Source organism: Bradyrhizobium sp. GCM10028915, from assembly GCF_042666195.1.
Classification (GTDB): Bacteria; Pseudomonadota; Alphaproteobacteria; order Rhizobiales; family Xanthobacteraceae; genus Bradyrhizobium; species Bradyrhizobium canariense_D.
Genome location: NZ_JBHTFN010000008.1, coordinates 95,517 through 205,431, shown reverse-complemented (window position 1 = coordinate 205,431; position 109,915 = coordinate 95,517). Strand labels below are relative to the sequence as shown.

General features: G+C 64.4%; 112 protein-coding genes, 2 tRNA genes and 3 pseudogenes. 67 read left to right on the top strand and 50 right to left on the bottom strand.

The genetic code is table 11. The features are described from left to right. Positions 1-352: 352 nt before the first annotated feature. Positions 353-802, bottom strand: coding sequence for a hypothetical protein (locus ACFQX9_RS06910; protein WP_377787370.1), 450 nt, complete (start codon positions 800-802; stop codon positions 353-355). 74 nt (positions 803-876) lie between these two features. Between ACFQX9_RS06910 and ACFQX9_RS06905 the strand changes: the two genes are divergently transcribed. The 5 genes from ACFQX9_RS06905 to ACFQX9_RS06885 all read left to right on the top strand — a co-directional run bounded on the left by ACFQX9_RS06905 (position 877) and on the right by ACFQX9_RS06885 (position 5,191). Further along, positions 877-1,671: an ATP12 family chaperone protein gene (locus ACFQX9_RS06905; protein WP_377787367.1), complete on the top strand. Its 795-nt coding sequence runs from the start codon at positions 877-879 to the stop codon at positions 1,669-1,671. Between the two features lie 57 nt (positions 1,672-1,728). Next, positions 1,729-3,327, top strand: coding sequence for a flagellar hook-length control protein FliK (locus ACFQX9_RS06900; protein WP_377787364.1), 1,599 nt, complete (start codon positions 1,729-1,731; stop codon positions 3,325-3,327). Continuing rightward, on the top strand, positions 3,324-3,584 hold the full coding sequence (locus ACFQX9_RS06895; RefSeq protein ID WP_085351295.1) for an EscU/YscU/HrcU family type III secretion system export apparatus switch protein: 261 nt from the start codon (positions 3,324-3,326) through the stop codon (positions 3,582-3,584). Before ACFQX9_RS06900 ends, ACFQX9_RS06895 begins: the two co-directional genes overlap by 4 nt. Before the next feature lie 69 nt (positions 3,585-3,653). Next, a complete protein-coding gene (locus ACFQX9_RS06890; protein WP_085364670.1) occupies positions 3,654-4,472 on the top strand; it encodes a penicillin-binding transpeptidase domain-containing protein in 819 nt (272 codons plus the stop codon). A 62-nt stretch (positions 4,473-4,534) separates the two neighbouring features. Beyond that, entirely contained in the window at positions 4,535-5,191 is a 657-nt protein-coding gene (locus ACFQX9_RS06885) for a carboxymuconolactone decarboxylase family protein (protein WP_085384236.1), read from the top strand. Positions 5,192-5,298: 107 nt separating this feature from the next. Here the strand turns inward: ACFQX9_RS06885 and ACFQX9_RS06880 are convergent, their stop codons facing one another. The 3 genes from ACFQX9_RS06880 to ACFQX9_RS06870 all read right to left on the bottom strand — a co-directional run bounded on the left by ACFQX9_RS06880 (position 5,299) and on the right by ACFQX9_RS06870 (position 7,523). Next, entirely contained in the window at positions 5,299-6,294 is a 996-nt protein-coding gene (locus tag ACFQX9_RS06880) for a dienelactone hydrolase family protein (RefSeq protein ID WP_085384237.1), read from the bottom strand. 79 nt (positions 6,295-6,373) lie between these two features. Then, entirely contained in the window at positions 6,374-6,967 is a 594-nt protein-coding gene (locus ACFQX9_RS06875) for a hypothetical protein (RefSeq protein WP_377787357.1), read from the bottom strand. 151 nt (positions 6,968-7,118) lie between these two features. After that, positions 7,119-7,523 (bottom strand): DUF4260 domain-containing protein, encoded by a 405-nt coding sequence (locus ACFQX9_RS06870; protein WP_027567473.1) that lies wholly within the window; start codon positions 7,521-7,523, stop codon positions 7,119-7,121. Between the two features lie 149 nt (positions 7,524-7,672). Between ACFQX9_RS06870 and ACFQX9_RS06865 the strand changes: the two genes are divergently transcribed. Both ACFQX9_RS06865 and ACFQX9_RS06860 read left to right on the top strand, forming a co-directional pair. Then, on the top strand, positions 7,673-9,205 hold the full coding sequence (locus ACFQX9_RS06865; RefSeq protein ID WP_007603066.1) for an acyl-CoA carboxylase subunit beta: 1,533 nt from the start codon (positions 7,673-7,675) through the stop codon (positions 9,203-9,205). Positions 9,206-9,325: 120 nt separating this feature from the next. Continuing rightward, positions 9,326-9,673 carry a hypothetical protein gene (locus ACFQX9_RS06860; RefSeq protein ID WP_368507873.1) on the top strand — a complete coding sequence of 116 codons (348 nt, stop codon included), beginning with the start codon at positions 9,326-9,328 and terminating at the stop codon, positions 9,671-9,673. Positions 9,674-9,694: 21 nt separating this feature from the next. Here the strand turns inward: ACFQX9_RS06860 and ACFQX9_RS06855 are convergent, their stop codons facing one another. Together ACFQX9_RS06855 and ACFQX9_RS06850 are read right to left on the bottom strand one after the other, a co-directional pair. Beyond that, the gene (locus tag ACFQX9_RS06855; RefSeq protein ID WP_377787352.1) at positions 9,695-9,847 is read right to left on the bottom strand and encodes a hypothetical protein; all 153 of its coding nucleotides are present in this window, start codon (positions 9,845-9,847) and stop codon (positions 9,695-9,697) included. Positions 9,848-9,943: 96 nt separating this feature from the next. Beyond that, complete coding sequence (locus ACFQX9_RS06850; RefSeq protein ID WP_377787349.1) at positions 9,944-10,591, bottom strand: glutathione S-transferase family protein; 648 nt, start codon at positions 10,589-10,591, stop codon at positions 9,944-9,946. Between the two features lie 130 nt (positions 10,592-10,721). Between ACFQX9_RS06850 and ACFQX9_RS06845 the strand changes: the two genes are divergently transcribed. Together ACFQX9_RS06845 and ACFQX9_RS06840 are read left to right on the top strand one after the other, a co-directional pair. Then, the gene (locus tag ACFQX9_RS06845) at positions 10,722-11,036 is read left to right on the top strand and encodes a hypothetical protein (protein WP_018456485.1); all 315 of its coding nucleotides are present in this window, start codon (positions 10,722-10,724) and stop codon (positions 11,034-11,036) included. Positions 11,037-11,164: 128 nt separating this feature from the next. After that, complete coding sequence (locus tag ACFQX9_RS06840; RefSeq protein ID WP_018456486.1) at positions 11,165-11,443, top strand: twin-arginine translocation signal domain-containing protein; 279 nt, start codon at positions 11,165-11,167, stop codon at positions 11,441-11,443. Positions 11,444-11,590: 147 nt separating this feature from the next. Here the strand turns inward: ACFQX9_RS06840 and ACFQX9_RS06835 are convergent, their stop codons facing one another. The 3 genes from ACFQX9_RS06835 to ACFQX9_RS06825 all read right to left on the bottom strand — a co-directional run bounded on the left by ACFQX9_RS06835 (position 11,591) and on the right by ACFQX9_RS06825 (position 13,948). Beyond that, the gene (locus ACFQX9_RS06835) at positions 11,591-11,842 is read right to left on the bottom strand and encodes a GCG_CRPN prefix-to-repeats domain-containing protein (RefSeq protein ID WP_007603074.1); all 252 of its coding nucleotides are present in this window, start codon (positions 11,840-11,842) and stop codon (positions 11,591-11,593) included. Between the two features lie 203 nt (positions 11,843-12,045). Then, a complete protein-coding gene (locus ACFQX9_RS06830; RefSeq protein ID WP_368507874.1) occupies positions 12,046-13,053 on the bottom strand; it encodes an alpha/beta fold hydrolase in 1,008 nt (335 codons plus the stop codon). A gap of 196 nt (positions 13,054-13,249) precedes the next feature. Next, positions 13,250-13,948, bottom strand: a complete 699-nt coding sequence (locus ACFQX9_RS06825; RefSeq protein WP_018456488.1) for a winged helix-turn-helix domain-containing protein — start codon at positions 13,946-13,948, stop codon at positions 13,250-13,252. A 165-nt stretch (positions 13,949-14,113) separates the two neighbouring features. Here ACFQX9_RS06825 and ACFQX9_RS06820 point away from each other — a divergent pair, with 165 nt between their 5' ends. The 3 genes from ACFQX9_RS06820 to ACFQX9_RS06810 are packed head-to-tail and all read left to right on the top strand — an operon-like array spanning position 14,114 to position 15,671. Next, positions 14,114-14,422, top strand: a complete 309-nt coding sequence (locus tag ACFQX9_RS06820) for an NIPSNAP family protein (protein WP_247455489.1) — start codon at positions 14,114-14,116, stop codon at positions 14,420-14,422. A 37-nt stretch (positions 14,423-14,459) separates the two neighbouring features. Continuing rightward, positions 14,460-14,810, top strand: a complete 351-nt coding sequence (locus tag ACFQX9_RS06815; RefSeq protein WP_377787343.1) for an antibiotic biosynthesis monooxygenase family protein — start codon at positions 14,460-14,462, stop codon at positions 14,808-14,810. A 51-nt stretch (positions 14,811-14,861) separates the two neighbouring features. Next, positions 14,862-15,671 (top strand): oxaloacetate decarboxylase, encoded by an 810-nt coding sequence (locus ACFQX9_RS06810; RefSeq protein WP_018456490.1) that lies wholly within the window; start codon positions 14,862-14,864, stop codon positions 15,669-15,671. 57 nt (positions 15,672-15,728) lie between these two features. On the opposite strand, the gene ACFQX9_RS06805 is transcribed toward ACFQX9_RS06810, so the two are convergent. Then, complete coding sequence (locus tag ACFQX9_RS06805; RefSeq protein WP_018456491.1) at positions 15,729-16,121, bottom strand: hypothetical protein; 393 nt, start codon at positions 16,119-16,121, stop codon at positions 15,729-15,731. Positions 16,122-16,285: 164 nt separating this feature from the next. Here ACFQX9_RS06805 and ACFQX9_RS06800 point away from each other — a divergent pair, with 164 nt between their 5' ends. Continuing rightward, positions 16,286-16,939: a trimeric intracellular cation channel family protein gene (locus ACFQX9_RS06800; protein WP_085351305.1), complete on the top strand. Its 654-nt coding sequence runs from the start codon at positions 16,286-16,288 to the stop codon at positions 16,937-16,939. A gap of 1 nt (position 16,940) precedes the next feature. Here ACFQX9_RS06800 and ACFQX9_RS06795 read toward each other — a convergent pair whose 3' ends face one another. Continuing rightward, positions 16,941-18,167 (bottom strand): cytochrome c, encoded by a 1,227-nt coding sequence (locus ACFQX9_RS06795; protein ID WP_018456493.1) that lies wholly within the window; start codon positions 18,165-18,167, stop codon positions 16,941-16,943. A 280-nt stretch (positions 18,168-18,447) separates the two neighbouring features. Here ACFQX9_RS06795 and ACFQX9_RS06790 point away from each other — a divergent pair, with 280 nt between their 5' ends. The 9 genes from ACFQX9_RS06790 (at position 18,448) to ACFQX9_RS06750 (ending at position 31,603) form a co-directional block, all read left to right on the top strand. Continuing rightward, on the top strand, positions 18,448-21,939 hold the full coding sequence (locus tag ACFQX9_RS06790; RefSeq protein WP_085360841.1) for an indolepyruvate ferredoxin oxidoreductase family protein: 3,492 nt from the start codon (positions 18,448-18,450) through the stop codon (positions 21,937-21,939). A gap of 398 nt (positions 21,940-22,337) precedes the next feature. Beyond that, on the top strand, positions 22,338-23,495 hold the full coding sequence (locus ACFQX9_RS06785) for a thiolase domain-containing protein (protein ID WP_007611536.1): 1,158 nt from the start codon (positions 22,338-22,340) through the stop codon (positions 23,493-23,495). Beyond that, positions 23,495-23,884, top strand: a complete 390-nt coding sequence (locus ACFQX9_RS06780; RefSeq protein ID WP_018456495.1) for a Zn-ribbon domain-containing OB-fold protein — start codon at positions 23,495-23,497, stop codon at positions 23,882-23,884. The genes ACFQX9_RS06785 and ACFQX9_RS06780 overlap by 1 nt, the downstream gene beginning before the upstream one ends. A 208-nt stretch (positions 23,885-24,092) precedes the next feature. Next, a complete protein-coding gene (locus ACFQX9_RS06775; RefSeq protein ID WP_377787336.1) occupies positions 24,093-24,953 on the top strand; it encodes a MaoC/PaaZ C-terminal domain-containing protein in 861 nt (286 codons plus the stop codon). A gap of 150 nt (positions 24,954-25,103) precedes the next feature. Then, complete coding sequence (locus ACFQX9_RS06770) at positions 25,104-25,982, top strand: SDR family oxidoreductase (protein WP_018455294.1); 879 nt, start codon at positions 25,104-25,106, stop codon at positions 25,980-25,982. Between the two features lie 28 nt (positions 25,983-26,010). Continuing rightward, positions 26,011-26,964 carry a dihydrodipicolinate synthase family protein gene (locus tag ACFQX9_RS06765; RefSeq protein WP_377787332.1) on the top strand — a complete coding sequence of 318 codons (954 nt, stop codon included), beginning with the start codon at positions 26,011-26,013 and terminating at the stop codon, positions 26,962-26,964. 4 nt (positions 26,965-26,968) lie between these two features. Further along, positions 26,969-27,784 (top strand): NUDIX hydrolase, encoded by an 816-nt coding sequence (locus ACFQX9_RS06760; protein WP_085351311.1) that lies wholly within the window; start codon positions 26,969-26,971, stop codon positions 27,782-27,784. A gap of 80 nt (positions 27,785-27,864) precedes the next feature. Then, the gene (locus tag ACFQX9_RS06755) at positions 27,865-28,791 is read left to right on the top strand and encodes a DMT family transporter (protein WP_085351312.1); all 927 of its coding nucleotides are present in this window, start codon (positions 27,865-27,867) and stop codon (positions 28,789-28,791) included. A 124-nt stretch (positions 28,792-28,915) separates the two neighbouring features. Continuing rightward, the gene (locus ACFQX9_RS06750; protein WP_018455290.1) at positions 28,916-31,603 is read left to right on the top strand and encodes a PAS domain S-box protein; all 2,688 of its coding nucleotides are present in this window, start codon (positions 28,916-28,918) and stop codon (positions 31,601-31,603) included. Between the two features lie 96 nt (positions 31,604-31,699). Here ACFQX9_RS06750 and ACFQX9_RS06745 read toward each other — a convergent pair whose 3' ends face one another. After that, positions 31,700-32,050, bottom strand: a complete 351-nt coding sequence (locus ACFQX9_RS06745; protein ID WP_018455289.1) for a GrlR family regulatory protein — start codon at positions 32,048-32,050, stop codon at positions 31,700-31,702. Positions 32,051-32,306: 256 nt separating this feature from the next. Between ACFQX9_RS06745 and ACFQX9_RS06740 the strand changes: the two are divergent. Further along, positions 32,307-32,653: pseudogene (locus ACFQX9_RS06740) on the top strand (hypothetical protein). Positions 32,654-32,726: 73 nt separating this feature from the next. Here ACFQX9_RS06740 and ACFQX9_RS06735 read toward each other — a convergent pair. Then, entirely contained in the window at positions 32,727-33,110 is a 384-nt protein-coding gene (locus ACFQX9_RS06735) for a VOC family protein (protein ID WP_085351313.1), read from the bottom strand. Positions 33,111-33,289: 179 nt separating this feature from the next. On the opposite strand from ACFQX9_RS06735, the gene ACFQX9_RS06730 reads away from it, so the two are divergent. The 3 genes from ACFQX9_RS06730 to ACFQX9_RS06720 all read left to right on the top strand — a co-directional run bounded on the left by ACFQX9_RS06730 (position 33,290) and on the right by ACFQX9_RS06720 (position 34,778). Beyond that, on the top strand, positions 33,290-33,859 hold the full coding sequence (locus tag ACFQX9_RS06730; protein WP_018455286.1) for a hypothetical protein: 570 nt from the start codon (positions 33,290-33,292) through the stop codon (positions 33,857-33,859). 159 nt (positions 33,860-34,018) lie between these two features. Further along, positions 34,019-34,549 carry a hypothetical protein gene (locus ACFQX9_RS06725; protein WP_377787326.1) on the top strand — a complete coding sequence of 177 codons (531 nt, stop codon included), beginning with the start codon at positions 34,019-34,021 and terminating at the stop codon, positions 34,547-34,549. Between the two features lie 152 nt (positions 34,550-34,701). After that, a tRNA-Arg gene (locus tag ACFQX9_RS06720) sits at positions 34,702-34,778 on the top strand. 50 nt (positions 34,779-34,828) lie between these two features. On the opposite strand, the gene ACFQX9_RS06715 is transcribed toward ACFQX9_RS06720, so the two are convergent. The 3 genes from ACFQX9_RS06715 to ACFQX9_RS06705 all read right to left on the bottom strand — a co-directional run bounded on the left by ACFQX9_RS06715 (position 34,829) and on the right by ACFQX9_RS06705 (position 36,814). After that, the gene (locus ACFQX9_RS06715) at positions 34,829-34,981 is read right to left on the bottom strand and encodes a hypothetical protein (protein ID WP_018455284.1); all 153 of its coding nucleotides are present in this window, start codon (positions 34,979-34,981) and stop codon (positions 34,829-34,831) included. 156 nt (positions 34,982-35,137) lie between these two features. Next, positions 35,138-36,103, bottom strand: a complete 966-nt coding sequence (locus ACFQX9_RS06710; protein WP_377787322.1) for a helix-turn-helix domain-containing protein — start codon at positions 36,101-36,103, stop codon at positions 35,138-35,140. Between the two features lie 438 nt (positions 36,104-36,541). Then, on the bottom strand, positions 36,542-36,814 hold the full coding sequence (locus ACFQX9_RS06705) for a hypothetical protein (protein ID WP_085351316.1): 273 nt from the start codon (positions 36,812-36,814) through the stop codon (positions 36,542-36,544). Positions 36,815-37,126: 312 nt separating this feature from the next. Here ACFQX9_RS06705 and ACFQX9_RS06700 point away from each other — a divergent pair. After that, positions 37,127-37,568 (top strand): annotated as a pseudogene (locus tag ACFQX9_RS06700) (host attachment protein); the annotation flags it as partial. 50 nt (positions 37,569-37,618) lie between these two features. Here the strand turns inward: ACFQX9_RS06700 and ACFQX9_RS06695 are convergent. Beyond that, positions 37,619-37,885, bottom strand: a complete 267-nt coding sequence (locus ACFQX9_RS06695; protein ID WP_085351317.1) for a hypothetical protein — start codon at positions 37,883-37,885, stop codon at positions 37,619-37,621. Between the two features lie 289 nt (positions 37,886-38,174). Between ACFQX9_RS06695 and ACFQX9_RS06690 the strand changes: the two genes are divergently transcribed. The 3 genes from ACFQX9_RS06690 (at position 38,175) to ACFQX9_RS06680 (ending at position 40,435) form a co-directional block, all read left to right on the top strand. Next, positions 38,175-38,621 carry a hypothetical protein gene (locus tag ACFQX9_RS06690; RefSeq protein WP_007603109.1) on the top strand — a complete coding sequence of 149 codons (447 nt, stop codon included), beginning with the start codon at positions 38,175-38,177 and terminating at the stop codon, positions 38,619-38,621. Positions 38,622-38,723: 102 nt separating this feature from the next. After that, entirely contained in the window at positions 38,724-39,596 is an 873-nt protein-coding gene (locus ACFQX9_RS06685; protein WP_247491384.1) for a DMT family transporter, read from the top strand. A gap of 98 nt (positions 39,597-39,694) precedes the next feature. Next, positions 39,695-40,435 (top strand): hypothetical protein, encoded by a 741-nt coding sequence (locus ACFQX9_RS06680; protein WP_377787316.1) that lies wholly within the window; start codon positions 39,695-39,697, stop codon positions 40,433-40,435. A 62-nt stretch (positions 40,436-40,497) separates the two neighbouring features. Here the strand turns inward: ACFQX9_RS06680 and ACFQX9_RS06675 are convergent, their stop codons facing one another. After that, positions 40,498-40,812, bottom strand: coding sequence for a hypothetical protein (locus tag ACFQX9_RS06675; RefSeq protein ID WP_018455277.1), 315 nt, complete (start codon positions 40,810-40,812; stop codon positions 40,498-40,500). A 66-nt stretch (positions 40,813-40,878) separates the two neighbouring features. Then, positions 40,879-42,282: a cryptochrome/photolyase family protein gene (locus ACFQX9_RS06670; RefSeq protein ID WP_377787591.1), complete on the bottom strand. Its 1,404-nt coding sequence runs from the start codon at positions 42,280-42,282 to the stop codon at positions 40,879-40,881. A gap of 191 nt (positions 42,283-42,473) precedes the next feature. Between ACFQX9_RS06670 and ACFQX9_RS06665 the strand changes: the two genes are divergently transcribed. Beyond that, positions 42,474-44,204: a methyl-accepting chemotaxis protein gene (locus ACFQX9_RS06665; protein ID WP_247336117.1), complete on the top strand. Its 1,731-nt coding sequence runs from the start codon at positions 42,474-42,476 to the stop codon at positions 44,202-44,204. Between the two features lie 56 nt (positions 44,205-44,260). Here ACFQX9_RS06665 and ACFQX9_RS06660 read toward each other — a convergent pair whose 3' ends face one another. Continuing rightward, entirely contained in the window at positions 44,261-44,920 is a 660-nt protein-coding gene (locus tag ACFQX9_RS06660) for a peroxiredoxin (protein ID WP_085360896.1), read from the bottom strand. A gap of 392 nt (positions 44,921-45,312) precedes the next feature. Here ACFQX9_RS06660 and ACFQX9_RS06655 point away from each other — a divergent pair, with 392 nt between their 5' ends. Further along, positions 45,313-45,885 carry a hypothetical protein gene (locus tag ACFQX9_RS06655; RefSeq protein WP_085384255.1) on the top strand — a complete coding sequence of 191 codons (573 nt, stop codon included), beginning with the start codon at positions 45,313-45,315 and terminating at the stop codon, positions 45,883-45,885. A 57-nt stretch (positions 45,886-45,942) separates the two neighbouring features. Here the strand turns inward: ACFQX9_RS06655 and ACFQX9_RS06650 are convergent, their stop codons facing one another. The 5 genes from ACFQX9_RS06650 to ACFQX9_RS06630 all read right to left on the bottom strand — a co-directional run bounded on the left by ACFQX9_RS06650 (position 45,943) and on the right by ACFQX9_RS06630 (position 52,454). Beyond that, positions 45,943-47,808, bottom strand: a complete 1,866-nt coding sequence (locus ACFQX9_RS06650) for an alkaline phosphatase family protein (protein WP_085384260.1) — start codon at positions 47,806-47,808, stop codon at positions 45,943-45,945. Positions 47,809-48,718: 910 nt separating this feature from the next. Beyond that, positions 48,719-49,036, bottom strand: a complete 318-nt coding sequence (locus ACFQX9_RS06645) for a response regulator transcription factor (protein ID WP_204511440.1) — start codon at positions 49,034-49,036, stop codon at positions 48,719-48,721. Between the two features lie 48 nt (positions 49,037-49,084). Further along, positions 49,085-50,308, bottom strand: a complete 1,224-nt coding sequence (locus ACFQX9_RS06640; protein ID WP_106944263.1) for an ABC transporter permease — start codon at positions 50,306-50,308, stop codon at positions 49,085-49,087. Then, positions 50,305-51,030, bottom strand: a complete 726-nt coding sequence (locus ACFQX9_RS06635) for an ABC transporter ATP-binding protein (RefSeq protein WP_377787310.1) — start codon at positions 51,028-51,030, stop codon at positions 50,305-50,307. The genes ACFQX9_RS06640 and ACFQX9_RS06635 overlap by 4 nt, the downstream gene beginning before the upstream one ends. Next, positions 51,027-52,454, bottom strand: coding sequence for an efflux RND transporter periplasmic adaptor subunit (locus tag ACFQX9_RS06630; RefSeq protein WP_085351325.1), 1,428 nt, complete (start codon positions 52,452-52,454; stop codon positions 51,027-51,029). The genes ACFQX9_RS06635 and ACFQX9_RS06630 overlap by 4 nt, the downstream gene beginning before the upstream one ends. Positions 52,455-53,097: 643 nt before the next feature. Here ACFQX9_RS06630 and ACFQX9_RS06625 point away from each other — a divergent pair. The 6 genes from ACFQX9_RS06625 to ACFQX9_RS06600 all read left to right on the top strand — a co-directional run bounded on the left by ACFQX9_RS06625 (position 53,098) and on the right by ACFQX9_RS06600 (position 56,053). Next, a complete protein-coding gene (locus ACFQX9_RS06625; protein WP_018455266.1) occupies positions 53,098-53,757 on the top strand; it encodes a response regulator transcription factor in 660 nt (219 codons plus the stop codon). 165 nt (positions 53,758-53,922) lie between these two features. After that, on the top strand, positions 53,923-54,324 hold the full coding sequence (locus tag ACFQX9_RS06620; RefSeq protein ID WP_018455265.1) for a hypothetical protein: 402 nt from the start codon (positions 53,923-53,925) through the stop codon (positions 54,322-54,324). A 119-nt stretch (positions 54,325-54,443) separates the two neighbouring features. Next, positions 54,444-54,836, top strand: coding sequence for a curlin (locus ACFQX9_RS06615; RefSeq protein WP_204511438.1), 393 nt, complete (start codon positions 54,444-54,446; stop codon positions 54,834-54,836). Positions 54,837-54,868: 32 nt separating this feature from the next. Next, on the top strand, positions 54,869-55,246 hold the full coding sequence (locus tag ACFQX9_RS06610) for a curlin (protein WP_247336127.1): 378 nt from the start codon (positions 54,869-54,871) through the stop codon (positions 55,244-55,246). Positions 55,247-55,320: 74 nt separating this feature from the next. Next, entirely contained in the window at positions 55,321-55,743 is a 423-nt protein-coding gene (locus ACFQX9_RS06605) for a curlin (protein WP_276018145.1), read from the top strand. 19 nt (positions 55,744-55,762) lie between these two features. Then, the gene (locus ACFQX9_RS06600; RefSeq protein WP_204511437.1) at positions 55,763-56,053 is read left to right on the top strand and encodes a hypothetical protein; all 291 of its coding nucleotides are present in this window, start codon (positions 55,763-55,765) and stop codon (positions 56,051-56,053) included. 53 nt (positions 56,054-56,106) lie between these two features. Here the strand turns inward: ACFQX9_RS06600 and ACFQX9_RS06595 are convergent, their stop codons facing one another. Beyond that, a complete protein-coding gene (locus ACFQX9_RS06595) occupies positions 56,107-56,391 on the bottom strand; it encodes a hypothetical protein (protein WP_018455258.1) in 285 nt (94 codons plus the stop codon). 282 nt (positions 56,392-56,673) lie between these two features. Between ACFQX9_RS06595 and ACFQX9_RS06590 the strand changes: the two genes are divergently transcribed. Further along, positions 56,674-57,114: a hypothetical protein gene (locus ACFQX9_RS06590; RefSeq protein ID WP_026232911.1), complete on the top strand. Its 441-nt coding sequence runs from the start codon at positions 56,674-56,676 to the stop codon at positions 57,112-57,114. Positions 57,115-57,132: 18 nt separating this feature from the next. Here ACFQX9_RS06590 and ACFQX9_RS06585 read toward each other — a convergent pair whose 3' ends face one another. Beyond that, a complete protein-coding gene (locus ACFQX9_RS06585) occupies positions 57,133-57,975 on the bottom strand; it encodes a GNAT family N-acetyltransferase (protein ID WP_085351329.1) in 843 nt (280 codons plus the stop codon). A gap of 122 nt (positions 57,976-58,097) precedes the next feature. On the opposite strand from ACFQX9_RS06585, the gene ACFQX9_RS06580 reads away from it, so the two are divergent. Beyond that, entirely contained in the window at positions 58,098-58,802 is a 705-nt protein-coding gene (locus tag ACFQX9_RS06580; RefSeq protein ID WP_085384467.1) for an SDR family oxidoreductase, read from the top strand. Positions 58,803-59,068: 266 nt separating this feature from the next. Next, the gene (locus ACFQX9_RS06575) at positions 59,069-59,890 is read left to right on the top strand and encodes an outer membrane protein (RefSeq protein WP_085351330.1); all 822 of its coding nucleotides are present in this window, start codon (positions 59,069-59,071) and stop codon (positions 59,888-59,890) included. A gap of 70 nt (positions 59,891-59,960) precedes the next feature. On the opposite strand, the gene ACFQX9_RS06570 is transcribed toward ACFQX9_RS06575, so the two are convergent. Beyond that, positions 59,961-61,019 carry a serine hydrolase gene (locus tag ACFQX9_RS06570; protein ID WP_377787303.1) on the bottom strand — a complete coding sequence of 353 codons (1,059 nt, stop codon included), beginning with the start codon at positions 61,017-61,019 and terminating at the stop codon, positions 59,961-59,963. A gap of 368 nt (positions 61,020-61,387) precedes the next feature. Between ACFQX9_RS06570 and ACFQX9_RS06565 the strand changes: the two genes are divergently transcribed. Together ACFQX9_RS06565 and ACFQX9_RS06560 are read left to right on the top strand one after the other, a co-directional pair. After that, complete coding sequence (locus ACFQX9_RS06565; RefSeq protein ID WP_247377527.1) at positions 61,388-61,792, top strand: helix-turn-helix transcriptional regulator; 405 nt, start codon at positions 61,388-61,390, stop codon at positions 61,790-61,792. A gap of 2 nt (positions 61,793-61,794) precedes the next feature. Continuing rightward, the gene (locus tag ACFQX9_RS06560) at positions 61,795-62,286 is read left to right on the top strand and encodes an SRPBCC family protein (RefSeq protein WP_018455251.1); all 492 of its coding nucleotides are present in this window, start codon (positions 61,795-61,797) and stop codon (positions 62,284-62,286) included. Positions 62,287-62,406: 120 nt separating this feature from the next. Here ACFQX9_RS06560 and ACFQX9_RS06555 read toward each other — a convergent pair whose 3' ends face one another. Genes ACFQX9_RS06555 through ACFQX9_RS06545 form a run of 3 tightly spaced genes read right to left on the bottom strand, consistent with a single transcriptional unit; the run spans position 62,407 to position 65,539 of the window. Next, positions 62,407-63,627 (bottom strand): ABC transporter substrate-binding protein, encoded by a 1,221-nt coding sequence (locus ACFQX9_RS06555; protein ID WP_162496376.1) that lies wholly within the window; start codon positions 63,625-63,627, stop codon positions 62,407-62,409. Positions 63,628-63,649: 22 nt separating this feature from the next. Then, on the bottom strand, positions 63,650-64,624 hold the full coding sequence (locus ACFQX9_RS06550) for a Bug family tripartite tricarboxylate transporter substrate binding protein (RefSeq protein WP_377787299.1): 975 nt from the start codon (positions 64,622-64,624) through the stop codon (positions 63,650-63,652). A 36-nt stretch (positions 64,625-64,660) separates the two neighbouring features. Next, complete coding sequence (locus tag ACFQX9_RS06545) at positions 64,661-65,539, bottom strand: IclR family transcriptional regulator (protein ID WP_377787296.1); 879 nt, start codon at positions 65,537-65,539, stop codon at positions 64,661-64,663. A gap of 211 nt (positions 65,540-65,750) precedes the next feature. Between ACFQX9_RS06545 and ACFQX9_RS06540 the strand changes: the two genes are divergently transcribed. Then, positions 65,751-66,593: a hypothetical protein gene (locus ACFQX9_RS06540; RefSeq protein ID WP_377787293.1), complete on the top strand. Its 843-nt coding sequence runs from the start codon at positions 65,751-65,753 to the stop codon at positions 66,591-66,593. A gap of 4 nt (positions 66,594-66,597) precedes the next feature. Here ACFQX9_RS06540 and ACFQX9_RS06535 read toward each other — a convergent pair whose 3' ends face one another. Together ACFQX9_RS06535 and ACFQX9_RS06530 are read right to left on the bottom strand one after the other, a co-directional pair. Further along, the gene (locus ACFQX9_RS06535) at positions 66,598-67,260 is read right to left on the bottom strand and encodes a response regulator transcription factor (protein WP_018455246.1); all 663 of its coding nucleotides are present in this window, start codon (positions 67,258-67,260) and stop codon (positions 66,598-66,600) included. Beyond that, positions 67,257-68,642 (bottom strand): HAMP domain-containing sensor histidine kinase, encoded by a 1,386-nt coding sequence (locus ACFQX9_RS06530; protein WP_377787290.1) that lies wholly within the window; start codon positions 68,640-68,642, stop codon positions 67,257-67,259. Before ACFQX9_RS06530 ends, ACFQX9_RS06535 begins: the two co-directional genes overlap by 4 nt. Positions 68,643-68,832: 190 nt before the next feature. Between ACFQX9_RS06530 and ACFQX9_RS06525 the strand changes: the two are divergent. Further along, positions 68,833-69,704, top strand: a pseudogene (locus tag ACFQX9_RS06525) (DUF2380 domain-containing protein). 13 nt (positions 69,705-69,717) lie between these two features. Here the strand turns inward: ACFQX9_RS06525 and ACFQX9_RS06520 are convergent. From ACFQX9_RS06520 to ACFQX9_RS06510, 3 genes are read right to left on the bottom strand one after another with little or no spacing between them, the layout of a single operon-like run. Then, the gene (locus ACFQX9_RS06520; protein ID WP_085395601.1) at positions 69,718-70,749 is read right to left on the bottom strand and encodes an L-idonate 5-dehydrogenase; all 1,032 of its coding nucleotides are present in this window, start codon (positions 70,747-70,749) and stop codon (positions 69,718-69,720) included. Positions 70,750-70,775: 26 nt separating this feature from the next. Then, positions 70,776-71,543, bottom strand: a complete 768-nt coding sequence (locus tag ACFQX9_RS06515; protein WP_247362492.1) for an SDR family oxidoreductase — start codon at positions 71,541-71,543, stop codon at positions 70,776-70,778. Positions 71,544-71,554: 11 nt separating this feature from the next. Beyond that, a complete protein-coding gene (locus ACFQX9_RS06510; RefSeq protein WP_204511424.1) occupies positions 71,555-72,754 on the bottom strand; it encodes a mandelate racemase/muconate lactonizing enzyme family protein in 1,200 nt (399 codons plus the stop codon). 177 nt (positions 72,755-72,931) lie between these two features. On the opposite strand from ACFQX9_RS06510, the gene ACFQX9_RS06505 reads away from it, so the two are divergent. After that, positions 72,932-73,696 (top strand): GntR family transcriptional regulator, encoded by a 765-nt coding sequence (locus ACFQX9_RS06505; protein ID WP_018455240.1) that lies wholly within the window; start codon positions 72,932-72,934, stop codon positions 73,694-73,696. A gap of 25 nt (positions 73,697-73,721) precedes the next feature. After that, positions 73,722-75,086, top strand: a complete 1,365-nt coding sequence (locus ACFQX9_RS06500) for an MFS transporter (RefSeq protein WP_085351341.1) — start codon at positions 73,722-73,724, stop codon at positions 75,084-75,086. 9 nt (positions 75,087-75,095) lie between these two features. Here the strand turns inward: ACFQX9_RS06500 and ACFQX9_RS06495 are convergent, their stop codons facing one another. Together ACFQX9_RS06495 and ACFQX9_RS06490 are read right to left on the bottom strand one after the other, a co-directional pair. Next, positions 75,096-76,346 carry an arsenic transporter gene (locus ACFQX9_RS06495; RefSeq protein WP_018455238.1) on the bottom strand — a complete coding sequence of 417 codons (1,251 nt, stop codon included), beginning with the start codon at positions 76,344-76,346 and terminating at the stop codon, positions 75,096-75,098. Between the two features lie 286 nt (positions 76,347-76,632). Next, positions 76,633-79,110, bottom strand: coding sequence for a PAS domain S-box protein (locus ACFQX9_RS06490; protein WP_018455237.1), 2,478 nt, complete (start codon positions 79,108-79,110; stop codon positions 76,633-76,635). Positions 79,111-79,325: 215 nt separating this feature from the next. Here ACFQX9_RS06490 and ACFQX9_RS06485 point away from each other — a divergent pair, with 215 nt between their 5' ends. The 4 genes from ACFQX9_RS06485 to ACFQX9_RS06470 all read left to right on the top strand — a co-directional run bounded on the left by ACFQX9_RS06485 (position 79,326) and on the right by ACFQX9_RS06470 (position 83,921). Next, positions 79,326-80,396 carry a putative zinc-binding metallopeptidase gene (locus ACFQX9_RS06485; protein WP_018455236.1) on the top strand — a complete coding sequence of 357 codons (1,071 nt, stop codon included), beginning with the start codon at positions 79,326-79,328 and terminating at the stop codon, positions 80,394-80,396. 183 nt (positions 80,397-80,579) lie between these two features. Further along, positions 80,580-82,595: an acetyl-CoA carboxylase biotin carboxylase subunit gene (locus tag ACFQX9_RS06480; protein WP_377787283.1), complete on the top strand. Its 2,016-nt coding sequence runs from the start codon at positions 80,580-80,582 to the stop codon at positions 82,593-82,595. A 163-nt stretch (positions 82,596-82,758) separates the two neighbouring features. Next, complete coding sequence (locus tag ACFQX9_RS06475) at positions 82,759-83,625, top strand: oxaloacetate decarboxylase (RefSeq protein WP_018455234.1); 867 nt, start codon at positions 82,759-82,761, stop codon at positions 83,623-83,625. Next, a complete protein-coding gene (locus ACFQX9_RS06470) occupies positions 83,622-83,921 on the top strand; it encodes an acylphosphatase (RefSeq protein WP_007603158.1) in 300 nt (99 codons plus the stop codon). Before ACFQX9_RS06475 ends, ACFQX9_RS06470 begins: the two co-directional genes overlap by 4 nt. A gap of 8 nt (positions 83,922-83,929) precedes the next feature. Here ACFQX9_RS06470 and ACFQX9_RS06465 read toward each other — a convergent pair whose 3' ends face one another. Together ACFQX9_RS06465 and ACFQX9_RS06460 are read right to left on the bottom strand one after the other, a co-directional pair. Then, positions 83,930-85,450, bottom strand: coding sequence for a PAS domain-containing sensor histidine kinase (locus ACFQX9_RS06465; protein WP_085351344.1), 1,521 nt, complete (start codon positions 85,448-85,450; stop codon positions 83,930-83,932). A 147-nt stretch (positions 85,451-85,597) separates the two neighbouring features. Beyond that, positions 85,598-86,452, bottom strand: a complete 855-nt coding sequence (locus tag ACFQX9_RS06460; RefSeq protein ID WP_377787276.1) for a LysR family transcriptional regulator — start codon at positions 86,450-86,452, stop codon at positions 85,598-85,600. A gap of 112 nt (positions 86,453-86,564) precedes the next feature. On the opposite strand from ACFQX9_RS06460, the gene ACFQX9_RS06455 reads away from it, so the two are divergent. Then, on the top strand, positions 86,565-86,987 hold the full coding sequence (locus tag ACFQX9_RS06455; protein WP_018455230.1) for a 4-oxalocrotonate tautomerase family protein: 423 nt from the start codon (positions 86,565-86,567) through the stop codon (positions 86,985-86,987). A 56-nt stretch (positions 86,988-87,043) separates the two neighbouring features. Here ACFQX9_RS06455 and ACFQX9_RS06450 read toward each other — a convergent pair whose 3' ends face one another. Further along, positions 87,044-87,757, bottom strand: a complete 714-nt coding sequence (locus ACFQX9_RS06450; RefSeq protein ID WP_247371855.1) for a DNA helicase — start codon at positions 87,755-87,757, stop codon at positions 87,044-87,046. Positions 87,758-87,941: 184 nt separating this feature from the next. Beyond that, positions 87,942-88,679: a lipoyl(octanoyl) transferase LipB gene (lipB, locus tag ACFQX9_RS06445; RefSeq protein ID WP_085351346.1), complete on the bottom strand. Its 738-nt coding sequence runs from the start codon at positions 88,677-88,679 to the stop codon at positions 87,942-87,944. A 79-nt stretch (positions 88,680-88,758) separates the two neighbouring features. Between lipB and ACFQX9_RS06440 the strand changes: the two genes are divergently transcribed. Further along, positions 88,759-89,001, top strand: a complete 243-nt coding sequence (locus ACFQX9_RS06440; RefSeq protein ID WP_085351347.1) for a FliM/FliN family flagellar motor switch protein — start codon at positions 88,759-88,761, stop codon at positions 88,999-89,001. A gap of 218 nt (positions 89,002-89,219) precedes the next feature. Then, a tRNA-Leu gene (locus tag ACFQX9_RS06435) sits at positions 89,220-89,304 on the top strand. Positions 89,305-89,489: 185 nt separating this feature from the next. Here ACFQX9_RS06435 and fdhD read toward each other — a convergent pair. Next, positions 89,490-90,263 carry a formate dehydrogenase accessory sulfurtransferase FdhD gene (gene fdhD, locus ACFQX9_RS06430; protein WP_377787271.1) on the bottom strand — a complete coding sequence of 258 codons (774 nt, stop codon included), beginning with the start codon at positions 90,261-90,263 and terminating at the stop codon, positions 89,490-89,492. A gap of 216 nt (positions 90,264-90,479) precedes the next feature. On the opposite strand from fdhD, the gene ACFQX9_RS06425 reads away from it, so the two are divergent. Together ACFQX9_RS06425 and ACFQX9_RS06420 are read left to right on the top strand one after the other, a co-directional pair. Beyond that, complete coding sequence (locus tag ACFQX9_RS06425) at positions 90,480-92,801, top strand: FdhF/YdeP family oxidoreductase (protein WP_377787268.1); 2,322 nt, start codon at positions 90,480-90,482, stop codon at positions 92,799-92,801. 34 nt (positions 92,802-92,835) lie between these two features. Further along, positions 92,836-93,444 carry a cysteine hydrolase family protein gene (locus tag ACFQX9_RS06420; RefSeq protein WP_377787266.1) on the top strand — a complete coding sequence of 203 codons (609 nt, stop codon included), beginning with the start codon at positions 92,836-92,838 and terminating at the stop codon, positions 93,442-93,444. Positions 93,445-93,456: 12 nt separating this feature from the next. Here the strand turns inward: ACFQX9_RS06420 and ACFQX9_RS06415 are convergent, their stop codons facing one another. The 5 genes from ACFQX9_RS06415 to ACFQX9_RS06395 form a co-directional block, all read right to left on the bottom strand. Then, positions 93,457-94,617, bottom strand: coding sequence for a DUF305 domain-containing protein (locus ACFQX9_RS06415; RefSeq protein ID WP_018455223.1), 1,161 nt, complete (start codon positions 94,615-94,617; stop codon positions 93,457-93,459). After that, complete coding sequence (locus ACFQX9_RS06410) at positions 94,614-94,793, bottom strand: hypothetical protein (RefSeq protein ID WP_018455222.1); 180 nt, start codon at positions 94,791-94,793, stop codon at positions 94,614-94,616. The genes ACFQX9_RS06415 and ACFQX9_RS06410 overlap by 4 nt, the downstream gene beginning before the upstream one ends. Before the next feature lie 143 nt (positions 94,794-94,936). After that, positions 94,937-96,541 carry an alpha-amylase family glycosyl hydrolase gene (locus tag ACFQX9_RS06405; RefSeq protein ID WP_377787264.1) on the bottom strand — a complete coding sequence of 535 codons (1,605 nt, stop codon included), beginning with the start codon at positions 96,539-96,541 and terminating at the stop codon, positions 94,937-94,939. A 27-nt stretch (positions 96,542-96,568) separates the two neighbouring features. Continuing rightward, positions 96,569-97,111: a hypothetical protein gene (locus ACFQX9_RS06400; RefSeq protein WP_204511419.1), complete on the bottom strand. Its 543-nt coding sequence runs from the start codon at positions 97,109-97,111 to the stop codon at positions 96,569-96,571. 12 nt (positions 97,112-97,123) lie between these two features. Then, a complete protein-coding gene (locus ACFQX9_RS06395) occupies positions 97,124-98,299 on the bottom strand; it encodes a zinc-dependent alcohol dehydrogenase (RefSeq protein WP_085351352.1) in 1,176 nt (391 codons plus the stop codon). 170 nt (positions 98,300-98,469) lie between these two features. Between ACFQX9_RS06395 and ACFQX9_RS06390 the strand changes: the two genes are divergently transcribed. Further along, positions 98,470-99,252, top strand: coding sequence for an SDR family NAD(P)-dependent oxidoreductase (locus tag ACFQX9_RS06390; protein ID WP_377787260.1), 783 nt, complete (start codon positions 98,470-98,472; stop codon positions 99,250-99,252). Between the two features lie 331 nt (positions 99,253-99,583). Here the strand turns inward: ACFQX9_RS06390 and ACFQX9_RS06385 are convergent, their stop codons facing one another. Then, positions 99,584-99,994, bottom strand: coding sequence for a response regulator (locus tag ACFQX9_RS06385; RefSeq protein WP_083926391.1), 411 nt, complete (start codon positions 99,992-99,994; stop codon positions 99,584-99,586). An 89-nt stretch (positions 99,995-100,083) separates the two neighbouring features. Between ACFQX9_RS06385 and ACFQX9_RS06380 the strand changes: the two genes are divergently transcribed. From ACFQX9_RS06380 to ACFQX9_RS06360, 5 genes are all read left to right on the top strand, one after another. Next, on the top strand, positions 100,084-101,091 hold the full coding sequence (locus tag ACFQX9_RS06380) for a chemotaxis protein CheB (protein ID WP_247362515.1): 1,008 nt from the start codon (positions 100,084-100,086) through the stop codon (positions 101,089-101,091). Positions 101,092-101,099: 8 nt separating this feature from the next. Further along, on the top strand, positions 101,100-101,366 hold the full coding sequence (locus ACFQX9_RS06375) for a hypothetical protein (protein WP_018455213.1): 267 nt from the start codon (positions 101,100-101,102) through the stop codon (positions 101,364-101,366). 170 nt (positions 101,367-101,536) lie between these two features. Next, positions 101,537-104,704, top strand: a complete 3,168-nt coding sequence (locus tag ACFQX9_RS06370) for a CheR family methyltransferase (protein WP_204511418.1) — start codon at positions 101,537-101,539, stop codon at positions 104,702-104,704. Continuing rightward, positions 104,704-105,450 carry a Crp/Fnr family transcriptional regulator gene (locus ACFQX9_RS06365; protein WP_085351355.1) on the top strand — a complete coding sequence of 249 codons (747 nt, stop codon included), beginning with the start codon at positions 104,704-104,706 and terminating at the stop codon, positions 105,448-105,450. Before ACFQX9_RS06370 ends, ACFQX9_RS06365 begins: the two co-directional genes overlap by 1 nt. A gap of 138 nt (positions 105,451-105,588) precedes the next feature. Then, positions 105,589-105,801 (top strand): hypothetical protein, encoded by a 213-nt coding sequence (locus ACFQX9_RS06360; RefSeq protein ID WP_377787255.1) that lies wholly within the window; start codon positions 105,589-105,591, stop codon positions 105,799-105,801. Between the two features lie 48 nt (positions 105,802-105,849). Here the strand turns inward: ACFQX9_RS06360 and ACFQX9_RS06355 are convergent, their stop codons facing one another. Continuing rightward, a complete protein-coding gene (locus ACFQX9_RS06355) occupies positions 105,850-106,023 on the bottom strand; it encodes a hypothetical protein (RefSeq protein ID WP_240543305.1) in 174 nt (57 codons plus the stop codon). A 406-nt stretch (positions 106,024-106,429) separates the two neighbouring features. Between ACFQX9_RS06355 and ACFQX9_RS06350 the strand changes: the two genes are divergently transcribed. The 5 genes from ACFQX9_RS06350 to ACFQX9_RS06330 all read left to right on the top strand — a co-directional run bounded on the left by ACFQX9_RS06350 (position 106,430) and on the right by ACFQX9_RS06330 (position 109,861). Then, positions 106,430-106,636: a hypothetical protein gene (locus ACFQX9_RS06350; protein ID WP_018455208.1), complete on the top strand. Its 207-nt coding sequence runs from the start codon at positions 106,430-106,432 to the stop codon at positions 106,634-106,636. Positions 106,637-106,638: 2 nt separating this feature from the next. After that, positions 106,639-106,839 (top strand): hypothetical protein, encoded by a 201-nt coding sequence (locus tag ACFQX9_RS06345; RefSeq protein WP_085384447.1) that lies wholly within the window; start codon positions 106,639-106,641, stop codon positions 106,837-106,839. Between the two features lie 80 nt (positions 106,840-106,919). After that, positions 106,920-107,996, top strand: coding sequence for a flavodoxin family protein (locus ACFQX9_RS06340; protein WP_377787250.1), 1,077 nt, complete (start codon positions 106,920-106,922; stop codon positions 107,994-107,996). Continuing rightward, positions 107,993-108,898 (top strand): NAD(P)/FAD-dependent oxidoreductase, encoded by a 906-nt coding sequence (locus ACFQX9_RS06335; RefSeq protein WP_085351358.1) that lies wholly within the window; start codon positions 107,993-107,995, stop codon positions 108,896-108,898. Before ACFQX9_RS06340 ends, ACFQX9_RS06335 begins: the two co-directional genes overlap by 4 nt. Before the next feature lie 18 nt (positions 108,899-108,916). Beyond that, positions 108,917-109,861, top strand: a complete 945-nt coding sequence (locus ACFQX9_RS06330; protein ID WP_247362521.1) for a cation diffusion facilitator family transporter — start codon at positions 108,917-108,919, stop codon at positions 109,859-109,861. The last annotated feature ends 54 nt before the right edge of the window (positions 109,862-109,915 follow it).

The window sequence follows — 109,915 nt, the reverse complement described above, 5'->3', positions numbered from 1 at the left end:
ACCTTTAGTGGCTCTCGCGCGCAACGTCTATTGCCTTGGCCAGATCGACGGCCTTGGTCCCGTGACTTTCGCCATTCCTGCAGACGGAACGGAAGGCGCTGGGCCCGGGCTTTCGGCGGAGGAAATCTCTGTCCTGTGTGTAACCTGCCGGGACATGCTGACGCAACCTGCCGCACCTCAAAGACGCTCCATCGAAGCAACTGAGCAATGCTCTCCGCCTTGAGTGACAAAGCACCTTACGATAAGCCCGTCCTCTATCGCTCAGGCTCTATAAGTCCCACTGCAATAGTCGCATGTAGTCATTGCTTCCTTCTGCAAGACATGGCTGGCGACGAACGCCAGATCGGCTAGGTTACGTCAGTCGAAACTGCTCGAGAAACATCCGCAAGCTGTCGTGCGTGCTCTCGACATCCGTGATCAGCCAGCCCTCCGGGCCGTTCACCAGGATGAAGTTCAGCCGGAGCGGCCGGCCGCGATTGTCGAAACTCGCCGCGACATAGGTCTTGTCGTATTGCCTGCGAACGACCGCGATCGCGACGGGGCCGAGCTTCCAGCTCGGGCTCTGCACCAGGAAATCGTAGGGCTCGACCCGCGGCGCGGACCACACCTTGCGCAACGAGGGGTCGAAGAATTGCCGGGCGGTCGCGCCATCCTGCGGCAGGCCTTTTGAGAGCTCCGGCGCGCCCTGGCCGTAATGAGCGTAGACGTTGCGGACCACCGATTCCGGAGTCCGAAAGCCGGCCTGCGCCGCGGCCGGCCAAAACCCGGCAAGGAGAGCCGCAATGCCCGCGAGTTCCCTCATACCTGCCGCTCGCTTTATCGGTCGTCGCTCTTACCTTACAAGCCTAGCATTGAGTGATCAGGGCCGAAAACCAGATGCGCGAATTGTTCGATGAAGCTGCGGGGCGATCCCCGCTTGATCCGCAGGAGTTGGTCCGCCAGGCCTCGCGCGTGCCGCTGCGCAAGCGCTTCTACAAGGAGGTGGGGGTCGCTGAGGCTGAGGGCGGCTTTGCCATCACGCTTGACGGCAAGGCGATCCGCACGCCGTCCGGCCGCCAGGTGATCATCCCTGCGCGCGTGCTAGCCGACGCAGTGGCTGCCGAGTGGGCGGATCAGAAAGAGACGATCAATCCCATGACGATGCCGCTGACGCGGATCGCCAATAGCGTGGTCGAGGGCGTCGTCGACTGCGTCGATCTCGTCAGCGAGGACCTCGCAAAGTATCTCCAGTCCGATCTGCTGTTCTATCGCGCCGGCCATCCCGAGGGGCTCGTCGCCCGCGAGGCCGCGCATTGGGACCCAGTGTTGTTCTGGGCCGCTGAGACGCTGGGAGCGCATTTCATCCTGTCGGAAGGCGTCATGCCTGTAACGCAGCCGGAGGCGGCCGTCCAGGCCGCGCGTGCGGCGCTGCCGGGGGATGCCTGGTCGGTCGCCGCCCTCCACGTGATCACCACCCTGACCGGCTCGGCCCTGCTGGCGCTGGCGCTGGCCCATGGCGTGCGCGATGCCGGCCAGGTCTGGGCGGCGGCTTATGTCGATGAGGACTGGAATGCCGAGAAATGGGGAGTCGACGAGGAAGCCGCCGGCCGCCGCGCCGCCCGCCTCAAGGACTTTCATGCCGCCGTGACGGTTTTGGCCGCTGTGAACCCGCCCGCGGCCAAAGGTCCTTAACGAGAGGTTTACGAGGGCGGCCTTAGGGTAGGGCCTACGCTCCCCAGGCCCCTCGCCATGCCGACGCCGATAAGCTCGATCGTTCCCGTCAGTGCCGCCAGCCCTGTTGCTGACGCGGTGACGCCCGATCTTGTGCTGCAGGCCGGCAGCGTCGTCGACGCAAGAGTCGTCAGCGTGCTCGCCGGCAATCTGGTGCGGATCGCGATCGCCAACCTGCCGATGGATGTGATGTCCGAGGTGGCGCTGGCACCAGGCCAGAATCTCCAGCTTGCGGTGTCGCAGAACGGCGGCACCATCCGGCTCGCCGTCATGGGCGGGGCAGGCGAGGCGAGCGCCGATCAGGTCACGCTGACGCCGGCTGCGGCCTCGCTGGTTGACAGCCCGCCGATTGCTCCGTCGGCGAGCGCGGGACGCAACGTGCTGACGCCATCGGAGCAGGTCGCCGTTACCGCAGCTTCGGCCGAGGCGGTCACAAAGCAGGGCAGCCAGGCGCCGCTGTTCGCCAATCTGGCCGCGGTCGTCACCGGCAGCGATCTTCCGGCGGGGCTGAAGCAGGCGATGCTGGGCGTGCTGGCGCAGCAGACGCCGCTCAACACCGGCCTCGATGGCGGCGACATTGAATCCGCATTCCAAAAATCCGGCCTATTCCTCGAAGCCTCGCTCGCCGACGGCGCGACGCCGTCCTCCGGCACGATGCCAGACCTGAAGGCGGCATTGCTGGTGCTGCGCCAAACGCTGACGACGCTCGAGGCGATTGCGCCACAGGCGCAAGGTGCCGCCCTTCCGGCTGGTACCGTGGCGACACCGCAGCTCACTGCCGCGGAGACGCAGGCCGCATTGCCCGCAACCGAACCCGAGATCGCCCAATCACCGCAAATGCCGCGCAGCGTCAATATCGCAGCCTCTGTGTTGGCGGACATCGCTGGCGGTGCTCCGCAGGCCGCGGTGCCGCGGGCCATGACCGCAGGCCTTGCCGCGAGCCTCCTGCAAGAGATCACGCAAAGCCTGCCGCGAATGACGGGAAACGTGCCGGGCTCGAACAAGGCCGTACCCGAGGGACATATTTTCGAAGCCGCCGCGCGCGCGACGCCACCACCGGTTCGCGGCGCGCTGCCGTCGCCGCAATTCATTGCCTCGCCGTCACTCGTACCGGATACGCCGCTCGCTGCGACCGTGCATCGCCTGCTCGATGACACCGATGCCGCTCTCGCGCGCCAGACGTTGCTCCAGGTTGCTTCGCTCCCCGATCGCACCGACGCCAGCGGTCACAAGATTGATCCGAGCGTGCCGCAGTGGAATTTCGAGATTCCATTCGCAACGCCGCAGGGCACGGCAATGGCGCAGTTCGAGATCTCACGCGACGGCGGCAATGAATCCGCCGATCCCGCCAGGCGCGCCTGGCGCGCGCGCTTCACGCTGAATGTCGAGCCGGCTGGCCCCGTGCACGCTTTGATTACGCTCAACGGTGACAAGACCTTCGTGCGGATGTGGGCGGAGCGGCCGACGACCGCACAGCAGCTTCGCGCCGGAATCGGCGAGCTCAACCAGGCACTGACCAGGGCCGAGCTCAAGCCCGGCGACATCCTGGTCCGCGATGGCACGCCGCCACAGCCCGCACCGGCCCGCGCCGGCCACTTTCTGGATCGCGCTACATGAGCGACCCGTCGAAGCTTGCGATTGCGCTGCATTACGAGAGGGGCAGCAACGCGCCGGTCGTCGTCGCCAAGGGCAAGGGCACGATCGGCGAAAAAATCGTCGAGATCGCCAAGGCCAACGACATCCCGATCGAGGAGAACGAGATCCTGGCCGGTGCGCTCTCCAAGGTCGAACTCGGCGAGGAGATCCCGCCGGACCTCTACAAGGCCGTCGCCGAGGTGCTGGTGTTCGTGCTGCGGCTGTCGGGCAGGCGGTAGCTGTCATCGTTTCACCACGTTAGCGGCTGCATGGTCGCGGCCATCTTCATCGCGTAACGGACATCGCCAGTGCTTACCCGCCGTTCCACTCTCGGCCTTCTCGCCGCAACCGCGATCCTGCCATCGCGTGCATTCGCTCACGTCGCGCCACCGCGAAATGAAATCCGTGACAGCCTCGCAAAGCGCTTCACTGACCTCGGCACGGCGGGGACGTTCGTCGGCTACAAGGTCGAGGACTATCTGGTCGTCGCCAGCGACAAGGAACGTTCGGGCGAGGCGAAGCTGCCGGCTTCGACCTTCAAGATTCCGAACTCGTTGATTGCGCTCGAAACCGGCGTGGTCACTGACCCCGACAAGGACGTATTTCCCTGGGACGGCGTGAAGCGTCCGATCGAGGCCTGGAACAAGGACCACACGCTGCGCAGCGCGATTCTCGTCAGCGCGGTGCCGGTCTATCAGGAGATCGCGCGCCGGATCGGGCAAGAACGCATGCAAAAGTACGTCGATCTGTTCGACTATGGCAATCGCGACATCGGCGGCGGCATCGATCAGTTCTGGCTCACCGGCGCCTTGCGCATCGATCCGGTCGAGCAGGTCGATTTCATCGACCGGCTGCGCCGCCGCGCACTGCCGATCTCGAAACGCAGCCAGGATCTCGTCGCTGACATCCTGCCGGTGACCAAGGTCGGCGATAGCGTCATTCGCGCCAAGTCCGGGCTGCTTGGCGCCGAGCGCGGCGAGCCATCGCTTGGCTGGATGGTGGGCTGGGCCGAGAAGGGCGAAGCGCACACCGTGTTCGCGCTCAACATGGACTGCAAGGAGCCGCGCCTGGTCGGAGAGCGCATGCCGCTGACGCAAGCCTGCCTTGCCGAGATCGGCGCTATCTAGCGATACCGCGCTGGCGCCGCTCGACTAGCATCCCCCGGGTCAAGAAAAACCGGGAGGAGAACATGAACTCAACGCCACTCTGGCTGCCGTCGCTCACGCTTGCCGCCGCAGGCGGCTGGCTCGCCGCCACGATGTTTGCCGGTCCCGCCACCAGCAGGGAGCCGCGCTTTCCTCAGCTCACCATGGACCAGCTCGACGCCAAGCAGAAGCCCCTCGGCGAGCAGATCATGAAGGTCTCGAGCGTCGGCATCGGCGGTCCCTACAATCCGATGATCCGCAGCCCGGTGCTCGGCCAGCGCCTGTTCGACCTATTCCACTATCTGCGCTGGGAGACCTCGGTCCCGACAAAACTCAACGAGTTCGCGATCCTGATCATCGGGCGGCAATGGCGCTCGCAGGTGGAGTGGTACGCCCATGCGCCGCTCGCGGCGAAAGCGGGCCTGTCGCCCGACATCGTCGCGGAGCTGAAGGCCAATAAGCGGCCTGCGAACATGGCCGAGGACGAGGCCGTCGTCTACGACTTCGTCACCGAGCTCACCGCGACGAAGAAGGTCGGCGACGAAACCTTCGCGCGCGCGAAGAAGGTCTTCAACGACCAGCAGATCGTCGACCTCACCGCGGTCGCCGGCAATTACGTGATGGTCGCGATGTTGCTCGCAATGGCCGAAGAGACCGTGCCGCCGGACAAGCAGGAGCCGTTCAAGCCGGGCGAGCCGTAGCCTTCGTCATTGCGAGGAGCGAAGCGACGAAGCAATCCAGACTGCCTCGGCGGAAAGATTCTGGATTGCTTCGCTGCGCTCGCAATGACGGAACATGTCGCGCTGGCCTAACCCAGCTTGAACAGCGCCTGCAAAAACTCCTCAACGGCCTTGCGCGACTCGGCGGCAGTCGTTGGATTGCCGCCGACATGCGGATTGAGCTCGACGCAAGCGTCCTGGTAGGTGAACGGCGCTTTCGTATCGGCGTTCATCAGCACGCCGCCGTCGCCTTCGCGGATCTGGCAGTTGCGCACGGTCTGCGCACCCGTGGACACGGCAACCGTATTGACGCCGAGCAGCCCACTGTCAAAACCATGCGCGCTGTCGGGGTATTCGGTCAGCACCACGTCGCGGCCGGCCGTCTTGAGCCGCTCGATGAAAGCCTTGCAGCTCTTGACGGGATTGTAGTCGTCGGGCGTGCCGTGGAAGATGCGGATCGGGCGCGCGGCGATGTCCGTGTCGTTCTGATAGGTCGTCGAACAGTCGGGGTAGAAGGGAATGTAGGCGGCGAACTGGATGCCGGACTTGTTCCAGAGCTTGTGGAAGCGCTCGAGGCTCGCATAAAGCGTCGCCTGTCCGCCGCGTGAAAAGCCCATCAGCACGATGCGATCCGGATCGACGCGGGGATGCTTTGCAAGGATCTCCAACGAGCGGTAGATGTCGATGACGAGGTTGAGCCGACCGAGCAGGGCCTGGTTCGGCCCCACCACCGTCAGCCCGCGGCCGGTAAAGCCGTCGATCACGAAAGTCGAGATGCCCATGGCGTTGAACGCGTGCACCCAGGCTTCGGTCGTTGCGCCGACGCCGCTCGAGCCGTGCATCAGCACCACGACGGGGAGTTTTCCGCTGCCTTGCGCCACGCGCAGCTCGCCGGCGACCGTCACCGGCTTGCCGGCCGCGGCGTCGCCGCTGAGGAATTGCTGGTCGGAGAGGGTGAGCGAGGGGATCGGGTAGATCTCGGCGCGGGTGGCGACTTCCCGGGGAAGCGATTGTGCGTTGGCGCCCATGCCGACGAACAGCGTTGAAATGCAGAGCGCCATGGCGACGCGGAATGCCGTCGGCATCGGATCCTCCCCCGTGATTTTCAGTGAGTAGAACAACAGGCCCGCGCGCTGTCAAATTGACGCAAGCCGGCGGTTCGCCTCAGGCGGTGTCAGGCTTCTTCACCGTCAGCGCCTGGTCGATCGCAAAACCGCCAATCTCGCTCATCGCCTGCGAGATCACGTCGCCCTTGCGGGCAAAGCCGGCAGAGAGGACATCGAACTGGGTGCGCGCCAGCCGCAGCACCTCGATTGGCACGGAGATGGCGGTCTCGTTGAAGCTGTCGACCGAGGCGTGCAGCGTCTCCAGCTCGCTTGTGAGCTTGCCGATATGGCTCTCGGCGTGCTGCATCAGGCCGAGCAGGTTGCCACGCTCGGCATCGAATGCCGCGCGCTCGGCCGCCGCGGCCGCGGTGACTTCGGCAAGCTGGCTGCGCAGCCCGTCGATTTGCTTGACCATGGCGTCGCACGCCATCTCACCGGCCTCGCGCAGCTCGCTGTTGCGCGTGTTCTCTTCGTGCTCCCGGTGATAGAGGCGTTCCGCCGACATCGCCCGTTGCGTCAGCGACTCGATCAGCGCGGCCGCGCGTAGCAGCATCTCGCCGTTCCGCCCCGACACCATGCTGGCCATGCGCCGCAGGAAGTCGGTGGTTTCGGACGATGGGTTCGGCGGCAGTGGAACGACCGTCGCGGACATGAGGTGATGCTTGCAGCCGGAAATGATGACCGCCGCCGTACCGACTGAGCTCACGCAACATTCGGCGCCTGATCGTAAACGTGAGCAAGCCTGAATCGGCAGGTCCGGTCAACCGGGCCGGGCCGCCATATTTACGGGCAGCGCGCTGCGGTCAGGTATCCTTCTGCCGGCCGATCCGGCCGAGATGGGTGAAGCCGAACCCGGCCGAATATTTCAGGCCATAGCCCAGCGCCCGGTCGATGCCGATATGGGCGAGCCAGATCAAGGCGATGGACAGGGTGAGCGGCGAGGCGAGGCCGAAGCCGAGCGTCAGCAGCGCGACCGGCGCCATGTAGCTGTGGGCGGCGTTGTAGACCATCGCGCCGAGTTTGGCGTCCGACAGGTATGCCAGGAAGCTGAGATCGGGGACGAAGAACAGCAGTGCGAACACCAGCCATGAGCCGTCCCAGGCCCAGTAGAGCATCACCATCCCCACAAACAGGGTCAGGCCCTCCAGCCGCAGCAGGATGTTGACGCCGCCCGTCGCCGCGCCGGTCTCGGCCGCTCCTTCGGTCATGCTCGTCTCCCAGGCAAAACTTTGAAATTCCTTGCGCTTTCCCGCTGCGGCAAGGCAGCCCTGCGGGACCGAAAGCCGCTTCCCGGCCCGCAAAATGCCGTGTTAGAACCCCCGGCAATCGCATTTAGGCTAAGAACTGGCGGGAGCAAATGAAGAATATCCTGGACGCCCTTGAAGACCGTCGCGCCGGCGCAAAGCTCGGCGGCGGCGAGAAGCGCATCGAGGCGCAGCACGCCCGCGGCAAGCTGACCGCACGTGAGCGCATCGAGCTCTTGCTCGACAAGGGATCGTTCGAGGAATTCGACATGTTCGTCGAGCACCGCTCCACCGAGTTCGGCATGGAGAAGAACAAGGTGCCCGGCGACGGCGTCGTCACCGGCTGGGGCACCGTCAACGGCCGCAAGACGTTTGTCTTCGCCAAGGATTTCACGGTGTTCGGCGGCTCGCTGTCGGAAACGCACGCGCTGAAAATCACAAAGCTCCAGGACATGGCGATGAAGGCGCGTGCGCCCATCATCGGCCTGTATGACGCTGGCGGCGCCCGCATCCAGGAGGGCGTCGCAGCCCTGGCCGGCTATTCCTACGTGTTCCGCCGCAACGTGCTCGCCTCCGGCGTGATCCCGCAGATCTCCGTCATCATGGGTCCCTGCGCTGGCGGCGACGTCTATTCGCCCGCGATGACCGACTTCATCTTCATGGTGAAGAACACCAGCTACATGTTCGTCACCGGCCCCGACGTGGTGAAGACCGTCACCAACGAGGTCGTCACGGCGGAAGAGCTCGGCGGTGCCTCGGTGCACGCCACGCGCTCCTCGATCGCCGACGGCGCCTTCGAGAACGACGTCGAGACGCTCTTGCAGATGCGGCGCCTGATCGACTTCCTGCCGTCCAACAACACCGACGGCGTGCCGGAATGGCCGAGCTTCGACGACATCGGCCGCGTCGACATGTCGCTCGATACGCTGATCCCCGACAATCCGAACAAGCCCTACGACATGAAGGAGCTGATCCTGAAGGTCGTGGACGAGGGCGACTTCTTCGAGATCGCGGACGCTTTTGCCAAGAACATCGTCACCGGCTTCGGCCGCATCGCGGGCCGCACGGTGGGCTTCGTCGCCAACCAGCCCATGGTGCTGGCCGGCGTGCTCGACTCCGACGCTTCGCGCAAGGCGGCGCGCTTCGTGCGTTTCTGCGATGCCTTCAACATCCCGATCGTCACCTTCGTCGACGTGCCGGGCTTCCTGCCGGGCACCGCGCAGGAATATGGCGGCCTGATCAAGCACGGCGCGAAACTGCTGTTCGCCTATTCGCAGTGCACCGTGCCGCTGGTCACCATCATCACCCGCAAGGCCTATGGCGGCGCCTTCGACGTCATGGCTTCCAAGGAGATCGGCGCCGACATGAACTATGCCTGGCCGACCGCCCAGATCGCGGTGATGGGCGCCAAGGGCGCGGTCGAGATCATCTTCCGCGCCGACATCGGCGACCCCGACAAGATCGCCGCGCGTACCAAGGAATACGAAGACCGTTTCCTCTCCCCCTTCATCGCCGCCGAGCGCGGCTACATCGACGACGTCATCATGCCGCACTCGACCCGCAAGCGGATCGCGCGGGCGCTGTCGATGCTGAAGGACAAGAAAGTGGAAACGCCGGCGAAGAAGCACGACAATTTGCCGTTGTGACGCCTCGTAGCCCGGATGAGTGAAGCGACATCCGGGTTCTTCGTCAAGCTTCCCGCATGTCGCTTTGCTCATGCGGGCTACCGATTCTGTTTCTGAGTTGGCATCCTCGATCCAAATCCAATGACCGAAGACGATCCGACCGACGAGATTTCAGACATCGAAGCGCGGATCGAGGCTTTGGCCGAGATCGCCGAACGATGTCGGAAGTACATCCTGGCATCCAAGATCGCCGTCGGCGGCGGCGCTGCGCTGTTGCTGATCACGATCCTCGGCTTGCTCGGAATGGGCCAGACCGCCGCGCTCGGATCGATCGCTCTGGTGCTCGGCGGGATCGTCTCGCTCGGTTCGAACGTCAGCACGCTGCGGCAGACGGAGAGCGCGATCGGGGATGCGGAGGCGCTTCGGTCTCAACTGATCAGCCGCATTGACCTTCGCGTGGTCGCCGATGCGCCGATGAAGCTGGTGTGACGCGGCGCTCGCAGGCCAATGTCACGCCGCAGCCCTGCGCGACAGCACCTGCAGCTCCTCGCGGCATTCGGCTGCGAACGCCTGAAGCTGCTCCGCGGTTTGCCGGTCGAGGATCGCCTTTGCCAGTCTTTCAGCGCGGGCAAGCTGGTCTCTGAGACATGCGATGCGGGCCATGTGTCACCTTCCGCAGGGATGATTTGATGGCCGTGACCCTACGGCCATCGCCGGATTCATTATGTGAGGCACGTCACATCTGACGCGGGCGCCGCGTCAGCGGGTCGCGTCCGCCGCAGCGAAATGCGCCATCTGGTCGGCGTGGGCTTTGGCGAAGGCCGGGCGGGCGGTGGCGCGCGCGACGTAGGCGCCGCAGGCGGGACTGTCCGCGAGCCCTTCGAACTGATCGACGATGCGCAGCACGTCTGACATCAGGATGTCGGCGACGGAGAACGTGCCTGCCAGCCATTCGCGGCTGGCCAGCACCGCCTCCATGTGCTTGAGGCGGAGCTTGAGGAAGTCGTCGACGAATTTCCACGCGGCCGTATCGCTCGGATGACCCATGAACTTCGACATCGTCCAGGGCAGGCTCGCCATCTCCACCGAATTGAGCGCGGCGAACAGCCATTCCGTGGCTTCGTTGCGGCCGCGCGGATCTGATGGCATCAGCTTCGCGCTGAGGCCGCCGAGATGCAGCAGGATCGCGCCGCTCTCGAAGATCGAGAGATCGCCGTCGGTCAGCCACGGCACCTGCCCGAACGGCTGGTGCGCAAGATGCTCGGCGCCGCGCCCGTCGAACGGCGCGCTCGCGACGCGATAGGGCAATGCGGCCTCTTCGAGCGCCCAGCGCACCCGAAGGTCGCGCACGAAACCGCGCGCGGGCGGGGGAACCCAGTCGAAGGTGGTGAGCGTGAGGTCGGGCATGTGGTGTCTCCGTCTGCTGTTCAGGCATAGGACGGGTGAGAGATGCGCGTTCCGACACCGGTGCCGTCCTTTTTTTGTCGTCGCCGACGTCATCGGCTAGTCTCACCCCAAACAACAGGAGGAAAATCCGATGCCGTCAGCCTTCTTCGTCGTCCGCGCCGTCGTCACCGATGCCGGCAAGCGCGCCGCCTTCGACAGGTGGTACGAGACCGAACATCTGCCCGACGCGATGAAGGCCTTCGGCGTGAGCAAGGCCTGGCGGTTCTGGAGCCTCGACGATCCCTCACTGCATCAGGCGATGTATCAGTTCGCGAGCGAGGCTGCGCTGCACGCCATGCTGAAGGGCGAAGCGCTGACGCAACTGGTGGCCGATTTCAACCGCGATTGGCCCGACGTGACGCGCACGCGCGAGTTGCTGGTGCTGGCGCAGGAGTTTGGCAAGTAGCGCCCGGCGGCGGGCTGTCACCGTCGGAGTCGCAGCGAAGCTGAACGCGCGATTCAGCTTCGGTTCATGTCGTCACCACGACACTCGCCTCTGCATCACTGGCACGACCATCCAAGAGGAAAGAAGTCATGGAGCGCCGGAACTTTTTAAAATTTGCAATCGGTGTCGCGGCCGGAGCTGCCGCGTTCACGACCGCCGCAAAGGCTGCGCCGCTGGCGCCGCAGCCGCTCGGTGACCCCCGCATGCCGCAAGGCAATCCCGACGCTCATCCCGCAGTCACCAGCAGCGAAGAAGCCGCGCAGTTGAAGCCGGAGCAGGTGCACTGGCACGGCCGCCATCGCCATTGGGGTTGGCGCCGCCGTCACTGGGGCTGGCATCGCCGGCGATGGCACCGCCGCCATTGGTAAGCTTCGCGCACCAGGCTTGAACGGGGACCGCGATCGGCGGTCCCCGTTCTGATTCGAAACATCCCGGTGCGACGTCAGGCGCTCAAAAAGAAAATGGCCGCGCAGGCTTTCGCCGCGCGGCCATTTCGCAATGCGAAAAAAACGAGATCAGAACGGGCGGCAGCGGCCGGCGTACCAGCGGAAGCCGTAGGGGCACACGCGGGCGCGCGGCACGACCACGACAGGGGCTGGCGCAACCACGATCGGACCCGGGCGGACAACGACCGGACCGCGCATCGGGCGGCAGCCGCCATAGGCGCCGCGATACCAGCCGGGGCCGCAACCGCCGGCGGCGCTGGCCGCCTCGCTGAAACCAACGACCGCGCTGGCGAGCATCACGGCGGCAAACAGGTATTTCATTTGATCTTCCTTCTCGTCCTTGGGTGTAGGTTTTGGGGGCAGGTAGGAGGGCTTGGCGCTTTTCGGCGCACCATGAATCAAAAGACACGATTCGACACGTTAAAATCGCAACATGCCGACACGACGCCAGCCAAATCTGCCAATCATGACCTGAATGCGGCATGAACATTCCCAGCACGCGGATCCGGACGGCAGCAATGACGCTAGCGGCCGAGAAAGCCCAGGACTAGCTCCCTGTACTTCTCAGGCGCCTCGAGGAAGACGAGATGGCCGGTGTCCGGGATCACCTCGGCCCGCGCATTCGGCATCTTCGCCGCGAGTGCCTTCGCCAGCTCGGCGTTCTCTCCCATTTTCGCGCGCAGCGCCTCCGGTGCGCTCAGTCGGCCCGGCGCGTTGTGGTCGTCGGCGCCCATGATGAATAGCGTCGGCTCGGTGATCAGTGCGATCTCGTGCGCCACCGGCTCACGATAGATCATCTGGCCGGAACTGACGAAGGCACGCAGCCAGCGCGGATAATCCGGGCTGCCCTTGATGTTGAAGCGGGCGTCGATGAACGGCGTGATCGCGTCCGGCGGCAGCTTGATCGCATAATTGGTCTGAAGCTGCTTGCGATAGCCATCGGCCGTGAGCTTGTCCTCGGTCTCGATGATCTTCTCGGTCGGCGTCGGCGGTACATAGAGGCGGTAATCTTCCAGCCCGATCGGGGCCGTCAGAACAAGGTGGGCGACGCGGTCGGGAAAGGCGCGGGCGATGCGGACGCCCAGCATGCCGCCGAGCGAATGGGCGACGATCTCGGCCTTGTCGATCTTCAGATAATCGAGCAGCGCGATGGTGTTGCGCGCCAGATTGTCGAAATGCAATTCGCCGATCGGCTTGGAAGATTTGCCGAAGCCGATCTGGTCCGGCACCACGACGCGGAAGCCGGCCTCGCTCAGCATCTTGATAACAGGTGCCCAGTAGCTCGACGGGAAGTTGCGCCCGTGCAGCAGCACGACGGTGCGGCCGTTCGGCTGCGCAGGCGGCACGTCCATGTAGGCCATGCTGAACTGCTCGCCGTCATTGGTCAGAGGCAGCAGGTGTACGGGATAGGGATAGGCAAAGCCTTCGAGCGCGATGCCGTAGGGTTCGCGCGGGGCGGTGTCGGCGGCGTGGGATGTAAGAGGAGCGGCGAGAAGAGCCGTGCAAAGCACGGCCGGGAGGAGGCGGATCATTGAAGGCTCTGAGTCATGTTGGCGCTAGGAGACACATTCTCCGTCATGCCGGGCTTGGCCCGCCTGCGCGGCCGAAGCCGCTTCGGCGAGGCGAAGGCCCGGGCATCCACGTGGTGCCACGCAAACTGCACTAAAGACGTGGATGGCCGGGTCAAGCCCGGCCATGACGACGAGAGACGCTTACACGCGCTTGTGTTCAGTCCTTCGCAGTCCCGAACAACGCGGCAAACTGCTTCTCGCCGGTGCGCGTAAAATTCACCACGCGGCTGCCGGGCGTGGCGTCGCGGGCAGCCCATTTCAGCTCGGCGAAACGCTGCATCATGGCGGCGCCCAGCGTGCCCGCGAGATGGTGACGCCGCTCGCTCCAGTCGAGGCAGGCCTTGCAGACCGGCCGGCGGGGATGGGCGAGCATGTCGGGCGAGATCTGCAAATGCTTCGCCAGGAAGCGCTCGCCCTCGGCCGTCAGCTCGATCTCCTGCTTCTTCTGCCTGACCAGGTTTTGCGCGCGGAGGGTGTCGAGCATCTGCACGCCGAGATCGCCGGCGAGATGGTCGTAGCAGATCCGGGCACGCCGCAGCGCCGGATCCTTCGGCCCGGTGCGCACGCGCATATGGCCGGTCCGCGCGGCGAGGCCCGCAAGCCCCTCCAGCACCCCGGCGACATCGTCGTCGGTGAGGCGGTAGTAGCGGTGGCGGCCCTGCTTCTCCGGCTCGATCAGGCCACCGGCCTCGAGCTTGGAAAGATGCGAGCTCGCGGTCTGCGGCGTGATGCCGGCCTCCTGCGCCAGCTCGCTCGCGGTGAGCGCGCGGCCGTTCATCAGTGCCGTGAGCATGTTGGCGCGTGCGGGATCGCCGACGAGCGAAGCGATCATGGCGATGTCAGGACCGGATTTCATGCTTCGATGGTAGCCGAAGCATTGCGGTCGGGCAAGCGCGTAGCCTGGCTTTGCTCGTCATTGCGAGGCGCGAAGCGACGACGCAATCCAGGCTGCCTCCGCAGAGGGATTCCTGGATTGCTTCGCTGCGCTCGCAATGACGGTGTGGAACCAGAGGAGCCCATCATGTCCGTCACCGTCTTCATCCGCTACCAGCTCGATCCCTTCAAGCGCGTGCAGTTCGAGGAGTATTCGAAGCGCTGGCTCACCATCATCCCGAAATGCGGCGGCGATCTGATCGGCTATTTCATGCCGCACGAGGGCACCAACAATATCGCGTTCGCGCTGATCACCTTCGAGAGTCTGGCTGCGTATGAGGCCTATCGCGCCCGGCTGCGTCAGGATACGGAAGGCATGGCCAACTTCCACTTCGCCGAGGAGCACAAATTCATCCTCGCGGAAGAGCGCACGTTTCTGCGCCAAGTGGTTTTGTAAGTGCTATCGTAGGCCATCAACGACAGGAGAGACGCCCATGATCGCCGTGATCTTCGAGGTCTGGCCGAAGCCGGAACACCGCCAGGATTATTTCGACCTCGCGGCCGACCTCAAGCCGATCCTGCAAACCATCGACGGCTTCATCTCGGTCGAGCGTTTCGAAAGCCTGACCGAGAAGGGCAAGATCTTATCGGTGTCGTTCTGGCGGGACGAGGCGGCCGTGCAAGCCTGGCGCAACACGATGGAGCATCGCCGCACCCAGGCCAAGGGCCGCGCGAAAATCTTCGTCGATTATCACTTGCGTATCGCCAGCGTCATCCGTGACTACAGCATGAATGATCGCGAGCAGGCGCCGAAGGACAGCCGCGCGGTGCACGACGCGCACTAGCGCTCGTGGCGGCACGTCCCCATCTCTGCGCGGCCAACAAGGGAGAGAAACATGCACGTGACAACTGCTGACAAGCGCGCGGCCTTCAGGAAGCTGCACGAGAGCGGCTGCTTCATCCTGCCCAATCCGGTCGACGTCGGCAGCGCGAAAGCGTTGCAGCATCTCGGTTTCAAGGCACTCGCGTCGTCGAGTGCGGGCTTTGCCTGGACCATCGGCAAAGCCGACAACCACGTCACCGTCGAGGACGTCTGTCAGCATCTGGCGGCATTGAGCACGTCGGTCGACATCCCCGTGAACGCTGATTTCGAGGGCGGCTTTGCGGTCGAGCCGGACAAGGTCGCGGAGAATGTCGAGCGCTGTGTGCGCACCGGCGTTGCCGGCCTGTCGATCGAGGATTCCACCGGCGACAAGGACAAGCCGATCTACGAGCGCGCGCTCGCAGTCGAGCGCATCAAGGCATCGCGCAAGGCGATCGGCGATAGCGGCGTGCTGCTGGTCGGCCGCTGCGAGGCCTATCTGTGGGGCGTGACCGACCTCAAGTTGGTCATCGACCGGCTGACGGCCTACGCAGATGCTGGCGCCGATTGCCTTTACGCGCCGGGCCTGAAGAGCCGCGAGGACATCGCCGCGGTGGTGAAGGCTGTCGCACCCAAACCGTTCAACCTGTTGATCGGCGTCTCCGGGCTGTCATTGCAGGAAGCTGCCGATCTTGGCGTGCGCCGGATCAGCGTCGGCGGTTCACTCGCTCGCGCCGCCTGGGGCGGCTTCATGCGGGCCGCGAAGGAAATGGCGGAGAAGGGGACCTTCGCGGAGCTGGCGAGCGGCTATCCCGGCGGCGAGCTCAACAAGATGTTCAGCTAAGACAAACGAAAGCGGCGGGATCTGAATCCCGCCGCTGTTGCATATTGTTGCAATTCGTTACTTCGCGCCGTCAGCGGGTGCCGGCGTATCCGGGGCCGCCTTGCTCGGCGCGGCGCCCGTGGTCACGCCCGGCCCGGTATTGGTGCGCGGCGTCACGTCGCGCATGCCGGGAGGTGCGGCCGGATTGGTAGCCGGTGCCTGCTGCGCTGTCTGCGTCGCCGGCGTGGTGCTGGCCTGGTTGCTGGTGCCGGTGTTGTTCAGGCCGTAGAATACGGCACCCAGCACCAAGGCGATTGCCACTGCGAACAGGGCTACTTTGCCGCTGGAGGCGGGGCCTTCGCCAAGCTCCGGGTCGACCTGAAGCTGGGCATCCCGTCGCGCCGCATTGCGATACTCATCATCGGCGAGATTCGGGCGGTACGGATCGTTGATAAAACGGTCGTCAGCCATCGATTGGTTCTCCTCGATTATTGCGGCGGGACAACCCGTGGATGCGAGATTCTGTTCCGCCCTCCTTAATGCTTTCGTCGCATGTTGCGCCCGCGGCGGGAATCGGGAACCTGTTCGCTGGGGAACCTGACGCGTAAGCTCCGCTGACGGAAGGGAACAAAGCGATGTGGAGCTTGCCGCCGAGCGATTATAGCGTGCTGCATCTGTTGTCGCTGGTTGCGGTCGCGGCGCAAGGCATGACCGCCGCGCTCGCTGCCGGCCGCCGCAGCATGGATTGGCTCGGCGTCTGCTTCCTCGGCTGCATCACGGCGCTCGGCGGCGGCACCTTGCGCGATCTCTTCCTGGGGCATTATCCGTTGGCCTGGGTGCAGAACCCCATCTACCTCGCACTGGCCGGAGGCGCCGCCTTCCTCACCATCCTGATGGCGCGCCTGGTGCACCGGCTGAAACTGGCCTTCATCGTGCTCGATGCCATCGGCCTCGTCGTCTTCACCATGACCGGCTGCGACATCGCCTGGCAGATGGATGCCACGCTGCCGATCGTCATCGTCTCCGGCATGGTGACCGGTTGCGCCGGCGGCGTGTTGCGCGACGTGCTCTGCAACGACGTGCCGCTGCTGTTCCGCTCCGAGCTCTACGCCAGCGTCTCGGTGGTGACGGGATTGTTCTATGCCACCGCGTTCGGTCTTAAGCTGAACGCCGAGCTCTGGACCATTTTGACATTCGTCCTCGGCATCAGCTTCCGCCTGCTGGCGGTGCGCTACAAATGGGAGATGCCGAAATTCGTCTTCACGGAAGAGGAGGAGCGGGAGCCTTGAGCTACGGCTCCTGCTTCCGCGCCCTCGCCACCTGCGCCGGCGTCACCAGCGGCGCGGCGTTGCCCCAGGAATTGCGGATGTAGTTCGTCACCGCCGCGATCTCTGCGTCGGACAGCTGGTTGGAATAGGCCGGCATCTCCCCGGTGTTGGGCGCGCGCGGGGTCGTCACGGTGTGGGCGCCGTCGAGGATGATGCGCAAGGTCGAGGACGGATTGACCGATTGCAGCAGCGCGTTGGCGGGCAGCGGCGGATAGATGCGCGGTGCGCCGGATCCGTCGGCCTCGTGGCAGGCGATGCAGAACTTGGCGTAGATGGCCTGGCCGGCCTTCATCTCGGCATCGTCAGGCGGCGTCACGATCGTCTCACGCCGTGCCGGCGGCAGGTTCTTCAGGTAAACCGCGATCGCGCGCACGTCGGCATCGCTCATCTTCGAAGTCGAATTGACGACCACCTCCGCCATCAGCCCGCTGGCATGGCTCCTGGCGTTGCGCCCGCTCTGAAGATATTCCGTGATGTCTTCGACACTCCACGATTTCAGCCCGGTGCGGGCGGCGCCATCGAGCCGTGGCGCGTACCAGCCGCCCACCTCGTTGCCCGCGAGGGCCTGCGCCTGCTTGTCCGCGCCAAAATAGTTCTTCGGCGTATGGCAGGCGCCGCAATGACCGAGCCCGGTGACGAGATAGCCGCCCCGATTCCACGCCGCGCTCTGGCTCTGGTCCGGTTCGAACAGGCCGGGTTTGAAATAGACCATGTTCCAGATCCGCATCAGGCCGCGATAGCCAAACGGCCAGCGTAGTTCCGGCGGCTTGTTGCGGCTGGTGACGGCCGCGAGCGTTCCGAGATAGGCCCGGATCGCCAGCGTGTCGTCCTTCGTCATCCGCGTGAAATAGGGGTAGGGGAACGCCGGGTAATAGTTGGAGCCGTCTGGGGCGACACCGGTGCGCACGGCGCGAGTGAAATCGGTGTCGGTCCAGGCGCCGATGCCGGTGTCGCGGTCCGGCGTCAGGTTCGGGGCATAGATCGCGCCGAATGGTGTGTCGATGCGCTTTCCGCCCGCGAACGGTTTGGCGGGATCGGCGGTGTGGCAGCCGGCACAGTCGCCGGCCTCCACCAGCGACTTGCCGTAGGCGATCAGCTCCGGTGACGGCTCGGCGGCGCCGGCCGCGCTCGCAACCGCACTGCACAACGCCAGGCCCACGAGAGCCAGGCCAGTGAGAATCGTCCGCATCGAAAGCCTCTCCTGCGACCCATCGACGCCGTCCCGGATGACGGGGCGTCAATTCGTTGCGCGACGGCGGGGGTATGGTGACACAAAATGAAAATCGCGGATGCCAATGCAGCCACGAAATTGCGATTTTTACCCGGCGCTCCCTTTGGTCCAGAATTGTGATGCGGAGCGTGAAATATCCGACATAGAGTGGCGGAAATGGTCGGCGCGCCCTAGCTAAAAACAACGGGCAGGCAACGGCTTAAGCAGCCAAGCGCTCAAAAGGGCGGAAGAGGACATAATGGGCATCAACCAGGGTCCGATCAGTCTCGATCAGAAATACACCCAGGACACCGGACATATTTTCACGACGGGCATTCAGGCCCTGGTCCGGCTGCCGATGGCCCAGATCCGGCGCGACCGTGCCGCGGGATTGAACACCGCCGGCTTCATCTCCGGCTATCGCGGCTCGCCGCTCGGCGGCTATGACCAGCAGCTCTTCGCCGCGCGCAAGCATCTCGAGCAGTACAACATCAAGTTCCAGCCCGGCGTGAACGAGGATCTGGCCGCGACCGCGGTCTGGGGCTCGCAGCAGCTCAACCTCTCGCCGGGCGCCAAGTATGACGGCGTGGTCGGCATCTGGTACGGCAAGGGCCCCGGCGTCGATCGCTGCGGCGACGTCTTCCGCCACGGCAATGCCGCGGGCTCCGCCAAGAACGGCGGCGTCTTGTGTCTCGCCGGCGACGACCACGGCGCAAAATCCTCGACGGTCCCGCATCAATCCGACCACGCCTTCATGTCGGCGCTGATGCCCTATCTCTACCCGTCGAGCGTACACGAGATGATCGAGATGGGTCTTCTGGGTATCGCGATGTCGCGCTACTCGGGCTGCTGGGTCGGCATGAAGGTGATCACGGAGACGGTGGAGACCACCGCCGAGATCGACCTCACCGACGAGATGACGCCGTTCGTGATCCCGACCGATTTCGAGATGCCCGAAGGCGGCCTCAATCTGCGCTGGCCCGACGACCGCTTCGCCCAGGACCGCCGCCTGCAGGACTACAAGGGCTTTGCCGCGATCGCCTTTGCACGCGCCAACAAGGTCAATCGCGTCACCATGGACTCGCCCAACGCCCGCTACGGCATCATGGCGTCCGGCAAGAGCTACGAGGATATCCGTCAGGCGCTGCGCGAGCTCGGGATCACGCCCGAGGTCGCCGCCAAGATCGGACTTCGATTGTACAAGATCGGCATGCCGTGGCCTCTGGAGCCGGAAGGCGTCAGGCAATTCGCTGTAGGACTCGAGGAAATCTTCATCATCGAAGAGCGCCGGGAGATCGTCGAGAACCAAGTGAAGCAGGAGCTGTTCAACTGGCGCGACGATGTCCGTCCCCGCATTATCGGCAAGATGGACGATCACGACAAGCGCTTCCTTCCCTTTGCCGAAGAACTCAGCGTCGCCTCGCTGGCGAGCTCGCTGACCGAGCGGCTGCTTCGACTTGATCTCAATCCCGAAATTGCAACGATGCTGCGCGCCAAGGCCGATTGGTTCAACGGCCGCCAGGCGTCGCAAATGCAGGCGACCGCGCCTGTCGCCCGCACCCCGTATTTCTGCTCCGGCTGCCCGCACAACACCTCGACCAAGGTGCCCGAAGGCAGTCGCGCCTTTGCCGGCATCGGGTGCCACTTCATGGCACTGTGGATGGATCGCTCCACCGAGACCTTCACCCACATGGGCGGCGAGGGTGTGCCGTGGGTCGGCGTTGCCCCCTTCACAAAGGAAGAGCACGTCTTCGCCAATCTCGGCGACGGCACGTATTTCCACTCCGGCAGCCTCGCGATCCGCCAGGCGATCGCCTCCGGCGCCAACATCACCTATAAGATCCTCTACAACGACGCGACCGCGATGACCGGCGGCCAGCATGTCGACGGGGAATTGTCGCCGCAGCAGATCACCTTCCAGCTACACAGCGAAGGCATCCGCGAGATCTATCTGGTCTCAGAAAATCCCGACGCCTATCCGGCGAACGAGATCGCGCCCGGCGTCAAGACCGCGCATCGTGACGAACTCGACGCGGTCCAGAAGACCCTGCGGAAGGTCAAGGGCGCGTCCGCGATCGTGTTCGTGCAGACTTGCGCCGCCGAGAAGCGGCGCCGCCGCAAGCGCGGCACGATGGAGGATCCGGCGCGCCGTGTGCTGATCAATCCTGCAGTGTGTGAAGGCTGCGGCGATTGCTCGGTGCAATCGAACTGCATTTCGGTCGAGCCGCTCGAGACCGAGTTCGGCCGCAAGCGCGCCATCAACCAGTCGACCTGCAACAAGGATTATTCCTGCGTCAAAGGCTTTTGCCCGTCCTTCGTCACCGTCGATGGCGGCAAGATGCGCAAGCGCGCGCCGGCGGGCGTCGGCGATATCGGCGATCTGCCTGAGCCGGCATCGCGCCCCAACCTGGACAAGCCCTACAACATCGCTGTCGGCGGCGTGGGCGGGACCGGCGTGCTGACGATCGGCGCGCTGCTCGGCATGGCCGCCCATATCGAGGGCAAGGCCTCGATGATCCTCGACATGTCGGGCCTGGCGCAGAAGGGCGGGGCGGTGCTGAGCCACGTCCGCCTGTCCGATCATCCGGCCGAGGTGACCTGCTCGCGCATCGTCACCGGTACGGCCGATGTGGTGCTCGCAGCCGATGAGGTGGTCGCGGTTGCCAAGGACACCATCTCGCTCTGCGACAGCAGCCGCACCCGCGGCATCATCAACAGCCACGTCATTCCCACCGCCGACTTCGTCCTCAACCGCGATTTCAACTTCCAGACCCGCAAGCTGAACGGGTTGCTGGAAACCGCGCTGCACAAGGACTCGGTATTCTTCGACTTCACCAAGCCGGCCGAACAGCTGCTCGGCGACAGCATCGCCACCAACATGATGATGATGGGCTACGCCTATCAGAAGGGCCTCTTGCCGTTGTCAGCGGAGTCGATCGAGCAGGCGATCGAGGTCAACGGCGTCTCGATCAAGATGAACAAGGAAGCCTTCCGCCTCGGCCGCCTCGCGGTCGCCGATCCCGCACGGCTTGCCGGCATGCTGAAGGGAACGGATGAGGTCGTTGCGCCCAAGTCCCTGGACGCAATGACGCTCGACGAGGTCATCGAGCATCGCACCAGGCATCTCACGGCGTACCAGAACGGCCGCCTCGCGAAACGCTACCGCAAGCTGGTCGATCAGGTCAGCGACGTCGCCAGGCAGGGCGGCTATGACGAGGCGCTGACCCGCGCCGTTGCGGTCAACTACGCCAAGCTGCTGGCCTACAAGGACGAATACGAGGTCGCGCGCCTCTACACCGATGGCGCCTTCGAAAAGCAGCTCCGCGACCAGTTCGAAGGCGACTTCAAGTTCAACTTCAACCTGGCCCCGCCCATTCTGAGCAGGGGCGTCGATGCGCTCGGCCGCCCGAAGAAGCGCGCCTTCGGCCCGTGGATGCTTCCGGTGTTCCGCGTGCTGGCAAAATTCAAGTTCCTGCGCGGCACGCCGCTCGACATCTTCGGTCGCAGTGCCGACCGCAAGCTCGAGCGCGATCTGATCGCCGGCTACGAGAAGGACGTCGCCACCGTGCTCGGCCTGCTGTCGCCGCTCACGATCGACACCGCGGTGGAGCTGCTGTCGTTGCCCGACCGCATCCGCGGCTACGGCCCGGTGAAGGAGAAGGCAGTCGCGGACGCCAAGGCCCGCTACGCCCAGCTCGCCGCCGACCTCGCGAACCCGCCGCCGGCGCCGAGGCAGATCGCGGCGGAGTAGAATTTTCGTGGGGTGGACTCGCTAATCCACCCTGCAAATTCCTGTTTGAAATCAACCACCGTTCTACTGTGCATGGGGTTGTTTTCGCGAAAAAACGTTTTTCGATAAAACGAAATCACTTGTACCGTCGGGCAAAACAGCTTTAGGGTTCTTCCCGTCGTTCCCATCATTGCGAGCGCAGCGAAGCAATTCCAGAGTGCGTCCGCGGAAAGATTCCTGGATTGTGCGCTCGCAACGACGACTGCGGCAGCAGGGCCTTCCACCGCACCTCGGATGATGCGGCGGCCATTTGCGCCAGCCCGCTGCCCTCTCGCCCGACGGAATATTTCCGCGCTTGCCAACAGGGCGGCAGCGGTTCAGAAAAAACCGGAAGTGAGACACGCCAGCGGAGACCTTATTTGACCATCAAGGGCAAGGCCTACATTGCCGGGATCTACGAACACCCGACCCGGCACGCGCCGGACAAATCCACCGCGCAGCTCCATGCCGAGGTCGCCAAGGGTGCGATCGAGGATGCCGGGCTCAGCAAGGACGATGTCGACGGCTATTTCTGCGCGGGCGACGCCCCGGGCGGCGCCTGGCCGATGGTCGATTATCTCGGTCTCAACACCAAGAAACTCCGCCATGTCGATTCCACCGAGACCGGCGGCTGTTCTTACATCATCCATCTCGGCCATGCCGCCGAAGCCATCGCCGCGGGCAAGTGCTCAATCGCGCTGATCACGCTGGCCGGCAAGCCGCGCACCGGGGCGATGCCGCCGCGCGCGGCCGGCGCTGAGGCCGATTTCGAGACGGCTTATGGCGCGACCACGCACAATGCCTATGGCATGTGTGCCATGCGCCACATGCACGACTATGGCACCACCAGCGAGCAGCTCGCCTGGATCAAGGTCGCGGCCTCGCACCATGCGCAATACAATCCGCATGCGATGCTCAAGGACGTCGTGACCGTCGAGGACGTCCTGAACTCGCCGATGATCTCTGATCCCTTACATCGCATGGATTGCTGCGTGGTCTCCGACGGCGGCGGCGCGCTGATCGTGACCACGCCTGAAATCGCCAAGAGCCTGAAGAAGCCTTTGGTCAGGCTGATCGGACATGGCGAGGCGATGAAGGGCCCGCGCGGCGGCAAGGATCTCGACCTCACATACTCCGCCGGCATCTGGTCCGGCCCGCGTGCCTTCGAGGAAGCCGGCATCACGCCGAAGGACATCAAATACGCCTCGATCTACGACAGCTTCACCATCACCGTCCTGATGCAGCTCGAAGACCTCGGCTTCTGCAAGAAAGGTGAGGGCGGCAAGTTCGTCGCCGACGGCAATCTGATCTCGGGCGTCGGCAAGCTGCCGTTCAACACCGATGGCGGTGGCCTCTGCAGCAACCATCCCGTCAATCGCGGCGGCATGACCAAGATCCTCGAGGCCGTGCGGCAACTGCGCGGCGAGGCGCATCCGAAGGTGCAGGTCAAGAATTGCGATCTCGCCATCGCCCACGGCACCGGCGGACTTTTGGGTGTTCGCCACGCCGCCTCGACGGCCATTCTGGAGCGCGTGTGATGAGCGAAGCCAAGAAATATCCGGCCCCGGTGACGAACCCTGAGACAGCCGCGTTCTGGGATGCGGCCAAAGAGGGCAGGTTCATGATCAAGCGCTGCACCGCGTGCGGCGAGGCGCACTATTTCCCGCGTGCGATCTGCCCGTTCTGCTACTCCGACAAGACGGTGTGGGAGCAGTCTTCGGGCGAGGGTACGATCTACACCTACAGCTTGATGCGGAAGTCGCCGACCGGCCCTTACGCGATCGGCTACGTCACGCTGAAGGAAGGCCCATCGCTCCAGACCAATTTCGTCGATTGCGATCTGACGACGTTGAAGATCGGCCAGAAGGTGAAGGTGGTGTTCAAGCCGACCGACGGCGCGCCGCTGCCGTTTTTTACGCCGGCGTAGTCGCTTTCTTCCCTTCTCCCCTTGCGGGAGAAGGTGGCGCGAAGCGCCGGATGAGGGGTCTCTCTCCACCGAGAGATTGTTCGATGCGGAGCGAACCCCTCACCCAAACGAGTTTGTTGCGAGCACCTTGGAGCCCTCTCCCGCAAGGGGAGAGGGCGCATCAATGGGCGCCGCCATTCGCTGAAACTGCCGGGAGGAAACAACAAAAATGTCCGCCAGATACGACGAACTCAAAGGCCTCAAAAACCTCGGCCAGAAATATGCCTACACCGACCGCGAAGTGATGCTCTATGCCTACGGCATTGGGCTTGGCGCCGATCCGATGGACGAGAACGAGCTCGCCTTCGTCAACGAGGGCACGCTGACGCCGCGACCGCTCAAGGTGGTGCCGACTTTTGCATCCGTCGCCGCGTGGGGCGCGGGGCCTGGCGAGATGAACCTCAACCGCGTGATGGTGGTGGACGGCGAGCGCGACATCACCTTCCACCAGCCACTGCCGGTCGCCGCGCACATCACCGCCGATTCCTCCGTGGTCGAAGTCTACGACAAGGGCAAGGACAAGGGCGTGGTCATCAGCCATCAGACCGTGCTCAAGAACGAGAAGGGCGAGAAGCTGGCAACTCTGGTCGCCTCCCGCTTCGCCCGCGGCGACGGCGGCTTTGGCGGGCCGAACCTGACCCAGCCGGATCCGCACAAGAGCCCGTCCCGCGCACCCGACACGACCATCGACATCGTGACGCGTCCCGACCAGGCGCTGGTCTATCGTCTCTGCGGCGATCGCAACCCGCTGCACTCCGACCCTGAGTTCGCGAAGAAGGCCGGCTTCCCACGTCCGATCCTGCACGGCATGTGCACGTACGGCATCACCTGCCGCGGCGTGCTCCAGACCTATGCCGATTACGACGCTTCCGCCTTCCGCCAGCACCTCGCGCGGTTCTCCTCGCCGGTCTATCCCGGCGAGACCGTGACCATGGACCTCTGGAAGGACGGCAGCGTGATCTCGTTCGAAGCCAAGGTAAAGTCGCGCGGCGTCACTGTGATCAAGAACGGCAAGACGGTGCTGGGGTGATGATGCCGCTCGACGCGCTCTGAGTTATTTTGTCATGCCCGGGCTTGTCCCGGGCATCCACGTTCTTCGCGCGGTTGGCGATCAAGTTCGTGGATGGCCGGGACAAGCCCGGCCATGACGGAGCAAAAGAACAAAACAGGGAGAGCCACCATGGGACTACTCGACGGCAAGGTTGCGCTGATCACCGGCGCGGGCGGGGGGCTCGGTGAGGCCTACGCAAAGCTGTTCGCGCGGGAAGGGGCCTCCGTCGTCGTCAACGACCTCGGTGGGCCCCGTGACGGCTCCGGCGCCGACACATCGATGGCGCAGCTCGTGGTGGATGCGATCAAGGCCGAAGGCGGCAAGGCGGTCGCCAACGGCGCCGACATCTCCACCATGGAAGGCGGCCAGTCGGTGTTCGACGACGCCATCAAGCATTTCGGCCGCGCCGACATCCTCGTCAACAATGCCGGCATTCTGCGCGACCAGACCTTCGCCAAGGCGTCTGAGTCCGACTGGGACAAGGTCATCAAGGTGCATCTGAAGGGCACCTTTTGTTGCACCATGCCGGTATTTCGCTGGATGCGGGAAAACGGCGGCGGCGTCATCGTCAACACCTCGTCGACCTCGGGCCTGATCGGCAATTTCGGCCAGAGCAATTACGGCGCGGCCAAGGGCGGCATCTGGGGCCTGTCCAACGTGCTGGCAATCGAGGGCCGCAAATACAACATCCGGATCTGGACGCTTGCGCCGGGCGCGCTGACCCGCATGACCGCAGACCTGCCCCGCTATAAGGAGAACCCCGGCGCGGCGCTGGGTCCGGACGGCATCGCGCCGGCCGTGCTATACATGGTCAGCGACTTGTCCGGTGACCAGACCGGCAAGGTGCTGGGCGTGTCCGGGCCCCGCGGCGTGCGCGAAATGCGGATGATGGAAATGGACGGCTGGAAGCCGCCGCACACGGGCTGGAAGGCCCAGGACATCGCCGATCATGCCAAGGAGATCTTCTTCTCCGAAGAGCAGATCAAGATGGGGGCGCGGCGGTTTTAGCCATCGACAGAGAGAAACAAGGACAACGATGAAACTTACCGCCGACGCCAAGGGCACCTTCGCAATCGCGCCGACGCCGTTCCACGATGACGGCCGGATCGACGAGCGCTCGATCGACCGCCTGACCGATTTCTACGAGGAGGTCGGCTGCGACGGCGTCACTGTGCTGGGCATCCTCGGTGAGGCCCCGAAGCTCGATTCCGCCGAGGCCGAACAGGTGGCGGTACGCTTCGTCAAGCGCGCCAAGAAGATGCAGGTGATCGTCGGCGTCTCCGCGCCGGGCTTTGCCACCATGCGCTCGCTGGCGAAGGCCTCGATGGATGCGGGCGCGGCCGGCGTCATGATCGCGCCGCCGCCGTCGTTGCGGACCGACGACCAGATCGTCGGCTATTACAAGCAGGCGGCCGAGGCCATCGGCCCCGACGTGCCCTGGGTGCTCCAGGACTATCCGCTGACCTTGTCGGTGGTGTTCACCCCGGCCGTGATCCGCAAGATCGTCACCGACAATCCGAACTGCGTGATGCTCAAGCACGAGGACTGGCCGGGGCTGGAAAAGATCTCGACGCTGCGCAATTTCCAGAAGGACGGCTCGCTGCGGCCGCTTTCGATCCTCTGCGGCAATGGCGGGCTCTTTCTGGACTTCGAGATGGAGCGCGGCGCCGACGGCGCCATGACCGGCTATGCCTTCCCCGAACTCCTGATCGACGTCGTGCGGCTTTCGAAGGAAGGCAAGCGCGACGCCGCCCATGATCTGTTCGACGCGCATCTGCCGCTGATCCGCTACGAGCAGCAGCCCGGCGCGGGCCTTGCCGTGCGCAAATACGTGCTGCAGAAGCGCGGCATCATTGCCTCCAGCGCCCAGCGCAAGCCCGGCGCCACCATCACCCCGATGGCGAAGGCGGAGGTCGATTACCTGCTGTCGCGCGTCGCCCGCGTCGACAAGCGCGCCAATCTCGGCCCGCAATCCAGCGCCGCAGGTTAGTCGAATGGCCGAGGCATCAGCATCACGCCCTGCGTCGACGATCCTCCTGCTGCGCGACGGCGTGACGGTCGACGGCAAGAGCCGCGACGAAATCGAAGTCTTCATGATGGTTCGCCATCATCAGATCGAGTTCAATTCGGGCGCGCTGGTGTTTCCTGGTGGCAGCGTCGATGCCGGCGATCAGGAGATCGTCAAGCGCTCCGACCTGTATTCGGGCGGCGAGGGGCTGAGTGAAGCGGACCGCGGATTTCGAATCGCCGCGATCCGCGAGACCTTTGAGGAAAGCGGCATCCTGCTGGCGCGGTCGAAGGATTCGGACACGCCTGTTGACGCCAGGCGCGCCGGCGAAATCGCCGATGCGCATCGCGTCGCGCTCAACGAGCACAAGATCAGCTTCCTGAGCATTCTGGCCGACAACGGCCTCCAGCTCGCGCTCGATACGCTGGTGCCTTACGCACACTGGATCACGCCCGAGGGGATGCCAAAACGTTTCGACACTTGGTTCTTCCTTGCGGCCGCGCCGCCCGACCAGCTCGGCGCGCATGACGGCCGGGAATCGACCGACTCGATCTGGGTCTCGCCACGCGAGGCGGTGGAGGGCGGCGAGAGCGGCCGCTTCAAGCTGCCGTTCCCGACCACGCGCAATCTGATCCGGCTCGCCAAGCAGGGCAGCGTGAGCGCCGCGCTCGAGCACGCCCGCGGCATGTCCGTCGTGACGGTGATGCCTGTCATGACCAAGACCGAAACCGGCCGTCAGCTCCGCATTCCCCGCGAGGCCGGCTATGACGGTGAGGTGTTCGAGGTCGGGGCCATCGGCTAGGACACTTCGATACAAAGCGAAGTATCGGCGAGGGCAGACGCGCTAGGTGCCGTCCCTGACAACGGGATCGAGCGCGCGACATGGACAACCGACAGGGCAATCGGCAGGACAACAACATCGCCGTCGAGCTGGCGCTGCTGCTGGCGCTCGCAACGCTCTGGGGCGGCTCCTACACCTTCATCAAGCTCGGCGTCGCCACCATTCCTCCGATCACGCTGATCGCGGCGCGCACCACGATTGCGGGCCTGCTGCTGCTCGCGATCATGTGGGCGCGGGGCATCAGGCTGCCGACGGATGCCGCGACCTGGCAACGCTTCGCCTTCCAGGCCGTGCTCAATAGCGTGATCCCCTGGACATTGATCGCCTGGGGCGAGCGCCACGTCGATGCCGCGCTTGCGACCATCCTCAACTCGGCCGGCCCGATCTTCACCTTCCTGCTCACGGCGGTCGTGACGCGTCACGAGGCGACGACACCGCGAAAGCTGGTCGGGGTGGTCGCCGGCATGGCCGGCATCCTGCTGATCGTCGGCGTCGATGCCTTCCATAATGTTGGAAGCGGCCTCGTCGCGGAGGCCGCGATCGTTGCCGCCACCATCTGCTACGCCTGCGCCGCGATCTTCGGTCGCGGCTTCAAGGGCCTCGATCCCATGGCGCCCGCGGCCGGCTCGTTGCTGGCGGGGGCGGCGGCGCTGCTCCCGGCCTCGCTCATCGTCGAGCAGCCCTGGACGCTGTCGCCCTCGCTGAGTTCCGTGCTGGCGCTGCTCGCGCTGGCGACCTTCTCGACGGCCGCGGCCTTCGTGATCTATTTCCGCCTGATCCAGACCCTGGGCTCGGTCGGCACCACCGCGCAGGCCTATCTCCGCGTGCCGATCGGGGTTGCCATCAGCGTCGCCTTCCTCGGCGAGAGCCTGAGCCGGACCGCCTGGATCGGCCTTGCCTGCGTCGTCCTCGGCGTCGCCGCCATGACCATCCCGGCGCGGCGGCCGGCCGACGTCAAAACGTCATAAAACCGGGGCCAAGGAGGCCGGCAGGGCTTCAACATTAAGGATATTCGGCGGCCAGACGCATGTTCCCCCGGGACTGCAATACGTCGTATATTGGAGCTCCAATGGCCCGGTCCACACATCACCAATGTCCGCCGAATTGACGCCGACCCCTGAGAAAAAGCGAACATTCTCGCTCTCCATCGGCCAGCTCACGTTCGGCAGCTTCCTTCTGGTGCTGGCGGTGATCATCGTCACCTCGACCGCGAGCGTGATTGCGATCCGGCACATCGACACGACCTTCGCCGAGCTGCAGCGGCTGCAGAGCGTCGGCGACCTCGCCGAGGACATCGACCGCCGCATGAACGAGCTGCGGCTCGCCGCGCGCGACTTCGTCACCGACCCTGGCGCCGGCATCCAGTTCAAGCAGGTGGGCGAGGCGGCATCGACGCTCAGTGACATCCTGAAGAAGACCCGCATCGAGCTCGTGCCCGAGCAGCAGGATATGATCGACGGCGTCAGCGAGCGGCTTGCGACCTACCGCAGCGGCCTGGAGCGGATCTCGACCTTGATCGACCGCCGCGCCCAGCTGCTTGCCGGGCTGCCGCCGCTCCGCGACCAGTTCGACGCAGCTGTCTCCGGCACTGCGGACCGAGAGCTGGCGTCCCGCCTGTCGGAAGCGCAGAGCCGGATCGCGCTTGGGTTGCTTGCGCGCAACCCGTCCGCGGCCGAGCAGGCGGCGCAGAGCATGCGGGCGATGGGCGTCACTGATCCCAAGCTCAGATCGGCGGTCAACGAGTACGCCGAGGCGATCATCGCGGTCGCGGTCCGTGAACGGCAGATCGCCGACATCGACCGCGAGGTGCTGGGAACCGAGGGTCGGCTGATTGGCCGCGTCACCGAATTGCTGCGCGAGGTCAGCGCCCGGCGCGGTCACGTGCTGTCGCGCGACTTTGCCCGCACGCTGACGGAGGCGCGCTGGCAGAGCATCGTGCTCGGTACCATCGGTGTGCTGATCGGCATTCTCGCGGCCGGCTTCGTGGTGCGGCGGACGGTCCGTCCGCTCGCCCAGATCGCGCGGTCGATCCGCGCGCTCGCAGCCGGCGAGAAGAACACCTCGATCCCGTCCGCCGACCTCGACAACGAGATCGGCGACATCGCGCGGGCGGCAGAAGTGTTCCGCCGTGCGCTGGAGGAAGCCGACACGGCACGCGAGGCGGCGGTGCGCGCACTGACCGAGCAACGCCTTGCCGAAGAGAGCTACCGGAAACTGTTCGAGGGCTCGGTCGACGGCATCTATGTCACGACGCCGGCCGGCGACCTCCTCAACGCCAATCCGGCGCTGGCGCGGATGATGGGCTATGACAGCCCCAAAGACCTCATCGACAGCATCAACGACATCGCCCACACCATCTACGTCAATCCCGAGGCTCGCGTCGAATATCAGCGGCTGATGGCACGCGACGGCATGGTGCGCGAGTTCGAATACCAGGTGCGCCAGCGCGGCGGCGACATCCTGTGGCTGTCCGACAGTGCCACCGGCGTCCGCGACGAGGCGGGCAACATCGTCCGCTATGAGGGCACGCTGCGCGACATTACCGACCAGAAGCGCGCGGAAGACGCCATTGCCGAAGGACGGCGCCTGCTCCAGCAGGTCATCGACACCGTGCCAGCGGTCATCAACGTCAAGGACCGCGACCTGCGCTACGTGCTGATGAACCGTTACATGGCCGGCATCTTCGGAATCGAGCCCGGCGATGCGCTCGGCCGCACCACGGCCGACCTGATGTCGCGCTACGGCGCGGCCAAGTCCGACGAGAGCGACAAGCGCGTGCTGACGCTGCGAAAGGGCCTCGGCTTCTACGAAGAGGAGTACATTGATTCTTCCGGCCACATGCGGCAATGGCTCGTCAACAAGCTGCCGTTGCTCGATGCCGAAGGCGAGATCGAGCGGATCGTCACCGTGGCGCTCGACATCGGCGAGCGCAAGCGCGGCGAGCAGGAGATGCGGAAAGCCAAGGAATCCGCCGAGACCGCGCTGCGCAATCTGCGCGAGACCCAGGCCTCGCTGATCGAGGCGGAGAAGCTGGCGGCGCTCGGGCGCCTCGTCGCCGGCGTCGCGCACGAGGTCAACAATCCCGTCGGCATCAGCCTCACGGTCGCCTCCGCGCTGGAGCGCAAGACCGCGATGTTCACCGCCGAAGTCGAACGCGGCGAGCTCCGCCGCTCCACGCTCAACGACTTTCTCCATACCAGCCGCGACGCGTCCTCGCAGCTCGTCGCCAATCTCAATCGCGCCGCGGAGCTGATCCAGTCGTTCAAGCAGGTCGCCGCCGACCGCAACTATTCGGACCAGCGCAGCTTCGATCTCGGTGACCTCACCGAGCAGGTGGTGATGAGTCTGCGGCCCGGCCTTCGCAAGCACAATCTGACGCTCAACGTCGAGTGCCAGCCTGATCTGACCATGAACAGCTATCCCGGACCCTACGGCCAGGTGCTGACCAATCTGTTTCTCAACGCGGTGGCGCACGCCTTCCCGGACGGCCGGCCGGGGACCATCGACATCCAGGTGCGCGAGTCCGGCAAGGACAATGTCGAGATCATCTTCTCCGACAATGGCTGCGGCATGTCGCTCGACGTCCGCCGCCGTGCCTTCGATCCGTTCTTCACGACGCGGCGCGATCAGGGCGGCACCGGCCTCGGGCTGCACATCGTCTACAGCATCGTCACGAACAGGCTCGGCGGACGGCTCGATCTGGATTCCGAACCGGGCAGCGGCACACGTATCCAGATCATCCTGCCGCGCGTGGCGCCGCTCGAGCAGGCCGCCGAATAGCTAGCGGTTTTCGAGCGAAGTGGATGCCGTTCGCGTGATGAAAACGCGTCGAATCAACAATTGAGAGCTTTGGTTGATTCAATCAGAACCGAAGTCCTAGTCGACCTCCGCAAGCTTGTGCAGCGTCGCGCCGAAAATCTGGCTGGCCTTGCCGACCAGCGCGGTGCCCGTCATGTCCCCGCGCGTCTCCGTGAACGTGCCGCTGACACCGATGCCGACCGCGGCAGGCCCGCCGAACAGCGGATTGTCGTCGCCCCGCGGCGAGGTGTGACGCTGGACCAGCACCTCACCCTTGAAGGTGTTGTCCTTCACCGTGTAGCTGCCGGTGTAATAGAGGTACGCATCGCCGCCAAGAATCTTGCCGTCGCGAAAAAGAATCACGCCGCTACCCTTGCCGACCCGACCATCGAGCAGGTTCACGTGAATCGAATAGAGGCCGTTCTTCATAACGTCCCGAGGCCGGCCGCCATCGCCCAATGGCGTAGCCGGTAGGCATTTATGCCAAAGGGCATGCGGCCACGCAACGCGGCAGTTTGGCCGCCGACCTTGCGAGCTTGCCCGTGAGCCGTAATTGTCCCGGCTTGTCTATGACACTGCCATGACGGTCTGATCATGAAGCGAGGCCAGTCGTTGCGAATCAAGTTGGCCCGCGAAATGCATAACCATTGTTGCACTGGCCGCGGGGTGCTGGAGCAAGACAAACGTGAGCAACTGGATCGATTCCAGCGGCGAGAAGCCGCGTCTGTACAGTGTGCGTCCCACGATTTGCGAAACACGACAACGGCGGATCGGCGGCGCGGCATGCTGGCGAACCGTGGCGAGCCTAGCATGCGTCCTGGCCCTGATCGCACTCGCGGCCCCCTTCGGCCACGCGCGCGACCGCGGCCAGTTCGTCAACGCCAATGCCGAATTGAAGGCCTGGTTCGACGGACTGCGAAGCGGCAAGGGGCCTTGTTGCTCCGATGCCGACGGCTCGGCGCTCTCGGACACCGACTGGGACGCACCATGGTCTGGCCGATCTACGGCTACATGGGCGTCGCCGTCCGCTGATTCATGCCCGGTAGCATGACTTAGGCGCACCGGGCGGCACGACGACCGGTGAGCCGATGCGGCGCGCGCCTTATCAGGTGTATTTCTTGTCGCGCTCGAGCAGCTCGATGGAGATGCCTTCGGGTCCGCGGATGAAGCAGATGCGCACGCCGGGGCGGATCGTGGTCGGTTCGCGTGTGAATGTGACGCCCTTGGCCTTGATCTCGGCGGCGACGGCGTCGATGTCTTTCACCGTGAGACCGAAATGGTCGAGGCCCTGATGCGGGTGCGGCGGCGGCGGGTTGACCACGTTGTCGCCCTCGAGTGGAGCAATGAAGATCCTTGCGCCTCCGAGATTCACGTCGATCCGTCCGGGCGCTTGCACGATCTCGCCACCGAGGATGTCCCGCAACCAGGCCGCCGTGGCCTCCGGATCGGGGCTGCGCAGATGGACGTGATCCCAAGTGACGACTGGCATTTCGTGTTCTCCCGACGGATCTTGATGTTGCAGCGCATGTTAGCGGGCTCGGCCCGTGACCGCCACCGCTCTTGCCGACTCGGCAGCTGCGCGGGAACCTTAGTTCGCCTTCCGGATTAAGTAAGCAGTGGCCGAATCCGTTGTCGAAACGTGCTTCCGCTGCGATCGGTGAGGCAACCATGAGCGCTGGGTTTGACCGCATCGGGTTAGGGCGTTTCGCCGGGACCGGCGAACGACTGGCGCGGGCGGTGACGATCGCGAGCGTTTCATTTGGGCGAGGCCTGCTGTGGCTGTTGGCGGCCATCATCGTCGGTTGCGGCATCTGGATGCTGCTCCCCGTCTCCAGAGGCAACAGTGCCGAACCGGTGAGGTCTGACGTGGCAGCCGTCGAGACGGCGCCTTCGCGCGATGCGGTCGCCGTGTCGCCGGCCTCCGAAGCTCAGATTCCGACAATGGCAGAACTCGGCCGGATCAGGATTTCATCTCAGACCTGGCGCCGCGGCGGCCTTGGATCGAAGGCGCTGGTGACGCTCACGCTGCGCAACGACAACGACTATGCCGTAAAGGATGTCGAGATCGTCTGCGCTTTTGCGCGGCGTGATGGCAGTCATCTCACCGACCGCACCCGCGTTCTGGCGGATCCGGTCAGCATGAAGAGCCGCAAGACTTTTGCGCGCATTCCTGTCGGCTTCGTCAACGTGAATGCCGATCAGGCGAAGTGTTCGCTTGTGGCAGCACGCCGGACCTAAGGCCGGCAGTGCCGGGTAGCGGAAAAGTTACTGTCCTGGGGGTTGGCCGAAAAACTTGGCGTCGCCATTTGAACCGAACGGCTGGGCCAGGAACTAATTAAATGATCGCCTGTTAAGGCGGAGAGCCCACGCGGGGATGCGGCGGGCGGAGCGTGGCCAATGCCCATCTTTCGGTATTTCTTCTTCGTCGGTGGAGCCTTGCTCGCACTGCTGTTCGCGGCGAACTACGTTCTGCCGACTTCGCCTGTGACGCAGGCTATCGCAACCGCAAGCAACGAACAGCCGTTGATTCGGATCCGGTCCGATCGCCACCTGCCGGAGCGTGTCGTACTCGACACCAGTCAGCCGACGCTTGCCGCCCCTGCGGCGAAGATCGCCGCCGTCGCGGCTCCCCAGCCGCCCGTGGAGAGCATGTCACCCGCTTTGGCCGAGGTATCAGCCAAGGCGCGGGTCCGCGAGACGTTCGCCCAATTCACGCCGGCCGCGAAGGCCGATACCGCTGCGGTCAAGAAGACCGAGGCCAAGACGCAAATTCAGCCGCAAGTTCAGGCGCAGGCCCAGCCTCCTCAGACCCCGGCGCAGCAGCCCAAGCGCAAGGTCGCCAGAACGCATCCGGTGCCGCAGCAAGGGCGGCCGATGATGGTGATGGCGCAGCAGCCGCATTTCGGCTTCTTCAACAGCACCTGGTGAGGGCGGGTCTGACCCGTCCCGAATCGAGGCCGGAAGGGCTTTTTATTGGCCGGCCTCTCTGCTAATTCGAACCCATCCGAACGTCGCCCGGCCTGCTGGCTCGCCAGCAGCTATCTGGGGCGTCTCGGTTACGGTCCAAGATCTGGGCCAGGGCGCTCGTAGCTCAGCTGGATAGAGCATCGGATTTCGATTCCGAGGGTCGGGAGTTCGAATCTCTCCGAGCGCGCCACTTGCAGGGCCAGAGTTTTCTCGGATCTGGCGCGAGGCCGTGAGCCGCCTCTATTTGCCTTGGATCTTCAGCCCGTTGGGACCGACATTGATTTGCAGGCCATCGGGCTGCTTCTTCGTCTGGTAGAGATTGTAGCCGAGCACGGCCGCCGTGACGACCAGAGCACCGATGATCAGAAACAATACGTTGCGGCTGATAGACATTTTTTTCCTGAACCACTTGGTTGACGGCGAGAAAAAACCCGCGTGTGGGGCGCGGGGTGCTTCAGTGCGCCGCCGGCGCACTGCTTGGATAATGCGGTTCGAAGGAACTGGTTCCCTTGAGGCGTGCGCCGCGTCGGAAGGCCGGAGCCTATCTGGTCAGCGTGCCGTCGGACCGGCTTGCCGGCCCCGTGCCAGCGTGTCGGACGGCGCTTCGTGGAAGGTCGCGCGGTAAGCTGCGGCAAACTCCCCCAAATGGTGAAAGCCTTGGGCGCGCGCGCATGTGGCGACGTTGGCACCCCCGCCTTTGAGAAGGCGAGACCGCGTCGCCCACAATTTTTTCAGGCGAATGTATTGATGCAGGCTCATGCCACGCACCTTGCTGACGGCGCCGCCGAGCGTCCGGATCGAGACGCCAAACTCGCCGGCGAGATCGGCGGTATAGATCGGAGCAGTCGGATGTGCTGCGACGTAATCGTCGATCCGCTGCACGAGTTTGATCGACCGCTCGCCCTGGACGGAGGCACTCCGGTCCGAGAGCGAATCAATGCGAAACAGATCGTCGAGCGCGAGCAGCAGGCCTTCCTGGAGATGGGCGGCGACCTCGGTCGTTTCGAACAGGGCCGGCTGCACCGACGCGGTTCGCAGAATGTCGAGCAGGAGCTGCCGAATGTGGAGCAAAGCGGGGCGGTTCGCGACATAGGCCCGCAAGTCGTCCGCCTGATCGAACCAGCCCCGGTCGCTCATGCCGGGTGAGAAGATGATCATCGCATGATGATTGGTCCGGCGCTCGACGAAATGGCATTCATCGCTGCCGCGGAGCGCGATGAAGAAACGCGCGTCCAGATCCATGCCCTTGGAATTGACCTGAAGGTCGTCCGTCATGGGCAGGATCACCATCCCCCCGGGCATACGATAGGCGCCGTCGAGGATGCGCGCGAACGAGCGCATCATGACGATGCGGCAGCCGGGCAGAGAGACGACAGCGCGGGCCGCCGCGAAATTCCGGACGTCGAGCGGAATGCTTCTCGCATCCTCCATCGACTCGATCGGCCGAAACGCATCAACGTCGGCAAAGCCGATCAATTGAAGCGCCGAGGATGGGGCGAGGGCGTCGAACAACATGCGTGTGGCCGGCTGCTGCAATATGACAATCAAATGAACGTCGGAACATCGCCATCAATGGCGAAACATCGCGCTTCAGTAAACCGGATTCCGGGCCGTAGTATTGCGGACATCATGGCATGAAGCTTGGCGGATCGGTGTCGTCGTCAACGATCTCGAGTCATCGGCTGGCCGGAGGCAAGGTCGATGAAATGCAGCCGCGTGCAGGCGGGACAGGCGAAGGAGGCGAAGCTCTGTGCCTCCTGTCTCAGTTGCTTCTCCAGATGTGTCTGCACATTCATGCCCGTCTGGGGACATCGAAAAACGATCAAATCGACCATCGTCGGAGAATGACGGCGTGGCGGATTGCGTCTTTGATCTAGATCAGTTTTGGAATGACTCCAGACCAACATCCTTGATCTCGCAAAAGCGAAGGGGCCCCGAAGGGCCCCTTTAGAATCACCAGCGGCGATAGCGTGGTCCGTAATAGCGAGGGCCACCGTAAAAGCGCGGTGCATATCGGGGACCGTAATAGGGCCGCGGGGCGTAGTATCCATAGTAGTTCGGGCGCCAGAAGCAGCGTCCCCAGGCGTCACAGACCATGCGGACCTGCTCGACGTCGGAGACCTGCGGCATCGCAGGAGCAGGCGCGATGGGCATGGCAGACGCCGCCGATGATGCGACCAACGCACCCAACAGGGACGCGGCGACGAGGCCAATTCTAAGCTTCATGATGTCTTTCTCCGCTTACGCAATACAGGGATATCGAAGTTTGTTCTGATCAAATTGTGGCGGGACCGAAATGTAATGCTGATGAACAGGTCTTCAGCCCAGCCCGCCGCAGGCCTGACCTTTAGCTCCGCCAGACTATCCCAGGTTCGCGCTCTTGACCAATGCAACGCTTGCGTTGCGCTCCGCAGGACATCGCCGCCATCCTTGATCCCGCGCAATTCGTCGGTGCAGCTTCGTCCCTAAGCTTGGCGTCGTGGCCAGCTTTCGAGCATTTCGATGAGCTGGCTAGCGAGGTGGCTTTGGAGCTGTGCAATGGACCAAATGAGAATCGACAAGGGTGACTGGCTGGTCGTGTGCGACGGGCGCAAGGCGCTTATTCTGGAAAACCTCGGCGACGAGATGTTTCCGAACCTCCACACCAGGGAGGTGCACGAACAGCCCAATCCCTCGACCGGTGCGCAAGGGACCGACGCGCCGGGCAGGCTCCACGGCGCGGCCGGTAGCACGCGCAGCTCGGTGGAGCAGACTGATTGGCACGACGAGGCCGAGCGCGCCTTCCTGCGCGGCCTGGCCGGACGGCTCGATGCCGCCGTCAGCTCAGGCGAGAACCTCGGCCTTGACCATGGTGGCCTCGCCGCGTGCGCTTGGGATGATTCGCGCCGATTGTTCGGATGTGGTGCGCAAGGCACTCCAGGGCGAGGTCGGCAAGGACCTCGTCAAACTGCCGGTCTACGAGATCGAGAAGCAATTACTGCTGTCCGCGCCGCCAAATAGCGGCCCCCGCAGAGGACCCGCCTGCACCCCTCAGAAGCAGGGGTGCCGACGGCGGTCCTGGCCGACATAGGCGGCTGCGCTCTGGTAGCAATGGTTGGTCGACGAGCCGTCGTAAAAGGCGAACGTCCCGGGCGTGATGCCGGGCCCGTAATTGTGCAGATAGCTGATCGGGTAGGGCAGCGGGTTCGTGTAGTGGCGATGGTACCGGTGGTATCCCCGCGCCTCTGCGAGGCCAGGGGCAAGGATTGCGGCCGACAGGACAGCAACCGCGGCTACAAGCTTCTTCAACTTGCTCATCTCGAATCTCCGGAACCCGCACGAATAGGTCAGCCGTTTATAGCCAGTTCGGGCGGCCGGAACACCCGTCTGCAGCCCGGAAATCGACGCCAATCCCGCAGATTCCGGGGTGGGTGTGACAGAATTGCCGGTTCTGTGGTCCGGACTTGCCCATTTTTGGCCTTTTCGAGATGCTTAACGAATTCCCCACACAAGTATGACCAAAGAGAATTAGCTCAAGACTCCTGTTGCCGGCTTCTCGGGGTTCATAGACCGGTCCATTCCTGAAGGCTTTCGCCGTCACCTCGCCATGCGCATCACGCTTCTGAGCCTGCTGTTGCTCTCGGTCGTCGCCGCCACGCCGGCGCGGGCCGAGCTGCATATTACCCGCGACCACGGCGGCTATGTCGAGGAGTACAAGGCCAAGTACAAGCGCGTCCGCGAGAAGGGCGAACGCGTCATCATCGACGGCATCTGCAACTCGGCCTGCACCCTGGTGCTCGGCATCGTGCCGATGAACAAGATCTGCGTGACGCCGCGCGCCAGCCTCGGCTTCCACCAGGCTTACTACGACAAGGCCTTCACTTTCGGCATCAAGGTCACCAGCGCGGAGGGGACGTCCGACCTGATGGCCTACTACCCCGACACGGTGAAGGACTGGATTCGCCGCAATGGCGGACTCACCACCGACATGAAAAAGATCAAGAACGGCGTCGAGCTCTGGAAGATCATCGATCCCTGTCCGGACGAATGGTGAGCCGCTGAGCCGTCCGGTCCGTCGCAGCGCAGCATCGTCCGGACGAATTTGGCCGAAATTCGCATTGCCGCATTGGCCCCCTGTGAGGCAATGAGGGCGGCAATGAACCACAATCAAGAAGCCCTGGCCGCCCGCGCCGCGCCGGTCCTGTTCGTCCTGCTTTGGAGCACGGGCTTCATCGGCACCAAATACGTCGTCAACAATGCCGATCCTTTGACCTACCTCGCCATCCGCATGGCGTTCGTGGTCGGTCTGATGGCGATCATCGTCGCGATCGCGCGACCGAAATGGCCGGACCGGATCGGCATCGCGCACAGCGCCGTCGCCGGCATTCTCGTCCATGGCTTCTATCTCGGCGGCACCGCAATCGCGATCGCGCACTCGATTCCGGCCGGGCTCTCCGCGCTCATTCCGGGCCTTCAGCCGATCCTGACCTCGACCATCGCCAACCGCTGGCTCGGGGAGAAGGTGACGCCGGTGCAATGGGCGGGGCTCGTCCTTGGCCTCGGTGGCGTCGTGCTGATCCTGCACGGCCGCCCCATGACCGGCGAAGCCGGGCTCGGCTGGCTCGCCTCCGTCGTCTCGCTGATCAGCATCACGCTCGGCACGCTCTATCAGCGCCGCTACTGCAATCACATCGACTGGCGCGCCGGCAATCTCGTGCAGTACGTGTCCGTCACGATCTTCTTCGCGATTGGTGCGTTCCTGTTCGAGGACCGCGTGGTGCACTGGACGCGCGAGTTCATGTTCGCGCTGGCTTGGCTCGCCGTGGCGCTTTCGATCGGTTCGATCGGACTGCTGTACTGGCTGATCCGCCACGCCGCCGCCACGTCGGTTGCAAGCCTGTTCTATCTGGTGCCCGCCGTGACGGCGCTGATGGCTTATCTGCTGTTCGGAGAAAAGCTCGATGCGCTGGCGATCGCGGGCATGGTGATGTGCGCGGCCGCGGTGTTCGTGGTCAACCGACGCTTCTAGGGCCGGCGGGCCAAGCCGCTCGAATACATCCCTGACGTGCGCGGCGCGTTCGTGCTAGGGTCGGCGCATTTCAGTGCCCCTTTCACAGGTGATTTTCCATGAAGAAGGCGAGACGCGCATTGCTTGGCAGGTCCCTGAAGCCAGTCCGGATTGCCTGCATTAATTATGCAGAGGAGATGATGAGCGAGCAGATGATGGCGCGGCTCACGGCCGCGCTGCAGAAATGCTATGACGAGCACTTCCTGCCGGTCTGGGGCTACCCCGTCGATCTCGACGTTACCCGCAAGCCGAAGCCCACTGACTGGCAGTTGGTCTATTTCGACGATGCGACCCACAAGAATTTCCTCGGGCGGCATGAATTGACGCATCGGGGACAGCCGATCTCGAAGATCTTCCTCAAGGCGCTGTCCAAGGACGATCCGGTCAGTCTGGCAGCCTCGCATGAGCTGTTCGAGATGGTGCTCGACCCTATGGCCAATCTGTGGGCCGACAAGACCCGGCACACCCAATACGCCTACGAGGTCTGCGACGCAGTGGAAGAGGACGCCTTCGTCGTCAACGATCTCCCGATGTCGAACTTCATTTATCCGTCCTGGTTCGAACCCTTCAAGCATCCCCGCGGCACGAAGTTCGACCACATGGGATTGCTCAAGGAGCCGTTCTCGATGACCGAGGGCGGCTACGTCATCAAAAAGGTGAACGGCAGGAGATTGATCAAGCAGTTCGGCTCGCCCGAGAAGCGCCGGCGCTTCAACGCCGAGGACCGGCGCGGCCATCGCAGCGAATTTCGCGATCCGCAAGGCGAGCATCACCCGGGCCGGCGCGCAGCCAAGCGGTGAGGGTAGGGTATCGCTGGAGCCGTCTCCGGGCGCGTCCGCCCCCGGAGACTTGAGCGTTGCGATCAGCGCTTGGCCTTCGTGGCCTTCTTTTTCGACTTGGCAGCTTTCTTGGTGGCCTTCTTTGCTGTTTTCTTGGCCGCCTTCTTCGACGACTTCTTTGCAGCTTTCTTCGAAGTCTTCTTGGTGGCCTTCGAAGTTTTCTTCGGAGCCTTCTTGGCTTTCTTCTTGGACGCCTTCTTCGGCGCTACCTTCTTCGCAGCCTTCTTGGCGGCTTTCCTGACCTGCTTCACCGCAGTGACAGCGGCGTCCTTGGTCGCTTCCACGGCGGTGGTGATCGTGTCCATCGCCTGTTCGGTGATCGGCTTGTCGTCGTCCATATCGTCCCCCACGGTTTGCATGGAGCGGTGACGATAGCGCGTTTCATAATTGTGTCAAAGCAACGCTCAACCTTTGCGGATCTTTGCGTAGGCGGTGAGCGCGCGCTCTCGTCCCTTGGCATGATCGACGATCGGATGCGGATAGCTCTTGCCGAGCGTGACGCCGGCGCTCGCAAGCTCGATCGGTGTCGCCTGCCAGGGCTGATGGATCAGCTCGGGTGGCACATCCTTCAACTCGGGCACCCAGCGTCGCACATAGGCTCCATCCGGGTCGAACCTCTCGCCCTGGAGCACCGGATTGAACACGCGGAAATAAGGCGCCGCGTCGGCGCCGCAGCCGGCGACCCACTGCCAGTTGGCGGGATTGCTGCCGGCATCCGCATCGACCAGCGTGTCCCAGAACCAGGTTTCGCCGTCGCGCCAGTCGATCAGGAGGTGCTTGACCAGGAACGAGGCGACGACCATTCGCACCCGGTTGTGCATCACGCCAGTGTGCCAGAGCTCGCGCAGGCCGGCGTCGACGATGGGATAGCCGGTGCGGCCGCGCTGCCAGGCGGAGAGCGCCTTGGCATCGGGCTTCCATGAGAAGCCGTCGAAATTCGCTTGCAGGTTTTCGGTTGCAAGATTGGGGTGGTCGTGCAGCAGGTGCCGGCAGAACTCACGCCAGCCGAGCTCGCTCAGGAACTTGTCGACGCCGGGTCCGATCGCGGGATTTTCCGCCGCGGCGAACCGCGCGGCGTGCCAGACCTGGCGCGGGCTGAGCTCGCCGAACCTCAAATGCGGTGACAGGCGTGAGGTGCCCTCTCGGTCCGGGCGGTCGCGATCGCCGACATAGCCTTGTGCGGTGTGCTTGAGGAAGTCGCGCAGGCGAGCGCGGGCGGAAGCTTCGCCCGGGGTCCATGTCTCGCGCAGGCCGCCGGCCCAATCTGGCTTGCCAGGCTCGAGCTTCCAGGTCTCCAGCGTGTCACTGGCGACCGTCGGCGCAGGACGCAGGTCCTTCGGCGCCGGCAGGGGCTTTGGCGGATCGCCGAGCGCCAGCACGCGCCGCCAGAATGGCGTGAACACGCGCAAGCCGCGGCCTTCCTTGTTGCGGATTGCCGCGGGCGGAACGAGCAGGTCGCCGGGGAAACATTGCGAGTCCACGCCGATCTTTGCCAGCGCGGATTCGAGCTGCCGCTCAATCGCCTGATGCGGCGCCTGTGCGATCCCGTTCCAGTGGACCGTGCGGGCTCCGCTCTCACGCGCCACCTCCGCGATCACCCTGGCTGCCGGCCCCTTGCGCAGGATCAGCGATCCGCCGCGCGTGGCAATGTCCGCGCCGAGCGCCCGCAGCGACTGCGCCAGCCACCAGCGCGCCGCGGCGCCCGGCGCTCGCCCGGCCGAATCGTCCAGCACATAGAGGCAGATCACCGGCGCGCCGGTCTTCGCAGCCGCCTTGGCGGCAGCGTGGAGGGCGGGGTGGTCGGACAGGCGGAGGTCGTCGCGAAGCCAGACGATGATAGGCGGAGCGCTTGGCGTAGTGCTTAGCGTAGTTCTGGGCGTGGTCAGGGTGGCCTCGTTAACGATTTGGAAAGCATGTCGCGTGCTGCGATGGAACCGTCATTAATGCGACCGTAAGCCGATTGCACGAGTATGCAGGAATTACGGAGGTGATTTCATTCATGTACGGACGAGCAACGGCGAAGTTTCTGCCGCAATTCAAACTTGGCACCAAGGCGCTCCTGTGCGCGGTGTTGCTGATCGCCATGAATACGGCGCTCGTGGTTGGCGCCGGCTATTGGTCGCTCAGCTCCGCTTTCAACGATCGTGCGCTCCGCGACATCGAGGTTAGCCTGCGGACGCTGGCCCTGGCCTTTGCCGAAATCGTTCCCGATGCGAAGATCACGATGCGGGATGGCGCGGTGGCGCGCGCCGAGATTCCCAAGATGCCGGACTTCAGGGATCACGCCATCGTCGATCGCGCGGTGTCCTATGTCGGCGGCAACGCGACCCTGTTCGTGTTCGACGATGCGAGCGGGCAGTTCGTGCGGCGGTCGACCAACGTGAAGAAGGAAAATGGCGACCGCGCCGTCGGGACCCAGCTTGCCGCCGATCATCCGGCGCAGGCGCTGCTGCGTCGTGGGGAGGCCTACAAGGGCCCGGCCACCCTGTTCGGCAAGTCCTTCATGACCGCCTATTTCCCGATCGCCGACGCCAGCGGCAAGGTCGCCGGCATCCTCTATGTCGGCATCCCGATGGCCCAATTCGAGAGCATGCTGGCCCACACCATCGAAAGCATGGCGATCGCCGCCGGGCTCGCGGCGCTGCTGGTGCTGGTTCTGACCTTGCTGGTCGTCCGCCGCGTCACCAAGCCGCTCACCTCAGTGACGCGCTCGCTGACCGCGCTCGCCGAAGGCCAGAGCGACGTCGAGATCGATTGCGAGAATCGCGCCGACGAGATCGGCGAGATCGCCCGCACGGTCGGGGTGTTCAGGAGCAATTCGCAGGAGCGGGCGCGGATGCGCAGCGAGCAGGCGGCCGCTTCGGCTGCGGCCGCCGAGCAGCGCAAATCCGAGCTGCGCAATTTCGTCGAGGAGTTCCGGGGCGGTGTCGGCGGCATTCTCGACAAGGTGCTGACATCGTCAGGCGAATTCGAGCGGACGGCGCGGCAGCTCACCGACACTGCGCGCTCCACCGCCGATCTGTCGGCGCGGTCGGCCGGAGCTTCCGAAAGCGCCTCCGAGCACGTGCGTTCGGCGGCGTCCGCCTCGGACGAGCTGTCTCAATCGATCTCCGAAATCACCCGGCGGGTGCAGGAATCGAACGTCATTTCCGCTGAGGCCGTGCGGCAGGCCGAGGCGACCGATCAGCGCATCGCGCAGCTCTCCGAGGCGGGCGCGCGCATCGGCGATGTCGTCAAGCTGATCACCTCGATCGCCGAGCAGACCAACCTGCTGGCGCTGAACGCGACCATCGAAGCCGCGCGCGCGGGCGATGCCGGCCGCGGTTTTGCGGTGGTGGCCCAGGAGGTCAAGACGCTCGCCGGCCAGACTGCCAAGGCAACCGACGAGATCTCGAACCAGATCGCCAGCATGCAGCTTGCGACCGAGGAATCGGTTGTCGCCATCAAGGCGATCAGCCAGACCATCGAGCGCATCAGCGGCATCGCGGGCTCGATCTCGGCGGCGGTCGAGCAGCAGAAGAGCGCGACCCAAAACATCGTCGCCAGCGTTCGCGCGGCGGTATCGGGCACGGCCGATGTCGCCGTCAACGTCCGTCAGGCCGCCGAGGGTGCGAACGAGACCGGTGAGACGTCCAGCCGGATGTTTGCTTCCGCTCAGGCGTTGTCGGGCGAGAGCCTGCATCTGAAGGCCGAGGTCGAGGGCTTCCTCGAACGCGTGCGCGCGGCGTAAGAGCTAACATCGTCGTCCCGGGCGGCGCTGACGCATCGCCCGGAATGACAGTTCCGTTATTTCGGCTGCGGCACGATCCGGATGTAGGGCTTCGGCTCCTTCCAGCCTTGCGGGTAGATCGTCTTGGCCTCGTCGTTGGAGACCGAGCCCGCGATGATGACGTCCTCACCCTGCGACCAGTCGGCCGGGGTCGCGACGCGGTGCTTGGCGGTGAGCTGGAGCGAGTCGATCACGCGCAAAATCTCCTGGAAGTTCCGGCCCGTCGTCATCGGATAGACCAGCACCAGCTTGATCTTCTTGTCCGGCCCGATGATGAAGACGTTGCGGACCGTCTGATTGTCAGCGGCGGTGCGGGAGAGGGGATCGCCCGAGATCGCGGCCGGCAGCATGCCGTACAGCTTGGAGACGTTGTAATCGGTGTCGCCGATCATCGGATAGTTCGGGGCCGCGCCTTGCGTCTCCTTGATGTCCTCCGACCATTTGGAATGGCGGTCGACCGGATCAACCGAGAGGCCCATCAGCTTGACGCCGCGCTTGTCGAATTCCGGCTTCAGCTTGGCCAGCGCGCCGAGCTCGGTCGTGCAAACCGGTGTGAAGTCCTTCGGGTGCGAGAACAGCAGCGCCCAGCTATTGCCGATCCAGTCGTGGAACTTGATCTTCCCTTCGGTGGTCTCGGCTTCGAAGTCGGGGGCGGTGGTGCCAATCGGAAGTGTCATGGTTCTACCTCATGTTATTGAATTTACTTGCGAATTCATCTTTGACCGTCGCGGGCATTATAGGGTCTCCGCGATCCCAAGTGAACGCTAACTGAACCGCTTCAAGTAAAATGTGAATTCCTTCTTTGAAGGCCTGATTTCCTAGCACCTTTTTGTTACAGCCGCGCCCGCGGCGAAACATCTCCACCGGGGCTATACGGGCGTGATTGCCCCGAGAAAGCCTTTTATGACTTCCATCACGCTCGCCCGGCGCTTGCCAGAACCAAAATGGTCCTGACAGCGACCAATTGGCAACTATCTCAAAGAGTCGCGATCCCGGTACCGAATCATTAACCACCCCTTTACGCCGGCATGAAATTGCTGGCCGATCAGAAGAAATCTGGAAGTGAACTATGTCTGCCGCTGCGCATAAGTCTGCTGAGTCACCGTCCCTCGAACCATCCTGCCGCGATACCTCGGCCCATGCACTGACCATCGTGCGCGACGGCGTGATCACGGGCGAAGGCCCGACCACCAAGGGAAGGGTGCACTTCTCCCGCTCGCTCGATGCCGATGACACCGCCTGGTGCGCCCGCATCCTCACCGCCACGGCCGTCAACGACCAGCCGGTCAGCCGCACTGAGGCCGAAGTGCTGTTCGAGATCAACGAAGCCGCCACCGAGCGCACCGATGGCGGCCGGTTCGACGACCTGCTCGCCAAGGCGGTAGCTCATTATGCGGCGAGCGCCTCCGGCCTGAAGGTGCCGCCGCGCAGCGTGGCGCTGTCGGCCGAGTCCGACATCGAGAGCTGGGCGCCGTCCTATGCCTCCAAGGTCAACAGCGAAATGCTGGAGTGGATCGCCGGCCAGATGCGCGGCAAGCGCCAGAACAACCGTCGCCTGATGGCGATGGTGGCGACCTTCCTGGGCGCCACCGCGCTGCCTCTGGCGGGCCAATTGCCGAACGTGTTCGACATCGGCATGTAAGATTTTGGGCATGTAAAATTCTGCGCCTTTCACGAAGGACGCATTTGAACGGCGGGGTTATTTCCCCGCCGTTTTTTGTTTGCCGGCGTCCGGCTCCAGCCCGAGCGTGCGGCCGGGGAAGCCGGCCGTGTCGAAATAGCGCTGGCTGCCGACGCGCTGGAAGTTCAGCACGGTCTGCAGGCCGTTCTCGGACTTCTTCGACTTCTCGACCCCCTTGTAGGCCTTCGGCACGATGCCGTTGAACAACGCCTCCGACATCACGCGGCCGACGAGACCGCCGTTCTGAGAAGCGCGCAGACCGAGGAGCTGAGCGGCCGTCATGCCGACGTCGGCATTGCTGACCGGGATCTCGCTGACATACCCGGCTTTGAAGTCCGGACCGATCGCGGCCATGAAGTTCATGGTGTCGCCGCGGCTGAAGCTGCCATGCATGCCCTGGCCCTGGCGCAGCACGGTGTCGGCGACCTGCACCGAGCAGTTGGTCGGCGCCTCGCCGCAATCGCTGGCATAGGAGCGGAAGTTGACCACGATCGCCGGCGTCGGCGTCGCCGCCTTGCCGCGCAGGTTGATGCTCGACAGCGGCAGCGTGCCGGGGAAGCGGCCGAGCGAGTCATCGACGAACAGGCCGGAGACGTAATCCTGCTCAAGCAGCAGCTTGACGGTCTTGGCCGCCAGCTTCTTGTCTTTGGTCGGCAAATAGATCAGGTCAGAGCCGCCATTGGTGGCGACGACGAGATCGGGCTTTTCCGGATCCTTGCCGAGCACGCCGTTGCCGGCCTTGGGGTGCTTGTTGCCCTCGACCTTGGCGTTCTTGTCGTTGGGATCGAACAGCGGCAGGTCGAGCGCCTTCGCCAGATCGAGCGCCAGAAAACCCATCGGCAAAAAGTCCTTCGGCGTGTCGTCATAACTGACCTTGGCCGAGGGGCTGGTCTTGCTTTCCTTGGAGATGGTCGAGAAGCCGTGGTCGGCCTGGACCATGATGTTGGTGGTGGCGGCAAGGCCGAGCTCGTCCAGCGCCTTGCGGAGCTGGGCGAGGTTGTTGTCGGCATTCTTGATGCCGGCCATCGAGGTCGGCCCGTTGATGCCGGGCATGATCTGGTTGAGGCTGTCGCCGGTGTTGTGCTGACTGCCATCGGGGTCGCGCGACCAGAACACCAGCACGAACGGCTTGTTGCGCGCCTTGAACATCGGCAGCACGACCTTGGCCGCGACGTCGGCGAAATAGGCCTGCTGCGCGACGTTGGCCGCCGTGGTGCCGGGCGTCTTGGCATCGCCCGCCTTGGAGTTGTCGCCGCGCGGCGGCGTGGCGAGGGGCAGGCCGGCCTTGGTGAGAGCGGCCTTGACCTCGTCCGACAGCGCCACGCCGTTCTTGCCGCCGGTCGCATCGTCGAACACGACCGAATGCAGGCCGGCCTTTTCGGGCTTGTCGGTGTGGTCGAACTGATAGGTCGGACCATGCTTGCCGAGCGCGGCGGTGCTGTAGCCCTTGTCGCGGGCCAATTTCAGGATCGTGTCCTCGTTGAGGTAGTCGCCCTTGAAATGCTCGTCGATGTCGCCAAGCACGGCGTCGTTCTCGATGAAGGGGACCACGGTGTCGCCGGCGGGTACCGAGGTGTAGTTGGTCCAGATCGTATTGGAGAACACGCCGGTATCGCCGAGATAATGGCCGGTCGACATCGCCGAGCCGTTGGCCATGGTGAAGGTCGGGAACAGCGAATGCGAATTCTTGAAGTTGACGCCCTTGTCGCGGATTTCGGCCATTGCGGGGGCGGTCTCAGGCGTGACCTTCAGCGCCCGCAGACCGTCCGGAATGAACAGGATCAGGTTACGGGGCGTGTTGTTCTCTGCGGAGGCAGGTCCGGTCGAAAATCCTGCGGACAACACTGTCAGTCCGGCTGACAGCAACACCAGCGAACGGCGCATCAAAATCTCTCCCTGCGAGGCGGCTTGGCCGCCAACCGCGGCCCCCGGCTTCATTTAGTTTCGCTGCATGACGGTTTTGTTACAAGAGCGGAGCGCCATGTAAAGAAGGACAGGGGCCCCGCTCTGCGCGGCGTCCGGCGCACGAGATCGCGGTGTCGGCACGCGCTGCTTCAGCATCGTTATTGCGAGCGCAGCGAAGCAATCCAGAATCTTTCCCCGGCGGCAGACTGGATTGCTTCGCTGCGCTCGCAATGACGGAGTCTGTGGGTGGAAGCGTCGCACTTTCATCGCATTCCGGATCGCAGACGCACCTTCGCATCCTCGCGGCTTGTTCGCCCGAGCTTTGCCTCGATGCCTTACCCTCAAATGAAAGAGGGCGCAGGGAAGACCGGGTGCCGGCTGGCACCCGCGGTCCACTGTGCGAGATTGTCGTAAGAACAATGCACAGCGGCATACAGGTGAAGCCCAACATCCGGCCTTCCCTGCGCAGTGGCTTTACGGCTTATGTCGTGCTCTCCCCGGGGAGCGATGCACTATTGCCCCCGTCGCCTTGCGGATGGCTGATGCGTGTGCCCGGTTGGGCAACCCACATCACCGCAACGCTTGACGCACAGACCCCGGGCGTCAGGACCACACGATTTTGCCGTACGCCGATCGCACCGGTCGTGTGCGCGACGCCTTCGCTCACGGTTAGCCGCCCTGCGAAGCCATTCGCGCCGATGTGACTAACGTCCACCGCCGTCCGGCCCGCGTTCGTGACGATCGCGATACGCCCCTCTTCCTTGGGCCGGGTTGAGAAATTCCTAACAAAAATCCGAATTCTAATAAAGAGAAATATTTTGTCGCCGTTGCGTTGACCCCGGACTTGGGTGTTTCGCCAGAAATGACGCAAGCGATTGTGGCCGAGCGGTCAATCCGGTGCCGTCGGCACCGGCGTATTCTGAGCGACCGCCTTGGCCGGCGCGGCCGTCGTGGAATTGCGGCCGCCATTGGCCAGGTTGCGGCGAAGCGATGGCGGCGCCGCCTGCAGGGCAAAGATGATCGCGATCTGGGTCCGGTTCTGAAGGCGGTATTTGCGCATGATGTTGCCGATATGCGCCCGCACCGTGTTCTCCGAGATCTTGAGCTCGTACGCGATGTTCTTGTTCTGCATTCCGCGGGCGATCAGCGTCATCAGGTCCCGCTCGCGTGGCGTTGGTGTGATCGAATATTTCGGATCCGGACTCATAACTGCTCCTCCGTGGCCATTGGTCGATGCGAACACTCCAGCATATTCTCACTCCGTCTTGAGTGCCTCGATCGGGCTGAGCTTGGATGCCTTGTGGGCGGGATAAAAGCCGAAGATCAGGCCGGTCGCGATCGAGAAGGCGAGGGCAAGGCCGATCGCCTGACCGTCGATCGAGGTGATCCATCCTGCCATGCGAGCGACCGTCATCGAGAGCGTGACGCCGGCACCGACGCCGATCGCGCCGCCGAGCAGGCAGAGCACGAGGGCCTCGCAGAGAAACTGAAGACGGATGTCCCGCATCCGCCCGCCAAGCGCGCGGCGGATTCCGATCTCGCGCGTGCGCTCGGTGACCGAAACGATCATGACGTTCATGATGCTGATGCCGCCAACGAGCAGCGAGACCGAGGCGATGGCGACGAGCAGGAGCGCGACGGTGCGGATCGCTCCCTGCTGCGCTTCCATGGCGGCGGCCGGATCCTGGACCTTGAAGTCGTCCTCCTGGCCAGCGGGAATACGGTGGCGCTGCCGCAGCAGGTTTTCGATCTCCGTTCGCGCCCCCGCCATCTGTCCGTCCGCGGCCACCTTGGCGATGATATAGGCGACCGAATCCCGGTTGATGTTGCTTGCGCTGCCGAGGAAGCGCAGCTTGGCCGTGGTGAGCGGCACGAAGGCGACGTCGTCCTGCGCCGGTCCCTTGCGATCGAGAACGCCGACCACTTCGAGCGGCACCTTCATGATCCTGATCTGTGCGCCGATCGGGTCTTCGCCGGGCGCGAACAGCTCATGCGCCACCGTGCTGCCGAGGATCACGACCTTGCCGGCGCCTGCCTCCTCGCTGCCGGAAAAATAGCGGCCGGTCGCAAGCTGCCAGTCGCGCACCATGAAGTGCCCGGTCGTCGTCCCGTTGATGGTCGTGTTCCAGTTCTTGCTCTCGTGAATGACCTGGGCCGTTCCTGCAATCGAACCGGCCGCTGCCTGGATCTCGGGGATCTGCTCGAGGATCGCCTGCACGTCGCTCTCGGTCATGGTCAGCTTGCTGCCATCCTTGAGACGCACGCCGCCCTGGTAGACCGCGCCGGGGTTGATCATCAGCACGTTGGCGCCGATTGACCGGATCTGCTCCTGTAGGCGAAGCTGCGCGCCGGATCCGATCGCAAACACCGTCACGATCGAGGCGACGCCGATCACGATGCCGAGCATGGTGAGGATGCTGCGCAACGGATTGAGGCGCAAGGCGTGCAAAGCGATCTGAAAGCCCTGGAGCATGGTCATGGCGCAGCGTTCCGTTTCGGCAGGATCGGGACCCGCGTTTCGTCCGCGACGAGCTCGCCGTCGTGCAGGCGGATCGTGCGCCGGCACTGGGTCGCGATGCCGGGGTCATGCGTGATCATCACGATGGTCTGGCCGGTCCGGTTCAGCGCGGCGAACAGGGCCAGTATCTCGGCGCCGGTACGGCTATCGAGCGCGCCAGTCGGCTCGTCGGCGAGCACGATCAGCGGGGAGGCGATCAGGGCGCGCGCGATCGCGACGCGCTGCTGCTCACCGCCCGAAAGCTGTCGCGGGAAGTGGTGGGCCCGGTGCACCATGCCGACGGCCTCCAGGCTCTGCTCGGCGCGGGCCAGACGCTCCTTGCCGCTGATGCCGCAATAGACCAGCGGCAGCGCGACGTTCTCAATCGCATTGTGGCGAGCGAGCAGATTGTAGGACTGGAACACGAAGCCGATGCTGCGGGCGCGCAGGGACGACCGGTGGTTTTCCGAGAGATCGGCGACGTCGGCTCCCTCGAGATAGAGCGCGCCCTCGCTCGGCAGGTCGAGCAGCCCGATCATGTTCATCAGCGTCGATTTTCCGGAGCCCGAGGGTCCCATCACGGCGACGATCTCGCCTCGTTCGATGTCGAAGCTGACATTGCGCACCGCAGTCACCGCTACTCCGTCGGCGCGATAGGTCCTGGAGACCGACTGCAGGCTGATGAGGGGCGGGAGGGCCGTCATGATCCGAACCTTATGCCGAGAAATTCCATGCCGGCCGGCCGGATGGCCTGACCCACGGCGACCTGGCTGCCCTCGACGAGGTCTCCGCTCCTGAGTGCGACCTGTTCGGTGCCGGCCGCGCCGACGGTCACCGGAATACGCCGGAGTGAGCCGCTGGCGGTGCGCGCCCACACGGCGCTGCGCGCCGCGGCGTCCGGCCGCGTGCCCGAGGGCTGGAAGCGCAATGCAGCAAGCGGCACTTTCAGCACGTCGTCCTGCCGCTCGATCACGATCTTTACCAGGGCGGTCATGCCGGGCAGCAACGCGCCGTCGAGATTGGAGGTGGCCAGGACGACGGTGTAGGTCACGACGTGCTGCTGGTTCTGCGGTGCCTTGCGCACCTGCCGCACCACCGCCTCGAAGCGACGGTCCGGGTAGGCATCCACCGTGAAATGCGCGCGCTGGTCGGGGGCGATGCGTCCGATATCGGCTTCGTCGACCTGCGCGTGGATTTCCATGTCCTCCAGTCGATGCGCGACCACGAACGTGGTGCGCGATTCCAGTCCGACCGCGAGCGTCTGGCCCTCGTTGACGAACCTGCCGACGACGACGCCATCGATCGGCGAGCGGATCACGGTGCGGTCGAGATCGGCCTGGGCCGCAGCGAGAACGGCCGCCTTTTCCGGCACGGCCATGCGTGCCTGCTGCAATTCCGCCTCGATCCGGCGGACGTCGGCCTGCGCCCCATCCACTGCATAGGAGTTGAGGGACATCAGAACCTCGGCCTCGCGTTCCTGGGCCAGACGCGCGGTGAACTCCGTCTGCGCGTCGTCGACCGTCGTCGTGGCCACCACGTTTTGCGACTGGAGTGCCTGCTTCCGCTGCAAGGTCTTTTGCGCCGAGCTCTTGACTGCCTGGGCACTCTCGAGCTTGGCGGCGAGCACGTCCCGGCTACCCCTTGCGTTTTGCAGATCGATCCTGGTGCGATCGAGCTTGGCCCGTGCGACGTCGACCAGAGAATTGGCAACGGCCAGAGAGGCCCGGGCTTCGTCGACCTTGGCCGCAAAGCTGCGCGGATCGATCAGGGCGAGCGGCTGATCCTTGCTGACCGTGTCGTTGAAATCGACATAGACCCGGGCGAGCTGCCCGGACAGCTGGGAACCCACCTCGATCGTCTTGACCGGCTGCAGGGCTCCGGTGACGGTGATGGTCTGCTCGATGCTGCCGCGCTGGATTGAGGCAAAGCGGAATACGGGGGCGTCCGATCCGAAGCTCCGTGCTTCCAGCCCCACGGGTCTGAGCAGCCGTTGGCTCGATGCGTAGGCAAGGGCCGCCTTCTGCGCCGCGGCCCCGGCCGCGTCGGTGATGACGGCCGGCCCCGCGGCGTAGACCGCGGCGAGGCCACATGCAGTTCCGAGCAAGGCAATAACTGGCACAAATCGCATATCAAAAACCCGCCTCTTGAAATGGCATCGTTGGCGGCAAAGGCAGAGATCGCGCTATGGTTGTAAACCCGCTATGGTTGTAAATCTTGAAAAACGCGGGCGATCGTCAGTGTGTCGCCGCTGCCGGGGCGACGGTCGGGTGCGCTTGATGATCCAGAAGTAAAGTCCGCGGGTGCTATTTTTCACGACTTGCCCGAAATGCATACGGAGCGTATCGATATGACGCGCGCGGTATCGAACTCGACAAGCTGACTGAACGTCTCGTCTGCTCTGGCCGAAGCGGCCAGCGCCCGGCGTTCAAGTCGGCACGTGGGTGGCGACGCCATGACGCACTCGGCGATACCGAAGTTCCCACGCCAGATCGTCGCGTTTCCGGTCATCGCATTCCCAATCGCAGCATTGCCGATATCGCGCCTCGCCATGATGCCGCAGGTCGCGAGGGCGCATCCCCGCAATCACGAAACCCGATGTGTGAACACCTTCACTCGTCTTGAACGGGTGTTGGGCCTAAGACGTCGAAGCGGCCGATCGGAGCGACTCGCTCGATCCCCGCGAATTCATCCGAGCACCTTGATCTCGCTTGCAAGAAGAATGGATGGCTCGTTGCTTGTTCATCGAGCCCCAATCCGGGGAGCCCGTTTCCATGAGTTCAGGTCAAGCCACAGTTTATGTCATTGACGACGAGATCCAGATTCGAACCGCGATAGGAAGTCTCTGCGAGGAGACCGGGCATCAGGTGAAATTGTTTGCGTCGACCGACGAGTTTCTCGGGGAGACTATTTCCGGCGGGCCTTCATGCCTTGTGCTCGACGTCCGCTTTCCCGGCACGGCGCCGACCGGCCTCGAGCTTCAGCGCCGGCTCGCCGAGACGGGCGTGCTTATCCCGATCGTCTTCATCAGCGGCCATTCCGACGTCCGCGTCTCGGTCGAGGCCATGAAGCGCGGCGCAGTCGAGTTTCTTCCAAAACCCTTTCGCGAACAGGAGATCCTCGACGCGATCAGGCACGGCATCGAGCGCGACCGCAGGCGGCTCGAACGCGAAGATAGCGTGCGCGAAGCGCGCCAGCGCGTCGAGACGCTGACGGCGAGGGAGCGGGAGATCATGCTGTTGATGGCCGAAGGTCTCGTCGCCAAGCAGATCGCGGCGAGGCTCGGGGTGAGCGAAGTGACGGCCAAGGTCCATCGCACCAGGATGATGCGAAAACTGGAGCTTCGCTCGCCGATCGAGGTGGTGCGGTTGGTCGACAGCATGGGACGCGAAGAAGAGACGACACGAACCGGCACGGGACAACCGTACAGCTAGTGCCGCAGGCACCAAGGCGCCGCGCAACGTCTAGTCCGTACCGATTAGCATGAACTGCAGTCTGTCGCACGCAGCACGATCGGTTCAAAGTCGGTCCTGCGATGTCGGCCTCCTCCAAGACGGCATCCGAACCCAGTCAGAGATCTTAGCCAGAAAGGATATTCCATGCGCAAATTGTTTTTTGCTTCCGTTGCCGTGCTCGCCCTCTCCTCCGCCGCGCAGGCCGCCAACACTGCGACCACGGTGCAAGTGGGCGTCGTGAACGGTTCCAGCGTCTCGCAGCAGGGCCTCACCAACGACAGCTCGTCGACCAGCCAGCTCGGCATCATCAACAGCGCGACCACGATGCAGGGCACCAGCGCGGCCTCGCTCAACAACGGCAGCACGGTCAACCAGGTTGGCGTGCAGAACTCGGCGACGACCGGCCAAGTGGCGTTCGGCAACAACGGCAGCGCGATTACCCAGAACTCGTTCGGGCCTGCCGCGCTTCAGAACAACGCCGCCGCCGTCGGACAGCTCAGCGTGTTCGGCGTCAACAGCAGCACCGTCTCGCAGACGGCGCACTAAGCCAGCCCCGTTTGGCCGGACGCGTCATCTGCGGCGCGTCCGCGCCATCCTTGAAAGCACCGCCTCGGGCGGGACGACTCGGTGAGAGCTTGTCCGCCGACTTTCGCGGAGGAAATGTCATGCATCAAAAATATCTCGTTGCCACGATCGTCGCGTTCGGCTTGCTGACCGCTGTCGATGCCCAGGCCGGCAACTCGGCCAGCGTGCTGCAATTCGGCACCACCAACAACTCCTTCATCTCGCAGAGTGGCGGCACCAACAACAGCGCCACCACGATGCAATTCGGCGCCACCAATACTGCGACCACCCTGCAGACGGGCTCGCTCCTGACCGTCAACACCTCAGTGATCGGGCAGGGCGGCACCACCGCGACGGCGTCCAACACCGCGTTACTCGGCCAGGCCGGTGGCTCCAATTCGAGCCTGATCGGCCAGATCGGCGCGAACAACGCGGCGGCCGTCGGACAGCTCGGAATCCTGAACGGCTCGACGATTTTGCAGCAGACTCCTTGATCGCAAATCCATTTTCAGTCGCGAGGCATGTCATGAGACATTTTTCCGGCGCCGCCTGCGGCGCGTTTCTCACCTTGTGTTGCATAGGCGCCGGATCGGCCGGTGCCCAGACCGCCGACATCAAGACCATCGTGTCGCTCGGCGGCCCGCCGGTCGTGCTGAACCAGAACAGTCAACTCAACATGGCCGGCGTGTTCATGATAGGCAGCAGCACCAGCGCGACCGTCACTCAAAACGGCACGAACAACGCGACCGGAATCCTGCAATTCGGCGGGACGACGTCGGCATCGGTCGGGCAGGCGGGCGTGAACAATGTCGCGTTTGTCGGCCAGGCCGGCCAGTCGACCAGCAGTTTCCTGTCCCAGTTCGGTGCGTTCAACTCGGCGACTGTTGTCCAGAATAGCCATTGAGTTGGGCGCGACCTCAGCGTCGTCAGAAATGCAATGGGGGCAAGGCAATGATATGCGGTAGACTGCTCCTGGCATTGGCGGCATTGCTCGCCGCCGTCAGCGTCGCGTCCGAGGCATCCGCCGGATCTGTCCAGCGCGGCGTGACGAACCGGAACGTGAGCATCGAAACGATCGTGCAATTCGGCAACGACGTCCAGCCGGTCACGATCGAGGAGAACAGCAGCATCAATATTGCGCGTGTCATCCAGATCGGTGGCACGGGAACGGTCGATGCGACGATCATCCAGAACGGCACGCGAAATTATGTCGATGTGATCCAGGTGGGTGGCACCACCAATTTGGCGATCGGTCAGTCGGGTGTGAGCAACATCGCCGATATCACTCAGGTCGGCAATTCCACCAATGCCCTCCTGCTCCAGATCGGCGATATGAACACGGGAACGGTGCGACAATTCGGGCGCTTCAACTGGCTGTCGATATTTCAGTTCAGCCGGTGATCAGAAGGTGAGGTGCAATATGAGGTTCATCGTACTTGCAGCAGGAATGAGCATCATGATGGCAATGGCAGCGAGGCCGGCCGGAGCCGGCGAGTCAGGTGACGGCCACACCACGATGGTTCAGGACGAGAACGGCACGTCCGTCATCACCCAGAGCGGCGATCCGGCGCAGGCTGAGGTCAAGATCGAGAAGGAGCCTGGGCGCACGACGGTCTATCGTCGCAGCGGCGGCAACACCGCCATTGTGACGCAGGGCACCGGAAATCCACAGGACATGCTGGACTGGCTACGCAAGCAGCAGGGCCGCTGACGCACGAAGGCCCATCGTCCGTGATGGACGATGGGCCTCATCGTGAGCGGGCGTTACCAGCTGCGATAGACGCCGGTCAGGGTGCCGTTGTTGTTGCCCTCCGGGCCGACATCGCCCTGCGTCGAGCTCGGCGCGGGATGGTTGGTGCCGTTGAGCGCACTGTAAGGTCCGGCCACATCAGGATAGTACGCGCGTGGCTGAACCGGTTGGTAAGCGGGGGCGGTGCGATCCCAACCCGCGCGGGATCCGTTCCAATCATAGCCCTGGGCCGAGGCGGCCGTCGTGCCCGCGACGAGGGAAGCCGTGATCAGGCAGAGGAGTTTCGATTTGTTCTGCATTGGAGATGCTCCTTGCTGGTGTCGGGAGCCAACGACCGCAGTGCGGGAGCGTTCCGGGTGTTGTCGGCCGAAGCGATCAACTCCGATCAACTGGTTATGAAGTCCGTTTCCCGGGAACACGAGCGACATCAGCCGGAATCCCGGGCGTCTTGCCGCAGCTTGTTCCCTGTTCATCCCGTGCCTTAACCAATAATTAATTATACGTTTGCGGGTGGGCGACAGCCCGGCCTAGCGTGCGGTGGGGAGCCGCTATTCGCGAAGCCAAACGAGTTGGTGCGTATCATGATGTCGAGATCATTTGGGGCGTTGCTCGCCTCGCTCAGCGCAGCCGCGCTGCTCCTTGCCCCCAGCGTCGGTTTTGCCAGGCCCGGTGGCACCGTCGCGCATGCCGCCACGCCTTCCGGTCCGGCGGCGCGTCCGCCGATTGCGCCGGGCGCCAGGTTCCGTGGCCGCAACACGCCCTGGGTCTACTGGCCGGGCGGCGGCGGGTTCTACTATGACAATGCTGGCTACGGCCAGCCTTTCGCCGAGACCGCCCAACCCGTCTCCAGCGACGTGCGCTACACCTATACGTACGACGTTCCCTGGGACTGGACGCATCGCTTCCCGCCCAACGTGGTGCCGTCAGACCGGCCCTACGTGCCGAGCTGTCCGACGGAGCAGGTCACTGTGCCCGGCCGCGGCGGCGGCGAGCACACCGTCAACATCATGCGCTGCTACTGAGCAGCGAGTTCGGCTCAGCTAGCCCAGCTCAAAACTGGTCACGCCGAAGACGCGGTCGGTCCGCAGCGGCGCGATCGGCCCCGTGTACATCCGCGCCGTCTCGAACACCGGCTTCAGCCCGAGTGATTCCACAAGCGCAATCGCCTCGCGATTGACGGCGGGGACGTCGAGGAAGATCTCGCCGCCGTTTGCGCTTTCCAGCAAGGCCTGCACGATCGCTTCCGCCGCCGCGCGGTCGTCGGCGACGAGCGGGCCGATCTTGCGGCCGATCCGGCACGGCCGGATCACGCCCCATGCAGCGAGCTTGCCGTCGCGCAGCAGCGCGCGCCCGACATGTCCTGATGTGCCGATCCAGGCACGCAGGAAGGCACTGCGCGGAGCCGGAAAAACCGTTGCATCGTCGGCTTCAACGAGCGCGAGCGGGATCGTGTCGAGCGCAACGACATCGGCGGGCGGCCTCGATGGCGCGGCGACGAAGCCGCCATAGCGGACATTGGCGTGAGCAAGCTGGAAGCCGGACTTTCTGTAATTGTCCTGCTGTGCCACGACGCCGTCGAGGCCGATCACGCGAGCGCCCGCATGCGCGATCGCCGCGTTCCACATGCGCAGGCCGTGGCCTCTGTCGCGAAAACCCGATCGCACGATGTAGAAGCCGAGAAACGCGAAGCGATCGTCGTAGTTGACGCAGGAGACGGTCGCGACCGGCTCGCCGTCGATCTCGCCGACGAAGAAGCCCTTCGCGTCCGGGATCGCGAAACAGGCGGCGTCGGAGAGGCCCGGATTCCAGCCCTCGGCCGCGGCCCAGTCGACGGCGATGGCGATCTCCTCGGGGCGCAAATTGCGGATCTCCAAATCGCTCATCTTTCAAGTCGCCTTCGACGGTGGACCTTCCGGCCGGTCCGGCGGTAGAAGGCCTCATGATAGGCCGGGCCCACGGCTCGCCTCCACGATATCACAAAGGATGATCGCTCATGGCAGCAGAGATGGCAGCAGAGAAGGTCGCACTCGTGACCGCCGGCGGCAGCGGCATGGGGGCAGGGGCTGCGCGCCGGCTCGCAGCCGACGGCTTTCGCATCGCCATCCTGTCTTCTTCCGGCAAGGGCGAGGCGCTGGCAGCCGAGCTCGGTGGGTTAGGGATCACCGGTTCCAACAAGTCGAACGACGATCTGAAGCGGCTTGTGGACGGGGCGCTTGCCCGATGGGGACGCATCGACGTGCTCGTCAACAGCGCGGGCCATGGGCCCCGGGCGGCGATCACCGAGATCACCGACGAGCAGTGGCACACCGGCCTCGACACCTATCTGCTCAACGTGATCCGTCCGACCCGGCTGGTGATGCCGATCATGCAGACGCAGAAGGGCGGCGCCATCATCAACATCTCGACCGCCTGGGCGTTCGAGCCGAGCGCGATGTTTCCGACCTCTGCGGTGTTCCGCGCTGGCCTCGCCGCCTTCACGAAGATCTTCACCGACACCCATGCCGCCGACAACATCCGGATGAACAATGTGCTGCCGGGCTGGATCGACAGCCTGCCGCAGCTGGATGCACGCCGCGACAGCGTGCCGATGCGGCGCTACGGCAAGGTCGAGGAGATCGCCGCGACGATCTCGTTCCTGGCGTCCGACGGCGCGGCCTATATCACGGGACAGAACATCCGCGTCGACGGCGGACTGACGCGTTCGGTCTGAGACGCGGAGCGTCGGATCGCGCGCGGGTTGTCGCGATGCGACAGTGGTGTGCGTCGCGCGTCACGGAGGAGGGATGACGCGTGGCCCTCCAGTCACACCCGTCACGCGTTCGCGTGCCGCACGGCTCACGCTACGTCACAGTCCCTATGAACTTCGCCGCAGCCCAAGACGGCGAGGGACCGGCAGCCTATGCCCAATCTGCGCCGGACAACTTCCGCCCGCGCATTCGAAACGCGAGATCAATCGCGCGGGGCAAGGAGACTGGAATGAAGAAGTTTTTGCTGGCGGTTGCCGCGGTTGTTTTGGGCTCCGCATCCGTGCAGGCGGCCGACCTCGCGGCGCACTACACCAAGGCGCCGATGATGGCGACGGCCTACAGCTGGACCGGCTTTTACGTCGGCGGCAATGTCGGCGGGCAATGGGGCAGCGCCGATCCGGCCACCTCGACCGCGTTCGATCCCGCCGGCTATTTCGCGGACACCAGTGTTACCGCGATTGCTGCAGTCGGCGCCCAGCGTGTCAACAGCTCCAGCGTCACCGGCGGTCTTACCGCCGGCTATAACTGGCAACTCAACAACGCCGTGCTCGGCCTGGAAGGCGATATCAACTATTTCGGCTTCAAGGGCAGTGCGACGGGTTCGGCGCTCTATCCGTGCTGCGCACCGACCGGCTTCACCGTGTCGTCGTCGGTCTCGGCCGACTGGCTCGCCACCATCCGCGGCCGCATCGGTTTCCTCGCTGCTCCGACCTGGCTGCTCTACGCCACCGGCGGTGCGGCGATCGCCGAGGTGAAGGGCATTTTCAACTTCGTGGACACGTTCGCTGCGGCGACTGAGTCGGCCGCGTTCCGCGACACACGCTTGGGCTGGACCGCAGGTGTCGGCACCGAATATGCCTTCGGCGGTGGCTGGTCGCTCAAGGCGGAATATCTCTACGTCGACCTCGGACGCAGCACCGTGACCAGCACCAATCTGCTTGGCGGCGCGTTTCCGACCAACGTCTTCACCCACTCGGTCGATCTCAAATCGAACATCGTGCGCGTCGGCGTGAACTATAAGTTCGGCGGACCCGTCGTTGCCAGGTACTGAGCATTCCCGTTCCGACCTGGCGTGGAAAGCCCCGGCTTAGCCGGGGCTTTCCGTTTTTCGCTAGGCGGATTCAGTGCGATGCCACCAGATGCGCCAATGCTGGCAGGATCCTGTAGCGCGCGATCTCGTGCGGATATTCGCCCCGATTGGCGAGCAGGACGATCCCGATCCGCTGCGCCGGCACCAGGCCGATATAGCCAGAGGCGTTGTTGAGCCCACCCGGCTTGTCGACGACGGTGACGCCCGGGAGACGCACCGTCTCCCAGGCCATTCCTTGCCCAAACTTGTCGTCGACGCGGAAGATCTCGTGCTGAGTCATCCGCAGGGCCTCGCGCAAGTGAGGCTCGATCGACCGCCCATCGACGCAGGCCGCAACGAATGCGGCGAGATCCCGCGGCGAAGAAAACATCTGGCCGGTGCCGGGGAAATCAAAATAACTCTGCTGGTTGCCGATGGGGCCGATTGCCATGCCCTGATCCGAGTAGCCCTGGACCGCGAGCTGCATCCAGGCGTCGTGCATGACGGCACGGCTGTCCTCGCCGCGTTCGGGCACGGAGGTCGCATCCATGCCGATCGGCTTGAGGATGTGTTGTTCAAACAGGGTTGCGATCGGAGCGCCGTAACAGCGCTCGAGCACGAGTTGAAGCAGCACGTAGCCGGCGTGGCTGTAGACGCGCTGCTTGCCGGGCGCTTCGCCGGCTTGCGGTCTCCAGCTGTTGAACATGTCGATGAGCTGCGCGCGGGAAAACGTGTCGCTCGGCCACGGCGGATGATCGGTCGGCAGCAGCATGCCTGAGGTGTGCGTGACGAGTTCGCCGACAGTGATGCGGCGAACATAGTCGCCGGTGAGCTCCGGGAGATATTTCGCCAGACGATCGTCGAGCCGCCGCAGTTCGCCGCGGAGGGTGCCGAGCGCAACCAGCGTCGCCTCAAACGGCTTGCGTAGGGAACCGAGATTGAACAGCGTGTCCGGCGTGACCGGCCTTCGCGTGGCGCTGTCGGCAAAGCCGTAATTGAAGAACTCGACATGGCTGCCGGCATAAAGTGCAGCGGCGAGACCGCCCGGCTGGTCCGGCGTCGCGGTCGGCGTCAGTTCGTTCGCAACGATGTCGCGCATCTGCGCGATCATGTCGGAATCCGCGGCGGCCCCGCGCGGCCATGCAAGCGCAACGGGAACGAGCGCAGCCCGGGCGAGCGCCCGTCGGGTGAGATACGATGAGGTGACAACAGACGACACGGCTCTGGCGCAAGATTCGATGCGCCCCCGGTCCCTTGTAGCGGGAAGGACCGAGCCTCCCTATTCACGATTGCGCGTGGTGGGTTCCGCGCGAGTGGTCGGTAGCCCGGATGGAGCGAAGCGCAATCCGGAAAGTGCCGCAGCCGAGCTAGCGGCCCCGATTCGCTTCCCTTCATCCAGGCTACCAGTCGGCGAATTTAACTTAGCTAATTGGCTAACAATTGTTGACGCGAGATCATGGCAGCCCTATAGTTAGCCCCATGGCTAACCAACTATCCCGGCTCGATCAGGTTTTCGCGGCCCTTGCCGATCCCACCCGGCGGGCGATCGTGATGCGGCTCTGCGCCGGCGAGGCGTCGGTCGGCGAACTCGCCGATCCCTTCGCGATGGCGCTGCCGAGCTTCATGAAGCACATCCATGTGCTGGAGACGAGCGGTCTCGTCCTGTCGGAGAAATCCGGTCGCGTGCGCACCTGCCGCCTCAGTCCTGACGCGCTCCTCACTGCGGAGGACTGGTTCCAGCACCAGCGTGCGATCTGGGAGGCGCGGCTCGATCGCTTCGAAACCTATGTGATGAAGCTGAAGAAAGAGCGGGCGGCTGCCAAACGGCCGACCAAGACAAGTAACAAGACGATCGACAAGACAACCAGACGGAAAGGTTCCTGACGATGACGAATTCTGCCAATCCCGCTCTGTCGCAATGGTCGCTCGACCGTGAGATCGTGATGTCGCGCGTGATCGACGCGCCGCGCGATCTGGTGTTCGAAGCGTGGTCCGACCCGAAGCATCTGCCGCAATGGTTCGGCCCGAAGGGCTTCAAGCTCGAGACCTTCGAGATCGACGTGCGGGTCGGCGGCGTCTGGCGCTTCAACATGATCGGCCCGGACGGCACGGTCTACCCGAACCGCATGCGCTTTCGCCGCATCGAACGGCCGTCGCTGATGGAGATGGATCACGGTACCGACCAGGACGAGGATCCCGGAATGTTCCGTTTCACCGTCACCTTCGCCGAGCAGAGCAACGGCAAGACGGTTCTGATGATGCGGCAGCTGGCGTCGAGCGCGGCGCAGCGCGACGGCATGATCAACTTCGGTGCCGTCGAATACGGCTACCAGACACTCGACAAGCTCGCGGCCTATGTGAGTGGGATGAAAAGGTAGGGCGAGCAGCCACTTCCTCTCTCATGCGGAGGAGGCCGCGGAGCGGCCGCCTCGAAGCACGAGGACCATTGGTGAAGCCTTCATTCTTCAAGGCGCGCGCCCCTCGGGATGAGGGGCGCTTCATTCCTTCGCGTCGTCCGTGACGATGTCGCCGAGTTTCTGCCAGCGCTGGCCGTCGAACTGCACCATCTGGAACTGCTTGTTGACGCGGTAGTCCGTCGGCGTCGTCGTCACCGAGATGCCCGGCAGCGTCAGGTCGAGTGCGATGTTGTTCAGGCTGGCGGCCTGGCGCATCACGTTCTCGCGCGTGAGATCGTCGCCGCATTGCTTCAGCACCTGCACCAGCAGCTGCGCGGTGATATAGCCGTAGACGTTCAGGTTCGAATCCTTGTCGCCCTCCGGGTAGTACTTGGCCATGAAGGCGAGATATCGCTTCATGCCGGGATCGTCCTTCCATTCGGGATCGGCTGAATCCTTGACATAACCGACGCTGACGACGCCCTTGGCGTTGTCGAGTCCGGCAGGTTTCAGCACCGCGCTGACCGAGGAGGCGTTGATGTCGATGATGTGCAGCGGCTTCCAGCCGATCTCGGCCACCTTCTTGATCGCCTGCGCGGCCTGTTTCGGCGTGGTGGCGCTGAACAGCACGTCGGCACCGGCATCCTTCAACCGCAGGATCTGCGAGTCGATGGTCGGCTCGGTGATCTCGTAGGACGTCTCGGCGACGATCATCTTCGCTTTGTCACCGAGACCTGCCTTGAAGCCGGCGAGGTAATCCTTGCCGAGATCGTCGTTCTGATAGAGCACGCCGATCCTGGCGTTCGGATGGTTCTTCAGAAGATATTGCGCGTAGATCCGGCCCTCGACGAGGTAGGACGGATTGAAGCCCATTGTCCAGGGGAAGTTCTTCGGATCGGTGAAACGCGCCGCGCCCGTTGCCGCGAAGAGCTGCGGGACCTTCTTGGCGTTGAGATATTTTTGCACGGCGACATTGGGCGCCGTGCCAATGATCTGGAAGGTCAGCAGCACCTCGTCGCTTTCGACAAGCTTGCGGGTCTGCTCAACCGTCTTCGGAGGCGAATAGGCATCGTCATACTGGATCAGATTGACCTTGCGGCCGTTGACGCCGCCCTGGTCGTTGATCATCTTCATGTAGGCGGCCTGGGTCTTGCCGATGACGGCATAGGCCGAGGCCGGCCCGCTGAGCGGGACGGTCTGGCCGACCTTGATCTCGGTGTCGGATGCGCCGGGATCGTATTTCTTCTGGGCCTGTGCCGCCGGGATCGATAGCGCGAGAAGGATCGCGACTGCCGCGACACGTTTGAGAAGTACGTTTTTCATTTCCATTCCCTGTTCGTGACTGTCACTCGCCCTTGAGGCCGGCCTCGCGGATCAGCCCGGTCCACTTTCTTGTTTCGTTGTCGATGAACTGGCCGAATTCGGCCGCGGTGCCCGCGCGCACCTCGAGGCCCTGGGCCGTCAGCTTGTCCTTGATCGCCGGCTCGGCCAGCGCGCGCAAGACTTCGGCCTGCAGCTTGTCGACGATCGCCCGCGGCGTCGTCGAAGGCGCCATGAAGCCGTACCAGCCGGCCGCGGCCACGTTGGGAAAACCCTGCTCGCGCAGGGTCGGCGCCTGCGGGTAAAGCGCGCTGCGTTCGGCCGAGGCGACGCCGAGCACGATGAACTTGCCGCTCTGGATGTAGGGCAGTGCGGTCGGCAGCGCCGTCAGCGTGGCATCGACGCGGCCGGCGAGCAGCTCGGTGTAGGACGCCGCATCGCCACGGAAGGGAATGTTGAGCCCCTTGACACCGGCATCCCTGAACAGGAGTTCGCCGGCAAGATGCGGCTGCGATCCGGCGCCGGGTGAGGCGAAGGTCAGGCCATCCGGCTTCGATTTGCCGTAGGCGATCAATTCGGGGAGCGTCTTGAACGGCGCGTCCGCGCTGATGATCAGGAACAGTGGCGCGATCACAGCCATCGCGACGGGCTGCAGATCCTTGCGCTCATAGGTCAGCTTGCCGAACAGCGCTTCGGCGGTCGCATAGGGGGCCGCGACATAGAGGAGGGTATAGCCGTCGCCCGGCGCATGCGCGACCGTTTCGTTGGCGATGCGCGTGCCGGCGCCCGGCTTGTTCTCGACGATGAATTGCTGGTGCAGGTTGCGGCCGAACTCTTCGGCCAGCAGCCGCAGCGAGATGTCGTTGGAGCCGCCGGGCCCGTAAGGCGAGATCAGCCGCACCATACGCGACGGCCAGGCGTCCTCAGCGCGTGCGGCGAATGGAAGTCCGGATATCGAAAGAGCGAGGGTGCCCAAAAATGTTCGCCGTGTGATGGTCATGGTGGCCTCCCGATGGCGGAGCGCCGATTGTCTTGTTCATCGCCTGGCGCTCTTCTTGTTCTGCTTTTGTGTTTCGGTCGCCGGTGCCGCCCCAATCATGGTGCGGATGCTGTCGGCAAGAGCGGCAATGCGCGGGCCGATCTCGCCCTCCAGCTGGCCGGGCTGGAGCCGGAATGCGGGGATGCCGCAATTGATCGAAAAGGCCTGCTTCGCCTCACGCGCATGAAACAGCGGCGCGGCGACGGCATGGATCGAGGTGATGTACTCGCCGAAGCAGGTGCAGAAGCCGCGGCTGATGCATTGTGCGAGGCCGGCGCGGTATGTCTCGCGGAAGGCCAACCACAGCTCGGTATCCTCGCTTGCAATGCGCTCTTCGAGCAGCGCGGCATCGGCCTGCGGCAAGGTCGCCGCCGCGGCACGGCCCATCGCCGTCATCACCACGGAAATGGGCATGCCGATGTCGGGGACGTGCGGGCCGACGTCGCCGGAGCGCGCAGTCTCGACATAGATCATGGAGGTCGCATCGAGCAGGCCGATCGAGACCGTGCCGCGCACGCTTTGCGCGAGCTCCTGCATCATGGGACGTGCGACCTGGCGGAACTGCATGTCGGCGAGCAGCGGATGCGCCATGCGAAGGGCGCGCGCGCCGACGCGATATTTGGCGCGTTCGGAATCGTAGCGGAGGTAGCCGAGCTCGGCGAGCGTATGCGTCAGCCGCGCCACCGTTGGACGCGGAATCCCGGTCAGCGTCGACAGCTCCATGTTGCCGAGCTGCGTCGCTCCCGCCTTGAACGCTTCGAGCACCACGAGACCCTTTGCCAGCGTCGTCGCGAACGCGGCGTCGTCGATGCTGTCCGCCAGCACGGCGGCAGCGGACGAGGAGGCGCGGATCGGTTTGGACGCGGTTTTGGCCATCGAGGATTAATGAACCCGGTCGGGGCGATTGTCCAATATATTTCATAAAATAGGATTTTGTGTCCACTATCTGGACACGCGGCGGCGTTGCCCGTGCGGATAAAATGTGCGCGACGAGCTCCGCCGCACACAGATTCTCGTCGTGATTCCGTGGGTTGTTGTGACAGGATTACTACGGCTGAATGTCATATCGATTACAGCGGAGCGATTCATGTTGCAGTGGCAGGCGCGGACAAATCCCCTCGCGTGGTGGTGGGGGTCCCTGACGCTGGTCAGTGCTGCCAACATTCTCGCCTGGTTCATGCTGTACCGCGCGTTCTATCCCACGTCCGCCGGCAGCATCAGTGGCGGCTCCGACATCGGACTGATGTTCCTGCTCTGCGCCGGCTATGTCTTCGGCTGCGCCTTCCGCTCGTTCCTGCCGCGCGCCGACGTGCAGCGCATCTGTCTGTTCGACACCTGGCTCTCCAGCGTCTTCGTCGGCCGCACGGTCGCGACCGTGGCCGAACTGTGCTTCGCGGCGCAATGGGCGGTCATCCTGCATCAACTCGGGACCATGACGGGCGCCGAGACGGTTGTGAACATCGCGTGGGTGATCGTGCCCATCATCATCATCGCGGAGTGCTTCTCCTGGTATGCGGTGGTGACGACAAACTTCCTTTTCAACGCGATCGAGAACTCGCTGTGGGCGGTGACATTCTTCCTCGCGGGCATCGCGCTGTGCCGGCTGATGCCGGAATTCCAGGGGCCGGTGCGCTGGGCGCTGATTGCCGGCATCGTCGGCATCGCCTGCTTCCTGGCCTTCCTCGTCACCGTCGACGTGCCGATGTATCTCAGCCGCTGGCGGGCAGGGTATGAAGAGGGCAACCGGTTGCTCGGCTTCCTCGAAGGTCTGCATGACGTCTCGACGCGCTGGGTCGTGACCCACGACATCGCGCACTGGAAGGGCGAGCTGACCTGGATGTTCCTGTATTTCACCGCCGCCGTGTGGTCGAGCCTTGCGCTTTGTGCGCTCTACGCGATGGAAGGCTATCTCACGCGCTATCTGGGTTGAGCAATCAGGCCTCGCCGAGATCGACCTCCGTCAAGATGCCCTGGCGCAGCGCCAGCCGGACCAGCTCGATGTCGGATCCGACGCCGAGCTTGTCCTTGATCAGGGAATGCAGGTTCGCCACCGTCTTCGGGCTGACATGGAGCGTCTCGGCGATCTCCTCTGTCGTATTCTCGGCGAGCAGCAGCCGCAGCACTTCGAATTCGCGCGGCGTGAGGACGTCGGCGGCAGAGCTTTCCCCGGCCAGCCGGCTCAGCGCGAGCTCATGGTCGATGTCGGGGCTGATTGCGATCTTGCCGGCGAGCACGTCCATCACGGCGCGCACCAGCGTCTCCGGCGGACTGGTCTTGGTGACGTAGCCCCTGGCGCCGGCGCGGATCGCCTGCACGGCAAAGCCGGCATTCTCGTGCATGGTGAAGACGAGGATCCTCGCGCCCTTGTCCCACTGCCTGATGCGCCTGACCGCCTCGATGCCGCCGATGCCGGGCATGCTCAGATCCATGATGACGAGGTCGGGCGCCTCCGATTTGTAGAGACGATAGGCCTCGGCGCCGTCGGCGGCTTCGGCGATGACGCGAAGTCCCGGCTGCTTCTGGAGCACGGAGCGATAGCCCTCGCGGACGACGGAATGGTCGTCGACCAGCAGAATGGTCGCGCCGGCCGCGCTCATGCGGCGTGCTCCAGCGGCGGCCGATCGGCGGCTGCGAGCGGAATGACGACGCGCAGTGCGGAGCCGCCGTTCGGCTTGGCCTCGAAGCTCAATTGGCCGCGCAAGGCCGCGACGCGCTCGCGCATGCCGAGCAGGCCCATTCCGGATTTCGCGACGGGATCGGTCGCGCGTCCGTCATCGTCGATCGCAAGCGCGATCTCGCTCGCCCCCATCGTCAATTCCAGGCTGACCCGCGTGGCGACGGCATGCTTGGCGGCATTGGTGAGCGCCTCCTGCACGATCCGGTAGAGGCTGGCGCTGATCGTGGCCGGCAGGGTCTCGAATGCGCCGTCGAACCGGATCGAGAAGCGCGTCTCGCCGCGGCTGCGCCCGTTCCAGCCCGCGACCAGGCCTTCGAGGCTGACGACGAGCCCGAGCTCCTCGACATCCGGCGGCCGCAGCCGGAACAGTGTGCCGCGCAACGTCTCCATCATGCCGGTTGCGGTCCGCGCGATGCCGTCGCATTCGCCAAGCAAGGAAGGGCAGTCCTGCGCGGCGGTCTGGCGGGCGGAGGAGGCGAGCGCCCGGATGGCGGCGAGCGACTGGCCGAACTCGTCATGCAGCTCGCGCGCGAGATGGCGGCGCTCCTCGTCCTGGAGCGCGATCAGCTTCCGCGTCAGCTCGCTGCGTTCGGCAAGTGCGGTCTCGAGGCTTTCGGCGAGATGGTTGAAGCCGTCGCGGATCGCGGAGAGCTCGGCAAGGTCGAACGGCGGCAGCCGCGTGGTGAGGTCGTTGGCGGCAATCCGCTCCAGGCCGGTGCGGATCATGCGGGTGGGGCGCAGCGCGCGTGCCAGCGCGGCGTAGACCAGGGCGCAGAGCAGCGGCAGCGCGATCGCCAGCGCCAGCATCAGGCGGCCGGCCTCGTGCCAGGCCTCCGCCGTCTGCACGGCCGGCTCGACCGAGACCACGGCGTCGCCAAGCTTCGCTCCGCGCACGATCACAGGCCGTGCCGCTTCGCGGCCGGGGTCGAACAGGCTGCGATAGAAGGCCGTGAAGGCTTGCGGCGGTGGGTTTGCCGGGGCGGGCGCGCCGCTGCAGAAGCGCTGGAGGATGTCGCCGCTCGTGCCGCGGAATGCCAGGCACAGGCCGGGCGTCATCACATAGGCCGAAACGGGGTCGAGGTTGGGAAAGTCCGAGCGCGGGCTGGCGACCCACTGGATCTTGCCCTGCTGTAGCTCCAGCGTCTTGGCGACGATGGCGGCGATGTCGTCGAGGCGCGCATGCGCCGCGCGGTCGGCCGTAATCAGGAAATAGGCGGAGATAACGGCGAAGCAGGCGGCCGATATCGCGGCCACGCGCAACGTCAGACGGACTTTGAGATCGAATCTCGGGCGGTTCCACATCGGCGGGCACCTGGTGCGAACGGGTTGTCGCGCCCGCATTAAACGGCAGAACGCACCTAGCGCAAAGCCGCTAGGCGCCAGTGCGGTGCACCGTCGTGAAATTTTCCCGGTCATCGCCGGGACCGGCGCTGCTGCGAGCCCTGATTACGCCGTCCAGATTGTGCGCCGCTCCGTCATACGAGGCACATTTATGCACCTGCGCCGGTTGATCCTCTCAGTCTGTCTCCTTGTCGTCCTTCCGGCGGCTTATGCGCTCGGTGCCGAGACTGCCGTCGGCGTCGCCATGGACGATTTCAGTTATACCGATACGTCAGCGGAGCCTGCCAACCAGACCGCCGCCCACGAGCGACGGCTGGCGGCCTTCATGGCCGCGCTCCGGCAAGATATCGGCGGAGACCGGCGCTACCGGCTCGTGCCCTCGGCCCAGGACGGCGCGGCGTTCAAGGTGATCGGCGGCATCCAGAAGACGAGCACACTGGTGCAATGGGCCAAGGTCGCCGTGATCGACGTTGGCGCCAGGAAGGTCGTGATGGACAAGCTCTACACCTTCCGCGGCGACAATGATGAATCATGGGAGCGTGCCGAGATCTTCGTGTCCCGCGAGATCATGGCCGCGCTCGGCGCACCCGCGCCGATCGCGCTGGCGGTGTTCGAATTCGAGCTCGAGGACAGACCGCGGCGCCGGCCGCCGGTCTCGCGGCCGCAGATGCATCCTATCTGGCCGAAGTGACCGGCAGTGTGCGCGATGCCCTTGGCCAATCCGGCCGCTACCGCCTCGTCGATGTCGGCAGCGCGAACGAGGAGGCGGTAAAGGCACGCGCTTTACGCGACTGCGGCGGCTGCGAAGCGGCGATGGCGCAAGGGCTCGGTGCGGATCAGTCTCTGATCGGGGTGGTGCGGCGGGTCAGCCGCACCGAATACACGCTCGGCTTCCAGGTGCGCGATGCCAGGACCGGCGCGGTGCTGGCACGCGGCGACAGCGGCCTGCGCCTGGGCGCGGACTATTCCTGGAAACGGGGCGCCGTGCGGCTGGTCAGCGACCGGCTGATCGAGAACCAATAGCAGCGCTCATCGATCAGAACGTCAATTGCACCTTCATCGACTGCGAGCGGTCGCTGGCGAGCTCGAACGCTGCGACCGCGTTCTCGAACGGCATGGTCGCCGTGATCAGCGGCTTGACGTCGATCAGGCCTTCGCCCATCAGCCGCACCGCCAGCTCGAATTCGGGATCGAAGCGGAAGGTGCCGCGGAGCTGCAATTCCTTGGCGACGATGGAGTTGATCGGCAGCGTCATTTCGCCGCCCAGGCCGAGCTGCACCAACGTGGCCCTGGGCCTGAGCACGTCGAGCGCGGTGCGGAGTGCGGCCTGGTTGCCCGAGGCTTCGAACAGCGTGTCGAACACACCCTTGCCGGTGCGCCACGGATCGAGCGCCGTCGCGCCGGCCGCGACATTGATGGCGTAAGTGGCGCCGAGCTTTTTGGCGACCGCAAGCGGCGCCTCCGCGACATCGGTGACCACGATCTCGGCCGCGCCGCCGAAGCGCGAGACCAAAATCATCAGCGCGCCGATCGGGCCGCAGCCGGTGATCAGCACGCGCTTGCCGAGCAGGGGCCCGGCCTGCTTGCCGGCATGCAGGCACACCGCGAGCGGCTCGGCGACCGCGGCTTCCGCCAGCGATAGCTCGTCGGCGATCGGAACGGCCTGCGCCGCATCGACCGTGATGAATTCGCGAAAGCCGCCCTGCACATGGGGAAAGCGCATCGCGCTGCCGAGGAAGCGCATGTCGAGGCACTGGTTGCGCATGCCTTCCTGGCAATGCAGGCACCGGCCGCACGGCTTGCTCGGATTGACCGCGACCCGAGTGCCCGGCTTCACGTTCGTGACGCCGTCACCGATGGCTGCGACCACGCCGGCGATCTCGTGCCCCAGCGCCATCGGTTGCTGGATGCGCACGACACCGAAGCCGCCGTGATGATAGTAGTGCAGATCGGAGCCGCAGATGCCGCCGTTCGCGATCTTGACGCGGACTTCGCCCGGACCGGGCGCTGCATCGGGGTAGCTATCGATCCGCAGATCTTTCGGTGCGTGAATGACGACGGCGCGCATGGTTAGCTCCCTCAGCGTTTCGCGGCTCACATCGCAGCGATCATGCCGCCATCGACATAGATGATCTGGCCGTTGACATAGGTCGAGGCATCCGAGGCCAGGAAGATCGCAGCGCCCACCAGCTCGTCCGGTCGGCCCCAGCGCTTGGAGGGAACGCGGCCCATCAGCCAGTTGTTGAAGTCGGTGTTGTTGACCAGCGCCTCGTTCATGTCGGTCAGCATATAGCCGGGGCCGATCGCGTTGGCCTGGATGCCGTGCTGGGCCCATTCCACCGCCATCGAGCGAGTCAGGTTCTTGATGCCGCCCTTGGCAGCGGTGTAGGGCGCAATCGTGGGACGCGCGAGCTCGCTGCCGAGCGAGCCGATATTGATGATTTTGCCGTACTTGCGCGGGATCATGCGCTTGGCCGCCTCGCGGCCGATCACGAAGGCGCTGGTGAGGTTGGTCTCGATCACCTTGCGCCACTCGTCGGTGGTGAACTCCACCAGCGGCTTGCGGTGCTGGATGCCGGCATTGTTGACGAGGATGTCGACCGCGATGCCCCTCTTGTCGAAGTCGTTGAAGGCGGCGACGATCGCAGGCTCGTCGGTGACGTTGAAAGCGGCGCCTTCGGCCTGGTGGCCGGCGGCGCGAAACTCGGCGACGGCCTGCTCGACACGCTTGGGATCGACGCCGTTGACGATGATCCTGGCGCCGGCCTTGGCCATGCCCTCGGCAATGGCGCGGCCGAGACCGCGGGAGGAGCCGGTCACGAGCGCGGTGCGGCCGGAAAGGTCGAAGAGGGCGGTGCTCATCTCAAGAATCCTCAGACGTTGGAACGGCGCACGGTCAGATCGGAGCGGTCGAAGACGGCAGGCAGAAGGTCGACGCCGAGGCCGGGGCCTTCCATTGGATAGACAAAACCATCCTTGATCGTGGGCATGGTGGTCACGAGCTCATTGTACCAGCCCTTGTAGAAGGCGCGCACCGATTCCTGGATCAGCGTATTGGGCTGGCTGAACGACATGTGGATGGCGGCGATGAAGCCGATCGGGCCGATGCAGTCGTGCGGTGCGAAGGGCCGGTGATAGGTCTCGGCCATCGCCGCGATCTTGCGGCCCTCGGTGAGGCCGCCGGTCCAGCACAGATCCGCCATCACCACATGCATAGCGTCGCGGTCGAGCATGTCCTTGTAGGGGAAGCGCGACCCCAGCGTCTCGCTGGCGCAGACCCAGACGTCGGTGCAGCGGGCATATTCGGCCAGCGCCTGCGGCGAGTTCATACGGATCGGGTCTTCGTACCAGGTCGGCTTGTAGGGCTCGAGCGCGCGCGCGATCTGTTTTGCGGTTGGCAGGTTCCACAGCGAGTGAAGCTCGACCATGATCTCCATCTTGTCGCCGACCGCCCTTCGGATCTTCTCGAACGGCTCGATCGCCTGCTTCATCTGCGCGGCGGAGATGTAGAGACCCTTGTTCTCCTGCGCCGCCGGATCGAACGGCCAGATCTTCATCGCGGAGATGCCGCTCTCCAGCAGGTTTTCGGCAAGCGCGTCGGCGCGGTGCATGAAGCCGTCGAGGTCTTCGTAGGGACTTTTGGCAGCGCCAAGATTCCAGTTCGCGACCGGGCTGATATTGGTGGAGCGGACATATTGGGTGCCGGCGCAGGTGTTGTAGATGCGCTGCTTGTCGCGGCAGAGGCCGCCGAGCATCTGGTGGACCGGCTGATTGCAGACTTTGCCGAACAGGTCCCACAGCGCAATGTCGATTGCCGAAGCCGCGCGATATTCGACGCCGGTGGACGACTGCGCCATCGGCAGGTTCAGCATGTCGCGATGGATCGCCTCGATGTGCAGCGGATTGCGGCCGAGCAGGCGGCCGGCAAAGGTGTCGTGGATCTGCGCCTCGACTGCGCCGGCGCCGTAAAAGGTTTCGCCGAGACCGATCATGCCCGTGTCGGTGTGGACGCGCACCCAGATGACGTTGGAGAATTCTTCGGTGCGCAGCGTCTCTATCGACGTGATTTTCACGGCAACTCCTCCCATCGCAGGCGCGCGCAGCGCCGTCTTGTTGTCATTGCGCACCGCAACATGGTGCGGGCAGGCGTCAAGTCTTACGCCCGCTTGTAATATATCACAACATGTTTTAGGGATATCACCAACAAGGCGCCATCCAGCAACGACGGCGCGGGCTGAGGGAGAGACGGCATGGCAACGCGCAAGCGCGCGCTCGAGGTGGTGAGGAACGACGACGGCGAGGGCAAGCCCTTCCGACGCAACCGTCTCAACTTCTTCGAGCTCGCCTACCAGAGGATCGAAGAGCTGCTCGTCCATTGCGAGCTCAAGCCAGGCCAGTTCATGACGATGCTGGAATTGCAGCACATCACCGGCTTCGGCCGTACGCCGGTTCATCACGCCGTCAATCGTCTCTCCGCCGATACGTTGATCATCATCCGACCGCGCCACGGTCTGCGCATTGCGCCGATCGATCTGGCACGCGAGCGCATGCTGCTGGCCTTGCGCCGCGACATGGAGCGCTTCGTGATCCGGCTTGCGGCCGATCGCGCCAGCCTCTCGCACCGCAATCAGGCGCTGCATATCGAGCGCCTTTTGCGCGAGCGCCGCGCCACTCTGACCCTCGACGAGTTCAACAGTATTGACCGCCGCATCGACGCGCTGGTGCTGGAGGCGGCAGGCGAGCCGTTTCTGGTGCACACGCTACGGCCGTTACACACGCTGTACCGGCGCATCGGCTACATCCACCACCGGTTCATGCCGGGACAGGCCGAACTGTCAGGCACGATCGATCGTCACCTCGCCATTCTCGCCGCGGTCGCCGGCCGCCGCGTCGAGGACGCGGTGAAGGCGAGCGATGCACTGATCGACTACATGGGCGAGATGTTCACCGGCATGGAGGTCGGGATCGACCCGCGCCTGCTCGATTGCAGCATCGAGCCGCTGCTTGGCACGTAAGAAAGTTTTGAAGAGAGGACCAAAGATGTCGACGATGGCGATGCCACAACCGACCGCGAGCGAAGCCGCGGTCCGCTACCTCATCACGAACTACAGTCCCAAGGGCAACAAGGTCGGCTGGCTGATGATGGCCTCGATCCTGGTCGAAGCCTGGGATCTCTATTCGATCGCCTTCGTGCTGATCTTCATCAAGGAGCAGTTCAATCCCGATCCGCTGATGCTGGGCCTGGCCGCGGCCGGTACGCAAGGCGGCGCCCTGATCGGTGCGCTGCTCGGCGGCTGGCTCTCCGACAAGATCGGCCGCCGCGTCATGTTCCTGGTGACGATGGTGCTGTTCATCGTGCTGGCGCTGGCGCAGGCCTTCGTGCCCAATGTGTTCTGGCTCGTCGTGATCCGCTTCTTGCTCGGCGTTCCGCTCGGTTCGGACATCTCGACCGGCTACACCTACATCATGGAATCCATGGCCAAGGGTGAGCGCGAAGTCATGGGCAACCGCTGGCAATTCATGTTCGCGGTCGGTGAGGTCCTGACGATCGGCGTCATCGTGATCTTCCTGCTGCTCGACATCAACCACGAAACGCTATGGCGGGTGACGCTCGGCCTCGGCGCGCTGCCGGCGCTGATCATCCTGATCATGCGGCACGACGTGCCGGAGACGGCGGTCTGGCTGGTGCAGAAGGGACGCTACCGCGAGGCCAAGCAGGTCGCGCGCGAGATGTTCAACGACGACCTCGCCATGCTGCCGGACCATGACGTGGAGGTGCCCAAGGTGTCCACCCGCGACTTCCTCGCCGACCTCAAGAAGGATCCGATCCGCTGGCGCGCCACGATCTACGGCTGGATCGCCTGCTTCGCGCAGGCCAGCGAGTTCTCGACCTTCGCGTTCTACCTGCCGGTGCTCTTCGTGATGGTCGGCGTGTCGAGCGTGCTCGGCATCAATCTGGTGACGATGGCGCTGTTCTCCTTCGCTGCCGTGTCGGGCTGGGTCGGTCCGCTGCTGACCCCGAAAATCGGCCACCGCGGCATCTCGATCGCGGGCTTCTCGATCGTGCTGGTCTCGCTGCTGGTCGCGGCCTTCGCGCTCTACACCGACAACAAGATCCTGCTGCCGTTCGCGGCTGCCGCGATGCTGTGGGGCCATTATTGGGATGCCTCCAACTGCATGACGATCCCGACCATGGTCGCCAAGCCGAAATATCGCGGCACCGCCAGCGGCTTCGCCTACATGTTCGTGAAGCTGCCGTCGTTCCTCGCGATCTTCCTGTTCCCGTCGTTGTTCGCGGCGATTGGGCAGGCGAATGCCACGCTGTTCGTCGCGATCTTCCCGCTGATCGGATTGCTTGCCGCAATCTTCATCCTGCCGGAAGTCTACGGCTACGAGAACGACTGATCTCGCAAGTTACCTGATCGCGGCCGCCAAGGCCGCGATCAGGGCCGGCGGCGTCACGAGCAGTCCGAGCTTGAGGAACGGCCAGGCGCCGACTTCGATCTTCTCCCGCCGCAGCGCCACCAGCCACAGGATGGTGGCGAGCGAACCGGTCACCGACAGATTGGGACCGAGATCGACGCCGATCAGGATGGCGCTCACGACCGGCGCGGGCAAGTGATCGCTGGCGGCGACCGAGCCGGCAACGAGACCGACGGGAAGGTTATTGGCGATGTTGTCGGCGACCGCGGTGGCGATGCCGACGCTCCAGGCCGCCTTCGTCACGGATTGTCCGACAGCTTCATGCAGCAGCGCGCTGAGCTGCCCGATCACGCCGGTCTTGATCAGCGCTTCCACCATCACGAACAATCCGCCGACCAGCGGCAGCACGCTCCAGGAGACGCCGCGCAGCACGGGGAGCGGCGATTGCCGGTTGAGCAGCAGCACGATTGCGGCTGTCACCACGCCGCAAACGAAGGTCGGCAGGCCCAATTGCTTGTCCAACGCGGAGGCCGTGACCAGCACGACGCCGATCGCCACGATGCCGATGGCCGTCAGCTTGCCGCCGCGGCCGAGCTTGGGATGCGGCACTCTGCGCGCGATCGTCTCTTCCTTCAGGGCGCGGTGCTGGGTCAGGCGCAGCACGACATAAGTCAGCAGGATCGAGGCCGCCGAGGGCAGGGCGAACAGCCGCAGCCATTCGGTGAGCGCAGGCATGTGGGCGCCGAACACGACGAGATTGGCGGGGTTGGAGATCGGCAGCACGAAGCTCGCGGCATTGGCGATGAAGGCGCAGACGAAGAGATAAGGCAGCGGCTTGGCGCCGGCCGCACGCGTCGCGGCATAGACGGCGGGGGTCAGCACGATCGCGGTGGCGTCGTTCGAGAGCAGGACGGTGACGAGCGTGCCGACAATGTAGATCAGCAGGAACAGCCGCTGCGGCGAGCCGCCGGCATGTTCCACGGCGAGCGCTGCGAGATAGTCGAACAGGCCTTCGAGCCGCGCCAGCTCGGCGATCAGCATCATGCCGATCAGGAAAAGATAGACATCCACGCCTTTCTCGATGCCGGTGAGCGCATCCCGCCAGGGCAGCAGACCGAACAGCACGAGCGCACTGGCGCCGATGATGGCCCAGATCGCCTCCGGCAGGCGAAAGGGCCGGATGATGACGCCTGCGGTCGCGACGACGATGATGCTCCAGGCCCAGATGGCGTTAGACGGCACGTTCGATCCTTGAGATGTGTCGGTTCATTCGGCAGCGATAGCGGAAGCCGATGTCGATGTCTTCCCCCCGCGAGCGCGGACGGCTATCTGCGATTGCCGCGTCTCGGCCCGAGTTTCAGTCCACAATGTTGTTCAAAAGCCCGTTGGGTTGGAGCGGCGCGATAGCGCCGTCATTGCGAGGAGCACAGCGACGAAGCAATCCAGACTGTTTCCGCGGAAAGATTTTGGATTGTTTCGCTGCGCTCGCAACTACGGAGTTTGTGGCAGCTTCGTGCGACCATAACACTCATCGCGCCATCGACGGCTTTGCCGTGATTGCCTTGCGCAAGATGCGCGACAGGGCTTCGACCGAATACGGCTTCTGGATCAGCTCGAAACCGCGATCGGCGTTCTCGGCGAGAACGTTGCTGTAACCAGAGGTGAGCACGACGGGCAGGCCCGGATAGCGTTCGCGGATGATGCCGGCGAGCTCGACGCCGTTCATGCCGGGCATGATGACGTCGGAGAAAACGAGATCGACGGCGAACTCGTTCTCGCCGAGAATGGCGAGCGCCGCATTGGCGTTGGCGGCGCGGCGGACGACATAGCCGAGGTCTTCCAGCAGCTCGGTGGAGAACCGGCCGACCTCGTCGTCGTCTTCCACCACGAGCACGCGATAGCCGCGCCCGGTGGCCGCGGCCTCATAGGTCAGCGCCGCGGCTTCCTGATCTGTCGCGGGGCTGTGCGCCCGCGGCAGATAGATGGTGAAGGTCGCGCCTTCACCATGGGTGCTCGTCACGGCGATGTCGCCCTCGGACTGCTTTGCGAAGCCGAAGGCCTGGCTCAAGCCGAGGCCGGTGCCCTTGCCGACCTCCTTGGTGGTGAAGAACGGCTCGAAGATGGCTTCGATGTTTTCGGGCGCGATGCCGCTGCCAGTGTCGGCAACGGAGATCGCGACATAGTCGCCGCCGCGCGCCGGTTGCGTGCGGAGGTCGGGGATTCCCTGAACTTTCCGGACCGCAATGGTGAGACGGCCTTCGCCGTCCATGGCGTCGCGGGCGTTGATGGCGAGGTTGATCAGCGCGGTCTCGAATTGCGCGATATCGGCGACCGTGAAGCAGTCGCCATCGTGAACCTCCACCGCAATTTCGATGCGGCCACCGACCAGCGGCCGGACCAGCTGCGCGACCCCTTCAACCTGGCTGCCGACGTTGAAGATCTGCGGTTTCAGCGGCTGCCGGCGCGCAAACGCCAGCAGCTGGGCGGTCAGCTTGGAGGCGCGCTCGACGGTGTCCGAGATAGCATCGACATAGCGGCGACGGCGCTCCTCCGGCAGCTCGCGGCGGCGCAGGAAATCGGTGGCCGAGCGGATGATGGTGAGCAGATTGTTGAAGTCGTGCGCGACGCCGCCAGTGAGCTGGCCGATCGCCTCCATCTTCTGCGATTGCCGCAACGCTTCCTCGCCGCGGCGACGCTCGGTGATGTCCACAGCCTCAGGCACCGCGCCGGTGATGTTGCCGTGGCGGTCGAGCACCGGGCGCATGCCGAACTCGAAATCGCGCTCCCCGATGGGAAGGCGCAGGCGCATCTCCATCCGCACGGCTTCGCCCTTGAGCACGGTGTCGAAGGCCTCGCGCACTCGTGCGCCCATGCCCTCCGTCGTGCTGAACCAGGGCGTCTGCCACAACGGCTTTCCGATCACATCCGCAGGGCTCGCCTTGATGGCGTCGAGCACGGTCGTGTTGGCGTAAAGCAGCTCGCCACTGAGATTGACGAGGCCCTGATACTGGTTGCTGGTCTCCAGGATGGCGCGCAGCCGCGCCTCGTTGGATTCGAGTTCGGCGGTGCGCTGGACGATGCGTTCTTCCAGCGTCTCGTTGAGCTGCCGGAGCTCGATCTCGGCCTGTTTGGCCACCGTGATGTCATGGGCAACGCCGATGAAGCCGATATGCCTGCCGGTCGGGTCCCAGCGCGGCTGCGATTCCGAACGCAGCCAGCGCCATTCGCCGGCGGCGTTCTTGTAGCGGGCTTCCAGCACGAACGGTTTGAGTGATGCTTCGCCCTGAACGGATTGCTGTAGCACGTGGGGCAGGTCGTCCGGATGCAGCACCTTGCGCCAGTCGAAGGCAATGGCCTGGTCGTAGGGCAGGCCGACGAAATCGACATAGGCCTGGTTGGCGAAGGACCGTGTGCGGTCGAGTTTGGTGACCCAGATCGGCACCGGGGCGCTGTCGGCGATCAGCCGGAAGCGCTCTTCGCTCTCGCGCAGGGTCTCACGCACCAGCATCTGGTCGGTGACGTCGATATGGGCGCCGACGAGGCGAAGGGCGCGGCCGCCACCGTCCCGCTCGATCTTGGCGACGACGCGGATCCAGCGGGTCTCGCCGTCGCTGGGGCGGATGATGCGGTATTCTGCGGTATAGTCCTCACTGGTGCCGGACAGCGCTTCGATGAAGTGCTTCACCGTAGCGTCCCGGTCGCCGGGATGAATGCGATTGATCCAGTCCTCGTGCGACTCGTCGGCAGCTTCCGGCGGCAGGCCGTGAAGCATCAGATATTCCGGCGAACGGCGGTTCTTGAAGCCTTCGCGGAAATCGACTTCGAGACCGCCGACCTTGCCGATGCGCTGGATGCGCGCAAGTTCGGCTTCGCGCTCCTGGAGCGCGCGATAGGCGTTGTCGCGCTCGCGCGCAACATCTTCCAGGTGCTGGCGCAGCTTTTCGGCGGCGATGGTCTCGGGCAAAGGATCGTTCAAGGCGTTGGCCGTTGTGATGCGAGAGCGCACGTGGCGGACCGATATTCACACAGACGTAGCGCGATGGCCATTGCTCAGAGGGAATATGGAAAGAAAGGCGTCGCCGGATGCAGTATGGTGGGCATGAGCGAACGCCAAGTCTGGCTATTTGTTCCGAACATTGGAACGATGAGCCCGCCGCGCGCGTATCCGCGAGGCGCCACAACTGTCATTCCCAAAAGCTCCCTTTCCGAAGAGGCTAAATCTTGAAGCTTTTTGTCTGCCAGGCCTGCGGCAACGTCCTCTATTTCGAGAACCGCACCTGTGAACGCTGCGGCCATCGGGTCGCGTTCCTGCCGGAGAAGGAGACGATGTCGGCGATCGAGCCCGACGGAGAGGTCTGGGCCACGCTCGCCGACAAGGGCAGCGGACGCATGCCGTGCCGTAATGCCGAATATGATTCCTGCAACTGGCTGACGGATGCAGGTGATACCACCGGCTATTGCCGCGCCTGCCGGCATAACGGCGTCGTGCCGGATCTGTCGGATCAGGCGCAACTCGCCGGCTGGCGCGAGCTGGAGATGGCGAAGCACCGGCTGTTCTATTCCCTGATCCGCTGGAAGCTGCCGCTCCAGACCCGGCAGGACAATCCCGAACATGGCCTGATCTTCAATTTCCTCGCCGACGATCCGCAGAGCGGGCAGAAGGTCCTGACCGGCCACGACAACGGCCTGATCACGATCGCGCTGACCGAGGCCGACGACATCGAGCGCGAGCGGCGCAGGCTGGAGATGGGCGAGCCCTACCGGACGCTGCTCGGGCATTTCCGCCACGAGGTCGGGCACTATTTCTGGGACGTGCTGGTGCGCGACGGCGGCATGCTGGACGAATGCCGCGCCGTGTTCGGCGACGATTCCGCCGATTACGGTCAGGCCTTGCAGCGCCACTATGCCGAAGGCGCCCCGCCGGACTGGCAGCAGAACTACGTTTCTGCCTACGCGACCACGCATCCCTGGGAAGATTTCGCCGAGACCTGGGCGCACTATCTTCACATCGTCGACACTCTGGAGATGGCTAGCGAGTTCGGCATGGAGGTGCGGCCCAAGGTGGACCGCGACGGGGAGTTGACGGCGCGCATCCGCTTCAACCCGTACGAAGCGAGGGACGTCGAGGCCATCGTCAACGCATGGCTGCCCTTCACCTTCGCCATGAACAGCGTCAACCGCGCCATGGGCATGCGCGATCTCTATCCGTTCATCCTCTCGCCGGTCGTTGTCGACAAGCTCGGCTTCATTCACGGCCTGGTCCGGAACGTGGGCAAGGCCGGGAAGCCGTAGGCCGTCCGGGGCCTGTCAGGCCCGTTTCGGTCTTGCTTCGGTCTTGCGCTGGTACGCCAGAGGGGCCGGATTTTGACCGTTGCCTCCAGCCTATTTTGATGTACCACGGGAGCCACACGGCCCCTCCCATAGGCTCCAACGGCCAGGGAAGGGTCCCGCCCAAGGTCGAGACTCAAGAAAAGCATGTTCAAACGCATTCTGATCGCCAATCGCGGCGAAATCGCCTGCCGGGTCATCAAGACCGCTCGCCGCATGGGAGTTCAGACGGTCGCGGTCTATTCCGAGGCCGACCGCGACGCTCTCCATGTCGAGATGGCCGACGAGGCCGTGCTGATCGGCCCGCCGGCTGCGGCCGAGAGTTATCTGGTGATCGAGAAGATCGTGGAGGCCTGCCGCAAGACCGGCGCCGAGGCCGTGCATCCCGGTTACGGCTTCCTGTCCGAGCGCGAGGCGTTTCCGCGCGCGCTGGAGGCGGCCGGCATCGTCTTCATCGGCCCCAACCCGGGCGCGATCGCGGCGATGGGCGACAAGATCGAATCCAAAAGGGCTGCCGCGAAGGCAAAAGTCTCGACCGTGCCCGGCTATCTCGGCGTCATCGAGGACGCTACGCACGCGGTCAAGATCGCTGACGAGATCGGCTATCCCGTGATGATCAAGGCCTCCGCCGGCGGCGGCGGCAAGGGCATGCGCATCGCGCATTCGACCTCCGAGGTCGCCGAAGGGTTCAACCTCGCCAAGGCGGAGGCCAAGGCCTCGTTCGGTGACGACCGGGTCTTCATCGAGAAGTTCATCGTCGATCCCCGCCATATCGAGATCCAGCTGCTCGGCGACAAGCACGGCAACGTGATCTATCTCGGCGAGCGCGAATGCTCGATCCAGCGCCGCAACCAGAAGGTCATCGAGGAAGCGCCGTCGCCGCTGCTCGACGAAGCCACCCGCCGTAAGATGGGCGAGCAGGCGGTCGCACTCGCCAAGGCGGTGAATTACGACTCCGCCGGCACCGTCGAATTCGTCGCGGGGCAGGACAAGAGCTTCTACTTCCTGGAGATGAACACGCGCCTCCAGGTCGAGCATCCTGTCACCGAGCTGGTCACCGGCGTCGACCTCGTCGAGCAGATGCTCCGCGTCGCCGCCGGCGAGAAGCTCGCCATTGCGCAGAAGGACGTCACGCTGACCGGCTGGGCAGTGGAGTCGCGCCTCTACGCGGAGGACCCGTTCCGCAACTTCCTGCCCTCGATCGGGCGCCTGGTGAAATACCGTCCGCCGGCGGAAGCGAGCCAGGACGGCATCACCGTGCGCAACGACACCGGCGTGCAGGAGGGCGGCGAGATCTCGATCCATTACGATCCGATGATCGCCAAGCTCGTCACCCACGCGCCGTCGCGCGCCGCCGCGATCGAGGCGCAGGCCACTGCGCTGGACTCGTTCTATGTGGACGGTATCCGCCACAACATCCCGTTCCTGTCGGCGCTGATGCATCATCCGCGCTGGCGCGAAGGCCGGCTCTCCACCGGCTTCATCGCCGAGGAATTCCCCAAGGGCTTTGCCGTGCGGGTGCCTGAAGGCGAGGTCGCACGGCGGCTCGCTGCGGTCGGCGCCGCCATCGATCACGTGCTCGGCGAGCGCAAGCGGCAGATCTCGGGGCAGATGGGCGGCCGCATCGTGCAGCGCGAGCGTCGCCGTGCGGTCTGGCTCGACCGCCAGGAGATCCTGCTGGAGATCGCGCGCGAGGGCGAGGCGGTCGCGGTGCGTTTCGTCAATGCTGACGGCAAGACCGGCAATGCGCATCTGTTGCAGTCGCCGTGGAAGCCGGGCGATCCTGTCTGGCAGGGCACCATCGACGGGCATGTCGTCGCGGTGCAGGTGCGCCCGATCGCGAACGGTATCCGCCTCGGGCATCAGGGCGTCGAGGTGCCGGTCTATGTCTGGACCGAAGCGGAAGCTGCCTCGGCGCGGCTGATGCCGGTGACCACGGCTGCCGACACCGGCAAGAAGCTGCTTTGTCCGATGCCCGGTCTCGTGGTCTCGATCGCGGTGACCGAAGGGCAGGAGGTCAAGGCCGGCGAGACGCTCGCGGTGGTCGAAGCCATGAAGATGCAGAACGTTCTGCGCGCCGAGCAGGACGGCACGGTGAAGAAGATCCACGCCAGCGCCGGCGCGACGCTCGCGGTGGATGCGCTGATTTTGGAGTTTGCGTAACGTCATTGCGAGGAGCCACCGGGTCCGCGCGAAGCGCGGCCCGATGACAGGCTCCGCGACGAAGCAATCCAGTCTGTCTCTGCGGATGCATTTCTGGATTGCTTCGCTTCGCTCGCAATGACGGAGTATGCTGCGGCGTCCGTGACCTAACCGAGACATCACCATGGCCTTTCGTTCCCGCCGCGAAAAACTGCGATCAATCCTGTCGGGCGGGACGTGCGTCCATCCCGGCTCGGTCTACGACGCTATCTCGATCCGCATCGCCGAGGATCTCGGTTTCCCGCTCGGCATGTTCGGCGGCTCGGTAGCTTCGCTCGCGGTGCTCGGCGACCCCGACATCACGCTGATCACGCTCACGGAACTTGCCGAGCAGATGCGGCGGATGTCGCGTGCTGCAGCGCTTCCGGTGTTGGTCGATGCCGATCACGGCTATGGCAACGCGCTCAACGTGCGTCGCACGGTGCAGGAGCTGGAAACGGCGGGCGCCGCCGGCCTCACCATCGAGGACACGCTGCTGCCGGCTGGCTTCGGCGAAGCGAAGACGCAGCTGATCTCGCTCGAGGAGGGCGTCGGCAAGATGAAGGCGGCACTCGACGGCCGCGGCGACCCCTCGCTCGTCATCATGGGCCGCACCGGTGCGGCCTCGATCACCTCGATCGAGGATGCGATCCGCCGCGCCAGAGCTTATGAGGCTACCGGCGTCGACGCGCTGTTCTTCACCGGCATCAAGTCGCGCGCCGAGCTCGAGGCCATCGTGTCTGCGACGCGCCTGCCGATCGTGCTCGGCGGCGCGCCGGAGGAGTTGAACGTGCTCGAATACCTCGCTGGCCAGCGCGTGCGCATCGCGCTTCAGGGCCACGCGCCGATCGCGGCCGCAACGCAGGCCGTCTACGAGACGCAGAAGGCGCTACGCGACGGCACTGCGCCGAAGAATCTCAAAGGTCTCCCATCGTCGGACTTGACCAGCCGCGTCACGCGGGAGGCCGACGTCAAGGCGCGGAGCGCCGATGTCCTCGGACTGAAACAATGAGCCGGGCGATCCTCCAGGTCATGATCCGCGGCCGCGTGCAGGGGGTAGGCTACCGGGCCTGGCTCGAGTATCAGGCGACGACGTGCGGTCTCGAAGGCTGGGTCCGCAACCGCCGTGACGGCAGCGTCGAAGCGCTGTTCGCGGGGCCGCCGAAGCACGTCGCGGACATGGTTGCGCTGTGCCGCCACGGCCCGCCGTCCTCGCGCGTCGACAGCGTCACCAGCGAGACGGCCGACGTCGATGAACTGAACTTGCGCCGAGCAGGCGAGGCGTTTTCGGTGTTGCCGACGGTGTAGCTAAAGAATCACCGCGGCAGCTTGGCGATCGCTTCGCTCAATTCGTGGATCTCGTAGGGCTTGCGCAGGATCGGGAAATCGCCGCGCACGCCTGCGGCGACTTCGCTGTAGCCGGTGGCGAGCAGAATCGGCAGGCCGGGGCGGATCTGGCGGAGGTGATGGGCGAGGCTGAGCCCGTCCATCTTGCCGGGCATGACGATATCCGAGAACACGAAGTCGACGCCGTTCTTCTCGATCTCGCTCAAGGCGGCTTCGGCGTCCGCGACCCGGCGCACCTGATAGCCGAGCTGCTCTAGAAGGCCGATGCTGACGGCGGCGACGTCCGGATTGTCCTCGACCAGCAGCACCGTGCCGCTGCCTTGGAACGCCGGTTCTCCCGCCGCCTCACGCGATGGCTCGTCTTCTCCGCGCGGCAGCAGGATGGTGAAGGTCGTGCCCTTGCCGAGCGCGCTCGCGACCCGGACCGTGCCGCCGGCCTGATGGGCGAAGCCGTGCACCTGGGAGAGACCGAGGCCAGTGCCTTTTCCGATCGCCTTGGTCGTGAAGAACGGCTCGAAGATCTTGTCGAGAACGTCGGAGGGAATGCCGAGGCCGGTATCGGTGACGTCGATCGCGATGAATTCGCCCACGAGGGGGTCCTCGTCGAGCACGAGATTGCGCGCTGCGATCGTCACCGTGCCTCCGTCGGGCATCGCGTCGCGGGCATTGATGACAAGGTTGAGCAGCGCGGTCTCGAGCTCGGAAACGTCGGTCCTGATCGGCCAGACGTCGTCGCTGACGTCGAAAGCCAGGCGCACGGAGCTGCCGACGCCGGCATCGAGTACCTCGCGGATCGCCGCGATGCGGTCGGCGAAGTCGATCGCCTGCGGATTGACGCTCTGCCGCCGCGCGAAGGTGAGGAGCTGGTTGGTTAGCGCGGCGCCGCGCCTGGTAGCGGTTTCGATGGCCGAGATCGCGCGCTGAAGCTTGGCTTCGTCGTCGGCCCCTCGTTTCAGCATGTGGAGGCTGCCGCTGATGATCATCAGGAGGTTGTTGAAATCGTGGGCGACCCCGCCGGTGAGCTGACCGAGCGCGTCGAATTTCTGGGATTCGGCGAGCTGCTTCTGCATCGCCTCGAGCTTGAGCTGGGTATTGCGCCGCTCGGTGATGTCGCGCGTGATCTTGGCGAAGCCGACCAGCTCGCCGGCCTCGTAGATCGGATCGATCACGACGCTGGCCCAGAAGAAGGTGCCGTCCTTGCGGACGCGCCAGCCTTCCTCCTCGTAGCGGCCCTTTTCCCGCGCGATGCCGAGCGCACGGGCGGGCTTGCCGTTGGCGCGGTCGGTCTCGGTGTAGAACCGGGAAAAGTGTTGGCCGAGGATCTCCCCGGGTGAATAGCCCTTGATGCGCTCGCCGCCAATGTTCCAGCTGGTGATTCTCCCGGTGGGATCCAGCATGTAGAGTGCGTAGTCCGCAACTCCTTCAACTAACAGGCGGAAACTGCGTTCGCTTTCGAACAAATCCCTCTGCTGACTAGACTTCTCGACCATTCCCGGACCCTGCCTCAACGGGGGCAAACGCAGTAGGTGGCGGATTGTTCCCGGAGGTTGGAACATTTTTAGGCAACATTGCGCGTCCGTATGCAGGACGCGAGCCAGCAGACGCTCGCCCGCATTCGAGCCGGAAAGCCGTGCGCGTCAGACCGCCGCCACGCTACGGAACGTCGCCGCCACCGCACGCAGCGCCGCCAGCTTTGCGGGATCGCTGACCTTCGAATGGAGCATCACCTTTGAGCTGCCGAGTTTCGGCAGCTTGTGGGCGGGGCCGACGTCGACCAGGCCTACCGGCGCGATCCGTCGCGCCAGCGGCGCGATTGCAAGTCCGGCGAGCGCGGCTGCAACCACGGCGGTGACGCCGCCGCCGACGAAGCGCTCACGCCATTTCAGGCCGGCCTTGTCGAGCGCGCGCACAGCGATGGCGCGGACGCCGCAGGGCGGGGCGAGCGTCGCGAGCGGCAAAGGCTGCCCCTTTAGCACGGTGAAGCGTCGTGACGCGAACCAGCCGAATTCGTCCTCGGCCAGCGTCTCTCCGCCGCGCCGGCTGCCTTCCTGGCGGACGATCACCGCATCCAGTCGGCCCGCATCATAGGCCTCCTGCATCTCGCGCGAGAAGCCGATGATGACGGCAAGCGTGAGGTTCGACGACATCGCATGCAGGCGTTCGAGCAGGGGTACCAGCTCCGGCCCCGCAGCATGGTCGGAGATGCCGAGCGAGAGCGACTGCGCGACCGAGGCCTCGCCCAATAGCGCGCGGTCATGCGCCGCGATCAGCGCGCGGGCGCGCTCCAGGAACGTCGCGCCGTCTGCCGTGAGCCGGACCGCGCGCGGCGAGCGCTCGACGAGACGTTTTCCCAGCAGCGTCTCCAGCCGTTGCAGCTTGAGGCTGACAGCCGCCTGGGTCGTGCCGAGCGCTTCGGCGGTCCGCGTGAAACTCTGGAGGTCGGCGACCAGCAGGAAGGCCTGGACGGTGGCGATGTCGAGCGTTGCTATCATTACGATTTCTTATCACTGGTATCAACAGAGATAAGATACCAAAATGTCGAGGGCGGGTCTAGCTTCTCACCAACGCCGCGCAACACCTGCGCGACATCCGAGGAGAACGACCATGCCGCTGATCACCGTGTCCTACACCACCCCGCGCCAGTCGCCGCCGCTGAAGGCCGACATCGCGAGCGCCGTATCCGAGCTCACCGCAAAAATCCTGCACAAGGACCCTGAGGTCACGGCCATTATCGTGAAGTCGGTGGAGGCGAGCGACTGGTTCGCTGGCGGCAAGTCGCTCGCAGAGCAAAAGCTCGCGAGCTACTGGATCGACATTCACGTCAGCGAAGGCACCAACACAAAGGACGAGAAGGCCGCCTATCTCGCCGCGATGTTCCAGCGCATGGCCGGGATCCTGGGCCCGCTGCATCACGAGACCTATCTGCATGTCGACGAGGTCAAGGGCGACGCCTATGGCTTTGGCGGCCTGACCCAGGAGCGGCGCTACATCGCCGGCAAGCTCGAGGTTTCGCCGGAGAAGGCGTGAGGAGGAGGCCGCGGGTGAATAACCGCACCCGCGGCCTGAACCGTTGCCAGGGATCGTCAGCTCGCTATGCGAAACTGAACTTCGTCCTTGTTCAGGAAACAGGTCTTGTCGAACAGCTTCAGGTCGAGCGGGTTCGGCAGCCTGACATCGTCCAGGTCAGGGCAGGGTTTGAGCGAGGAATCATAGGAACGGTCGATCTGCGAGATGAAGACGACGATCAATCCCTTGTCGTGCGCGAATGATTTCAACGCGCGCACCTGAACGGTGAGGTCGGGATTTTCCCGCCGCTGGTCCAGCAGCTGCAGATAGTCGATCACCACGACCGTGCCGCGCGGTGCTGCGGCCATCTGCTTGACGACGTAGTCGGCACTGATGGCGTCGGAGCAATCGACCTCGAAGAGTTTTTCGAACCCCGCCAGATCCACGCCGATCGCCCGAAAGCGATCCAGAACGTCTTTCTCGGTGTATTCGAGCGAGAAGAACGCGGCGCGGTGGCCCGACCGCATCGCCTCTACGGCAAGCCCGAGGCTCATCAGGGTCTTGCCCTGGCCGGGACGCGCGCCCACCAGCACCAGGTCACCCGGTTGGAATTGCGGGAAAAGCCGGTTGGCCGGCGTCGCTGTGGCCGCTTTCGCCGCGAGCAGGCTCCATGCGGAAAAGCCTTGCGTCGCAGCGACGCGGTCGAGCGCATCGTGCAGCGGGATGCCTACCTCGCGGGACAAGCGCTTCGCTTTTCGTTTCAGATGATAAATGGGTGCAGACAGTCTCATCGCAAAAACCTCCCATTGCGAGCTGAAGCGCAACCCCTCCTTATGCCTTGGCGCTCGAACAGTCGGTCCGATGATCAATTCGCCCGGCATGACATCTGCTTTCCCGGCGGAGGGGGGAGGCGTGGGCGACACCGGAATCGAGGGTAGCTGATTCCGGGTTTGCCGAGAATGAGGGAGACCGAAGTTAGGCCGCTGCTTCCGGCATCAGCGCCTGGGTCGGCCCGAACAGCTCCTCGAAGGCTTGCCGAAGCGCCACGTCGACATCGCTCATCGTCAGGAGCTGGCCGAGATCGACCAGCGAGGTGACGCCGTAGCGGGGATCGGCGACGCCGCAGGGCACGATGCCGGCGAAATGTGACAGCTCCGGCTCGACATTGATGGCAATGCCGTGAAACGAGACCCAGCGCTTCAGCCGGACGCCGATCGCGGCGATCTTGTCCTCGTGCTCGGGTCCCTTGTCGGGCCGCTTGACCCAGACGCCGACCCGGTCCTCGCGCCGCTCGCCACGGATGTTGAAGGCGGCGAGCGTCTGCACAATCAGCTCCTCCAGGCTCGCGACATAGGCCCGGACATCCGGCCGGCGGCGCTTCAGGTCAAGCATGACATAGGCCACGCGCTGGCCGGGCCCGTGATAGGTGAGCTGGCCGCCGCGCCCGGTGGCAAAGGTCGGGAATCGGGCATCGAGCAGGTCGGTGGTCTTGCCCGAGGTGCCGGACGTGTAGAGCGGGGGGTGCTCCAGCAGCCAGACCAGCTCCGGGGCTGCACCGGCCGCGATCGCCGCGACGCGCGCCTCCATTTCGGCGACCGCCTCCGGATAGGGCACCGGCGCGTCCGAAATCCGCCATTCCACCGGCTCGCCGGTGGAAGCGGAAAACGGCGTCAAATCGAGCTCTTGGCGGGGGTGTTGGGGCGAATTAACCATTGGCTAACCATAACCGGGTGATGATCCCAGGAGCAAATACCAGTCCCTAGTCCTAGTCCCAAGTTGCGGTGGTGCTGAAGTGCCTACTCTCGACAAAGTCACCGTGGACCTCATGGTCGTCCTCGGGACGACGACCATGCCGATCCATCAGGTATTGCGTCTTTCCCGCGGCGCCATCATCGAGCTGGACGCAACCGAGGCCGACGAGGTCAAGGTTCTGGCCAATAATTTGCCGGTCGCCTCCGGGGTCGTGCTGGTCGACCGCAACCGCATCGCGGTCGAGGTCAAGCAGATGCTGCCACGTGTCCCGGGCACACGGTAGCGGCCCGGCAGGCGTCGCGGCCCGGGCACGCGTCGCGGCCTGGGCACGCAGTAGCGGCCGGGCAGGCGGAAAAGGCCGATCCCGGCGCAAGGAGCCGGAACTTTCCCGCCAAGCTTGTGGAATTCAGGGCCTTTGGAGGCTTGTACCCCTCTGACGGATTTGTTAGATCGGCGCCGTTGATCCGGTTGGCCTTCAAGCCTCAAGCCGGCATCCCCAAAGCGCTCGTGGCGGAATTGGTAGACGCGCTGCCTTGAGGTGGCAGTGAGTAAAATCGTGGGGGTTCGAGTCCCTCCGAGCGCACCAAGCAAACAGACACGCGAAAGATTGTTTCGCGATTTTCGGTGCCCGCCCTGTTCGCGCTGCGGACCTGGAACGGGGCCTCCCCAAGTCTTCGATGTTCGATCTCGCGGCCGAGGGTTCGCTCCTTCGGCGCGATCGGGCATGAAGTTGCCTGGCGAAGTTCGCTATGCCCTCACGTCCGGGTTCCCTTAGTTTGCCTGCGGTCGAGACTCCGGCTCGATCTGCGTGGCGGCGTGCTTAAACACCCTCGCCGGATGGCTGAAGATCTCGAATTCGTCGCCCCGCGCTATGCCGACAAGCGTGATCCCGCTGGCTTCGGCCGTTCGGACTGCGAGCGCGGTCGGTGCAGACATGGCAACGACGACGCCGGCGCCGATCGCGGCGGTTTTTTGCACCATCTCGACCGAAATCCGGCTGGTGAGAATGACGGCGCCAGCGCGGCCGGATGCTCCTTCCGTCGCGAGAGCGCCGGCAAGCTTGTCGAGGGCGTTGTGGCGCCCCACGTCCTCGCGCACCGTCATGGTCTTGCCGACTGGCTCGAAAAAACCCGCGGCGTGAGCGGCGCGTGTCTTGTGGTTGAGGATCTGTGACTCGCTGAGGGTTGCGACGGCCGTGCTGATCTGCTCCGCCGTGAGGTTCGCTGGCTGCTCGACGCACTGAACGATCCGCCCGGCTTCCCGCAAGCTGTCGATGCCGCACAGGCCGCAACCCGTCGGCCCGACCAGATGTCGCCGGCGCTCCTTCAGGCGGCGCCCGGCGTTCGTTCGCAGCCATAGCCGCAGTTCGATGCCGTCGCGACCGGGAACGACCGTGAGCTCCTCGATCTCGCCGATGTCCCCGATGATCCCTTCGGTCAGGCTGAATCCCACAGCAAGATCGGTCAGATCGGCGGGCGTTGCCATCACAACGGCGACGGTCGTTCCGTCGTAGACGAGTGCCACGGGACATTCCTCCGCCAGCATCCGCTCATCCCGCGTTCCGCTCGACGTCAGCCGGGGCATTCTCACGGATGCCGTGGGCATGGATGCGCGATCGTGTGCGCCGGATCGAGAGCCGTGCATGGGTGTTCGTCCTACGTCGATTCATCGACGCACGAACCGGAGCAAGGTTCCGAACGCTTGGAACTTGCCATCCCATCTCGGGTTTTGCGTGCAGGGCTTGCGATTGAAGGAAACGCCATGCGGCAAAAGGCAAAGGTCGAGAACTATGATGCGCCGGCAGGCGGCTGGGGCTCGCTCAAAGCCGTTGCCAATATCCTGACACAGGAAGAGGTCGCCATTCTCGGCAGCGAGATCCTGCTCAAGCAGAACAAGCCGGACGGATTCATGTGCGTGAGCTGCTCCTGGGCCAAGCCGGCCAAGCCGCGTCCGTTCGAGTTCTGCGAAAACGGCGCCAAGGCGACCGCCTGGGAGATTACGCGCAAGACCGTGACACCGGAGTTCTTTGCGCAACATACGCTGGCTGAACTACGAACTTGGTCCGATCATCAGTTGGAGGAGCAGGGGCGCCTGACGACGCCGATGCGTTACGACAGGGCAAGCGACAAATATCTGCCGGTCGACTGGGAGGAGGCCTTTGCGGCTATCGGCGCCGAGCTGAACCGGCTCGATCCCCGTTCGGTCGTGATGTACACGTCTGGACGTGCCTCGCTCGAAACCAGCTACATGTACCAATTATTCGGCCGCATGTACGGCACCAACAATTTCCCCGACAGCTCGAACATGTGCCACGAAACCACGTCGGTGGCGCTGCCGGAGGTGATCGGAGTTCCGGTCGGGACCGTTCTGCTGGAGGATTTCGAGACTACCGGTTGCATCTTCTTCTTCGGCCACAACACGACCACCAATGCGCCGCGCATGCTGCATCCGCTCCAGGAGGCGGCGCAGCGCGGCGTGCCGATCATATCTTTCAATCCGCTGCGCGAGCGCGGCCTGGAGCGTTTCGTCAATCCGCAAAATCCGGTCCAGATGATCGCCGGCGGCACGCGCATCAGCTCGCAATATTATCAGGTGCGGGTCGGCGGTGATGCTGCGGCGATCGTCGGGATTTGCAAATGGGTGATCGAGGCGGACGACCTCGCGCGCAAGAATGAAGCTGCGCGCGTGGTGGATGTCGAATTCATCCAGCAGCACACGGCCGGCTTCGAGGAGTTCGCCGCATTCTGTCGTACACAGGATTGGGACGAGATCGAACGGGCCTCGGGGCTTTCGCGCGGTGCGCTGCGCGAAGCCGCGAACACCTATATGGAAGCCAAGGCTGTGATCGCCAATTACGGCATGGGCATCACCCAGCACAAGCACGGCGTCGAGACGAACAAGATGATCGTCAACCTGCTGCTGCTTCGCGGCAATATCGGCAAGCCGGGCGCGGGCATTTTGCCGATCCGGGGCCACTCCAACGTGCAGGGCCAGCGCACCGTCGGCATCTCCGAGAAGACCAAGCTGGTGCCGCTCGACAAGCTTGCGGAGCTTTACGGTTTCGAGCCGCCGCGGTGGGAGGGACTGTCCACCGTCGACGCCTGCCAGGGTATTCTGAAAGGCGACGTTCGCGGCTTCGTCGGCCTCGGCGGCAATTTCCTGCGCGCCGTTCCGGAGCGGTCCCTGATGGAGCCCGCCTGGTCCGGCCTGCGCCTATCGGTGCAGATCGCGACCAAGCTCAACCGGACCCACCTCGTGCCGGGCGAGGTCACTTATCTGCTGCCGTGCCTCGGCCGGATCGAGATCGACCGGCAGGCCAGCGGCGCACAAGCGGTGTCGATGGAGGATTCCACCACCTGCATTCACGGATCGCGCGGCCAGCGCAAGCCGGTGGCCGACCATCTCCTGTCGGAGCCGGCGATCGTCGCCGCCCTGGCAAAGGCAACGTTGAAGCCCAACCCCAAGATCGATTGGGACGCCTGGGTCGCCGACTATTCGCGGGTTCGGGACGCCATCGAGCGTACCTATCCCGACCAGTTCAAGGACTTCAATGCGCGCATGTTCGAACCCGGCGGTTTTGCGCGGCCGCTCGCGGCGCGCGAGCGGAAGTGGAAGACCCCGAACGGCAAGGCCAACTTCACCGTTCCGAAGTCGGCCTTCGCGCCGCCGCGCGAGACCGACGGCGTCTATGAGCTGATGACACTGCGCGCGGACGGGCAGTTCAATACGACGATCTACGCAGAAGGCGATCGCTTTCGCGGCATCGAGGGCGGCCGCTACGTCGTGTTCATGAATCCCGCCGACATGGAGGGAGACGGGTTGAAAGCAGGAGATACCGTCACGCTGGTGACGGGGGCGGGCGACGGTGTCGAACGCAGCCTGAGCGAACTCCAAATCGTCCCCTATGGCATCCCGCGCAGGAGCATTGCGGCTTATTATCCGGAGTGCAACGTGCTCATTCCGCTCTGGCATTACGCGGAGGGCAGCAAGGTCCCTGCGGCAAAATCCATTCCGGTGCGTCTGTTCAAGGACATCCTTCCAGAGATCGTCGAGGCCGGAGAGGCTCCGATCTCGGCGTCGTGAACGCCGTCGATCACGCCCACAGGAGTGAAGGACGATGAGAGACAGCGCGTCGGACGTGACCGACATCAGCGACGCCGTTCACTTGTGCATCGACATGCAGAACATCTTCGCTCCGGGGGGCCTTTGGGAGACGCCATGGATGGCGCGAGTGTTGCCGACGATCGCCTCGATCGTTTCGCGCCATCAGGCCAGAACGATCTTCACGCGATTCATCACGCCGGAAGATCCGGAAGATCGTCCCGGACAGTGGCAGCGCTATTTTCGTCGCTGGAGCGAAGCGACCCGCAAACATCTGCCGCCATCCGGCCTCGAACTCGTGCCGGCTCTGAGCCGCTTCGTTCCGCCGGCTGCCGTCATCGACAAGCCGGCCTATTCCGCGTTCAGCAATCCTGGCCTCGCGAGCCTGCTGATCGACAAGAACGTCGGCACGGTCGTCATCACCGGGGCGGAGACGGACGTCTGCGTGCTCTCGACGGTCCTGAGCGCCGTCGATCTCGGCTTCAGGGTCGTCATCGTCGAGGATGCGCTGTGCAGCTCGTCCGACGTCGGCCATGATGCGCTGATGACGATGTATCGCACCCGCTTTCACGGCCAGGTCGATCTGATGACCGCCGAGGAATTGGCGGAGTTCTGGCGCGAGTAGGGCACGACCCGCTCAATTGACATTGTCGCCGAGCATGTTGCGGAAGGCGGCGGCGACGGCGGCAATGCCGCTGGCGCCGTGCATCAGCGCGATCTCGCCCTGTTGCTCATGGCGGATGGCGTGGGCCATCACACGCAGGCGCAGATCGCCGCGGCTATGCCACATCTGGTCGGCCATCCTGACCGCGCCTGCGTGATGCTTGCTCATCGTCTCGACGAACACCGTGTCGAATTGGTCCGCCGGCGCGGCCTTGACCTGTCGCATCTCGGCCTGTGTCAGGAAGCCCGGCATGGCGGCACGTTCGTCCGAGCTGCAATCGGGCATCTCGGTGTCGAACCAGCTCAGCCACCACGTCTCGAAAATCCGGTTCTCGCCGGTCTGGCTTGCGACCATCAGCATCGCCAGCTTTCGCAGATGCGGGTCCTGCGCGCGCTCGGTGGCGATCCGGGCCAGCGCGATGCCCTGGGCGTGATGCGCAGTCATGTGACGGATGTAAGTCTGGTCCGCGTCCCTGTCGCGGCCCGCCCACTGCGGCTCGTAACCATGGCTGCCGAACAAGGCTGCCGCGCCGAGCAGTGCGATCAAAGCCAGCGCGCCGGTGATCCAGGCATTGGTGAAGCGAACATCGCGCGCGGGTGCTGCTCCCCCGGTCCAGCGCAGCCGGGCAAACAGGGGGTACATCACGGCCGAGGAGCCGTGGACGAGCAGGCCGATCCAGTAGGGCTGCTGCAGCGTGAACAGCGGTTGCCAAAACGGAAACAGGGGCACCAGCACGAACCATTCCATGCTTGACGAGAACACGGCCCAGGGCAGCGCGAGCAGCAGGATCGTCAGCGGCCGCAGGTCGGCGGTCCAGCGCCCGAGCACACCGAAGAACACCAGCGCCCAGGAGAAGTCCGCCCATTGGTGGAAGGCGATCCCGACAAGGATCGCGCTCCACGACGGCTCTGCGCTGATCGCCCAATCGCGCGCGGGGATGGCGGCGACCGTCATCCAGTCGACGGCGGCATCGCGTCCGATGCGCGCGGCGAACAGCTGGCTGACGATGGTCGAGAAGGTGCTGCTGACCAGGCCGAGTTCGGCAGCGGCGACCCAGCGCGAGCGTCGCCGTGAGGCGGCTTCATCACCGGTGCGAATTGACTTGGAAATGGCTGACGGCGCGGCGGCGTTCACGTCAGCTGATTGAGTTTCTTCAACGGATTGAGCTCGCTCGGCTTGCTCTGTTCGTCCCGGCCGCGCTCCGCTTGCTGCTTGCCTTCCTCATGGAGATCCTGATCCCCGACGATCTCGCCGACGGCCTGTTTCGTCTTGCCGGCGATCCGCTGACCGAGGCCCTTGGTCTTGCTCATGATCCGCCTCCTGGCTGACGCCGCCACCCCGGCGCTTGAAGGGGGTGAGCGCCGGGGCTGCGGTTTCGTCTATTCAGCCTCCGGCAGGGGGGACGTCGGAGGCGTTGATGAGACTCTCTGACGCGCGGATGGTTCCTCGGCCGTCACCGTGGCTCGAGTTCGATGATCACGCCTTCATTGCCGCGGAGCAGGATGGAGGCGTCCGGCAGCGGCTCGGACGGCAGGTCGAGATGCGTCGACATCAGCAGGCGGCCGCGACCTTGCCAATGCAATTTCCGCGGCTCGGCGGCAATGTTGAGCGCGACCAGAATTTCCTTGCCGCCATCCGTCCGCCTGTAGGCAAGAACGTCGTTCTGCGCGCGTAGGGGCTCGTAGCCGCCGTGGCGCAGGCACGCGCGCTCGCGCCGCAGTCGCATCAGCGCGCGAAACAGCGCCAGGATCGAACGTGGGTCGCGCTGCTGCGCGGCCACGTTGGCCGCGCCGTCGCGCGGCTCGAGCGGCAGCCATGGATCGCCGGTTGTAAAGCCGCCGTTGCTGCTGTCATCCCATCGCATCGGCGCGCGTTCGGGATCGCGGCAAAGGCCATACCCCGGCACGAGCTTCTCGAAGGGATCGTGGACGCGGTCGGGCGGAATGGGAACGCGCTTGCGGCCGATCTCGTCGCCCATGAAGAAGAAGGGCGTTCCCCGCAGCGTCATCAGCAGCATCGCCAGCACGCGCATTTGCGGCTCGCCGATTTGGCTCGCGATCCGTTGCTTGTCGTGACCACCGATCACCCAGACCGGCCATGCATGATCCGGGATGGCGTTGAAATACGCGTCGATCGTTGCTTGCAGGGACAGCGCGTCCCATTGCGAGTCCAGCAGTGCGAAATTGAGGGGCAGATGCAGGCGCGGTCGGTCGTTGCCGTAGAAGTGGCCGATGCGGTCGGTCTTGCCTTGGACTTCACCGCACAACATCCGCCCTGGATAGCCGTCGATCACCTCGCGAATGAATTCGATGCAATCCATCGTCTCCGGCCGGTCGTCGGTAAAGACGGGCGTCTGGCGCTGCGGCGGCGGCTTGCCTTTCGCTTGCGGGTTATGCGGATTGTCGCGCAGCAGCGCGTCCTTGATCAGGACCGCGCTGGCATCGACGCGAAAGCCGTCGACGCCGCGATCGAGCCAGAAGCGCATGACGTCGGCGATCGCGGCGCGCAGTTGCGGGTTGCGCCAGTTCAGATCGGGCTGCTCGACCAGGAAGGAGTGATAGTAATATTGCCGCCGCGCCTCGCACCATTCCCAGCCGCTGCCGCCGAAGCGGCTCAGCCAGTTGTTGGGCGGGCCGCCGTTCTCGGCTGCGTCGGCCCAGATGTACCAATCGGCCTTCGCGCTGTTCCGTGAGCTGCTGCTCTCGATGAACCATGCGTGATCGTTCGCGGTATGATTGGGCACGAGATCGAGGATCACGCGGATATCCGCCGCGTGCAGGGCCTTGAGCAGGCGGTCGAACGCCTCGAGGCTGCCGAACGCAGGATCGATCGAGCAGTAGTCGGAGATGTCGTAGCCGAGGTCGCGAAACGGGCTCTTGTAGACCGGCGTCAGCCACACCGCGTCGACGCCGAGCCATTTCAGATAGTGGATGCGGGATGTCAGGCCGGCGAGATCACCCTTGCCGTCGCCGTCCGAGTCCTGGAACGAGATCAGTGCGATTTCGTAGATGACGGCGGATTCCCACCACGCACCTTCGTTACGGGACGCTTCGCTCATTGTCTTGCATCACCTCGTCGCGCGTTCTCAGGTCCGTTCCGTCGCGGCGTGCGCTGCGATCTGCTTGGCCGCGGTTCGGGCGCTCTCGATGCCCTTGGGAAAGCCGCTGCGGTTCGGATACAGCTTGCGCCGTGCGTCGCGCGGCGGCCGCTGCGGCTTGGTGTCCTGCGCGGCGCGGTAATCGAGCATCGCGATGCCGCCGACCATCAGCAGCGCCAGCGCGATATTGCCCTTTTTGGGATTGTCCGCGGTCAGCCCCGAGAGCAGCGCGGCGGCATCGAGGCCGTCGCCGCCGACGCGGGCCCACAGGCCGGCGTTCTTCTCGACCGAGAGCGTCATGACCCCGGCCAGGATCTCGCGCAGGCCGAAGGTGCGGACCAGCGTCTCATGGCCCTCCATGCCCAGCGTTTCCGTGACGCGCCGCGGCGCGAAGAATTCCACGACGCCGAGACCGATGCTGAACCAGCCGAGCGCACGGGCGAGCTGGTCTTCGGGCCGCTTCAGGCTCGGGCCACCCTCGACGATTTTCGGGTCGCCCTTGGTGCGAACGATGTTGGAGAAATGAAACATGGGTCTTGCTCCTCAGGGCTTCAGCACGACCTTGACGCAGGAGTCGCGCTTGTCGCGAAACACCTGGTACATCTCGGGGCCTTGGCTAAGCGGGACGGTGTGGGTGATGACGAAGGACGGATCGATCTGACCTTCCTCGATGCGATGGAGCAGGTCGTCGGTCCAGCGGTTGACGTGGGTCTGGCCGGTGCGCATCGTCAGGCCCTTGTTCATGAAGGCGCCCATCGGCAGCATGTCGGAGAATCCGCTGTACACGCCTGCCACCGAAATGATGCCGCCGGGCCGGCAGACATAGATCATCTCGCGCAGCACATGGGGCCGGTCGCTCTCCACCATGACCATCTGCTTGGCGCGGTCGAGCAGCGTGTCGGGCAGGGAAGCCATCACATGCGACTCCATCCCGACGCAATCGATACATTTTTCGGGGCCTCTGCCGTCGGTGAGCTCCTCGAGCCGCTCCAGGACGCTTTCTTTTTCGAAGTTGATGGTGGTGGCGCCGCCGGCTTCGGCCATGCTGAGCCGTTCGGGCAGGCAATCGATCGCGATCACCTGGTTGGCGCCGAGCAGGATGGCGCTGCGGATCGCCATCTGCCCCACGGGACCGCAGCCCCAGATCGCGACCGTGTCGGTCGGCTCGATGTCGCATTGCACGGCGGCCTGCCAGCCGGTCGGGAAGATGTCGCTGAGAAACAGCAACTGCTCGTCGGGAATGCCCGCGGGCACCTTGATGTGCGTGGCGTCAGCGAACGGCACGCGCAAATATTCGGCCTGGCCGCCGGGATAGCCGCCGGTCAGGTGCGTATAGCCGAACAGGCCGGCGCCCGAATGACCAAACGCTTTTTCAGCGAGATGACTCTTGCGATTGGTGGTTTCGCAAACCGAGAAATTGCCACGCTTGCACTGGTCGCATTCGCCGCAAATGATTGTGAAGGGCACGACGATGCGGTCGCCCTTCTTCAGCTTGCCGTCGACGCCCGAGCCGACCTCGACCACTTCGCCCATGGTCTCGTGGCCCATGATGTCCCCGGGCAGCATGCCCGGAATGTAATTGTGAAAGAGGTGCAGGTCCGAGCCGCAGATGGCGCAGCTCGTGACTTTGATGATGGCATCCCGCGCGTCCTGAATTTCCGGATCGGTAACGGTGTCGCAGCGTATGTCTTCCTTGCCGTGCCAAACCAGCGCCTTCATCTCTTTTCTCCCGAGCTACGAGGCAACCAAGTCGAACAACGAACGATGGTTGCTATTGCACAGTGCAAAATCTTTGCGCCGCACCAGCGTGCGTCCCGATAGGAACGAGCGCGCATTGCGGTGATTGGAGCGTCATCAATCCCCCTCGAGGATTAGCGAAGGATACGCTCATGCCCGCCAATCAACTTGCCGTCGTCACCGGCGCCTCCACCGGCATCGGGCTGGAACTCGCCAGATGCTGTGCCCAAGCAGGTTTCAACCTTGTCATTGCGGCGGACGAGCCCGAGATCGAGAGGGTGGCCGTCGATCTGCGCAGGCTCGGCAGCAGCGTCGAACCGGTCCAGGCCGATCTCGCCACCACCGAAGGCGTCGACAAGCTCTGCGCCGCGGTCGGCGACCGGCCGATCGACGCGCTGCTGGCCAATGCCGGCGTTGGTCTTGGCAAGGCCTTCCTCGACCAGGATTTTGCCAGGATCAAGCACCTCGTCGACACCAACATCACCGGCACGCTGTATCTGATCCATCGCGCCGGCAACGAGATGCTTCGCCGCAATTCGGGGCGCATCCTGATCACGGGCTCGATCGCGGGATTCACGCCGGGCAGTTTTCAGGCGGTCTACAACGCCAGCAAGGCGTTTCTTGATTCATTCTCATTCGCGCTCCGCGAGGAGTTGCGCGACAGCGGCGTCACCGTCACCTGCCTGATGCCTGGCGCCACGGAAACGGAGTTCTTCCGCCGCGCCGACATGATGGATACCAAGGTCGGCACCGATCCGAAGGACAGTGCCTACGACGTGGCGAAGGCCGGCTTCGACGCCATGTTGCGCGGGGAGTCCGACATCGTGACCGGAATGAAGAACAAGATCCAGACCACGATCGCCAACGTCACGCCGAACGAGATGCTGGCCAAGCAGCATCGCAAGATGGCGGAGCCGGGCACGGCGAAGTCGTAGAACGATACCGTCGCAATCTAAGCTAACCAGTGCGGCGCGGACCGATAAGGAGGACGCCGATTCACATAGCCTAATGCGCAAAGCTCCCCGCGCCGTCAGACTGGTTCGGCTGGAAAAAGGGGGCTGTGATGCCGATGGATCGCGTCGAACAGGCCTTTGTCGCAACGGCAATCACGGGTTTTCTCGTCATGATGGCGGCGATCGTCTGGATGATGATGGGTTGATGACCGGGAGGGCTGCTGATTTGCGGATCGCGTTGCCCTATGCTGCGGTGCTTCTGTGTCTGGCGGTGACCGCCTGGCTCGCTTTCGCGCATCTGTTCTGATCGCCGTCAGGCTCGGCCGTGCGGATCGGCGATCAGCGCCGCCAGCCTCTGTGCCATCGCAGGCATATCGATCGGTTTCTCCAGGATCGGCACGTCGTGGAATTCCGGACTGATCGTGACCTTGTCGTATCCGGTCGTGAAGAGGAAGGGGACGTTCCGTGCCTTCAGTTCGCGCGCGACCGGAAAGATCATCTCGCTGCGGATGTTCACGTCGAGCACGGCGGCATCCAGAACACTGCCGTCGTGCAGGATACGGAGTGCGTCGTTGAGATCGCCCACCGGGCCCGCGATGTCTGCGCCGAGCGCGCGACATGCTCTGCCAATGTCGTCGGCGAGAAAATATTCGTCCTCGACAATGAAGATGCGTCGCCCGCTGAGCGCCGACTCTGGACCTGACGATCGAGGCGACATCGCCATGGTGCCTTCCACCCCTTCGTTGCCGGTTCATAGGAACATAGGGCGGTGACCCGCCTTGGTACAAACGAATACAACCGATAGTGGGTTCCATGAGCAACCGCGACATCATCGTCATAGGTGGCTCGGCCGGCGCGACCGCGCCGCTGAAGCAGATCCTGGGCCGGCTGCCGCCGGATCTGCCCGCGGCGGTGTTCATCGTGCTGCACATCCCGGCGCAGGGCATCGGCATTCTCTCGACGGTGGCCAGCAGCGCCGGTCCGCTCCCGGTCCGGCAGGCCGAAAACGGCATGAAGATCGAGCCAGGCCGGGTTTATCTGGCCGCACCGGACCACCATCTGCTGCTGTCCGAGGATCGCGTATTCCTCGGGCGCGGCCCGCGCGAGAACATGGTCCGGCCGGCCATCGATGCCTTGTTTCGCTCGGCCGCCATCAACTACGGCCCGCGTGTGATCGGTGTGCTGCTCAGCGGCCTGTTGTCCGACGGTTCGGCCGGTCTCAACGCCATCAAGCGTTGCGGCGGGATTTCGGTGGTTCAGGACCCCTCGGATGCCATCGCCGATGAAATGCCAAGGAGCGCCCTCGAGGCGACCATCATCGATCTTTGCGTTCCCGGCGCCGGAATGGGCGACGTGCTGTCTGATCTCGCCAGGGAGGCTGCCGGCGCCGCACTGCCGATCCCGCCGGAGATCCGGCTCGAGGTCGAGATCGCGGCCGGCGAACGGATCGGCAGTGACCGTCTCGTCTCGATGGCCGATCCGGTTGCGCTGACCTGTCCGGCCTGCGGGGGCGTCCTGTCCGAGATGAAGGAATCGCACCCGATGCGCTTCCGTTGCCAGGTCGGTCACGCCTTCGCCGCCGACGTCCTCGCAAAAGAGCAGGAGGGGCAAGTGGATGAAGCCCTGCGGGTCGCACTGCGCATCATCGAGGAGCGGGCCGAGCTGGTGCAGCGCATGGCCGCCGACGGACGGCGCAACGGCCGGCCGGCGGTGGCCGAGATGTACCAGGCGCGCGCTGCCGAATATCGCGAATATGCCGACATGATCCGGCGCGTTGTGCTAAAGTCGCTCGATCCTCCCATTCGCAGGCGGGAGGCTTGAGGGTCGCGATGGCCATTTCCCTCGCCGAATGGACCGAGCAACTCGATACCGAGCGCCGCCATCTGATCAAGGCCGATCGGGATATCGAGGAGGGTTCGCGGCGCATCCTCGATCAGGAGGCGCGCATCCGCGAGCTCAGTGCCGGCGGCCACGACGCGGGCCAGGCGGAACGGTTGGTCGAGGCGCTGAAGCAGACCCTCACGGAATGGCTGCGCCATCGCGTCCTGATCGAGCAGCGGATCGCCTATCTTCGGCAGCAAGTCGGTCCGGAGTGATCTGGGGGCGTTGGCAGGCCACCCAAGCTCAATGCCTAATGCCCAATGCTCGCTGTACGGAACGCAGCGTGACGTTTCCGCCTTGCACCTGTTGGGATAATATCAATTCTGCTATTTGCGGCGAGCGGGCGTCCTCTGGTTCCCGTCAATGAATGAGAGCTACCGAGACCATGCATGAAATCGGCGACCAGTCGGTCGAAAGAGAGCGCCAGACCAGGTCTCCGCTGATCATCGGGGTGGGCGCCGCGCCGACAGCTCTGGATAGCGTCGAGCGGTTCTTTTCCAGGCTGACCGTAAGCGCCGACCAGGCCGTCGTGCTCGCATTCCAGCATCATGAGGCCCTCGACGAGCCGCGGCTGCGCCAGATCGTGCGAAATTCCCACGGTGGCAAGATTTCCGACGTCGGCAACGGCCAGACCATCGAGGGTGGCACGATTTATCTGTGCCCGCCGGCGATGATCACGACGATCCAGGACGGTCGCTTCGGCGTCCGCCCGGCCGAGCAGGCGCCCGGCGAGCGGGCGACGATCGACAGCTTCCTGGTGTCGCTGGCGGAAGAACGCGCCGAGCAATCGATCGGCGTGATCCTGTCCGGCATCGGCGGCGATGGCACGTTGGGTACCGCGACACTGAAGGACCACGGCGGCCTTGCCATCGCCGAAAAAGGCGCGAGCGACGACGCGGATCATCTGAAGGACGCCGATACGCCGGCGGCGATCGCCGACTACGTGCTGACCGCCGAAGACATCGCCGAGCACATCCAGGTCTATGCCCGTCATCTGCGGCGGCTGGAGGAGAAGCAGGGGTTCGATGAGGTGCTGGCCGCTGCAGCGACCTCGCTGTCGCGCATCGCCGACATCCTGCGCAGCAAGACCGGCAATGATTTCCACGGCTACAAGCAGAACACCTTCCTGCGTCGCGTGCAGCGGCGGATGCAGGTGGTCCAGATCGGCGACATTTCCGCTTACGTCGATTTCCTGCGCAACGACCAGGACGAGGCGCAGCACCTCTTCAACGACCTCTTGATCGGCGTCACCGAATTCTTCCGCGACAAGCGTGAATTCGAGGTGCTGGAGAACCAGATCGTCCCGAAGCTCTTCGAAGGCAAGGACGCGAGCCAGCAGGTTCGCGTCTGGGTGCTCGGCTGCGCCACCGGCGAGGAGGCCTATTCGATCGGTATCCTCCTGCGCGAGCACATGGCCAAAATGGACTCCGTGCCGCAGGTTCAGATCTTCGCGACCGACATCGACGGACGGGCGTTGGCGGCCGCGCGCGTCGGCCGCTATCGCACCAAGATCGAGGCGGACATGACCAGCGAGCGCCTGGCGCGCTGGTTCGTGCGCGAAGGCGATACCTATTGCGTGGTCAAGGAGCTGCGCGAAATGTGCATCTTCTCGCAGCACAATGTGATCAAGGACGCACCGTTCTCCAAGCTCGATCTCGTCTCCTGCCGCAACCTGCTGATCTATCTCAATGCCGAACTGCAGAACCGGGTGATCCCGTTATTCCACTTCGCCCTTCTGCCGGATCGGTTCCTGTTCCTCGGCAATTCCGAGAACGTCACGCGGCATCCAAAACTGTTCGTACCGGTCGACCGCCGCGCCCGCATCTTCAAGAAGCTCGAGACCGGAACCCGGCTGCCGCCGGAATTTCCGATCACGACCGCCGCGGGGAGGGCAAACCTCGAGATAGCGCCGGCGCGCTCCTTCCGCCCTGATATCGGGCTGGAGCGTCGCGCGCAGCGGATCGCGGAGCGCTATGCGCCCGCCTATGTCATCGCCGACAGCAACTTTCAGGTCCTGCACTTTTCCGGGCGCACCGGACGCTACATCGAGCCGACGGCAGGCGCCGCCACGCTCGATCTGCTCCAACTCGTCCACCGCGATCTCCGCCTGGACCTGCGGGCGGTGCTCAGCCGCGCGGCGGAGACCAACGAGCCCGCCCATGCCGAACAGGTGCAGCTCGGCGCCAACGGCCAGCACATTCCCGTCGACATCACGGTGGAGCCGATCCAGGAGAGCGGCAGCGGCGATCGCAATTTTGTCGTCCTGTTCAAGGACGGCCCGGTGCGCGCCATCGATGCCGGCGCAGGCAAGCCCAATGCGTTGGTGCAGACCGAGCATGTCGAGCGTATCGAAGGCGAGCTGCGGGCGACGCGGGAGCGCCTTCAGGCGACCATCGAAGAGCTCGAAAGCACCAACGAGGAGCTGAAATCCTCCAACGAGGAATACCAGTCACTCAATGAAGAGCTTCAGTCCGCGAACGAGGAGCTCGAAACCTCGCGCGAGGAATTGCAGTCGGTCAACGAGGAATTGACCACCGTGAACGGCGAGCTGGCTCACCGCGTCCAGGAATTGACGCGCGCCACCAGCGATCTCGAGAATTTCCTGGAGAGCACGCAGATCGCGACCGTGTTCCTCGACAACGATCTGCGCGTGATGAACTTCACGCCGGCGATCACGCAGGTCCTGCATCTCGTCGAAACCGACAGAGGCCGCCCCATCGCGCACATCAAGGCGCGCATCCCGATCGAGGACCTCTATGACGACATTCGCGGCGTGCTGCGGACGCTCGTTATCGCCGAGCGCGAGCTGAGGGCGCCGGACAGCGGCACGCGCTACATCGTGCGCATCCTGCCCTATCGCAGCATCGACAACTTCATCGCCGGCGTCGTCATCACCTTCGTCGACATCACCGCCATGACCCGCGCCGAGGAGCGGCAGCGCCTGCTCCTGGCCGAGCTCCAGCATCGGGTCCGTAACACGCTCGGCGTGGTGCGCTCGATTGCTCGTCGCACGGCCGATACGAGCTCGACGGTCGAGGAGTTTGCCTCCCATCTTGATGGCCGGCTCAACGCTTTCGCCCGTACCCAGGCACTGGTGACCCGCGATCCCGAGGGCGGCGTCGATCTCGAATACCTCGCCGTCGAGGAGATGCTGGCCTATAATGCCAGGGAGGGCGAGCAGGTACGTGTCAGCGGTCCCCCGGTGCGTTTTCAGTCGAAGGCAGCGGAAACCTTTGCCCTTGCCATTCACGAGCTCGCGACCAACGCACTCAAATACGGCGCCCTGAGCCGGCCGACCGGTCGCATCGAGATTTCCTGGCGCCTCGAGCAGGGCACCGACCCGGCGGAGCTGGTGTTCGAGTGGCGGGAGCGCGGTGGGCCGCCGGTTGCGCCGCCGCCGCACAAAGGATTTGGGACCGAGCTTCTGGAGCGCACACTCGCGTTCGAGTTCAAGGGGCAGACCAGGTTGGCATTCAGTCCCAAGGGATTGGAATGCACGATCACCATTCCCCTCAGCAAGCGGGCGTTTCATACACCGGCGGTGGCCAGCTGATGCCCTTGTCGACGCTAGATCGCAGCCAGGTGGACCCGGTCATTCGCCGGCTGAACGTGCTGAGGCCCTTGTCGACGGAGGCCCGCACCTCGCTCGAATACGCGATGCTCGAGGGAATCCAGCGCGCAGGAGCGGGCGAGGATCTGATCTCGGAGGGCGATCCGGTCGACAGCGTGCGCCTCGTGCTGTCCGGCTGGCTCTGCCGCTACAAGACGCTGGAGGACGGCCGGAGACAGATCGTCAATTTTCTCTTTCCCGGCGAAAGTTGCGACGCGCACGCGTTCCTGCTCTCGGTGATGGATCATTCCATCGCGGCGATGACGCCGGTCGTCTACACCGAAATCAAGCGCGCGCGGTTCGAGAGTCTGGTGGCGGGCGACCGTGGGCTCGCGGAAGCGTTCTGGTGCGAGACGCTCGTCAACAACGCGATCCAGCGCGAATGGGCCATCAACCTCGGCCGCCGGGTGGCCTTTGAACGCGTGGCCCATCTGTTCTGCGAGATCATCGAGCGGCTGCGTCCTGTCGGCATGGTCGAGGGCAATTCCTGCGTGATGCCGGTGACGCAAATGGATCTTGCGGACGCCACCGGCCTGTCGGTGGTCCATCTTAATCGCACGGTTCAGGAGTTGCGTGCTTCCGGCCTGATCGTGCTGCGCGATCGCACGCTGACCATCACCGATCTCGATGCGCTCAAGGATGCGGCGCTGTTCTCCCCGAGCTATCTGCAACTCTATCGACGGAGCTAAGCGTTTGCTCGCTTCGGGAACGGTCGTACTTGATCCAGGTTAGTGTTCGCGGATGTTTTTTGAGCGGATGGCTGGGTTTGAGTAATTGACGTAACTTACGTAAAGGCAGTTTCGTCCCGAATCCTATATTGTCGTTCCATGAACGACGTCCTGCTTGCCCGCGCTGAGCGCGCGATCGAAGCAAGCCGCGCCCTCCGGGCGCAGCGCAGAGCGGTCGCGGACCAGCTTGATCACGCCACGCGCCAGGTGCGCCGGGTGGTGATGGAAAGCGCGATGCTGCGCTCGGAGCTCAAGGCCCTCCGCGACGACCGGGAAGGACAGGATCTCCGGCACCGCGTGCCGTCGGAATAGGAGCCGACGACACCAAACGTGCAGCATGCGCCGGGATGGGCGCGCCAGTCAGCGCCGCTTCGCTGCTTTGGATCGCCTGTTGTATGGCGAGCGGTTGACGGGTCTCAGCGAAATGCCTTCGCGCTGCGCCTTGCTGCGAATGGCCGCGACCGGGCGCTGCAGCTTGATGCTCATGACGCCCGTGGGCGTGTTTCCTTTTGCGAGCTGCTTCAGCTTGCTCACGTCCGCAGGTGTCCACCGTTCGCGCGCCCGGCGCTTGTACGCGGGATTTGCCTTGCGCGGGCCTTTGCGGCCGATCGGTGAGCCCGGCCGTTTCCATGCTGCTTTCGCCATGATGATCCTCCTTCAAGTCCTTCATCAATAAGCGAATCAGCATTTCGGTTCCGGCGCACTCGAGGCAGCGCCGGCGTGCGAAGGGAATGCGCACATCCGTCGCTGCTCGGCCCCTTCGTTTCGCACCAGCAAAATCACGCACCGTTAACTTATTGAAATGCCGGAACCTGCGGTTGCGGCCGAAGCTGCCAACACTGCCGGGCTGGGCCGCCCCAACCGGCATGAACTTTGGCCCCGGCGCCCGACCTCCCGCCGGGGCCAATTCCTCCGATCAAAAGGGCTTTGTGAAAGTACAATGACCGCGAAACGCAACCGCAGGAAACAGACCCAATCGCTCCAGGAGCGGTTGGCGGCATTCGCCCAAACCGCTCGCGAGCGCGCGCGCAGCCTGCCGCCCGGCAAGGAGCGCGACATGCTGCTTCAGCGCGCCAAGCAGAACGAGGTGACCTCGAACCTGACGGACTGGCTGAGCGAACCCGTGTACCCGAGACGGGGAGGGTGACGATGCGGAGCATCAAGCACTACCGCGCGTTCCAGATCGATCCGGACGGGCATGTGTTTGGATGCATCAACCTGGTCTGCGACAATGATGAGCAGGCCAAGCGCGAGGCCGCCTCGCTCGTGCTGGTGCACCGCATCGAACTGTGGCGGCTGGACCAGCGCATCGCGCAGTTCGATGTGCCGCCGCAAGTTGTCCGCCAGTAGAGCAGCGACACGAGAGCGAGAAGGAACCGCGCGCTGCGCCCCGGGTTGGTCGAACTGTACCGACCTCGCGAGGAGCCAGCATGACGGAAGCCGACATTCGCAAGGGGATGCCGCCCGTCAAGCTCTCGCGCGAGGCCTTCGAGCACCGCTACAGGAGCCGGTTCGTCGATCCCGCCTTTGCACCGCTCCAGCGCGAGCTCGACGCCATCGTCGGCGCAGCCTGGGATGCCTACAGCAATTCACGCAAGGCCCCGCTGACGCGAAAGGCGGGCGCGGGATTCTCCGATCCCGATTACGACATCGCCATCGACTGGCTCGATGCGCGCGCGAAGATCCTGGCAGCGCAGCGACGCCATGACGACGCGGACGAGACGCCGCGCATCCTCATCATCAACGGCTCGGCCCGCAGCGAGCACACCTGTCCCGGCGAGATGTCCAAGACCTGGCGCCTGGTCGAACTCGCCGAGCCGGTCTTTGCCGAGCTTGGATTTGCCGTCGACATCCTCGATCTGTCGCGCCTGGCTTCGGAGTTCGGCAGGACGATCCATCCCTGCAAATCCTGCGTCGGAACAGCGATGCCGCTCTGCCACTGGCCGTGCAGCTGCTATCCAAACTACTCGCTGGGACAGACCGACGACTGGATGAACGATATCTATCCGCTGTGGGTCGCCGCCCACGGCATCCTGATCGTGACGCCGGTGAACTGGTATCACGTGCCCGCCGGATTGAAGGCGATGATGGATCGCATGGTCTGCGCCGATGGCGGCAATCCCGATCCGACCTCGACCCACGGCAAGAAGGCTGCCGAAGCCAAGGCGCTGGAGCTGAAGGGCTGGTCCTATCCGCGCCATCTCGCCGGCCGCCATTTCGGCCTCGTCGTTCACGGCGATGCGGTCGGTGCCGAGGGGGCGCGCCGGGCCTTGTCGGATTGGCTGACCGACATGCAGCTGATCTCGGCGGGCCGCTTCGCCGAGCTCGATGGCTATGTCGGCTACATGGAGCCATACGCCACCTCGCACCGCGACCTCGATGACGACAGGGCATTCCAGACGGAGGTGCAGAACGTCGCGCGCGCACTCGGCAACGCGGTCCGCCTGTCGCGGAGCGGACAGCTTCGCGAGCCCGGTGCGGGCCTGTCGGATCCAAACCCCAAATGACGGCGAATGATCAGCCGTATGATTGCCTGATCGTCGGCGGCGGCCCGGCCGGGCTGATGGCTGCGATCTACCTCGCGCGATTTCGGCGCCGCGTCTGTGTCGTGGACGCAGGCGCGAGCCGGGCGGCGCTGATCCCGCGCAGTCACAATGTGCCGGGCTTCGTCCACGGCCTCTCCGGCACTGACCTGCTCGCGCGCATGTCCGCGCAACTGGGCGAGCTCGCGGTCACGCGCGTTGATGCCGAGGTCACCGGCTTGCGACGACACGATCACGGTTTTCAGGCGATCTGGAACGGCGGCGCGCATACGGCCGCCACCGTCATCCTTGCCTGCGGCATCGTCGACGCCCATCCGCCGTTCGACGAATGGCGCGCGGCCGTCGCGGACGGGCTGTTGCGCTACTGTCCCGTTTGCGACGCCTTCGAGGCGATCGACCGTCGCATCGGCATCGTCGGTCCGCTTCACCGCGCCGCCGGCAAGGCGCTCTTCATGCGCGGCTACTCGCGCGACGTGACGCTGCTGGCAACGGGCGAGGATGACGGGAAGCCCGCGGCAGCGGAGCTCAATGAAGCCGGTGTCGAGATCGTCGTCGCGCCCGGCCTGCGCCTGAGGCGGCGAGACGACGGCGTTGAAGCCGTCTTCGCCGATGGCCGGACGGCGCAATTCGAGATGGTCTACCCGGTGATGGGTGCGGAAGTGCGCTCGCATCTCGCGATGACGCTTGGGGCCGAACACACCGCAGACGGCCATCTGAAAGTCGACGACCATCAGCGCAGCTCGGTCGACGGGCTCTACGGCATCGGCGACGTCGTCACCGACCTGCACCAGATATCGGTCGCGTTCGGCCACGCCGCGCTCGCCGCCTGCACGATCCACAACAGCCTGCCGCGGCGGCTGGCATGAGGAACGGGGTATCGGACATTGGCAACAGAATCATCCTCGAAGACCGCGGTCTATGCGGCGCTCTTCGGCAATGTCCTGGTCGCGGTCACGAAGATCGGCGCCGCCGCGTGGACGGGAAGTTCGGCCATGACGAGCGAAGCGGTGCATTCGCTCGTCGATACGACCAATGAGATCCTGCTGCTCTATGGCTACCGGCGCGCGAGCCGTTCGCCCGACGAATCCCATCCGCTCGGCTATGGGCGCGAACTGTATTTCTGGAGCTTCATCGTTGCGCTGCTGATCTTCGCGCTGGGCGCCGGTGTCTCGCTGTATCAGGGCATTCTGCATGTCGCCGCACCCGAGCCGATCGAAAGTCCGATCGTCAGCTTCGTGGTGCTCGGGCTGTCGTTCCTGTTTGAAGGCGGTTCCTGGCTGGTTGCCCTGCGGCGCTTCAGCTCCGACGGCCAGCGGTTCGGGTATTACCAGGCTTTCGTTCGCAGCAAGGATCCTCCGGCATTCATGGTGCTGCTCGAGGACAGCGCGGCGCTGGTCGGCATCGCCATTGCCGCGGCGGCCACTGCCGCGGCCGTATTGCTGCGCCAGCCGGTCTGGGACGGGATCGGTTCGATCATGATCGGGATATTGCTGGCGATCGTGTCGATCGGTCTCGCGCGCGAGAGCAAGAGCCTGCTGATCGGCGAGCCCGCCGATCCGGAACTTGCGCGATCGGTCCTCGACATCGCAAGGCGGTCGCCCGGCGTGCTCAGGGCCAACGGCCTGCTGACGGTGCAGCTGTCGCCGGCCGAAATCGTTGCGGCCCTCAGCATCGAATTTGCGGACGACAAGCGCGCCGACGATATCGAGCGATGCGTCGTTTCGATCGAGACCGAGATACGCAAACGCCATCCAAGCGTGGCCGCCTTGTTCATCAAGCCGCAGACCGATGCTCGCTACCGGGCGGTGCGCGCCAGGCGTTACGGCTAGCTTTGCGAGGTTCCCTGGACGTCACAATCGGCACGACGGCAGGAACGATCACAA

Bases quoted from the DNA above. Each gene is read 5' to 3' on its own strand.
- ACFQX9_RS06910 (WP_377787370.1), bottom strand. From the start codon at position 802: ATGAGGGAACTCGCGGGCATTGCGGCTCTCCTTGCCGGGTTTTGGCCG.
- ACFQX9_RS06905 (WP_377787367.1), top strand. From the start codon at position 877: ATGCGCGAATTGTTCGATGAAGCTGCGGGGCGATCCCCGCTTGATCCG.
- ACFQX9_RS06900 (WP_377787364.1), top strand. From the start codon at position 1,729: ATGCCGACGCCGATAAGCTCGATCGTTCCCGTCAGTGCCGCCAGCCCT.
- ACFQX9_RS06895 (WP_085351295.1), top strand. From the start codon at position 3,324: ATGAGCGACCCGTCGAAGCTTGCGATTGCGCTGCATTACGAGAGGGGC.
- ACFQX9_RS06885 (WP_085384236.1), top strand. From the start codon at position 4,535: ATGAACTCAACGCCACTCTGGCTGCCGTCGCTCACGCTTGCCGCCGCA.
- ACFQX9_RS06880 (WP_085384237.1), bottom strand. From the start codon at position 6,294: ATGCCGACGGCATTCCGCGTCGCCATGGCGCTCTGCATTTCAACGCTG.
- ACFQX9_RS06875 (WP_377787357.1), bottom strand. From the start codon at position 6,967: ATGTCCGCGACGGTCGTTCCACTGCCGCCGAACCCATCGTCCGAAACC.
- ACFQX9_RS06870 (WP_027567473.1), bottom strand. From the start codon at position 7,523: ATGACCGAAGGAGCGGCCGAGACCGGCGCGGCGACGGGCGGCGTCAAC.
- ACFQX9_RS06865 (WP_007603066.1), top strand. From the start codon at position 7,673: ATGAAGAATATCCTGGACGCCCTTGAAGACCGTCGCGCCGGCGCAAAG.
- ACFQX9_RS06860 (WP_368507873.1), top strand. From the start codon at position 9,326: ATGACCGAAGACGATCCGACCGACGAGATTTCAGACATCGAAGCGCGG.
- ACFQX9_RS06855 (WP_377787352.1), bottom strand. From the start codon at position 9,847: ATGGCCCGCATCGCATGTCTCAGAGACCAGCTTGCCCGCGCTGAAAGA.
- ACFQX9_RS06850 (WP_377787349.1), bottom strand. From the start codon at position 10,591: ATGCCCGACCTCACGCTCACCACCTTCGACTGGGTTCCCCCGCCCGCG.
- ACFQX9_RS06845 (WP_018456485.1), top strand. From the start codon at position 10,722: ATGCCGTCAGCCTTCTTCGTCGTCCGCGCCGTCGTCACCGATGCCGGC.
- ACFQX9_RS06840 (WP_018456486.1), top strand. From the start codon at position 11,165: ATGGAGCGCCGGAACTTTTTAAAATTTGCAATCGGTGTCGCGGCCGGA.
- ACFQX9_RS06835 (WP_007603074.1), bottom strand. From the start codon at position 11,842: ATGAAATACCTGTTTGCCGCCGTGATGCTCGCCAGCGCGGTCGTTGGT.
- ACFQX9_RS06830 (WP_368507874.1), bottom strand. From the start codon at position 13,053: ATGATCCGCCTCCTCCCGGCCGTGCTTTGCACGGCTCTTCTCGCCGCT.
- ACFQX9_RS06825 (WP_018456488.1), bottom strand. From the start codon at position 13,948: ATGAAATCCGGTCCTGACATCGCCATGATCGCTTCGCTCGTCGGCGAT.
- ACFQX9_RS06820 (WP_247455489.1), top strand. From the start codon at position 14,114: ATGTCCGTCACCGTCTTCATCCGCTACCAGCTCGATCCCTTCAAGCGC.
- ACFQX9_RS06815 (WP_377787343.1), top strand. From the start codon at position 14,460: ATGATCGCCGTGATCTTCGAGGTCTGGCCGAAGCCGGAACACCGCCAG.
- ACFQX9_RS06810 (WP_018456490.1), top strand. From the start codon at position 14,862: ATGCACGTGACAACTGCTGACAAGCGCGCGGCCTTCAGGAAGCTGCAC.
- ACFQX9_RS06805 (WP_018456491.1), bottom strand. From the start codon at position 16,121: ATGGCTGACGACCGTTTTATCAACGATCCGTACCGCCCGAATCTCGCC.
- ACFQX9_RS06800 (WP_085351305.1), top strand. From the start codon at position 16,286: ATGTGGAGCTTGCCGCCGAGCGATTATAGCGTGCTGCATCTGTTGTCG.
- ACFQX9_RS06795 (WP_018456493.1), bottom strand. From the start codon at position 18,167: ATGCGGACGATTCTCACTGGCCTGGCTCTCGTGGGCCTGGCGTTGTGC.
- ACFQX9_RS06790 (WP_085360841.1), top strand. From the start codon at position 18,448: ATGGGCATCAACCAGGGTCCGATCAGTCTCGATCAGAAATACACCCAG.
- ACFQX9_RS06780 (WP_018456495.1), top strand. From the start codon at position 23,495: ATGAGCGAAGCCAAGAAATATCCGGCCCCGGTGACGAACCCTGAGACA.
- ACFQX9_RS06775 (WP_377787336.1), top strand. From the start codon at position 24,093: ATGTCCGCCAGATACGACGAACTCAAAGGCCTCAAAAACCTCGGCCAG.
- ACFQX9_RS06770 (WP_018455294.1), top strand. From the start codon at position 25,104: ATGGGACTACTCGACGGCAAGGTTGCGCTGATCACCGGCGCGGGCGGG.
- ACFQX9_RS06765 (WP_377787332.1), top strand. From the start codon at position 26,011: ATGAAACTTACCGCCGACGCCAAGGGCACCTTCGCAATCGCGCCGACG.
- ACFQX9_RS06760 (WP_085351311.1), top strand. From the start codon at position 26,969: ATGGCCGAGGCATCAGCATCACGCCCTGCGTCGACGATCCTCCTGCTG.
- ACFQX9_RS06755 (WP_085351312.1), top strand. From the start codon at position 27,865: ATGGACAACCGACAGGGCAATCGGCAGGACAACAACATCGCCGTCGAG.
- ACFQX9_RS06750 (WP_018455290.1), top strand. From the start codon at position 28,916: ATGTCCGCCGAATTGACGCCGACCCCTGAGAAAAAGCGAACATTCTCG.
- ACFQX9_RS06745 (WP_018455289.1), bottom strand. From the start codon at position 32,050: ATGAAGAACGGCCTCTATTCGATTCACGTGAACCTGCTCGATGGTCGG.
- ACFQX9_RS06735 (WP_085351313.1), bottom strand. From the start codon at position 33,110: ATGCCAGTCGTCACTTGGGATCACGTCCATCTGCGCAGCCCCGATCCG.
- ACFQX9_RS06730 (WP_018455286.1), top strand. From the start codon at position 33,290: ATGAGCGCTGGGTTTGACCGCATCGGGTTAGGGCGTTTCGCCGGGACC.
- ACFQX9_RS06725 (WP_377787326.1), top strand. From the start codon at position 34,019: ATGCCCATCTTTCGGTATTTCTTCTTCGTCGGTGGAGCCTTGCTCGCA.
- ACFQX9_RS06715 (WP_018455284.1), bottom strand. From the start codon at position 34,981: ATGTCTATCAGCCGCAACGTATTGTTTCTGATCATCGGTGCTCTGGTC.
- ACFQX9_RS06710 (WP_377787322.1), bottom strand. From the start codon at position 36,103: ATGTTGTTCGACGCCCTCGCCCCATCCTCGGCGCTTCAATTGATCGGC.
- ACFQX9_RS06705 (WP_085351316.1), bottom strand. From the start codon at position 36,814: ATGAAGCTTAGAATTGGCCTCGTCGCCGCGTCCCTGTTGGGTGCGTTG.
- ACFQX9_RS06695 (WP_085351317.1), bottom strand. From the start codon at position 37,885: ATGAGCAAGTTGAAGAAGCTTGTAGCCGCGGTTGCTGTCCTGTCGGCC.
- ACFQX9_RS06690 (WP_007603109.1), top strand. From the start codon at position 38,175: ATGCGCATCACGCTTCTGAGCCTGCTGTTGCTCTCGGTCGTCGCCGCC.
- ACFQX9_RS06685 (WP_247491384.1), top strand. From the start codon at position 38,724: ATGAACCACAATCAAGAAGCCCTGGCCGCCCGCGCCGCGCCGGTCCTG.
- ACFQX9_RS06680 (WP_377787316.1), top strand. From the start codon at position 39,695: ATGAAGAAGGCGAGACGCGCATTGCTTGGCAGGTCCCTGAAGCCAGTC.
- ACFQX9_RS06675 (WP_018455277.1), bottom strand. From the start codon at position 40,812: ATGGACGACGACAAGCCGATCACCGAACAGGCGATGGACACGATCACC.
- ACFQX9_RS06665 (WP_247336117.1), top strand. From the start codon at position 42,474: ATGTACGGACGAGCAACGGCGAAGTTTCTGCCGCAATTCAAACTTGGC.
- ACFQX9_RS06660 (WP_085360896.1), bottom strand. From the start codon at position 44,920: ATGACACTTCCGATTGGCACCACCGCCCCCGACTTCGAAGCCGAGACC.
- ACFQX9_RS06655 (WP_085384255.1), top strand. From the start codon at position 45,313: ATGTCTGCCGCTGCGCATAAGTCTGCTGAGTCACCGTCCCTCGAACCA.
- ACFQX9_RS06650 (WP_085384260.1), bottom strand. From the start codon at position 47,808: ATGCGCCGTTCGCTGGTGTTGCTGTCAGCCGGACTGACAGTGTTGTCC.
- ACFQX9_RS06645 (WP_204511440.1), bottom strand. From the start codon at position 49,036: ATGAGTCCGGATCCGAAATATTCGATCACACCAACGCCACGCGAGCGG.
- ACFQX9_RS06640 (WP_106944263.1), bottom strand. From the start codon at position 50,308: ATGACCATGCTCCAGGGCTTTCAGATCGCTTTGCACGCCTTGCGCCTC.
- ACFQX9_RS06635 (WP_377787310.1), bottom strand. From the start codon at position 51,030: ATGACGGCCCTCCCGCCCCTCATCAGCCTGCAGTCGGTCTCCAGGACC.
- ACFQX9_RS06630 (WP_085351325.1), bottom strand. From the start codon at position 52,454: ATGCGATTTGTGCCAGTTATTGCCTTGCTCGGAACTGCATGTGGCCTC.
- ACFQX9_RS06625 (WP_018455266.1), top strand. From the start codon at position 53,098: ATGAGTTCAGGTCAAGCCACAGTTTATGTCATTGACGACGAGATCCAG.
- ACFQX9_RS06620 (WP_018455265.1), top strand. From the start codon at position 53,923: ATGCGCAAATTGTTTTTTGCTTCCGTTGCCGTGCTCGCCCTCTCCTCC.
- ACFQX9_RS06615 (WP_204511438.1), top strand. From the start codon at position 54,444: ATGCATCAAAAATATCTCGTTGCCACGATCGTCGCGTTCGGCTTGCTG.
- ACFQX9_RS06610 (WP_247336127.1), top strand. From the start codon at position 54,869: ATGAGACATTTTTCCGGCGCCGCCTGCGGCGCGTTTCTCACCTTGTGT.
- ACFQX9_RS06600 (WP_204511437.1), top strand. From the start codon at position 55,763: ATGAGGTTCATCGTACTTGCAGCAGGAATGAGCATCATGATGGCAATG.
- ACFQX9_RS06595 (WP_018455258.1), bottom strand. From the start codon at position 56,391: ATGCAGAACAAATCGAAACTCCTCTGCCTGATCACGGCTTCCCTCGTC.
- ACFQX9_RS06590 (WP_026232911.1), top strand. From the start codon at position 56,674: ATGATGTCGAGATCATTTGGGGCGTTGCTCGCCTCGCTCAGCGCAGCC.
- ACFQX9_RS06585 (WP_085351329.1), bottom strand. From the start codon at position 57,975: ATGAGCGATTTGGAGATCCGCAATTTGCGCCCCGAGGAGATCGCCATC.
- ACFQX9_RS06580 (WP_085384467.1), top strand. From the start codon at position 58,098: ATGGCAGCAGAGAAGGTCGCACTCGTGACCGCCGGCGGCAGCGGCATG.
- ACFQX9_RS06575 (WP_085351330.1), top strand. From the start codon at position 59,069: ATGAAGAAGTTTTTGCTGGCGGTTGCCGCGGTTGTTTTGGGCTCCGCA.
- ACFQX9_RS06570 (WP_377787303.1), bottom strand. From the start codon at position 61,019: ATGATCGCGCAGATGCGCGACATCGTTGCGAACGAACTGACGCCGACC.
- ACFQX9_RS06565 (WP_247377527.1), top strand. From the start codon at position 61,388: ATGGCTAACCAACTATCCCGGCTCGATCAGGTTTTCGCGGCCCTTGCC.
- ACFQX9_RS06560 (WP_018455251.1), top strand. From the start codon at position 61,795: ATGACGAATTCTGCCAATCCCGCTCTGTCGCAATGGTCGCTCGACCGT.
- ACFQX9_RS06555 (WP_162496376.1), bottom strand. From the start codon at position 63,627: ATGAAAAACGTACTTCTCAAACGTGTCGCGGCAGTCGCGATCCTTCTC.
- ACFQX9_RS06550 (WP_377787299.1), bottom strand. From the start codon at position 64,624: ATGACCATCACACGGCGAACATTTTTGGGCACCCTCGCTCTTTCGATA.
- ACFQX9_RS06545 (WP_377787296.1), bottom strand. From the start codon at position 65,539: ATGGCCAAAACCGCGTCCAAACCGATCCGCGCCTCCTCGTCCGCTGCC.
- ACFQX9_RS06540 (WP_377787293.1), top strand. From the start codon at position 65,751: ATGTTGCAGTGGCAGGCGCGGACAAATCCCCTCGCGTGGTGGTGGGGG.
- ACFQX9_RS06535 (WP_018455246.1), bottom strand. From the start codon at position 67,260: ATGAGCGCGGCCGGCGCGACCATTCTGCTGGTCGACGACCATTCCGTC.
- ACFQX9_RS06530 (WP_377787290.1), bottom strand. From the start codon at position 68,642: ATGTGGAACCGCCCGAGATTCGATCTCAAAGTCCGTCTGACGTTGCGC.
- ACFQX9_RS06520 (WP_085395601.1), bottom strand. From the start codon at position 70,749: ATGCGCGCCGTCGTCATTCACGCACCGAAAGATCTGCGGATCGATAGC.
- ACFQX9_RS06515 (WP_247362492.1), bottom strand. From the start codon at position 71,543: ATGAGCACCGCCCTCTTCGACCTTTCCGGCCGCACCGCGCTCGTGACC.
- ACFQX9_RS06505 (WP_018455240.1), top strand. From the start codon at position 72,932: ATGGCAACGCGCAAGCGCGCGCTCGAGGTGGTGAGGAACGACGACGGC.
- ACFQX9_RS06500 (WP_085351341.1), top strand. From the start codon at position 73,722: ATGTCGACGATGGCGATGCCACAACCGACCGCGAGCGAAGCCGCGGTC.
- ACFQX9_RS06480 (WP_377787283.1), top strand. From the start codon at position 80,580: ATGTTCAAACGCATTCTGATCGCCAATCGCGGCGAAATCGCCTGCCGG.
- ACFQX9_RS06475 (WP_018455234.1), top strand. From the start codon at position 82,759: ATGGCCTTTCGTTCCCGCCGCGAAAAACTGCGATCAATCCTGTCGGGC.
- ACFQX9_RS06470 (WP_007603158.1), top strand. From the start codon at position 83,622: ATGAGCCGGGCGATCCTCCAGGTCATGATCCGCGGCCGCGTGCAGGGG.
- ACFQX9_RS06465 (WP_085351344.1), bottom strand. From the start codon at position 85,450: ATGGTCGAGAAGTCTAGTCAGCAGAGGGATTTGTTCGAAAGCGAACGC.
- ACFQX9_RS06460 (WP_377787276.1), bottom strand. From the start codon at position 86,452: ATGATAGCAACGCTCGACATCGCCACCGTCCAGGCCTTCCTGCTGGTC.
- ACFQX9_RS06455 (WP_018455230.1), top strand. From the start codon at position 86,565: ATGCCGCTGATCACCGTGTCCTACACCACCCCGCGCCAGTCGCCGCCG.
- ACFQX9_RS06450 (WP_247371855.1), bottom strand. From the start codon at position 87,757: ATGAGACTGTCTGCACCCATTTATCATCTGAAACGAAAAGCGAAGCGC.
- lipB (WP_085351346.1), bottom strand. From the start codon at position 88,679: ATGGTTAATTCGCCCCAACACCCCCGCCAAGAGCTCGATTTGACGCCG.
- fdhD (WP_377787271.1), bottom strand. From the start codon at position 90,263: ATGCTGGCGGAGGAATGTCCCGTGGCACTCGTCTACGACGGAACGACC.
- ACFQX9_RS06425 (WP_377787268.1), top strand. From the start codon at position 90,480: ATGCGGCAAAAGGCAAAGGTCGAGAACTATGATGCGCCGGCAGGCGGC.
- ACFQX9_RS06420 (WP_377787266.1), top strand. From the start codon at position 92,836: ATGAGAGACAGCGCGTCGGACGTGACCGACATCAGCGACGCCGTTCAC.
- ACFQX9_RS06410 (WP_018455222.1), bottom strand. From the start codon at position 94,793: ATGAGCAAGACCAAGGGCCTCGGTCAGCGGATCGCCGGCAAGACGAAA.
- ACFQX9_RS06405 (WP_377787264.1), bottom strand. From the start codon at position 96,541: ATGAGCGAAGCGTCCCGTAACGAAGGTGCGTGGTGGGAATCCGCCGTC.
- ACFQX9_RS06400 (WP_204511419.1), bottom strand. From the start codon at position 97,111: ATGTTTCATTTCTCCAACATCGTTCGCACCAAGGGCGACCCGAAAATC.
- ACFQX9_RS06395 (WP_085351352.1), bottom strand. From the start codon at position 98,299: ATGAAGGCGCTGGTTTGGCACGGCAAGGAAGACATACGCTGCGACACC.
- ACFQX9_RS06390 (WP_377787260.1), top strand. From the start codon at position 98,470: ATGCCCGCCAATCAACTTGCCGTCGTCACCGGCGCCTCCACCGGCATC.
- ACFQX9_RS06385 (WP_083926391.1), bottom strand. From the start codon at position 99,994: ATGGCGATGTCGCCTCGATCGTCAGGTCCAGAGTCGGCGCTCAGCGGG.
- ACFQX9_RS06380 (WP_247362515.1), top strand. From the start codon at position 100,084: ATGAGCAACCGCGACATCATCGTCATAGGTGGCTCGGCCGGCGCGACC.
- ACFQX9_RS06375 (WP_018455213.1), top strand. From the start codon at position 101,100: ATGGCCATTTCCCTCGCCGAATGGACCGAGCAACTCGATACCGAGCGC.
- ACFQX9_RS06370 (WP_204511418.1), top strand. From the start codon at position 101,537: ATGCATGAAATCGGCGACCAGTCGGTCGAAAGAGAGCGCCAGACCAGG.
- ACFQX9_RS06365 (WP_085351355.1), top strand. From the start codon at position 104,704: ATGCCCTTGTCGACGCTAGATCGCAGCCAGGTGGACCCGGTCATTCGC.
- ACFQX9_RS06360 (WP_377787255.1), top strand. From the start codon at position 105,589: ATGAACGACGTCCTGCTTGCCCGCGCTGAGCGCGCGATCGAAGCAAGC.
- ACFQX9_RS06350 (WP_018455208.1), top strand. From the start codon at position 106,430: ATGACCGCGAAACGCAACCGCAGGAAACAGACCCAATCGCTCCAGGAG.
- ACFQX9_RS06345 (WP_085384447.1), top strand. From the start codon at position 106,639: ATGCGGAGCATCAAGCACTACCGCGCGTTCCAGATCGATCCGGACGGG.
- ACFQX9_RS06340 (WP_377787250.1), top strand. From the start codon at position 106,920: ATGACGGAAGCCGACATTCGCAAGGGGATGCCGCCCGTCAAGCTCTCG.
- ACFQX9_RS06335 (WP_085351358.1), top strand. From the start codon at position 107,993: ATGACGGCGAATGATCAGCCGTATGATTGCCTGATCGTCGGCGGCGGC.